Source organism: Paenibacillus sp. MMO-58 (assembly GCF_037146255.1).
In the GTDB taxonomy this organism is placed as follows: domain Bacteria; phylum Bacillota; class Bacilli; order Paenibacillales; family Paenibacillaceae; genus Pristimantibacillus.
Genome location: NZ_JBBCVY010000004.1, coordinates 115,344 through 230,686, shown reverse-complemented (window position 1 = coordinate 230,686; position 115,343 = coordinate 115,344). Strand labels below are relative to the sequence as shown.

The 115,343-nt window shown below is 49.7% G+C and carries 96 protein-coding genes (2 of these 96 cut by a window edge); 14 read left to right on the top strand and 82 right to left on the bottom strand.

Annotated elements, in window-relative coordinates; genetic code table 11:
* The 19 genes from WFJ73_RS14645 to WFJ73_RS14555 form a co-directional block, all read right to left on the bottom strand.
* Positions 1-975, bottom strand: the 5' portion of a protein-coding gene (locus WFJ73_RS14645; protein WP_317979966.1) for an LLM class flavin-dependent oxidoreductase. 369 nt of this gene lie to the left of the window's left edge; the window shows 975 of its 1,344 coding nt (coding positions 1-975); the start codon lies at positions 973-975; the stop codon falls past the left edge of the window.
* A gap of 234 nt (positions 976-1,209) precedes the next feature.
* Positions 1,210-2,445, bottom strand: a complete 1,236-nt coding sequence (locus WFJ73_RS14640; protein WP_336773767.1) for a M20 metallopeptidase family protein — start codon at positions 2,443-2,445, stop codon at positions 1,210-1,212.
* Entirely contained in the window at positions 2,442-3,770 is a 1,329-nt protein-coding gene (locus WFJ73_RS14635) for an LLM class flavin-dependent oxidoreductase (protein WP_336773766.1), read from the bottom strand. The genes WFJ73_RS14640 and WFJ73_RS14635 overlap by 4 nt, the downstream gene beginning before the upstream one ends.
* Entirely contained in the window at positions 3,770-4,279 is a 510-nt protein-coding gene (locus WFJ73_RS14630) for a DinB family protein (protein ID WP_336773765.1), read from the bottom strand. The genes WFJ73_RS14635 and WFJ73_RS14630 overlap by 1 nt, the downstream gene beginning before the upstream one ends.
* Positions 4,276-5,463 (bottom strand): M20 peptidase aminoacylase family protein, encoded by a 1,188-nt coding sequence (locus tag WFJ73_RS14625; RefSeq protein ID WP_336773764.1) that lies wholly within the window; start codon positions 5,461-5,463, stop codon positions 4,276-4,278. The genes WFJ73_RS14630 and WFJ73_RS14625 overlap by 4 nt, the downstream gene beginning before the upstream one ends.
* Before the next feature lie 22 nt (positions 5,464-5,485).
* The gene (locus WFJ73_RS14620; protein WP_336773763.1) at positions 5,486-6,496 is read right to left on the bottom strand and encodes an LLM class flavin-dependent oxidoreductase; all 1,011 of its coding nucleotides are present in this window, start codon (positions 6,494-6,496) and stop codon (positions 5,486-5,488) included.
* A gap of 68 nt (positions 6,497-6,564) precedes the next feature.
* Entirely contained in the window at positions 6,565-7,317 is a 753-nt protein-coding gene (locus tag WFJ73_RS14615; protein WP_336773762.1) for an amino acid ABC transporter ATP-binding protein, read from the bottom strand.
* Positions 7,314-8,024 carry an amino acid ABC transporter permease gene (locus tag WFJ73_RS14610; protein ID WP_336773761.1) on the bottom strand — a complete coding sequence of 237 codons (711 nt, stop codon included), beginning with the start codon at positions 8,022-8,024 and terminating at the stop codon, positions 7,314-7,316. Before WFJ73_RS14610 ends, WFJ73_RS14615 begins: the two co-directional genes overlap by 4 nt.
* Positions 8,014-8,802 (bottom strand): amino acid ABC transporter permease, encoded by a 789-nt coding sequence (locus WFJ73_RS14605; protein ID WP_336773760.1) that lies wholly within the window; start codon positions 8,800-8,802, stop codon positions 8,014-8,016. The genes WFJ73_RS14610 and WFJ73_RS14605 overlap by 11 nt, the downstream gene beginning before the upstream one ends.
* A 37-nt stretch (positions 8,803-8,839) precedes the next feature.
* A complete protein-coding gene (locus WFJ73_RS14600; RefSeq protein ID WP_336773759.1) occupies positions 8,840-9,709 on the bottom strand; it encodes a transporter substrate-binding domain-containing protein in 870 nt (289 codons plus the stop codon).
* A gap of 23 nt (positions 9,710-9,732) precedes the next feature.
* Entirely contained in the window at positions 9,733-10,266 is a 534-nt protein-coding gene (locus WFJ73_RS14595; RefSeq protein WP_336773758.1) for a GNAT family N-acetyltransferase, read from the bottom strand.
* Positions 10,267-10,402: 136 nt separating this feature from the next.
* Entirely contained in the window at positions 10,403-11,287 is an 885-nt protein-coding gene (locus WFJ73_RS14590; protein ID WP_336773757.1) for a LysR family transcriptional regulator, read from the bottom strand.
* 161 nt (positions 11,288-11,448) lie between these two features.
* Positions 11,449-13,266, bottom strand: coding sequence for a glycoside hydrolase family 35 protein (locus WFJ73_RS14585; protein WP_336773756.1), 1,818 nt, complete (start codon positions 13,264-13,266; stop codon positions 11,449-11,451).
* 97 nt (positions 13,267-13,363) lie between these two features.
* Positions 13,364-14,743, bottom strand: coding sequence for an ABC transporter substrate-binding protein (locus WFJ73_RS14580; RefSeq protein WP_336773755.1), 1,380 nt, complete (start codon positions 14,741-14,743; stop codon positions 13,364-13,366).
* 107 nt (positions 14,744-14,850) lie between these two features.
* Positions 14,851-15,621: a carbohydrate ABC transporter permease gene (locus WFJ73_RS14575; protein ID WP_336774018.1), complete on the bottom strand. Its 771-nt coding sequence runs from the start codon at positions 15,619-15,621 to the stop codon at positions 14,851-14,853.
* 75 nt (positions 15,622-15,696) lie between these two features.
* A complete protein-coding gene (locus tag WFJ73_RS14570; protein ID WP_336773754.1) occupies positions 15,697-16,629 on the bottom strand; it encodes a carbohydrate ABC transporter permease in 933 nt (310 codons plus the stop codon).
* Positions 16,630-17,099: 470 nt separating this feature from the next.
* Positions 17,100-18,698 (bottom strand): response regulator transcription factor, encoded by a 1,599-nt coding sequence (locus tag WFJ73_RS14565; RefSeq protein ID WP_336773753.1) that lies wholly within the window; start codon positions 18,696-18,698, stop codon positions 17,100-17,102.
* On the bottom strand, positions 18,691-20,451 hold the full coding sequence (locus WFJ73_RS14560; RefSeq protein ID WP_336773752.1) for a cache domain-containing sensor histidine kinase: 1,761 nt from the start codon (positions 20,449-20,451) through the stop codon (positions 18,691-18,693). The genes WFJ73_RS14565 and WFJ73_RS14560 overlap by 8 nt, the downstream gene beginning before the upstream one ends.
* A 56-nt stretch (positions 20,452-20,507) precedes the next feature.
* The gene (locus WFJ73_RS14555; protein ID WP_336773751.1) at positions 20,508-21,647 is read right to left on the bottom strand and encodes a glycoside hydrolase family 88 protein; all 1,140 of its coding nucleotides are present in this window, start codon (positions 21,645-21,647) and stop codon (positions 20,508-20,510) included.
* Between the two features lie 294 nt (positions 21,648-21,941).
* Between WFJ73_RS14555 and WFJ73_RS14550 the strand changes: the two genes are divergently transcribed.
* Positions 21,942-23,390: a family 43 glycosylhydrolase gene (locus WFJ73_RS14550; RefSeq protein ID WP_336773750.1), complete on the top strand. Its 1,449-nt coding sequence runs from the start codon at positions 21,942-21,944 to the stop codon at positions 23,388-23,390.
* Positions 23,391-23,451: 61 nt separating this feature from the next.
* On the opposite strand, the gene WFJ73_RS14545 is transcribed toward WFJ73_RS14550, so the two are convergent.
* The 19 genes from WFJ73_RS14545 to WFJ73_RS14455 all read right to left on the bottom strand — a co-directional run bounded on the left by WFJ73_RS14545 (position 23,452) and on the right by WFJ73_RS14455 (position 46,026).
* Positions 23,452-23,640: a hypothetical protein gene (locus WFJ73_RS14545; protein WP_336773749.1), complete on the bottom strand. Its 189-nt coding sequence runs from the start codon at positions 23,638-23,640 to the stop codon at positions 23,452-23,454.
* A gap of 21 nt (positions 23,641-23,661) precedes the next feature.
* A complete protein-coding gene (locus WFJ73_RS14540) occupies positions 23,662-24,192 on the bottom strand; it encodes a DoxX family protein (RefSeq protein WP_336773748.1) in 531 nt (176 codons plus the stop codon).
* 119 nt (positions 24,193-24,311) lie between these two features.
* Entirely contained in the window at positions 24,312-24,737 is a 426-nt protein-coding gene (gene ndk, locus WFJ73_RS14535) for a nucleoside-diphosphate kinase (RefSeq protein ID WP_015846795.1), read from the bottom strand.
* 76 nt (positions 24,738-24,813) lie between these two features.
* The gene (locus WFJ73_RS14530) at positions 24,814-25,917 is read right to left on the bottom strand and encodes a sensor histidine kinase (protein ID WP_336773747.1); all 1,104 of its coding nucleotides are present in this window, start codon (positions 25,915-25,917) and stop codon (positions 24,814-24,816) included.
* Positions 25,910-26,563 carry a response regulator transcription factor gene (locus WFJ73_RS14525; protein ID WP_336773746.1) on the bottom strand — a complete coding sequence of 218 codons (654 nt, stop codon included), beginning with the start codon at positions 26,561-26,563 and terminating at the stop codon, positions 25,910-25,912. The genes WFJ73_RS14530 and WFJ73_RS14525 overlap by 8 nt, the downstream gene beginning before the upstream one ends.
* A complete protein-coding gene (locus tag WFJ73_RS14520; protein WP_336773745.1) occupies positions 26,563-27,003 on the bottom strand; it encodes a hypothetical protein in 441 nt (146 codons plus the stop codon). Before WFJ73_RS14520 ends, WFJ73_RS14525 begins: the two co-directional genes overlap by 1 nt.
* A gap of 155 nt (positions 27,004-27,158) precedes the next feature.
* Positions 27,159-27,869, bottom strand: coding sequence for a Crp/Fnr family transcriptional regulator (locus tag WFJ73_RS14515; RefSeq protein ID WP_336773744.1), 711 nt, complete (start codon positions 27,867-27,869; stop codon positions 27,159-27,161).
* A 105-nt stretch (positions 27,870-27,974) separates the two neighbouring features.
* Positions 27,975-28,709: a pyruvate formate-lyase-activating protein gene (pflA, locus tag WFJ73_RS14510; RefSeq protein WP_336773743.1), complete on the bottom strand. Its 735-nt coding sequence runs from the start codon at positions 28,707-28,709 to the stop codon at positions 27,975-27,977.
* A gap of 42 nt (positions 28,710-28,751) precedes the next feature.
* Entirely contained in the window at positions 28,752-31,022 is a 2,271-nt protein-coding gene (gene pflB / locus WFJ73_RS14505; RefSeq protein ID WP_336773742.1) for a formate C-acetyltransferase, read from the bottom strand.
* A gap of 85 nt (positions 31,023-31,107) precedes the next feature.
* Complete coding sequence (mobA, locus tag WFJ73_RS14500) at positions 31,108-31,677, bottom strand: molybdenum cofactor guanylyltransferase (RefSeq protein WP_336773741.1); 570 nt, start codon at positions 31,675-31,677, stop codon at positions 31,108-31,110.
* A gap of 89 nt (positions 31,678-31,766) precedes the next feature.
* Complete coding sequence (adhE, locus tag WFJ73_RS14495; protein WP_336773740.1) at positions 31,767-34,373, bottom strand: bifunctional acetaldehyde-CoA/alcohol dehydrogenase; 2,607 nt, start codon at positions 34,371-34,373, stop codon at positions 31,767-31,769.
* 103 nt (positions 34,374-34,476) lie between these two features.
* The gene (locus WFJ73_RS14490) at positions 34,477-35,028 is read right to left on the bottom strand and encodes a hemerythrin (RefSeq protein ID WP_336773739.1); all 552 of its coding nucleotides are present in this window, start codon (positions 35,026-35,028) and stop codon (positions 34,477-34,479) included.
* A gap of 158 nt (positions 35,029-35,186) precedes the next feature.
* On the bottom strand, positions 35,187-36,878 hold the full coding sequence (locus WFJ73_RS14485) for an alpha-L-rhamnosidase-related protein (protein ID WP_336773738.1): 1,692 nt from the start codon (positions 36,876-36,878) through the stop codon (positions 35,187-35,189).
* A 380-nt stretch (positions 36,879-37,258) separates the two neighbouring features.
* Complete coding sequence (locus tag WFJ73_RS14480; protein WP_336773737.1) at positions 37,259-39,343, bottom strand: glycosyl hydrolase 115 family protein; 2,085 nt, start codon at positions 39,341-39,343, stop codon at positions 37,259-37,261.
* Between the two features lie 167 nt (positions 39,344-39,510).
* Positions 39,511-41,748, bottom strand: a complete 2,238-nt coding sequence (locus tag WFJ73_RS14475; RefSeq protein WP_336773736.1) for a helix-turn-helix domain-containing protein — start codon at positions 41,746-41,748, stop codon at positions 39,511-39,513.
* Positions 41,749-41,823: 75 nt separating this feature from the next.
* Entirely contained in the window at positions 41,824-43,443 is a 1,620-nt protein-coding gene (locus WFJ73_RS14470; protein ID WP_336773735.1) for an extracellular solute-binding protein, read from the bottom strand.
* Between the two features lie 65 nt (positions 43,444-43,508).
* Entirely contained in the window at positions 43,509-44,177 is a 669-nt protein-coding gene (locus tag WFJ73_RS14465) for a rhamnogalacturonan acetylesterase (RefSeq protein WP_336773734.1), read from the bottom strand.
* Entirely contained in the window at positions 44,174-45,055 is an 882-nt protein-coding gene (locus WFJ73_RS14460; RefSeq protein ID WP_336773733.1) for a carbohydrate ABC transporter permease, read from the bottom strand. The genes WFJ73_RS14465 and WFJ73_RS14460 overlap by 4 nt, the downstream gene beginning before the upstream one ends.
* 11 nt (positions 45,056-45,066) lie before the next feature.
* On the bottom strand, positions 45,067-46,026 hold the full coding sequence (locus WFJ73_RS14455; RefSeq protein WP_336773732.1) for an ABC transporter permease: 960 nt from the start codon (positions 46,024-46,026) through the stop codon (positions 45,067-45,069).
* A gap of 373 nt (positions 46,027-46,399) precedes the next feature.
* Between WFJ73_RS14455 and WFJ73_RS14450 the strand changes: the two genes are divergently transcribed.
* From WFJ73_RS14450 to WFJ73_RS14440, 3 genes are all read left to right on the top strand, one after another.
* Positions 46,400-47,203 (top strand): alpha/beta hydrolase, encoded by an 804-nt coding sequence (locus WFJ73_RS14450; RefSeq protein WP_336773731.1) that lies wholly within the window; start codon positions 46,400-46,402, stop codon positions 47,201-47,203.
* Positions 47,204-47,648: 445 nt separating this feature from the next.
* Positions 47,649-48,263, top strand: coding sequence for a TetR/AcrR family transcriptional regulator (locus WFJ73_RS14445; RefSeq protein WP_336773730.1), 615 nt, complete (start codon positions 47,649-47,651; stop codon positions 48,261-48,263).
* Between the two features lie 36 nt (positions 48,264-48,299).
* Positions 48,300-50,687, top strand: a complete 2,388-nt coding sequence (locus tag WFJ73_RS14440) for an MMPL family transporter (protein WP_336773729.1) — start codon at positions 48,300-48,302, stop codon at positions 50,685-50,687.
* A gap of 40 nt (positions 50,688-50,727) precedes the next feature.
* On the opposite strand, the gene WFJ73_RS14435 is transcribed toward WFJ73_RS14440, so the two are convergent.
* From WFJ73_RS14435 to WFJ73_RS14425, 3 genes are all read right to left on the bottom strand, one after another.
* Positions 50,728-51,279 carry a hypothetical protein gene (locus tag WFJ73_RS14435; protein WP_336773728.1) on the bottom strand — a complete coding sequence of 184 codons (552 nt, stop codon included), beginning with the start codon at positions 51,277-51,279 and terminating at the stop codon, positions 50,728-50,730.
* Positions 51,280-51,350: 71 nt separating this feature from the next.
* Entirely contained in the window at positions 51,351-52,010 is a 660-nt protein-coding gene (locus WFJ73_RS14430; RefSeq protein ID WP_336773727.1) for an SGNH/GDSL hydrolase family protein, read from the bottom strand.
* 95 nt (positions 52,011-52,105) lie between these two features.
* Positions 52,106-52,942 carry an SPL family radical SAM protein gene (locus tag WFJ73_RS14425; protein ID WP_336773726.1) on the bottom strand — a complete coding sequence of 279 codons (837 nt, stop codon included), beginning with the start codon at positions 52,940-52,942 and terminating at the stop codon, positions 52,106-52,108.
* Between the two features lie 160 nt (positions 52,943-53,102).
* Here WFJ73_RS14425 and WFJ73_RS14420 point away from each other — a divergent pair, with 160 nt between their 5' ends.
* Both WFJ73_RS14420 and WFJ73_RS14415 read left to right on the top strand, forming a co-directional pair.
* A complete protein-coding gene (locus WFJ73_RS14420) occupies positions 53,103-54,782 on the top strand; it encodes a ribonuclease J (protein WP_336773725.1) in 1,680 nt (559 codons plus the stop codon).
* 64 nt (positions 54,783-54,846) lie between these two features.
* On the top strand, positions 54,847-55,029 hold the full coding sequence (locus WFJ73_RS14415) for a hypothetical protein (protein ID WP_336773724.1): 183 nt from the start codon (positions 54,847-54,849) through the stop codon (positions 55,027-55,029).
* A 68-nt stretch (positions 55,030-55,097) separates the two neighbouring features.
* Here the strand turns inward: WFJ73_RS14415 and WFJ73_RS33390 are convergent, their stop codons facing one another.
* The 11 genes from WFJ73_RS33390 to WFJ73_RS14365 all read right to left on the bottom strand — a co-directional run bounded on the left by WFJ73_RS33390 (position 55,098) and on the right by WFJ73_RS14365 (position 72,349).
* Positions 55,098-55,247: an ATP-binding protein gene (locus WFJ73_RS33390; RefSeq protein ID WP_442955950.1), complete on the bottom strand. Its 150-nt coding sequence runs from the start codon at positions 55,245-55,247 to the stop codon at positions 55,098-55,100.
* A gap of 46 nt (positions 55,248-55,293) precedes the next feature.
* Positions 55,294-55,428, bottom strand: a complete 135-nt coding sequence (locus WFJ73_RS14410) for a histidine kinase dimerization/phospho-acceptor domain-containing protein (protein WP_336774017.1) — start codon at positions 55,426-55,428, stop codon at positions 55,294-55,296.
* A 455-nt stretch (positions 55,429-55,883) separates the two neighbouring features.
* A complete protein-coding gene (locus WFJ73_RS14405; protein ID WP_336773723.1) occupies positions 55,884-56,741 on the bottom strand; it encodes a sugar phosphate isomerase/epimerase family protein in 858 nt (285 codons plus the stop codon).
* A gap of 86 nt (positions 56,742-56,827) precedes the next feature.
* Positions 56,828-57,667 (bottom strand): acyltransferase domain-containing protein, encoded by an 840-nt coding sequence (locus WFJ73_RS14400; RefSeq protein WP_336773722.1) that lies wholly within the window; start codon positions 57,665-57,667, stop codon positions 56,828-56,830.
* The gene (locus tag WFJ73_RS14395) at positions 57,664-59,277 is read right to left on the bottom strand and encodes a response regulator transcription factor (RefSeq protein ID WP_336773721.1); all 1,614 of its coding nucleotides are present in this window, start codon (positions 59,275-59,277) and stop codon (positions 57,664-57,666) included. Before WFJ73_RS14395 ends, WFJ73_RS14400 begins: the two co-directional genes overlap by 4 nt.
* Before the next feature lie 2 nt (positions 59,278-59,279).
* A complete protein-coding gene (locus WFJ73_RS14390; protein WP_336773720.1) occupies positions 59,280-60,989 on the bottom strand; it encodes a histidine kinase in 1,710 nt (569 codons plus the stop codon).
* Positions 60,990-61,025: 36 nt separating this feature from the next.
* Positions 61,026-62,546: an ABC transporter substrate-binding protein gene (locus tag WFJ73_RS14385; RefSeq protein ID WP_336773719.1), complete on the bottom strand. Its 1,521-nt coding sequence runs from the start codon at positions 62,544-62,546 to the stop codon at positions 61,026-61,028.
* A gap of 136 nt (positions 62,547-62,682) precedes the next feature.
* A complete protein-coding gene (locus WFJ73_RS14380) occupies positions 62,683-69,087 on the bottom strand; it encodes an S-layer homology domain-containing protein (RefSeq protein WP_336773718.1) in 6,405 nt (2,134 codons plus the stop codon).
* A 121-nt stretch (positions 69,088-69,208) separates the two neighbouring features.
* Positions 69,209-70,039, bottom strand: a complete 831-nt coding sequence (locus tag WFJ73_RS14375) for a carbohydrate ABC transporter permease (protein ID WP_336773717.1) — start codon at positions 70,037-70,039, stop codon at positions 69,209-69,211.
* Between the two features lie 20 nt (positions 70,040-70,059).
* Positions 70,060-70,935 carry a carbohydrate ABC transporter permease gene (locus WFJ73_RS14370; protein ID WP_336773716.1) on the bottom strand — a complete coding sequence of 292 codons (876 nt, stop codon included), beginning with the start codon at positions 70,933-70,935 and terminating at the stop codon, positions 70,060-70,062.
* 79 nt (positions 70,936-71,014) lie between these two features.
* A complete protein-coding gene (locus WFJ73_RS14365; protein WP_336773715.1) occupies positions 71,015-72,349 on the bottom strand; it encodes an ABC transporter substrate-binding protein in 1,335 nt (444 codons plus the stop codon).
* A 244-nt stretch (positions 72,350-72,593) separates the two neighbouring features.
* Here WFJ73_RS14365 and WFJ73_RS14360 point away from each other — a divergent pair, with 244 nt between their 5' ends.
* Positions 72,594-74,129, top strand: coding sequence for a glycoside hydrolase family 31 protein (locus WFJ73_RS14360; protein ID WP_336773714.1), 1,536 nt, complete (start codon positions 72,594-72,596; stop codon positions 74,127-74,129).
* Positions 74,130-74,158: 29 nt separating this feature from the next.
* Entirely contained in the window at positions 74,159-75,460 is a 1,302-nt protein-coding gene (locus WFJ73_RS14355) for a Gfo/Idh/MocA family protein (protein WP_336773713.1), read from the top strand.
* A 174-nt stretch (positions 75,461-75,634) separates the two neighbouring features.
* Here the strand turns inward: WFJ73_RS14355 and WFJ73_RS14350 are convergent, their stop codons facing one another.
* From WFJ73_RS14350 to WFJ73_RS14335, 4 genes are all read right to left on the bottom strand, one after another.
* Positions 75,635-78,484 (bottom strand): fibronectin type III domain-containing protein, encoded by a 2,850-nt coding sequence (locus WFJ73_RS14350; RefSeq protein ID WP_336773712.1) that lies wholly within the window; start codon positions 78,482-78,484, stop codon positions 75,635-75,637.
* A 242-nt stretch (positions 78,485-78,726) separates the two neighbouring features.
* Positions 78,727-79,755, bottom strand: a complete 1,029-nt coding sequence (locus WFJ73_RS14345) for a LacI family DNA-binding transcriptional regulator (RefSeq protein ID WP_336773711.1) — start codon at positions 79,753-79,755, stop codon at positions 78,727-78,729.
* 69 nt (positions 79,756-79,824) lie between these two features.
* Positions 79,825-80,223 (bottom strand): DoxX family protein, encoded by a 399-nt coding sequence (locus WFJ73_RS14340; protein WP_336773710.1) that lies wholly within the window; start codon positions 80,221-80,223, stop codon positions 79,825-79,827.
* Between the two features lie 24 nt (positions 80,224-80,247).
* A complete protein-coding gene (locus WFJ73_RS14335; protein WP_336773709.1) occupies positions 80,248-80,502 on the bottom strand; it encodes a DUF896 domain-containing protein in 255 nt (84 codons plus the stop codon).
* A 346-nt stretch (positions 80,503-80,848) separates the two neighbouring features.
* Here WFJ73_RS14335 and WFJ73_RS14330 point away from each other — a divergent pair, with 346 nt between their 5' ends.
* A complete protein-coding gene (locus WFJ73_RS14330) occupies positions 80,849-81,262 on the top strand; it encodes a hypothetical protein (RefSeq protein ID WP_336773708.1) in 414 nt (137 codons plus the stop codon).
* Here the strand turns inward: WFJ73_RS14330 and WFJ73_RS14325 are convergent.
* On the bottom strand, positions 81,243-81,698 hold the full coding sequence (locus WFJ73_RS14325) for a DinB family protein (RefSeq protein ID WP_336773707.1): 456 nt from the start codon (positions 81,696-81,698) through the stop codon (positions 81,243-81,245). The genes WFJ73_RS14330 and WFJ73_RS14325 overlap by 20 nt on opposite strands.
* 117 nt (positions 81,699-81,815) lie before the next feature.
* On the opposite strand from WFJ73_RS14325, the gene WFJ73_RS14320 reads away from it, so the two are divergent.
* Positions 81,816-82,706, top strand: coding sequence for a YihY/virulence factor BrkB family protein (locus tag WFJ73_RS14320; protein ID WP_336773706.1), 891 nt, complete (start codon positions 81,816-81,818; stop codon positions 82,704-82,706).
* A gap of 168 nt (positions 82,707-82,874) precedes the next feature.
* Here WFJ73_RS14320 and WFJ73_RS14315 read toward each other — a convergent pair whose 3' ends face one another.
* The 4 genes from WFJ73_RS14315 to WFJ73_RS33385 all read right to left on the bottom strand — a co-directional run bounded on the left by WFJ73_RS14315 (position 82,875) and on the right by WFJ73_RS33385 (position 86,847).
* Positions 82,875-84,014, bottom strand: a complete 1,140-nt coding sequence (locus WFJ73_RS14315; protein ID WP_336773705.1) for a toxic anion resistance protein — start codon at positions 84,012-84,014, stop codon at positions 82,875-82,877.
* A gap of 21 nt (positions 84,015-84,035) precedes the next feature.
* The gene (locus tag WFJ73_RS14310; protein ID WP_336773704.1) at positions 84,036-85,724 is read right to left on the bottom strand and encodes a vWA domain-containing protein; all 1,689 of its coding nucleotides are present in this window, start codon (positions 85,722-85,724) and stop codon (positions 84,036-84,038) included.
* Between the two features lie 12 nt (positions 85,725-85,736).
* Positions 85,737-86,468 carry a hypothetical protein gene (locus tag WFJ73_RS14305; protein WP_336774016.1) on the bottom strand — a complete coding sequence of 244 codons (732 nt, stop codon included), beginning with the start codon at positions 86,466-86,468 and terminating at the stop codon, positions 85,737-85,739.
* A gap of 265 nt (positions 86,469-86,733) precedes the next feature.
* Positions 86,734-86,847 carry a DUF6199 family natural product biosynthesis protein gene (locus tag WFJ73_RS33385; protein WP_442955956.1) on the bottom strand — a complete coding sequence of 38 codons (114 nt, stop codon included), beginning with the start codon at positions 86,845-86,847 and terminating at the stop codon, positions 86,734-86,736.
* A 270-nt stretch (positions 86,848-87,117) separates the two neighbouring features.
* Here WFJ73_RS33385 and WFJ73_RS14300 point away from each other — a divergent pair, with 270 nt between their 5' ends.
* The 4 genes from WFJ73_RS14300 (at position 87,118) to map (ending at position 91,640) form a co-directional block, all read left to right on the top strand.
* Positions 87,118-87,252: a hypothetical protein gene (locus WFJ73_RS14300; protein ID WP_336773703.1), complete on the top strand. Its 135-nt coding sequence runs from the start codon at positions 87,118-87,120 to the stop codon at positions 87,250-87,252.
* Between the two features lie 266 nt (positions 87,253-87,518).
* On the top strand, positions 87,519-90,164 hold the full coding sequence (locus WFJ73_RS14295) for an S-layer homology domain-containing protein (RefSeq protein ID WP_336773702.1): 2,646 nt from the start codon (positions 87,519-87,521) through the stop codon (positions 90,162-90,164).
* 137 nt (positions 90,165-90,301) lie between these two features.
* Complete coding sequence (locus WFJ73_RS14290; protein ID WP_336773701.1) at positions 90,302-90,886, top strand: TetR/AcrR family transcriptional regulator; 585 nt, start codon at positions 90,302-90,304, stop codon at positions 90,884-90,886.
* Between the two features lie 7 nt (positions 90,887-90,893).
* Entirely contained in the window at positions 90,894-91,640 is a 747-nt protein-coding gene (gene map, locus WFJ73_RS14285) for a type I methionyl aminopeptidase (RefSeq protein WP_336773700.1), read from the top strand.
* Between the two features lie 61 nt (positions 91,641-91,701).
* On the opposite strand, the gene WFJ73_RS14280 is transcribed toward map, so the two are convergent.
* From WFJ73_RS14280 to ctaD, 21 genes are all read right to left on the bottom strand, one after another.
* The gene (locus WFJ73_RS14280; protein WP_127495350.1) at positions 91,702-92,142 is read right to left on the bottom strand and encodes a cell wall hydrolase; all 441 of its coding nucleotides are present in this window, start codon (positions 92,140-92,142) and stop codon (positions 91,702-91,704) included.
* Positions 92,143-92,447: 305 nt separating this feature from the next.
* Complete coding sequence (locus tag WFJ73_RS14275; protein ID WP_336774015.1) at positions 92,448-92,936, bottom strand: phosphotransferase; 489 nt, start codon at positions 92,934-92,936, stop codon at positions 92,448-92,450.
* 110 nt (positions 92,937-93,046) lie between these two features.
* A complete protein-coding gene (locus tag WFJ73_RS14270) occupies positions 93,047-99,226 on the bottom strand; it encodes an S-layer homology domain-containing protein (protein ID WP_336773699.1) in 6,180 nt (2,059 codons plus the stop codon).
* 109 nt (positions 99,227-99,335) lie between these two features.
* A complete protein-coding gene (locus WFJ73_RS14265) occupies positions 99,336-100,211 on the bottom strand; it encodes an ROK family protein (protein WP_336773698.1) in 876 nt (291 codons plus the stop codon).
* Between the two features lie 13 nt (positions 100,212-100,224).
* A complete protein-coding gene (locus WFJ73_RS14260) occupies positions 100,225-101,727 on the bottom strand; it encodes a glycoside hydrolase family 32 protein (protein WP_336773697.1) in 1,503 nt (500 codons plus the stop codon).
* Positions 101,728-101,849: 122 nt separating this feature from the next.
* A complete protein-coding gene (locus WFJ73_RS14255; protein WP_336773696.1) occupies positions 101,850-103,472 on the bottom strand; it encodes an ABC transporter substrate-binding protein in 1,623 nt (540 codons plus the stop codon).
* A 120-nt stretch (positions 103,473-103,592) separates the two neighbouring features.
* Positions 103,593-104,498, bottom strand: coding sequence for a carbohydrate ABC transporter permease (locus WFJ73_RS14250; protein ID WP_336773695.1), 906 nt, complete (start codon positions 104,496-104,498; stop codon positions 103,593-103,595).
* A 12-nt stretch (positions 104,499-104,510) separates the two neighbouring features.
* On the bottom strand, positions 104,511-105,419 hold the full coding sequence (locus WFJ73_RS14245; protein WP_336773694.1) for an ABC transporter permease: 909 nt from the start codon (positions 105,417-105,419) through the stop codon (positions 104,511-104,513).
* A gap of 198 nt (positions 105,420-105,617) precedes the next feature.
* Positions 105,618-106,592 (bottom strand): LacI family DNA-binding transcriptional regulator, encoded by a 975-nt coding sequence (locus tag WFJ73_RS14240; protein WP_336773693.1) that lies wholly within the window; start codon positions 106,590-106,592, stop codon positions 105,618-105,620.
* A gap of 69 nt (positions 106,593-106,661) precedes the next feature.
* Positions 106,662-107,030, bottom strand: a complete 369-nt coding sequence (locus tag WFJ73_RS14235; protein ID WP_336773692.1) for a substrate-binding domain-containing protein — start codon at positions 107,028-107,030, stop codon at positions 106,662-106,664.
* A gap of 143 nt (positions 107,031-107,173) precedes the next feature.
* A complete protein-coding gene (locus WFJ73_RS14230) occupies positions 107,174-107,707 on the bottom strand; it encodes a DUF4269 domain-containing protein (RefSeq protein ID WP_336774014.1) in 534 nt (177 codons plus the stop codon).
* A 635-nt stretch (positions 107,708-108,342) separates the two neighbouring features.
* The gene (locus WFJ73_RS14225) at positions 108,343-109,656 is read right to left on the bottom strand and encodes an ABC transporter permease (RefSeq protein WP_336773691.1); all 1,314 of its coding nucleotides are present in this window, start codon (positions 109,654-109,656) and stop codon (positions 108,343-108,345) included.
* Positions 109,649-110,554 carry an ABC transporter ATP-binding protein gene (locus tag WFJ73_RS14220; RefSeq protein ID WP_336773690.1) on the bottom strand — a complete coding sequence of 302 codons (906 nt, stop codon included), beginning with the start codon at positions 110,552-110,554 and terminating at the stop codon, positions 109,649-109,651. The genes WFJ73_RS14225 and WFJ73_RS14220 overlap by 8 nt, the downstream gene beginning before the upstream one ends.
* Before the next feature lie 86 nt (positions 110,555-110,640).
* Positions 110,641-111,549: an ABC transporter ATP-binding protein gene (locus WFJ73_RS14215; RefSeq protein WP_336773689.1), complete on the bottom strand. Its 909-nt coding sequence runs from the start codon at positions 111,547-111,549 to the stop codon at positions 110,641-110,643.
* 3 nt (positions 111,550-111,552) lie between these two features.
* Positions 111,553-111,942 (bottom strand): GntR family transcriptional regulator, encoded by a 390-nt coding sequence (locus WFJ73_RS14210; RefSeq protein WP_127495358.1) that lies wholly within the window; start codon positions 111,940-111,942, stop codon positions 111,553-111,555.
* Positions 111,943-111,961: 19 nt separating this feature from the next.
* Complete coding sequence (locus WFJ73_RS14205; RefSeq protein WP_336773688.1) at positions 111,962-112,687, bottom strand: hypothetical protein; 726 nt, start codon at positions 112,685-112,687, stop codon at positions 111,962-111,964.
* A 159-nt stretch (positions 112,688-112,846) separates the two neighbouring features.
* Positions 112,847-113,311: a DUF420 domain-containing protein gene (locus tag WFJ73_RS14200; protein WP_015846848.1), complete on the bottom strand. Its 465-nt coding sequence runs from the start codon at positions 113,309-113,311 to the stop codon at positions 112,847-112,849.
* 33 nt (positions 113,312-113,344) lie between these two features.
* Positions 113,345-114,274, bottom strand: coding sequence for a cytochrome c oxidase assembly factor CtaG (gene ctaG, locus WFJ73_RS14195; protein ID WP_336773687.1), 930 nt, complete (start codon positions 114,272-114,274; stop codon positions 113,345-113,347).
* Positions 114,275-114,360: 86 nt separating this feature from the next.
* Positions 114,361-114,678, bottom strand: a complete 318-nt coding sequence (locus WFJ73_RS14190) for a cytochrome C oxidase subunit IV family protein (RefSeq protein ID WP_015846850.1) — start codon at positions 114,676-114,678, stop codon at positions 114,361-114,363.
* 3 nt (positions 114,679-114,681) lie between these two features.
* On the bottom strand, positions 114,682-115,299 hold the full coding sequence (locus WFJ73_RS14185) for a cytochrome (ubi)quinol oxidase subunit III (RefSeq protein WP_336773686.1): 618 nt from the start codon (positions 115,297-115,299) through the stop codon (positions 114,682-114,684).
* On the bottom strand, positions 115,296-115,343 hold the 3' end of the coding sequence (gene ctaD / locus WFJ73_RS14180) for a cytochrome c oxidase subunit I (protein ID WP_336774013.1). Its footprint extends 1,797 nt past the window's final position; the window shows 48 of its 1,845 coding nt (coding positions 1,798-1,845); its start codon lies beyond the right edge, outside the window; its stop codon occupies positions 115,296-115,298. Before ctaD ends, WFJ73_RS14185 begins: the two co-directional genes overlap by 4 nt.

The window sequence follows — 115,343 nt, the reverse complement described above, 5'->3', positions numbered from 1 at the left end:
GTCGCCGAGGTCCGGGAACGGTGCGTCCAACTCGTATTGCGAGAAGTCGTGATGCTCGAAAAATCTGCCCAGATGATCAAGCGCCTTCTCGATCGTAACCAGGCCCGCAATCTGCCGATACTTCTCTTCCGCCTCTTCCTGCGTGCGTCCGATAATCGGCCCAATGCCAGGGAAAATAAGCGTATGCTCGGGATTACGGCCATTCTCTGCCACGCGGCGCTTCACATCGCGGTAGAACTCCTTCGCCTCTTCGAGCGACTCCGGACCGGTAAATACGGCATCGGCCGTCTTTGCGGCCAGATTGCGTCCGCTCTCGGAAGAGCCTGCCTGGAATACAACGGGCTGGCCTTGCTTCGAGCGCGCGATATTCAGCGGACCTTGCACGGAGAAGAATTCCCCGCTGTGATTTAGTCGATGCAGCTTCTCCGGATCGAAGAATACGCCGGTTTCTTTGTCGCGGACAAAAGCATCGTCTTCCCACGAATCCCACAGCCCCTTCGCGACTTCCAGATACTCCTCGGCGATCCGGTAACGCTCGCTATGCTCGGGATGCGGCTTGCCGCCGAAGTTAAGAGCGCTGCCTTCAAGCGGGGAAGTGACGACGTTCCAGCCTGCGCGGCCGCCGCTGATATGATCGATCGACGAGAACTGGCGGGCAACCGTAAACGGCTCGCTGTAGGAGGTCGACAGCGTGCCTACAAGCCCGATGTTGGAAGTAACCGCTCCAAGCGCGGATAGAATCGTAATAGGCTCGAACCGGTTCAAGAAATGAGGGATTGATTTTTCGGTAATGTACAGACCGTCGGCGATAAAGAGGAAATCGAATTTGCCTTCTTCCGCCTTAAGCGCCTGCTGCTTATAGAAACCGATATTGACGCTTGCATCCGCCGGAATATCGGGATGTCTCCAGCCTGAGCTGCTTCCGCCCACACCATGAATAATAGCTCCCAATTTCAATGCTCTCTTCTTCGACATATACACTCCACCCTTATCTGCATTTTTGTCTGACTCAATAAAATTCCGGTAAAGTAACATATCCCATCTGTTTAATAGGAATTTATCTTGGCAATACTCTAACACTGGGCTTTCTGCGGCACAATAGCATATAAATCTCTTCTATCGACCGTTAGGTATCATCTATGGGTCAAGACTTTCTGAAGAAAAAAACACCAATTGCCGCATGAAGCAGCAATCGGTGTTTCCTTCCTACTATGACGATGATCCCGCAGCAAGCTGAACGAGCAGTCTGGTGCCATGAACAAGCACGGACTCATCCAGATTAAACTTGGGCCGGTGCAGCCCTTCCCGTATGCCAAGCGCATCATTTCCGCATCCCAGCAAAATAAAAGCGCCTGGCACCCGGTCCAAATACCAGCCGAAATCTTCTCCGGCCAGACTTGGCTCAAGCTGCTGCCGCACATTCTCTCCGCCAAGAACAGCTGTGCCTGCGCGGATAACCTCAAAAACGGCTTCGCTATCATTCATAACCGCAATCCCTTCGCGAAGGGCAATATGATAGAAGCCGCCGTAGGCAAGCGATGCCGCTTGCGCATGGCGTTCCAGTCCGGCGGTAATAGCCGCAACGGTCTGCTTGCTGAACGCGCGGAAAGTCCCGGTTATGATGCTCTGCTCGGCGATCGCGTTAATGACCGTACCGGCGCGCATGGTTCCGAAAGCAAGCACGGCTTGCTCCCGCGGATCAATGCTGTTTGCCATCATGCCGTTTACTCCGGCAATATAAGCCCCCGTCATCTGGATCGCATCCGCCGCCAGATGGGGCGAGCTGTGATGGCCGCTTGTCCCTTGGAACGTCACGTGAAAATGGGAAGAAGCCGCCATCGCATATCGTGAATGGATGCCTATCGTGCCTGCATCTAGCTCCGGCCATACATGCAGGGCATAACAGCGGTCAACGCCTTCGAGAATACCCGCCTCGATCATATCCCTCCCGCCGGAGAGCAGGCGCCCGTCCAGCGGACTTGGCAGCGCTCCTTCTTCGGCAGGCTGGAAGACAAAGCGAATCTCTCCGGCAAAGCTTTCCCGGTAAGCGGCAAGCGTCTTTGCCGCGCCAAGCAGCATAGCCGTATGCGCGTCATGGCCGCAGGCATGCATGGTGCCGTCGACCAAGGACTTATAATCGACATCGTTTAGCTCCGTAATCGGCAGGGCATCCATATCGGCACGCAGCAGAAGGGTCCGGCCGCCCTCAAGCCCGCCGCGCAGCACGCCTACTACGCCTTTGCCAAAATGGGGGCCGACGCCCGTCTGGACGTCGATCCCCCATTCTTCGAGCAGCCCCGCAACCCGTGCCGCCGTACGATCCGTATCGTACAGCAGCTCCGGATGACGGTGCAGGTCGCGGCGAATCGCGATTAGCTCGTCATGCAATGAACCCGCGTACGCCAGCATCTCCTCTAAGGCTGCTTTATTTTTGTTCAGAGTCAAACGTGTTCAGCTGCTTTCGTGTAACGGTTAGCCGGAATCGGCAGGCCCAGATTGCCGCGCAGCGTATCGCCTTCGTACTCGGTGCGGAACAAGCCGCGTGCCTGCAGAATCGGAACCACATGATCAATGAAATCCTCAAGGCCATGCGGCACCGAAGAACCAACCATAAATCCGTCGGCAGCGCCGGCTTCGAACCACTCCTGAACCCGGTCCGCAACCTGCTCAGGCGTTCCGATGAATATAGGACGAGGAGTCGCGACCTGCAGAGCCACCTGACGCAGCGTCAGGCCTTTCTCCTTCGCATTGGCTTTGATTTTGTCCGTACCGCTTTGGAAGCTGTTGCGGCCGAGATCTCCCAGTTCAGGGAACGGCGCGTCCAAATCGTATTGGGAGAAGTCGTGATGCTCGAAGAAGCGTCCCATGTAGATGAGCGCATTTTCCGCCGACACAAGATCCACAACCTCCTGGTATTTGCGCTCCGCTTCCTCCTCCGTGCTGCCGATAATCGGACCGATGCCCGGGAAGACGAGAACGTTATCCGGGTTGCGCCCAAATGCGGCCGCGCGGCGCTTCACGTCCTGATAGAACGAAACCGCGTCTTCAACCGAATCATGACCGGTGAAGATCGCATCCGCATGCTTAGCGGCATAGTCTTTGCCCACATCAGACGCCCCCGCCTGGAAAATAACCGGCTGGCCCTGCTTCGAGCGGGCAATGTTCAGGGGACCTTTTACGGAGAAGAACTCGCCTTCGTGATTAAGCGTATGCAGCTTGGCAGGGTCGAAGAAGACCCCGGACTCTTTGTCGCGGACAAACGCATCGTCCTCCCACGAATCCCACAGGCCGCGCGTGACCTCCAGGTATTCCGTTGCGATCCGGTAACGCTTGTCGTGGTCCGGATGCTCCTTCTTGCCGTAGTTCAGCGCGGAGCCTTCAAGCGGGGAAGTGACGATATTCCAGCCTGCGCGGCCGCCGCTGATCACGTCAAGCGAACCAAATTGGCGCGCAACCGTAAACGGCTCGCTGTACGAAGTCGAGAGCGTGCCGACAAGACCGATATGCTTGCTGACTGCCGCCAGCGCGCTTAAGATCGTAATCGGCTCGAAGCGGTTCAAGAAATGCGGAATCGATTTTTCGTTAATGTAAAGGCCGTCAGCGATAAAAGCCAGATCGAACTTGCCGGCTTCAGCCTTCTCGACCCACGATTTGTACAGCTCGAAGTTGACGCTCGCATCCGACGGAATCTCCGGATGTCTCCACAGCGATGTGCTGCTACCTACGCCATGAAGCATCGCGCCAAGCTTTAATTGTTTGCGTGCTGTCATTACGCATTTCCCCCTTTTGCTGTCGAAATCGTAACGGACGGTCCTTGAGCGATATAAGCAGCTTTAATCCGGTCAATCTGACCCAGATGATTCTGCACATGCTTCGTGAATCCTTGAATAATGTCGCGCACGCGGACCGTTTCCCCTTTGAAGTTAATGCCGGTCTTATCCAGATCCTGCTCGCTCAGACGGCCAAACAGCAGACCGTTGTACTGCAGCAGCGCCCAGAATGCATTCAAAATGTCGGACGCGTTGCCGTCATTGGAATGCTGGCCAGACACCCACAGGTCCTGGTTAAAAGCGGGAAGCTGCGCCTTCGTATCCGCAAGAATGTCGCGGATGCGGAAGGATACCACGATATTATGATCGGCCAAATGGGACAGCACCTCGGTAATGCTCCATTTCGCTTCGTTTTCTTTCCATTTCAGCTGCGCTTCTTCTACCCCTGCGATCGCCTGGGTCAATTGAAGATGCGTGTCCAAATAAGCTTGAATATCGATAGCACTCATTGGAAGTCCTCCTTCGGATCTTGCGGTTCAGCCGCAAAGTATGATAATGCGCGAATAGCCGTACCGGCAAAGAAATCAGCCGCAACCGGCAGTGCCCGCTCATCGAGATCAAAAGCCGGATGATGCCATTCTTTTGGCCCGTCCGTCCCTACAAAAACGAATAGTCCCGGAACCTGCTGCTGGTAAGCCGCAAAGTCTTCCCCGGCAAGAGAAGGTACCGGACTAACCGGAAGCAGCTCCAATCGCTCGGCTTCCTGCCATGCCAGCTCCGCTAGCCCTTCATCGTTGTGAACCGGCGGCGGACCTTCAATCCAGCGAACTACGGCGGTTGTATCGAAGGCAGCGGCAACGCCTGCTACCACCTGGTCGAATCGCTCGCGGACGCGGCGGCGGATATCGGGATCAAAAGTACGGATCGTACCGTCCAGCACGGCCTTCTCCGGAATCACATTCCATGCCGTACCGCTGTTCAGCTTCGTCACGCTGATCACCGCACTGTCGAGCGCTCCTACATTACGGCTGACAATCGACTGCAGAGCGGTAACGATATGCGCAGCCGTTAGAACCGGATCGTTGCCGGCTTCCGGTACGGCGGCATGCGAGCCGCGTCCCGCAACCTCAACAACAAATCCGTCGGCCGCAGCCATAAGCGGACCGCCTTTAATGCCGATCGTGCCAACCGGCAGATCCGGCTTGTTATGCAGGCCGAAGATCGCCTGCACGCCTTCCAGCGCCCCGCTGGCGATAACCTGCCGCGCGCCTTTCGCCTTCTCCTCGGCTGGCTGGAAGATCAGCCGGACCGTGCCTTTCAGCTCCTGCTCGCGTTCCTTCAATAAATAAGCGGCTCCGATGAGGGCAGCCGTATGAAAGTCATGGCCGCAAGCATGCATTTTGCCCGGAACAGCCGAAGCAAAGGGAAGTCCCGTCTCTTCCTGAATCGGAAGGGCATCGATATCGGCGCGAAGCGCAATAATCGGTGTACCCGTCCCGATCTCGGCGATAACGCCTGTCTTCAGCGGATAATCCGCGATACGGATGCCGCCTGCCTCAAGCCAGCTCTTGATTCGGAATGTCGTTTCGAATTCCTCGTGGGACAGCTCCGGATTCCGGTGCAGCTCCCTGCGGATATCCGTCAACTGGCCTGCTAACGCATCAGCGCTTCGGGCTGTTGTATCGTTACTCATTCGTCCACCTCACCTTCCCAGCTTAAGCCGTGACTTCGGCAAATGCCTCGCTAAGCAGCTCATACGAGCGGATCCGTTTCTCGAACGGTGAAATATTCGTTGTGATAATAAACTCTTCTACGCCGGTCGCTTCCTGCAGGGCAAGCAGCTTGCCGCGTACCGTTTCTTTGGAGCCTGCCGCAATAAGCGGCTCTTTTTCTTCAATCGTGTATTCCTCGCCGGATTGCTGACCGTAAGCTTCGGCTTGCTCAATCGTGCCAAGCGTAACCTTGCGGCCGCTTGCCAAATGCACCTTCACCAGCTTTTGCGGCGGGATCAGGCTTACCGCTTCTTCATCCGTATCCGCTACGATTGCAGCCAACGCCAGAATCGCTTGCGGCGCGGTGCCCAGCTCATAATTAAAGGCCTGCTTATATTTAAGAACCGAATCAACGGCAGCTTGCTCGTCTCCTCCGATGAAGAGGGAGAACACGTAAGGCAGCCCAAGACTTGCGGCAAGCTCCGCACTGTCCGCAGATGCACCGAGCACATGCAGCTCCGGCGCAACTGCCGGAATCGGGGTCGCCTTAATACCTGCCAGCGGACCTTCTTCCTCCGTCCGTCCTTCCACGTATCCGCGGAGCTCGACGATTTTGTCCGTGAGCGACAACGGGTTCACGATGTTGCGCTGCAGCGCCTGCGTGCTGCGCGGAAGTCCGCCGGGAGCGCGGCCTACGCCAAGATCAACGCGGCCGGGTTCGAGGGAAGCAAGAACATGGAAGTTCTCCGCTACCTTATAAGGGCTGTAGTGCTGCAGCATAATACCGCCGGAGCCAACCCGAATGTTATTGGTACGGGCGAGCAGATAGGAGATAAGAACCTCCGGCGAAGAGCCCGCGACATGCTCGGAATCATGATGCTCCGATACCCAGAAGCGGCGGAAGCCAAGCTCCTCCGCTTTTTGCGCCAACGTAACCGTATGAGCGAATGCTTCGGCTGAAGTTTCGCCCGGGTAAACCGGGCTTTGATCCAAAATGCTTATTGTAATGGACATGCCTTAACCTCCTAAAAAGAATGATCGCACAAACAGCCTGGGAGGGCTGCTCATGATGATTCTTTGTACTAAATCGAATAGCTCGGCTCCGTTGAAAACCGCTTCAGAAACTGTTTGGTCCGTTCTTCCTTCGGATTGCCGAACAGCTCGGCTGGAGGGCCCTCCTCGACGACAACGCCGCCGTCCATAAATACCACATGATTCGCTACATCCTGGGCAAAGCCCATCTCGTGCGTCACGATAATCATCGTAATGCCTTCCTTGGCAATCCGGCGGATAACGGCCAGCACTTCGCCCACAAGTTCGGGGTCGAGCGCCGATGTCGGCTCGTCAAACAAGATCACTTCGGGCTCAAGCGCAAGCGCTCTTGCGATGCCGACGCGCTGCTGCTGGCCGCCGGACAATTGACTTGGATAAGCATCCAGCTTGGCGCCGAGGCCTACCTTCTCGAGCAGCTCGATGCCGCGTTTGCGTGCCTGTTCCTTGCCGATCTTCTTTACCACGATCAGTCCCTCGATGACATTCTCGAGCGCCGTCTTATGGCTGAACAGATTGTATTGCTGGAACACCATCGCCGAGCGCTGGCGCAGCGAATAAATATCCTTTTTCCCCGCATGCTTCGCGTTAAGGGCGAAATCGCCGATCCGGATCTCTCCGTCGCTCGGCTTCTCCAAGTAATTGATGCAGCGCAGCAGCGTAGTTTTACCGGAGCCGCTTGGCCCCAGAATGGCAACAACCTCGCCCTTATTAACAGTGAGATCGATCCCTTTCAGGACCTCGTGGCGTCCAAACGACTTGTGGATACCGCTAAGCTTAATCATGCTACCCCTCCCTTGCTGTACACGCGGATTCTTCTTTCGATAAGACCGGTAAAACGTTCAATCAGGATCGTTAATCCCCAGAATATTAAAGCTGCGGCTACGTATGATTCGAAGAACTTCCAGTTCGTCGAAGCCACGATCTGCGCTTTGGCGTTCAAGTCGACAACCGATACGGTAAAAGCAAGCGTCGAACCGTGCAGCATCCCGATAACCGAGTTGGACAGGTTCGGCAGGCTTGCTGCCAGCGCTTGAGGAAATACGATGCGGCGAAGCGCCTGCGGCGTTGTCATCCCAATCGACCAGGCCGCTTCCAATTGCCCGCGGTCCACCGCCAATAATCCGGAGCGGACAACCTCCGACAAATAAGCGCCTGCCGTAATCGAGAACGAGATGTAAGCAAAGCCGATCATCGGGATTTTGGCGGAATTCCATCCGAGATCGAATTGCGCCGACAGCCCGTCTACAAGCATCGGCAATCCGAAATAGATGAGAAGCAGATGCGTCAGCATCGGCGTCCCGCGTATAAAAGTCACATAACCGCCCGACAGCTGGGACAATACCGGAATTCGGTAAATCCGGGCAAGCGCCGTTATTACGCCGATCACAAATCCGACGGACACGGATACGAGAGTAATAAACAGCGTCGTTGGAACTGCCGACCACAGCTGCAGGAATGCGGTCCATATAAAGGACGGATCAAGCTTCATAACGCGGCACCTCCTTCAGCTCACGGTTTAAACGGCCCAGCGATACGCGTTTTTTCCTCCGGGTGAACAAGCGATTTTTCACTTCCGTATCCCGACGCATATGGCGGGATAAGCGGCGTTCCGCAAGCAGCATCAGCCTCTCCAGCGCAATGCTGATCACCAGGTAAATAAGGGCAAGCGCAATATAGGTTTCGAGAAAATGCTGGGACAACGAACCAAGCGTCTGAGCCTTGCCTGTCATCTCCATAACGCCCAGCGTGAAGGCAAGCGAGGTGTCCTTCAGCATCGCAATGACGAGGTTGGCGAATACCGGAACCGCAATGGCTACCGCCTGCGGCAGCACGATCCGGGTAAAAGCCTGATACCCGGTCATGCCTACGGCATATGCCGCTTCCACCTGTCCCCGGTTAACCGCCAGAACGGCGGCCCGGATTGTCTCCGATATAAAAGCAGCAACATTAAGGCCAAACGTTAGAATAACGAAATAGAGAACCGGAACCTTAGATACATCGACATAGACGAGCTTCAATATTTCCGGAAGTCCGTAATAGAACAGGAACAGCTGAATAAGGATCGGCGTGCCCCGGAAGAAGGAAACGTACACCATCGATACATTCCGAAGCACCGGTACGTTGTAAAGGCGGGGAAGAGCCACAAGAAAGCCTACAAGCAGCCCCAATCCGATAGCACCCGCTACGATCAGCAGGGTAATATTCAGCGTACTCAGCAGTTTGGGAATAAAATCGAGCACATAATTAATATCGAAGCCATACTCCATCTTGCGGTCTCACCTCTCCTTACTTTGAATCACGATGCTATTTCGCGGTGTCTGCCGTAAAGTCTGCACCAAGCCACTCCGTGCTCAGCTTGCCGAGCGTACCGTCCGCTTTGATTTCTTTCAACGCGCCGTCCACTGCATCGGACAGCTCTTGCTCAGCCGGATCGTTCTTGCGGAGCACGAACAGAATATCCGCTTCAGACAGGTCATCACCGGCTGTCTTCAGCTTGGCTTGCGGGTCGATCAGCGATAGCGTAAAGTCTGCTCCGATTGTCGCGTCTACGCGGCCGCTCGTAATTTGGCTGACCGTATCATTGGCTCCGCCGTTTTGATACACGATATTAATTTTCTTGTCATGCAACTTGTTATAGTTCTCAAGAATCTGCGCCTCAGCGCTGGTTGCGCCAGTCAGAACCTTCTTGCCTGCCAAGTCATCAAGAGAGTTAATCGTGTTATTGTCCTTTGCGACAATGATTTTATTTCTCCAGTGTGCGTAAGACTCTTTGTTAAACAGGTACTTCTCTTCGCGCTCCGGATTTTTCTCCATTTCATGCGCAACAAGATCAATCTTGTTCGTCTCCAGGCTCAGCAGCAAGTTCGAGAATTCCATCGTTTTAATGTCAAATTCGTATTGCGGCAGGCGTTTGTCGATCTCTTTGATGAGTTCAACGTCAAAGCCGGTCAGCTTGCCGTTCTCATCAATAAAGCATACTTTCGGGAATCCGGTGCCCGTACCGATGACAACCTTCTTCACGTCGCCGCCGGCATTGCCGGACGCCGATACGTTCGCTGCTGCTTTATTGCCGTTTTGTGCTTGCGTATTGTCCGATTTATTGTTTGAGCCGCAGCCTGCTGCCACCAGAAAGAGCGACAATGCAGCTGTAACGACTAGTGCTTTTTTCTTCATATTAAGTACCCCCGTCTTTTTCATTAATTTGTTGTGGCTTGTTCTTCGCTTGCTTTCTCGAACAGCTCCGGGTTCACAATCTTGCGGAGCAGATGCATCGTTCCGTCCCCGTTGCCGGAGTCGAAGGAGCGGATGCTTTCGTAACCTCTGCGCTGGTACATCGGCAGAAGCCATGGATGCTTTTCGGCCGTTCCAAGCGTTACCGCGGCTGCCCCTTCCTTATCGCGAATAACCGTATTCTCGACCCAGGTCAGCAACTTGTCGCCGTATCCTTTGCCTTGCTCGCCGGGATGGACCGCGAACCATTTGATAAACGGCAGATCCGTGATGGCCTTCACTTCATCGTTTCTCGACAAGGTTATCGTTGCCACGATAACGCCGTCCGCCTCCAGCACGTAACACTCATTCTGTGTAATGTTGTCCCGTATCTGATCCAGACCGGCATTCGCCGCTGGCCAATTCAGCTTCAGCTCCCGAATGAGCGAATAGGCTTCATACGTCACCTCACGCAGGCGCTCCGCATCCTCGACTGCCGCTTGCCTAAACAATTCACTCATAGTTCCACCCCTTAAATGTCTAATTAGATAATTCCTATAAACTTACTAAGAATTAAGATGGTATAAATGTATCATCTATCCGCCTAACCGCGCTAATAGACTTTCTCTATCGATCGATTGATTCTATTGGTCCGTGCTAAATGCTGTAAAAGCTCAAATTATCCTTAGGCAGCAGCGCCTGGATATACTCCTCGTTCTCTCCCGTCAGCGCAATCAGGTTCGTATGCAGGGAAATTCCCTTTGTCTCTTCAATCTCAATCGGAATAAGTCTGCCTTTGCTAACTTCTTCCCTTGCGCATAAGCCCGGAAGGAAGCAGATGCCGGCCTTTTGCAGGACAAGCTTCTTCGCCGTCTCGGAATTATCCGCATGGAAAACGATGCGCGGGGGCTGCTCCAGATGCTCGAATACGCGGTGAAGACGCAGCCAATCGAGCGAGCCGCATTCGAAGAAAACAAGCGGCTGGTCGCGAATCTCGTCAATGGACACCCGTTCTTCTTCCGCAAACGGATGACCTTCATAGACATACAGCCGGATAGGATCTTCGTAATAGGAGAACGACTGCAGGGACGGATGAACAAGCTTTCGGACGAATGCGATATCGATCTCCTTGTCGAGCAGCTTTTTGACCAGATCATCCGAAGGGGCCGTTGTTAATTTGAAGGTTAAACGCGGGAATAAACGGGTCAGCCGCGGCAGCAAATCCGGAATCAGATAGTTCGAGACGGACACGGTGCTCCCGATTCGAAGCTCCTGCGGACGGGCTCCCTTCTCTTGCAGATGTAGACGGCCTTTCTGAATCGTTTGAAGAATTTGCTGGGCGTAAGGCAGGAACTGCTTGCCCTTCTCGGTCAGCATAATTTGCTTGCCAAGCCGGTCGAACAGGCGGCAGTCGAGTTCCCTCTCCAGTGTCTGTATGCGGGCGGTAACGGATGGCTGGGAGAGGAAGAGCACCTCCGCCGCTTTATTAAAGCTGCCGTAATGATTGACATACACAAAAGCTTCGATGTTCTCAATATTCATGAATAATCCCTCCGCGACCTTATCGATAGATTTTCTCTATTCTGCTTTTAAATTATTTTTATCATATAGGATTAATCGGAATTAGGGAATAGCGGGATTGTAAAAAACTTCAAAATGACGTCAAAAAGGCGAATCGAATAGTCTTCGATCCGCCTTAAATTCTATTCCTCTTCCTGCACGAAGTTTAGCACTTGCTCATCAACCGCCGCCGTCTCGCCAAGATCCGGTACATCCGATAACGTCACTTCGGGAAGCCCGTTTACGCCATGCAGTTCAAATAATATGATTTCGTTGCTTCCTTTGCGGAGCAGCGGACCCGGCACGTATAACGTACGCTGCGGGCCGGCTTCCCAATAACGGCCAAGCTGGAAGCCATTGATCCAAGCGATCCCCTTCTGCCAGCCGTCAAAGCGAAGGAACGTATCGGCAGGCTCGTTCACCTCAACAAATCCGCGATAGAAGGCAGGTCTTCCGTCAGGCTGCCGTGCCGCCGTTACTTCCACCGACTCATATTGGACCCTCTCGAGCTGTTCGGACTCGATCGGCAGCAGGGTAACCGTCCAGTTCGACTGGAACTGGTTATCGATCAGGACACCTTCCGTAATTCCTTTATGATCGCGCAGATAAGGACCGTAATTGACTCGCCCCATATTTTCGACCAGGACATCGAGTCTAGCCCCTTCTCTCGGAACCGAGATCTCAATCGGCTGCGGATTCCACCGTTCGACGACGCCAATCAGCTTACCGTCCAGGAACACCTGGGCACGGTCGCGCACTTCGCGAAGATGCAGCTTTTGACGGTTTCTTGGCCCTTTAACCGGTGTAGAGTACATAATAAAACCATAAGCCTGGTCGTAATGCTCCATCGGCCGGATGCTAACCGATTGCACCTGCCCGGAGGATGCCAACTCCAATTGGCCAAGCAGGTCCGCTTTTTCGGTCAATGCGACCTTACCGTAAGCTTTCTTCGGAATCGGAGCCGGGAATGGCGCTCCTTCCGGTATGCCATGCTTTTCGAGCACGCCGCGGATCGCCTTGTATTTCTCGGTTACATCCCCCCACTCCGTAAGAGGCGCATCGTAATCATAGCTGGTCACCGTTGGCTCATAATGCTCGCCGTAATTGGCACCGCTGTAATAACCGAAGTTTGTCCCGCCGTGGAACATGTACAGATTAACGGATGACCCTTGCTGAAGCATTTCGTCCAATACGTTCGCAACGTCCCCGGTCTCCCGGACATGATGCGGCTTCCTCCAATGGTCGAACCAGCCCAGCCAATATTCCATGACCATCAGAGGCTCATCCTGTCTGTACTCCCGGTATTTCCCGAAGGACTCTGCTACGCGCGAGCCAAAGTTAACCGTGGCATGAAGTCCGTCAACCGTACCGCCAAGCAGCATCTCATCGGTTGGACCGTCCGAGGTGAACAGCAGGCAATCCACTCCGCGGCTAATCAGGCCATCTCTCAAGTAAGCTAAATAAGCAGTATCGTTGCCGTAGCTGCCATATTCATTCTCGACCTGCATGGCAAGGATCGGGCCGCCCTGCGAATCCAGCAGCGGCAGCAAGCGCGGAATAAGCTCATCATAGTAGCGTTCAACTTTTTCCAGGTATTCATGATCCATACAGCGCAAGCCCATGGACGATTTCAGCAGCCAGGCCGGCAGGCCGCCAAACTCCCATTCCGCGCATATATAAGGGCTGGGACGGACAATCACGTATAGCCCAAGCCGGCCCGCCGTCTCAATAAAACGGGCGACATCCGCAATCCCGTCGAAGCGGAAGCTCCCCTCCCGAGGCTCATGCAGGTTCCAAGGAATATACGTCTCTACCGTATTGAAACCGCAGGCCTTCAGCTTCAGCAGCCTGTCCTCCCAATATTCCTGCACGACCCGGAAATAATGAATCGCCCCCGACAAAATCCGGAACTCCTCGCCATCCAGCCAATATTTCTGATCCTTCCAAGTTAACCGGCTCACCTTATACCTCCAATTAGCTCATGCCCCGCATAGAAATAAAGCCCCGGAGCAACCGGCAGGTTGTCTCCGAAGCTCTCTTCCGTTAGCTTATGAGCGATTATTTGTTTTCTTTCTCATTAATTACTTTCGTTGCTTGATCAACCATCCACTTCTGCACATCGTCGATCGATTCGTTGCTCAGCATAAATTTGCTGAAGCCGTCGTCGATGACCTTGGTCAATTCGGATGTCGATACGGTAATGACGCTGGATGCGTCGAGGTATTTGATGTTGTCGCCAAACAACGTGCTTTGCAGGGAATCCACATCGTACAGATCTTTGTTCTCGCCGATGATGCGGTCCAGCAGCGCTTTGTTGTCCGCTTTTTTCCAGCCGGAGAACTCGGTACGCTTGTCGGAATCCGCGGTTGTCATAAAGCGCATCAGCTTAAACGAAGCGTCTTTATGCTTGGAGTTCTCGCCCATTACAACCGAACTGCCGCTTGTGAAATATTTGCCGCCTTCATAATCCTTCGGCTCAGCGCCTTTCGGAGGAAGCGGTACCGGCGCAAATGCCGTCTTGAACGTATGCGGGTATTGCTCCTGATTGCCTACGTCCGGAATCGTAAAGCTCCCCGTCAGAATCATCGCGGCCTGCTCGTTAAAGAATTCCGTCCGGTAGTTCAGCTTGGCCGCAAGCACATCGGCATAAGGCTTGGCCGATTTGTCCACGCTCTCCATATCCTTGCGGAGCTGGAAGAAGTATTTGTAGGAAGGATCGGACAAAATCGTCGAACCGTCGTCATAACGGAACGGATCCTTCATCACCGTCTGCGCCGGCGCGTTCATGTACAGCTCCCAGGTATGGAAGTACGTACCGTAACGCTTGTCCACGCCTTCGCCTTTGGTCAGCTTCTTCGCATAGTCGCGGTAGTCATCCCAGGTCCAGCCGTAGGTTGGAACCGGTAGGCCCGCTTCATCCAGCGCATCCTTATTCAGCAGCACGTAGTTGAAGCCCGAAGTCAGCTGCATGCCGTAGTAGTTATCGTTAATTTTCGGATTCACATAATACTCGTCTTCCGGCACCAGATTTTCCTGCTTGTAGAAATCGTTCAGAGGTGCCAAGGCTCCTCTCGTCGCACGTTCGTAGACTGCTCCAAGGTTCGGCATCGCCACAACGTCAACCGCCTCGCCCGAGGAGATCAGGAAGTCCAGCTTTTTCAGCATTTCAACGGAATCGCCCGGTACCAGCACGACATGCTCAACCTTGATATCCGGATTCTTAGTCATGAACTCATCCAGCATGGCGTCGGTTGCAACCGCTTGGGCTTCGTTATCCCAGTTATAATACTTGATCGTTACGGATTCCGATTTGCCTGATCCGGATGAGCCTTCGCTTCCCGAATTCGCCGAGTTGTTGCCTCCGCATGCGCTAAGCGCAACCGTGCCGGCCAGCAGCAAACCCGCTACCGCCGTAAACTTGCGTTTTGCTTGTTTCATTTCTGCTTCCCCCTAGAACTTTATAATGACTACACACCCAGTATAACGATCGTCCTATTTTGCCAAGTGTATAATTTTGAGGTGTAACGAGTACTTTTTTGACTACCTTACCCTTTCACGCCGCCTAGCGCAATCCCGTTAATGACCTGCTTCTGCATGATAATGAATATAGCCAGAAGAGGGATAATCGCCGACAAGGCAGCCATCATCATAATCGCGTAGTTATTCGTGTAATCATCCCGGAACAGCGTAATGCCAAGCGGAATGGTGTACAGCTTTTTGCTCAGGAGGAAAATAAGCGGGTTCTGGTAATCGTTCCAGGTCCAGATGAATTTGATGATCGCCACGGTCGCCAGAACCGGCCGGCAGAGCGGAATCATAATCGAGAAGAACGTCCGCAGATGTCCCGCGCCGTCAATGCGCGCCGCCTCCAAATATTCATCGCTGATATCGGACATGAACTGCCGCAGCAGGAACGTGAAGTAGATCGAGAACATGCTCATCAGAATAATCGCGGCATGCGTATCGTACAGCCCCAGCCAGCGGATAATGAGAAACCGCGGAATGAGCGTCGCCTGATCCGGAATGATCATAAAGGACAACATCGCCAAAAAGATCAAGTGACGGCCCCGGAAACGCAGCTTCGTCAGCGCGTAGGCGGACATCGACGAGATCAGCAGCGTAATAAGCGTTGTAATAATGGCAACCTTCAAGGAGTTCCAGTAGAAATCGTAAAACGGAACACGCCCCATCCAGACGGATTTGAAGTTGTAAACGAAGTTGATTTTCTCCGGAATCCATTGGATCGGAAAGCGCATAACATCCTTCTCGAACTTAAAGGCCGACGATACCATCCAGACCAGCGGAGTCAGGAACATTAGCGAGAATGCTCCGAGTAAGACGGTAATTATGCTTTTTGACAGTTTGGTTGTCACAGGTAATCCCTCCTTTTCTTAGTCCTTCCCAAGCTTCCACGTCGCCGCCGTAATGATGCCGATAATGGCGAAGAGCAGCCAGGAGATCGCCGAAGCATAACCCATATCATAGTTGCGGAAGCCTTCTTCGTAGATCCGGTAGACCAGCACGGTAGACGAATTGTTAGGGCCGCCTTCCGTCAGATACGAGATGATATCAAACACCTTAAACGACCCGATCAGCATCGTAATCGCAAGGAAAAAGGTTGTTGGACGCAGCAGAGGCACCGTAATCCGGAAAAACTTTTTAAGCGGAGACGCCCCGTCAATCTCGGATGCTTCGTAAATTTCATTCGAGATGTTGGTCAGACCCGCGGTATAAATAATAATCGTGTAGCCGAGGCTCGCCCATGTGCCGATAATCGCAATGGAGAGCAGCGAGGTCTTCGGATCAACCAGCCACTTCGGCGGAGCGTCAATGCCAAGCTGCATCAGCAGCTGATTTATCGGGCCGAGGGACGGATGAAGCAAGGCGCTCCATACCGCGGCAATCGCGATGATCGAAGAGATGTACGGGATAAAGAAAACAACCTTGAAGTAGCTTTTCAGAAAAACGCTGTTGTTGATAACAACGGCCAGCACCAACGCAATCGCGATCGGAATCGGTACCGTCATCACGGTGTACAGCAGATTGTTTTTCAGCGCCTCCAGAATGGCCGGATCATGAAACAACTCCTTGTAGTTGCCGAGCCCAATCCATTCGATGCCGGGAAGCCCGGACAGCATGTCCCATTTGGAGAAGCTCAAATATAAGGAGAACCCTAAGGCAAATACGTTTAACAGCAGCATCCCGACAATCTCGGGGATAAGAAATAACCATCCGACCAGCGCCTCTCTGCGAGACGGCGTCCAAAATTTCTTTCCGGCTGCAGCCGCAGGATTGTTGCCTGCCGTTTGTTTGACGATTTCCATACCATCACCTCAACTCTTATGTTGAGATCATAATAAGGGATTAAGCCGGTTTGTAAGCGAAGTATTCTGACCCGATACAGGGAAGATTTTGACCTTTTTTTGAGGGCTGGCAAAGTGTCGGTTACGCAAAAAAGCCGCGCCCGAAGCACGGCCTTGTTCCTTGTTCCGGGGGACACCCCCGCCCACTCAGCCTACATTGCATAAATTGCACCATAATACGCTCAAATCGTGTACTTCAGTTGCGTACGATGCACGAAATGCAGCATATTCGACTAAATTGGGATTCTTAGGACCGTTTTAGAGAAATATACTGCAAAAAATACAACATAATCCGTGTTACTTGGTCGATAACCTGCAATATGCTGTATTACGTGCAACGTAACCCGGGCATGCAAAATGCCGCTGCAAGGAGCGGCATTTTTAGAGAAGAATCTATGGCTTATCAATCAGTTGATACATTGTTAGTGGCACTATGTTTTACGAACCAGCTGATGCTTTTGCTTGAACTGGCTTGGAGTGAAGCCGATGTACTTCTTGAACACCTTCGAGAAATAAGCGCGGTCGGAATAACCAAGCCCAACGGCTAGCGTCTCGAGCGTCTGGCCGGAGCTCTTCAGCATATTGGCGGCTATCTTCATTTTGTATTGGTGCACATAGTCCGTGAAGCTAAGCCCCGTCAGCCGTTTGAAATAACGGGAGAAGTAGCTTGGGTTCAAATACAGGTATTGCGCGATATCAATGGACGTAATGTTGTCCGACAGATGATCGTCGATAAAAGCTTGGATGACCTGAAGCCGCGGCTCCCGCGATTTGGCGGCGCCTCCGGCATGGCCAAGCTGCTCCCGGGCTAGACGCTCGAGCCGGCCGACCGCCAGCTCAAGCGCATCCTCCATCGTTCTTGCCGCGCCGATATAAGCGTAGACCTCCTCTTCCGCTTTTCTCCGCGGGAACAGGATTTCCGCTTCGCGAAGCAGCTGAACAAGCGCTTCGGTCCATTCCTCCGGCTCGATTCTGCGGCTGTCCGCCTCCTGCCCGAAACGGAGAAGGACCTCGCGCATCTCCACGGTATTCTTCTCCAAAATGGTGCGTTCAAGCTCGCCGCGGAATGCCGCATTAAAGTCCTGCGGAAGCGGATAAAAGAGCTGGCCAAGCAGCTGCGAGGACGAAGCCGCGGCCATCTGGCCCATCCGGTAAAACTCCGGCTTGTCGCTTCTGATCTGTTGGTAGACGGAACCGGCGGCCTGCAGAACCAGCTTGTCCGTGACAAGAACGATCTGCAGCGTCATCCTAAGGTATGCCGTCACCTGACGGAGCAGCTCGTTCAGATACGATTGCAGATAAGCCTGATCATTCCCCGCCAGGTTCTGACGGTAATTGTACAGCACCATAAAATGCTCCGGATCGATAAACGGTGTAATCCCTTTATAAGACTGGGCAATCTCCAGCGCAATGTTGTAGATGGCGTAACGGATAAGCGGAATATTGCTCCGGTTATAGAGCAGCTCGTAATCCGAATAACGAAGATGAATCATCCCCATCATAAAGCACGAATACGGCCACTCGATTTGGGCGCGCGATGCATAAGCACGCGTCTTCTCCAGATCCGCCCCATCCATAATCATCTGGAATAACGCGCGTTTTTGCAGCTCGATGCTATACGCATCGGAATCCGTTCCGCCTTCCGTCTTCCGTCCCTTCAGACGGGCAACCGATTTGCCAAGGCTCTCCTCCAGCTGGTCGGCCGTCAACTGATCCTTGATCAAATAATCGTCGGCATCCAGCTTCACCGCCTGCTGGGCATAATGAAATTCCTCGTGGCAGGTTAGAAAAATAATCCGGACGCCCGGCTTTATTGCCGTAAATTCCGCGGCCAGCTCGATTCCGTTCTTCTTCGGCAGTCCGATATCCGTAATGACGATATCCGGCATCGTCTCCTTGAACAGATGCAGCGCCTTCACGCTGGAGAACGTGCTTGCGGCTACATGCAAATCAAGCTGCTCCCACTCAATCATCTGCTGCAGCACTTTAAGCATCGGGACATCATCATCAATCAGCATGACTTTATACATGGGATACCTCCTGCCCGGACGGAATTGGACTTGGAATAGGAATAGACAAAATAACGGTAATGCCGCCTGCAGCATTGGTAATCAACTTCATCTCCGCCGAGCCGTACGTCAGCTTCAGTCGCTGGATGACGTTCCGCAGCCCTACCCGCTCATACGGCGCATAATCTTCGGCATCCGGGTCCAGCTCCAGGTCCGAAGAAGCGGTTAATTGCCTGTTCAGCCAGACAAGCTGCTCTTCCTCCATGCCGCCGCCATCGTCTTCGATTGCCATATAAATACGGCCTTGCTCCCGGTAAGCATGAACAACGATATGAAGCTCGTCTTTCTCGTCCAATCCGTGTACGATCGCATTCTCGACGATAGGCTGAAGCACCAGCTTCGGCACAACAAAGCTCTTCAGCTCCGGTTCGATGCGCGCTTCAATGGATAACGGCATTTCGCTGCGTACCTTCATAATATCCACGTAATAACCAAGCAGTCTGCACTCTTCTTCAAGCGAGGATGGCGTATTTACCTTCAGATAGGCGCGCAGCAGATTCATTAACGAATCGACAATGCCGCTATGCACCTGATCCTTGCTAAGAATGAGGCTGCATTTAATCGAATTAAGCGTATTGATCAAAAAATGCGGCCGAATTTGCATAAACAGGGCCTCCAGCTCCATCACCCTTTTTTGCTCCTGCTCCTGTTCGATGTTCGTAATGAGCACTTCAATCTCGTCAAGCATCTGGTTAAAAGAATGCCCAAGCTCCGCAATATCGTCCCTGCCCTTTACTTCAAGCCGCATATCGCGATTCCCCAAAGCGAACTGGCGGGCAACCCGCTGCAGCTTCTGAATCGGATTATGCAGCCTCCTCGCGAACAAGAGCGAAATAACAGAGAACAGCAGCGTAAACACCAGCACCAATCCGATTCCGATGTAAAAGGCGCGAGAGATCTGTCCAAAAAGCGAATCCTCCGACGTCTCGTAAGCGAGCTTCCAGTCGGTTTTGTCCAGCGTCAGCTGGGTCCGGTATACCGAATCCGAAGAATCGCTTGACTGCAGCTGGATATCCGGACTGCCCGCAATCCGGTTGCCTGTCCCGTCGAACAGAGCAATCTGCCCGAATTCGACCCGCTCCAGCAGCTTTTCGAAATAGGAGCCTTCAATTCCGACAAGCAAAACAGCCGTATAAGGCTTGCCGCCCCCGTCACCTATAACTCTCGCAAGATAATACGTGCCGTCGTCATCCGTATTGTCATGAAGGAGACCAAGATATTGCAGGACAACCGGCTTCGCTGCATTTACGTTCTTAAGGAGCGGTGCCAGCTTGCTGTTGATTGCCGCCAGGTTCTCCGAATCCGGCGACAGGATAAAGTTCGCCCGGTTGACCAGGTACATATGAATGCTGTTGTTCAGCGGCTTGGAGGTAATCAGCGAGAAGCTGTCTTTTATCCGGATAAAACGGGTGTAGTCGGTATACGTATTCAGCCTGCTTGTATCCGCGAACAGATTAAGGGATGCCCGCAGCTCGGAATCGTTCACGATATAATGCGAAGCAAAGGTTACATCGTCTATCGTCCGGTCGATCTCCCCGACTATAACGTTCAGCATGCTGTTGTTGCTGATCTGAAACTTCTCTATCATGTTCTGCTTTAATAGCGTATATGAAATAACCGAAACGGCGAGGATCGGAAAAATAATAAACAAGAGAAAGGACAACTGGATTCTTCGGTAGTAGGTTAATCTCGTCATGGCTGCACGCCTTCCCATACGATATATCCTCATTGTAGCAGTATCGGTATACCGGGAACATCCCCAAGGATTGGTTAGTCCCGATCCCGGTTCCTTTCATACCAATAGCCGCCGATGCCTCTCTCAAGCCGGAGCAAAGCCTCCAGATAGAAATAGTCTCCCCAGATCATGTAATCATCCGGAGCCAGCCCGCCCCGCACATGATAAGAGCCATGCTTCAGCAGACCTTCCTCATCCCCGTCGCCATTAGTCGAATATTTGGAAACCAGTGCCTCCATCGTATACTGCAGACCATCGCGCAAGACTTCAAACGCAGTATCCTTCTGATCCAAATGCGACAATAACTCTGCCAGTCCGGCTGCCGCAATCGCGGAGGCCGAGCTGTCCCGGTATTTCGGCTGCTCCTCCGGGAGGTGGAAATCCCAATACGCCACGCCGTCCTCCGGCAGATGCTCAAGGAAATAGACCGCCATCCGTTTCGAGGTTTCGAGGAACAACGGATCGCGCGTATAGCGATAGGACAATGCAAAACCATAGATGCCCCACGCCTGTCCGCGCGTCCAGGTCGAACCGTTGCCGAAGCCTTGATGCGTCGCGCCGCCAACCGGTTCACCCGTCCGCCGGTCGAAGAAAAACGTATGATAAGAGCTGTCGTCGCCTCTTACCAGATACCTGCTGCTTTTCTCCGCCTGGGCTTTGGCTGCTTCCTTATAGACCGGATTGCCCGTCTGCTCGGAGGCCCAATAGAGGAGAGGCAAGTTAAGCAGGCAGTCGATTATAATTCTTCCGCCTTCCACCTGATCCCCTTCCGGTCCCCAAGCCTGAAAATAACCTCCCGCCTTACGCCAGCGCTTCATCATGACGTCCGCAGCCGCAAGAGCCAGCTCCTTCGCCGTTTCGCTGCTGTCAACGATCCATTCGGCCTTCGCGGATAAAGAATACAGGAAGCCGATATCATGATGATCCAGCACCACATTGTCTTTCAGTCTCTGGCGGAAGCTTGCGGTTGTTTTTCTTGCCGCCTCTCTTAATCTCTCATCACCCGAATATTCATACCCGAGCCATAACAGCCCGCTCCAAAATCCGTTGGTCCAGTCATTGTTCTCTATTAGCGTATAACGGCTGCCTTCCCCTACATGAGGGTAAGAATCTCCGAATCTATCAACATTTCCCGCAATCGTGGCGATTGCCCTTTCAATTGCCGTCTTCCACATGTCTATTCGCCCCTTGCCTTGCGATTTTCCACTATCGTAATCGAATGCGGGAGCCACCGGGGCGACAACTTTTGCTTCGAGTGTGTAAAATTTTGACCTTTTTCCGCAAACGTTCGCCCCCCCAAATCACTCCGCATGAACCAGTCATATTCCGTGAAAGCGCTTGTAAACATATTAGAGTCGGCGGGATGCGGCCATCCGTCTTGACCGGCTGAAGGGAGGGATGAAACGGGTTTCATGTTTCTTGCGCAACCGAAAGGAAGAAAACCAATATGGAGCGGAGGCTGTTGGAGGATGAGTCATATTCGCGTGTTATCCAAGCTTATGGTGTGCGTCGCGCTGCTGTTAGCCTTAGCGGTTACGGCGCTGCCAAAAGTAACGAATGCGGCCAGCGTTGCGGTTACGAACGGACCGGTATGGTACGATACAACGGGCGGAACGATACAAGCCCACGGGGGCAGCATTATTAAGGTTGGCTCCACCTATTACTGGATTGGCGAGGATAAGCTGAACAATTCGGCCAACTTCTCGCATGTCGTCTGCTACTCCTCTACCGACCTGAAGAACTGGGCCTGGGTCAGCTATCCGCTCAAGACGACCTCCGCCGCCGAGCTTGCCTCGAGCAAAATCGAACGTCCGAAGGTCATCTACAATTCCTCCACCGGCAAATACGTCATGTGGATGCATTACGAGAACGGCACGGATTACAGTCTTGGAAGAGTAGCCGTTGCTTCAAGCTCTTCCGTCTGCGGAGACTATACATACCAAGGCAGCTTCCGCCCGATGAACTACGAGTCGCGCGACCTTACCGTATTCAAGGATGATGACGGAACGGCCTACCTCGTCTCCGCCTCCAACAAGAACGGCGGCGCGAACGATTCGATGGCAATTTTCCAGCTCAGCTCCGACTACCTCAGCGTGGCTTCCTTCAAAACCTGGTACGCGGACAACGGCTACCGGGAAGCTCCGGCCGTCGTGAGGCAGGGCGGCAAGTATTTCCTGATTACCTCGCAGGCTTCCGGCTGGTATCCGAATCAGGGCGGCTATTCCACGGCAACTTCCATGGCCGGCCCTTGGACGGCGGTTCAGCCGCTAGGCAACCCATCGACCTTCGCTTCCCAATCGACCTTTATCCTGCCGATCCAAGGAACCTCTACAACCTCTTATCTCTACATGGCTGACCGCTGGAATTCGAGCGCATTAGGGGACTCCCGGTATATCTGGCTTCCTTTAACGCTAAACGGCTCAAGCGGCACGGCCTCGCTGGAATGGTACAGCAGCTGGAATTTGGATGCGGCTACCGGCTCCGTCACCTATCCGTCAACGCTGACGAATCTGTCGCAAGGCAAGACGGCAACGGCCAGCTCATCGGCTTCCGGTTATGCGCCAAGCAGCGCCAATGACGGGAACTACCAGACCAGCTGGAAAGCATCCGCCGTCACCTGGCCATCTTGGTGGCAGGTTGATCTTGGCTCCTCCAAGAGCGTCAGGGAAATCGATATTTCCTGGTACATGGTGAAGGGTTCCGAGGGCTATCATCAATACAAAATCGAATACAGCACCAACGGCACCAGCTATACGACGATAGACCGGACGAATAACACAACGTACGGATTCACGACCGACAGCGTTAATATCACCGCGCGGTATATAAGAATCCAACTCGTCAATGCGGTGCTCTGGAACAATCCGAGCAACTGGTATACGCCTACCTTATGGGAGGTAAAAGTGCTGGGCAGTTAACCGGAAATAACAACAAGAGCGGCCATGCGGGTTGAAACCCGTGGCCGCTCTCGTATTCCGGTTACTGCGCATATTCCCTTAGCAGGTCTTCCGTCGTCTGCTCATTCCGCTGTTTCTTTTTCATGATGCCTTTCGCTTCCCAGCAAGCGATGCACTTCTCCTCCGTGTCGCATTTATGGGCATCCTCGCAGGTATAGCAGTATTTGATCATGTTTTTCGTAATTTCGCTTTCTCGATTGTTGCCGTCCATGTCATCACCCCTAAATGATCGTTACGCCGCTTTGTCCGCCGGAGGAAAGGTGTCGTGTCCGCCTCTACGCAGCCTATTGGTCCATTTGCGCAGCAGCGGCAGCAGGTAATAGTCGGCTCCGAATTTACCGCCGTTAACCCCTGCAATCATCACAATGCCTCCTAAAAGAATCAGCCAAGGATTCGTGCTTACGGTTCCCGCGAACAGGAACATGAAGTTCATCAGCATTCCGAAAAATGCAGCCGTTGCCGTTAAAGCGCCTAGAATAAGTCCAAGACCAACTAGCGTCTCGCCAAGCGGAATGAGAATATTGATTGCCTTCACGTTTGGCAGCGCCACATGTTCAATGAACCGGACAAAATTCGGATAGACATTGGCATTTGTCTCATGGTCAATAACGGGATTGGCAATCGCCCCTTTCAGGAACCCGCCTGCATCAAAGCCGTCTTTCAGCTTGTGAAAACCGGCGTCCAGCCATTGCCAGCCTACATATAAACGGAGCAGAAGAACAAGTCCCGCGGCATAAACGTTCTCGCGCATAAACTTCAACATAATAATCTCTCCCTAAATGAATATATTGTGAATAAAATCACAAAGTTAATAGAAAGCATAGAAACCGGATGACCAAGCTTTACCTATAGACTCCGGTGTTCTCGCGTTTTATATCAAGGTTACAGCTTTTGAAGCAGACCCGTTTTTCCAAAGAAGAGCTGGATCTCCAGGCTTGCATGATCCAAGGAATCGGAGCAGTGAATGACGTTCTCGTCGATATCGGATCCGTAATCGCCCCGAATCGTGCCGGGAGGCGCCTTTACGGGATTCGTCGGACCAATCAAGGATCTAGCGTTCCCGACTGCCGACTGTCCCTCCACAATCATGGCGAATACGGGACCGGACGTAACATATTGAATCAAATCCTCGAAAAACAGCTGCTCCTTCAAATGACGGTAATGCGTGCGCGCCGTTTCCTCGGAGAGCTCCTTCAGTTCCGCATAAACCGGCTTCAGCCCTTTCTTCTCGAAGCGGCTAACGATCTCGCCGATCAATCCCCGCCTTACGCCGTCCGGCTTTATCATAACAAAGGCTCTTTCGTTCATATTTATCATCTCCTTCTTGATTCCATCTTACTGCTTAACGGAAGCCGAAGAAGTGATAAAAATCACACCTTTGAAATTATTTTGGAATAATCAGGGTAACGGTTGTCCCCTCGCCGATTGCCGATTCTATCGACAAATTCCCTCCGGCCAGCTTCGCCCTCTCAACCATGCTGTATCTTCCGACGCCTTGCGTCTGCACCGCCGTGTCAAAGCCAGCTCCCCGATCAAGAATCCGGGCAACCACTTGGTTCTCGTCTTCCAGAATCTCTACCTCGGCTTCCGATACGTCCGCATATTTGGCAATATTGGTCAGCGCCTCCTGGATGATCCGGTAAATCACCGTCTCTACCTGCACGTCCAGCCGCTTGCGCAGATTGCTCTTGAACGATACCTTAATGCCGTAATGGGAGGCGTAGTTTTCCAGATGAGTCCGCAGAGCCGGCACTATGCCGAGATCATCCAGCACCGACGGCCGCAGCTGCCAGGCCACGCTCCGTACCTCTTCGATAATGCCGGCCACCTGATTGCGGATGAAGGGCAGCTGCTCCTCGCCGTGAGCTGGGGCCGAAATGACGCGGTCCAGCTGAATGAGCAGGGAAAACAAGCTTTGCCCGATGCCGTCATGCAGCTCTCGGGAAAACTTGCGCCGTTCTTCTTCCTGAATGGTCATCACCTTGGACAATGTCTCCTGGAGCTCCTCCTCCACCTTCTTCAGCCGTGTTACTTCGTTGCGGATCGCCAAATACTGATACGGCTTGCCGTTCTCGCCTACAAAAGGAACGATTGTCGTATTCACCCAATAGTAAGTGCCGTCCTTCGCCTTGTTCTTGATATCCCCATGCCAGACTTGTCCGGAGGATATCGTTGCCCATAGCTCCTTCATAAAAGCTTTCGGATGAGTGCCCGAATTGATAATCCGGTGATCCTGCCCAAGCAGCTCGGAACGGTCATATCGGGAAATCTCGCAGAACTTATCGTTGACATAAAGAATCTTTCCCGCGTGGTCGGTCATCGCCACAATCGAAGACGCATCAAGCGCCAGCTTCACATCCGCGAGCTGCTTGAGCGAGCTCTGCAGCTCGCTTCGAAATTGCGAATCCTCGATCCGCTCCTCCAGCTGGAGCAGCAAGGAGTCGACATGCTCGGCGAGCACCTTATTCCCCGATCGATGATTAATCAAAGTTAAGCAGCCCCTTTTTCATCGCGTATTTGATCAGCTCCGGTCTAGATTTAAGCCCTAGCTTTTCCATCACGTTGCTCTTATGCGTCTCGACGGTTTTGACGCTGATCACCAGCATTTGGGCCATTTCCTTATTCGCATAACCTTTGGCCGTTAGAGATAGAACCTCCTTTTCGCGCTCCGACAGTGCATGAAAGAGGTCTCCGCTGTCTCCCCGCTGCATCCGGTCCACGTATTCTTTCATTAACCGTTTTGTTGCCGTCGGATATAAGTAAGCGTCTCCTTGGGCAATCGAACGGATGGCCGTAAGCAGCTCCTCGTGGGGAGCGTTCTTCAGCACATACCCCGCCGCTCCGGCATGGATGGCGCGGAACAAGTATTCGTCATCGTCATGCATCGTCAGAATGAGGATAGCCGTATCCGGAAGCAGCTCCTTCAGCTCGGCGGCTGCCGTAAGACCGTCCTTTCCCTGTGGCATGCTTAGATCCATTAATACAACATCGGGCTTCAGCTCTAATGCCGTCCGTATCCCTTCATCCCCGTCGGACGCTTCCGCAATGACTTCCATATCCTTCGTTCCGCTCAACAGCATGCGCAATCCGGAGCGAACCATCGCATGATCATCTACGATTATCATTCTTATCATTAGCGGTCTCCTCTCTTAAGCAGCAAAGAAGATATTCCTTGCGCTTCCTCCTCGGTAAACGGCTGGTGCTTCCTTCTGCCCAGCAGTACAATGCCGTCAACGTAATAGGGATCGCCTGCCGGAACGGGCAGACCTATAGCGGTTACCAGCTTTTCCGCCAGGATGACCGGGCATTCCCGAAGCAGGGACGTATTTTTCAGCCCGTTCACCAGACAAGCCGTTCCATGACGCAGCACCATTCCGCCTATTCCTATTCCCGGCTGAATTCTCATATGTTCAATTTTGCCGTTCAGGCTGCCAATCACCAGATTCCATTTCATGCTCCGGTGATTCTCGGCAGGACCGGCAAATGCAATAAAGTCGCTCTCGCTTCTGCGAAGGATTTCCTGAAGGTCCCGCAGCAGATGCTCATCGCCGGCAGACTTCAATAACTCTCTCAAGGTGCTATCCCCTTCGTCTTTCGTATTCGATACTGCCTACCTATTGTCCTATTGTAATGGATGAGAGATTTCCTGAATGTAAGGGGGTTCCCCTATTCAAGAATCAGGGAATTCCCTCATAACAGAAAAGAAGCCCCGGCTGACCGCAGCCGGGGTTACATGCGGCAAATGTCCTTCGGGCAATTCTCGCAGCAGCAAGTTTCCCGCAGGTACCGCAAATTTTTAATGATCAAATGACCGTCCTCATAAGCGATAACGTCATCCTTCTTGAGATCGCTCAGCATCCGGTTCACGCTTTCGCGCGTTGCCCCGATCATATCGGCCATCTCCGTATTGCTGATTTTGAGCGTAATAAAGATATGCTCCGCTTTAGGTTTGCCGTAGGAATTGCTAAGACGAATAAGCAGCGAGCAAAGGGCTCCCGTCTTGCCAAACATCATGAGATCCCGGAATTTCGTCTGCGTCAGGCGGTGCATCAGCCCCATCCATCTCATAAACTCAACGGCGAGATCGCCATGCTGCCACAAGAGCACCTCGAGATCCTTCCTCTGGATGACGCCAATCTTCGCATCCTCCGTTACTTCCGCCCTGAAGCTGTGAACCGAGTCCGGGAAAGGATCCATCTGGCCGATCAGATCACCCTTCTGGTACAGATACAGCGTTAAGGTACGGCCGCTGTCCGTTGACTTCACCGCACGGACACGGCCTTTTATAATAAAATACAGCTTATCCGCCGCATCGCCTTCCCAAAACAAGCAGCTTCCTTTTTCGTAGGCGCGTTTGTACATAATGCTGTCCAGCTTCTCGAAGCTTTCCTTCGTTAATACGGGCTCCTGCCCTTCAATCGACGCGTTGTTTGCTCCCATTCCTGCATTTCCCCTTCCGAGTGATCGTTATACTCAGCATAACGCCATTCGAAAAGCCGCAACATCGGGGAATCACCTGATCTTGAGGGGGATATTTCCTTATTTTTACCGTTGGAGGCCCTGATGGCATTCTGCCTGGATGATGGTCCTAGCTCTCGTTACCTCCTGCTCCGTTGGGACGGGAACACCCTCCAGCGGATACGGACGGCCCAGCGTCTGCCATTTGTATACGCCCATCCGGTGATAAGGAAGAAGCTCAAGCTTCTCCACGTTGCCAAGCCCGCCGATAAATCGGCCTAGCAAACGCAAATCCTCCGCGTGATCGGTTATGCCGGGAATCAGTACATGGCGGATCCATACCGGCTTGGATAAGGAAGACAGCCACTTGGCAAAATGCAAAATCCGGTCATTGGGCTGTGAGGTCAGCCGTTCATGCTTGTCGGGATCGATCTGCTTCAAATCCAGCAGGACAAGATCCGTGTAATTCATCAGTTCGGACGCATGGGACGGGTCGCAGAAGCCTGAGCTGTCCAGCGCGGTATGCAGGCCAAACTTCTCTTTGCAAGCCTTGAACAGAGCTGCGACAAAGGGAGCCTGCAGAGTAGGTTCTCCTCCCGTCACCGTAATCCCGCCGCCTGAACCGCGATAGTAAGGCAAATACGGCTCAATCTCCCGCAAAATATCGTCTACCGTCACCTGCCGTCCTGCGGCCGTATCCCAGGTATCCGGGTTATGGCAGAACTGGCACTGCAGGGCGCAGCCCTGCATGAACAGGACAAACCGGATGCCGGGGCCGTCAACGGTGCCAAAGGTGTCTATCGAATGGATTCGTCCTTTCATGCCCGCCGCGCTCCTTTCTTGATCCTATATTTATGATCTGGATTATATCTCTCCGTGGAAGGTACGATTAATCACATCGAGCTGCTGCTCTCTTGTCAGCTTAATAAAATTGACTGCATAACCCGATACCCGGATCGTCAGCTGCGGATAATTCTCAGGATGCTCCATCGCGTCAAGCAGCTGCTCGCGGTTAAACACGTTTACGTTCAGATGATGCCCGCCGCTTGCCGTATAACCGTCAAGCAGCGCAGCCAGGTTGCTGAACCGGGCCGATTCTTCTTTCCCAAGCGCCTTCGGAATAATCGAGAAGGTGTTCGATACGCCGTCTAGGCTATGCTCATAAGGAATCTTTGCTACCGAAGCGAGCGAAGCAAGCGCCCCCTTGCGGTCCCGGCCGTGCATCGGATTCGCGCCCGGCGCGAATGGCTGGCCGGCTTTGCGCCCGTCCGGCGTGCTGCCGGTTTTTTTACCGTACACGACGTTAGAAGTAATGGTCAGGACGGACATGGTAGGAATCGCGCCTCGGTAGGCCTTATGCTGGCGCAGCCTGTTCATAAAGCCTTCCGCAAGCTCTACGGCAAGCTGGTCGACACGGTCGTCGTTATTGCCGTATTGCGGATATTCGCCTTCAATCTCGAAATCGACCGCTATCCCCTTCTCGTTCCTGACCGGACGGACCTTCGCGTACCGGATCGCGCTTAAGCTGTCGGCCACCACGGACAGACCGGCAATGCCGCAGGCCATCGTACGGATAATGTCCCGGTCATGCAGCGCCATCTCAAGCCGTTCGTAGCAGTATTTATCATGCATGTAATGGATGACGTTCAGCGTGTTCATATACAGCTTGGCAAGCCAATCCTGTATGACGCCGAATTTCTGCTTAACTTCCTCATAATCCAGCACTTCGGAGGTTATAGGCGCGATAGCCGGACCAATCCGTACGCCAAGCTTCTCATCTACGCCGCCGTTAATCGCGTACAGCAGCGCCTTCGCCAGATTCGCCCTTGCCCCGAAAAACTGCATTTGCTTGCCGATCCGCATGGCGGATACGCAGCAGGCAATGCCGTAGTCGTCTCCGAAAAAGGGTCGCATCAGGTCATCATTCTCGTATTGAATCGAGCTGGTCTCCGCCGATACCTTGGCGCAATATTTCTTGAAGGGCTCGGGCAGCTTTGCCGACCATAGGACGGTCAGGTTGGGCTCCGGCGCCGGTCCAAGCGTATAGAGGGTATGCAGGAAACGGAAGGAATTGCGCGTGACCCGCGTCGCTCCGTTTAAGCCCATGCCGCCAACCGATTCCGTCACCCAGGTCGGGTCGCCGCTGAACAGCTCATTGTAGTCGGGCGTCCGGAGGAACTTCACGATTCTGAGCTTCATGACAAAATGGTCAACCAGCTCCTGCGCTTCCCGCTCCGTTAAGGTACCTTCCCTCAAATCCCGCTCGAAATAAATATCGAGGAAGCTGGATACGCGTCCTAGGCTCATTGCCGCTCCGTTCTGCTCTTTGATAGCGGCCAGATAGGCAAGATAGAGCCATTGTACCGCCTCCTGCGCGTTTGCAGCAGGAGCGGAGAGGTCAAAGCCGTACGCGGCAGCCATTGCCTTCAGCTCGCCAAGACTGCGAAGCTGCTCGGATAATTCCTCGCGAAGCCGGATAACCTCCTCCGTCATTGCGTCTACTTCCAGCTGCAGCAGCTCTTCTTTTTTTCCTTGAATCAGCCGATCGACGCCGTATAGAGCAACGCGCCGGTAATCCCCGATAATGCGGCCCCGGCCGTAAGCATCGGGCAAGCCCGTGATGATGCCTGCTTTTCTCGCTGCCCGCATATCGGTCGTATAAGCATCAAAGACTCCTTGATTATGGGTCTTGCGGATATCCGTAAATAGACGGAGCATCTCGGGATCAAGTTCATAGCCGTAAGCCTCGCAAGCATCGGCAGCCATTCGAATACCCCCAAAGGGCTGCACGGACCGCTTCAGCGGCGCGTCGGTCTGCAGGCCAACGATTCTCTCCTTGTCCTTATCGATATAACCCGGCGCATGCGAGGTGATTGTGGATACGGTATGAACATCGATATCATGGACGCCGCCGCGCTCCCGCTCTTCCTTGAGCAGGCCGCTGACTTGCCGCCAAAGCGCATTCGTGTCTTCGGTTGCGGATGCGAGGAACTGTTCGTCGCCTTCATACGGTGTAAGGTTGTTCTCGATAAACGAATTGACATCAATCTGTTTCTGCCATTTTCCGGCAGCGAACCCCCGCCATGCTTCTTTGCCGGCCGTCCCTCTTCTGACTTCGTTTTCCTTCATCGCCATCTTCAAGCACCTCCGTTTTCTATGTCTCCATGTTACTTCTTTGCTTGGTGCGCGGCTGTGATCTTCCTCACAAAGAAAGAGATATTTACGGCTCCCGAACGGGAACCGTACGGACGAACCTGCTGTCAATCTGGTTGCTCCGAAACGTCGGTTCCTTCAGCTTCAGCCAATGGATTTGCTGCAGCAGATACTTGACGTCCGTATGACCCTCCTCCAGCATAGCGCCGATCGGCTCGGATAAGGCGCGGTCATAGATCCCGTGCAAAGGATAGATACGGCCGCCGATCAAAGGAATAACCGCGTCATACCCTTCCCGCCTCCAGAACAATAAGAGGCTGGCCGCCGCCGCCGACGGGTGAGGCATGTGGCACCCTAGCATCCATACATCCGGGTATCTCGCCAGCGCTAGCCCCGCATGCATGCCGCTCAGTATGCCTTGACCCGCATAATAATCGCTAATGATTCGAATATCCCGGTCTACATGGCGAAGAAACGGCTGAGGATGATTCGTAACAATCGTGACCTCCGCGCATAGACTTTTCATTTCCTTAATTTGGCGATGCAGCAAGTACTGACCCTCAACGACAAGAAAAGCCCGCTCGTCAGCCCTCTCCGCTCCGCAAACGTCCCCTGCTAAAATGACGCCTGATACCACCTTAATCACACCTTTCGTTCGACTGACATTAAGAAGTAAGAAAGAGCTGCCGATCCGGAGATCGGCAGCCCCAATTGCAGGTATGAATCTTAGAATCTGCCGTAAAAAGCGTTACGGTAAATGTCCGCCAGCTCGGCGACAAGCGGCATGCGGGGATTAGCGGTGGTGCACTGATCCTCGAATGCGCGGTCAGCCAGATAGTCAACTCTTTCTTCGAAATCCGCTTGATCAAAGCCCAACTCCTGGAAGGTTTCCGGGATGCCAAGCGAACGGTTCAGCATCCGCACCGCTTCAATAAGGCTGTTTACCCCCTCCTCCGTCGTTCGTGCAGGAAGGCCAAGCATGCGGGCGATTTCCGCATAGCGCTGATCGGCAACGAAATAGCTATATTTCGGGAACGACGTGAACTTCGTAGGCTTCTGAGCATTATAACGAATGACATGAGGCATCAGGATCGCATTGGTGCGGCCGTGTGCCGTATGGTATTGGCCTCCCCATTTATGCGCCAAGCTGTGGTTGATGCCAAGGAACGCATTCGCGAAGGCCATGCCGGCAATGGTCGAGGCATTGTGCATTTTCTCGCGGGCCAGCGGGTCTGCCGTATGGTACGACTTTTCCAAATTCTCGAATACGAGGCGGATTGCATGCAGCGCAAGGCCGTCCGTATAGTCGCTCGCCATGACCGATACATAAGCCTCGATCGCATGGGTAAGCACATCCATTCCCGTATCGGCAACCGCCGTCTTCGGCAGGCTGTATACAAATTCCGGATCGATAATCGCCACATCCGGCGTCAGCTCGTAGTCGGCCAGCGGATATTTGGTCTGCCCTTCCTTTTTGTCCGTAATGACCGCAAAAGAAGTCACTTCCGAGCCCGTTCCCGAGGTTGTAGGAATCGCAACGAACTGGGCCTTATTTCCAAGGCGCGGATATTTGTAGACTCGCTTGCGGATATCGAGAAACTTCTGCTTCAGCGAATGGAAGCTGGTGTCCGGGTACTCATAAAAGAGCCACATCGCTTTGGCCGCGTCCATAGGCGATCCGCCGCCAAGAGCGATAATGCAGTCCGGCTTGAAGCTTTCCATCAGCCGGGTGCCGCGCTCAACCGTTTCAACCGACGGATCCGGTTCAACATCCGAGAATATCTCCATGGCGACGGGAACGGTCCGTTTGCGCAAGTAGTATTCCAGCTTCTCGACATAGCCCAGCTTCACCATCATCGCATCGGTGACGATCAGAACCCGTGAAATATCCGGCATTTTCTCCAGATACTGCGTCGCGCCTTTCTCGAAGTAAATTTTCGGCGGTATTTTGAACCATTGCATATTCACCGTCCGGTAAGCCACCCGTTTGATATTAATCAGGTTCACTGCCGTTACGTTGGAGGTCGTCGAATTATGGCCGTACGAGCCGCAACCAAGCGTCAGGGAAGGCAGGTTCGTATTGTAAAGGTCTCCGATTGCGCCATGGGTCGACGGAGAGTTAACAATAACCCGGCCGGTCTTGAGTCGGTCCGCAAACGCCCGGATCACTTCTTCATTGCCCGAATGGATAACGGACGAGTGGCCGAGGCCTCCAAACGAGACCACCTCTGCCGCAAGCGCAATGCCCTGCTCCGCCGTGTCCGCTTTATAACAGGCCAGCACGGGGCTCAGCTTCTCGGCCGACAGAGGGAAATCCGTTCCAACGCCGCGAAGCGGGGCAATGAGGATTTTCGTATCCGCAGGCACCTCGATCCCCGCCATCTCCGCGATCCGGACGGCAGGCTGGCCCACGATCTTACCGTTTACGGCGCAATGGTCTCCGTGAATGACGAGCTTGGATACCGCTTCCGTTTCCTCTTCGTTGAGGAAATAACAGCCGTTGTCCTTCATCAGCCTGCATGCCTCGTCGTAGACGGAAGCTTCGATAATGACCGCCTGCTCGGAAGCGCAGATCATGCCGTTATCAAAGGTCTTGGAAAGAATCAGGTCCGTCACCGCCTGCTTCAGGTCAGCCGACTGCTCGATAAAGCAAGGAACGTTGCCCGGCCCTACGCCAAGCGCCGGCTTGCCGGTGCTGTATGCGGCTTTGACCATCGCCGATCCGCCGGTTGCCAGAACAAGAGCAACATCCGGATGATTCATGAGCAGTTGGGTGGCTTCCAGCGAAGGAATCTCGACCCACTGCACGCAGAACTCGGGCGCCCCGCCGGCCACCGCCGCCTCAAGAAGCGTCTGCGCCGCAGCCGCGCTGCTTTTCTGGGCGGAAGGGTGGAAAGCGAATATAATCGGATTGCGCGTCTTAGCCGCTATCAAAGCCTTGAACATCGTAGTGGAGGTCGGGTTGGTCACCGGCGTTACTCCGGCAATTATGCCAACGGGCTCCGCCACCTTTTTGTAGTTCTCGTAGACATTCTCTTCAATGACGCCAACCGTGCGGTCATGCTTGATGCTGTGATAGATATATTCCGTCGCAAATATATTTTTCGTGATTTTATCCTCGTACACGCCTCTGCCGGTCTCTTCCACCGCCATCTTCGCCAGCTGCATATGCTGGTCAAGTCCCGCAAGCGCCATAGCCTGGACAACGTGGTCCACTTGTTCCTGGTTCATGTGCATGTAAGCTTCCTGCGCCGCTTTGGCGCGCGCCACCAATTTGTTGATTTCGTCTTGTGCGGAGTGTTGGGCTTCAAGCTTGCTTTCTTTTACAGCCATCTTCTTCTCCTCCTCGTACCGGAGATCTCGTCTCCTCATGACTTCATCGTAAAGAAATTCTAACCGGCTCACTATGACATTTCTCACACTTTGGAAAAAGACGTCAGGAGAACAAATAGTCCATATCGGTCAAAATATCCTCGGCCAGCGGAAACAGCAGCTCCTCTTCCATCTGGAAATGAGCGGTCAGTATAAAGCAGCCCTGCGTGAGGCAGTCGCAGCCTCCCTTCATCTCCCGCTGCAGATCCGCGCCGCTTAACGGCTCCAGCCGCAAAGTGTGGAGCAGGGTGCTGCTTGCCTGAACAAACGATTCTATATACTGGACGGCAAGCTCATGGTCTTTTTCCAGCACCCATAACGAAGGCATAATGGTTGGCTCGATCTTCTTGTGCGAATAATGCATCAGCATCGGGAACAGCTCCTCCTCTTCCCAAACGGAATGCCGCTTCAGCTCGCGCAGAAGCAGCTCCGCTTCTTCTCGAAGTCCGATTAAGCCCTCTATCGTAACGTAACTGCTCATCCCCGTAGCATGATGAATGCTTTGCTGGCATATAGCGCTGCACATCGCTTTAATTTGTTCATGGTCTGATTCCAATCTCATCGCCAGCCTTGCAAAGGAGCTTGGCCTCGCTGTATTAAACGGATCCAGTCTCATTCCAATCCCTCCCGTACCGCTTCCTTAAATATGTTCATGCCTCAGCCTACCATCTGCCGGTCATAGTCGGCTGTGACGCATATCACAGTTGGCCTGAGGGACATAGAACGTTCAAATAAAAAAGGGCTACTGCGATCAGTAGCCCTTCTTCCATTCCATTATTCAACAACCGTTACGCCGGGCGGGACAGTATAGTCCGTCCGGATGCTGCCGTCTGCCCCGCGTTCATGGCGGACATGAATGAGACCGCGAGGCGTCGGGTAGGTCCCTTCCGCCCAGTTCAGATCAGCCAGGTTTGGACGAATCCGGACCTTGCGGAAGCCCGGCTCCACAACCTGGATACCCAACACATATTCAGACAGCCATGCCGTTGGCCCGGATGCCCAGCCATGACAGAGGCTATGACGGTACCCCTTGTAGCAGTAACCGCCGTAGCTGCCGTGCACATCGATTTTCCCTGGAGGAGTCAGCTCGTCGATTCTTGCCGCCCCCTCCATCCACGCAATGTCGAAATCCTCCCAGAACGTTGTTGCCCCAAGCTCCAGCATGCCGCCCCAGAAAGCCCGGATGCTGTCCAGACTGCCCGCAATATCTCCCGCTTCCGCGCGGGCACGCAGCATGTAATAGCCGTAAAAGGTGGAATATCCGCTTGGCGCGTCAGGCGCTATAACCTCGCGGTTGGCGGCAGCCGGATCCATTAATCCGGCGAGTGCCTGCAGAGCCGCTGCCTGCTTGCTGCCCGCATGATGCGGAATACGCTTGCGCAGACGCCCTTCAAGCCCTTCGCAAAGCCCGGCTGTCTCCACCTCGCCGAATAACCGGCAAAGCCGGGCTCCCGCCTGCATGCCAAGCACAAACAAAGCATGAACTCCTGCCGTTACGCCGGCCGGATTAGAGGAGGCCGGCCAATCCAGGAATGGGCGGTAGACATTAATCGTACCGTCAGGCTCCACCTTCCCGATCAGTTCGCGAAGCAGGCCGGTTATGTAATCGCGCTGCTCCTGCAGGTAAGCTTCATTCCCATGCTGCATATACCAGTCATGCTGAACGAGCAGCCACCAGATCGAATAAGTGGGCATGTCCATAAACATCGGCAGCGGAGACCGGTCGCGCTTGAAATCCATGCTTTGCGGGACAATCACGTGCTCGCCGAATACGGCGCAGATCGTGGCTACTTCGGGATGCATATCCCCGGTCCACACCATCCGGTCCCGCTTGATGCCATCCCACAGATAGTCCTGCATGTTCAGATGAACGGTATAAGCGCCGGTCTCCCAAATTCGGTCCAGCAGCGGATCGCTGCATCGAAAACTACCTTTGTATTCGATATCCCGGTACACGAATACGGCCTGAACGCTTTGCAGCTCGATCTCCCCTTCATCCAACAGATCAAGGCGCGCAAAGCGGAAGCCCGTTGTCCCGAACTCGGCGCCGCCAAGCAGGCCAACGTCGATAATACTGTCGCGGGATACATGGTCATTCGTCGCGTTGGTCTCTCCGCCAAGCTCGCTCATCGCCTCCATCGCCGATTCGCCCAGGCGGACGCGTATCCGCACGCTGCGCTTCGGCTCCGGAAAACGCCCTTCCACAACCGCAATCCGGATCCCGCCATGCAGTTCGGTTCCGAAGTCGAGCAAAATAGCAGGCGCTTCTCCCTTATGCCGAAGCAGACAGGCGTTTGGTGCTTCCTTCGTCACTTGCCCGCCGTTCCCCGCCAGCAAGCCCTCCGGGTTAACCACCTCGGAGGTATCCCCATTAGCGGTGGACCAGACAAGACGGACCGGCTCCACGTAAGCCCGCGTACGCGGATCATTGGCAAGACCTTTTGCCTGAAGCTCTTTTATGCTCATCGCGTTAAACGCTCCTTCCGGATCGGAATGTAGAGGTACCTTCTTAGATCGACTATACGTCTGTACGCGCGGAGGAGACAATAGACTTTTTTCCGGCGGGTTATCCGATTTCCGCGCTAAAGCCCGGTTCTCCTGACGGAAGACCGGGCTGCTCCATGCGGGAGTGCCTCTTGCAAGAAACAATAGACTCATTTATGCCCATGTACCAAATTCCAAAACGCCTGATGCAGCAAGGTTTATCGGACGGAATCCCCTTCATCCGGAGCGGAATGAAGTCATGTCAAGGTGAAACGGTTTCATCGTCCTTTGGCAAAGGGTGCAATTCATTGCGGCATTAAAAAAGTCGTCCTGCCGGTTGGCCGGCAAAACGGCTGTTGCGCCTATTCGGAGTTATTCGCAAAAAACAACTTTAACCGCTGGGCGAGCTCATCGTCGGACAGCGGATTGCGATGCGTATTTTCGAGGTAAATATATTTCTCGGTTTCAGGCATCAGATACTCCTTATACCAAAGGAAAAAGTCCGGACTGTCGCCGTGCATGCGGATAAATCTTCTCAGCGTATCGACGTTCTGAACCGTGCTTAATAGATTCGTCAGCCAGTCCGCCTCATAAAAGCGTTCCCACTTGCCATGCTCGGATTCTCTTAAAACGGTCAGTCCCCTCCGGTAACTCCACATGGATTCGGAAGCAAAAACAAAAGCCTGCGCATAACGCTGCTCCGCAAATTCGCGGTAAGCCCGGCACAGCCAGTAAAACCCTTCGCTGCCCGACAAATGAAGCTCCCCATGGAAGCGCAGCTGGTCAATGGCTCTTCGGCGGTCATCCGCGTCGAGCTTGGCGAGCAAGGCATTACAGCGCTTCAGCCAGCTGCTCCATTGCCGGATCCCCGGCGCCAGCCGCTCCTCAAAGGCTTTCACCTGCTCCAGGAACGGTACATCTCCCGCTGCCCATATCAATCTCTTATCCGGTTCCGCCGCTTTCCCCTGTAGCCAGTGACCGATGATTTGTCTTGCGGGATGATGATAATATTCGTCGCCGGCCAAATCGTCTTCATTTGGTCCATATGGAATGGCTGCTTCCGAATAGCTTCGGTACAGCTCTGCAAGCTCATCATGATGGGAAGAGTAATAGCTGCTGACGAATTGGTCCAGATGCTGCCGGGCGTTGATTTCTCCTGCCAGCCACAGCTCCCTCATGATATCGAGCGAATAGACATGCGGACGGATATTGCCGCTGTTGACAAGCAAATATTCATGCGCTCCGGCCGCAAAAGCATTCTCGATCTCCTGCTTCAGAAATCCGGCTGGGCCGGGATAAAGAGTCAAATGATTGGAGGCCTGCAGATCATGGAAGGTAACGTGATAATAAACGCCATGCTTTCCGGCTTCATCGGAAGCAGGCAGGGCATTAATCCGGTAGTTCGCGTTATTATGCCGACGGGATACCATTTTGCCATAGCCGTTGTCGGCCCAGATTTTGATCACACCCTCAGGCAGCTCGATATAACCTCCCTTATACAATTCAGAGATCTCACCATAAAGAGCGACGCAGCATACCGGATTTTCAACAGCCTTGCTGATCATATCGTATTGCCGTTTAATCGCCTTGCTGATCATCGCCCCGCGCTTCTCGGATGTATCAAAGGATGGGTCATTCATCCAGAAGGGCGCATCCCCTTGCCCCCGGAAGGACAATACCCACAACACTTTCATATCCTTCTGCTCTTCAATAGCCTCCTGCCATAAGCGCTCGAACAGCTCCGGCTCCTGCTGATAGCTTGCTTGCCGGCCGGGGAAAGCCCGGAGAAACATCTCAGAGCCAAGCGGCTCCGCATGATGATGCGAAACCCACAGGCCCATCTCTGCGGCAAGCTTGTAATGAATGCCGTGTCTTGGCAGATCCGTCCCCGGAATGACCATATTACCGCCGCAGCGCAGCAGCGCTTCAAATACGGGCTCCCACACCTCCCGCGTTGGCGGATAAGGCTCCTTCCAGCCGATCAGGCATACCTCGTCATTCACAAACCAGCCGCGGTAGCGAACCTTGGCTTCTGGCGAATCATAACTTTCGCAAGGGATAATAATTTCGCTCAGACGTTTAATCGACTGATCCATCCAGAACCAGAATGGCTGAATGCCGAGATACTTGCGACTAAATTCCAGTATTCCGTACACGATCCCAAGCTCGTCAATACCGGCGATATTCATCTGGACTTTGTCTCCTGTCCTGACGAAACGATAACAGAACGCCTCTGGCCGATGCGGGCCGTTATCCCGCTCTTCCGCTAACCGTACAACAAGCTCGGCTGTATCCGAATCCGCGACCGTCTCCGGCTTTGCGCCCAAGACCGTCTCCAAATCCCGATTCAATATTCGCAGCGCATGCTCTACCGGAGAAGATAGTTCGGCCGCAACGTGTAGGCGTATAGTTCCTTTTAACGTTAATGGGGCTAACCTCTGTTTCATTGTTGCTTCAGCATCCTTTCCATTCGTGTAGGTCTACTATAGGAACACCGTTATACATGGCACAATAGACAACTTTCAGGGCATGTACCAAATTCGGAAAAGCTTGACAGAACCACATTCCGCGCCTGTCAAAAAGCCCGGATTGATTCATCCGGGCCTCTCTTCATTCATTCTCGTTCGCGTTCCTTCGTCTCCGATTCACGGTATTGGCCGGGAGAGAGACCAACGATCTTTTTAAATACGCGTATAAAAGAAGTTGGGTTCGCATAGCCCATCATTTCAGAGATATACTGTACCGTTACATCCGATTCGCGCAGCAGTCTCTTCGCGTACTCGATTCTTAGACCGATCAGGAAATCGCTGAAATTCTGGCCGATGCTTTCCTTAAACAGCTGGCTCAAATATTTCGGGCTGATCTGGAAACGGTCGCTCAGCAGCGTAAGAGACAGATTCGGATCCATAAAATGCTCCGCTACATAATCCCGGATCTCCCTCATTAGCGCATTATGGCGCCGGCTTTGGGAAAGCTCCTCAATGTGCTCCGAGAGCTGCACCAGCGCCGCAACAAAATTCTGCTCAAGCTGTATAAGCGTATCCGACTGTTCCGCCGCGGCGGTAAGTTGCGGCTTGCCTTCCTGCAGCCATAGCTTCATCGCCTCCGGCAATGCTCCGTCAAGCTCATATTCCAGATGGAAAATAAAATAGTGAACCAGCCGGTCTACATCGTCTTTACGGAGACGATGTACGGTCATCTCGCTAAATAAACGGCTCAGCTCATTCTGCCAGCCAGCTTCCGACATGCGCAGCTGACGGACAATGGTACGAATCATCTCCAAATAGCTGAACCATTCTCCGTCCGATTTGCTTTTCACCTCAACGGCATCAATAATCTGATTTACGCCAACCGATACCTTTCGGCTGACTGCAGCCTCCGCATCTTCAAAAGAGCGGGCAATCGAAGCTTCGTCATCGGCCGGTGTTCCAATCCCGATCGTTACCGTAAAATCGAGATGACTGTCTACCCATGCCCTGATTTGCTCCGATAGCTGCAGCAGCTGATGCTCCAGTCCCCCGCTTTCTTCGGAGATTAGCAGAATAACCAGCTGATTCTTCGAGATCCACTCAACGATTACTTTCAACCCGTTCTGCTCGGCTGTCTCAACGGCCACGCTGCTGACAATAAACTTGAACAGGGATTGATCGCTTGGACTATACTTCAATCCAAACTGTACATATTGGTCCAGCTCCAGGAGCGCGACCATAAAATGACCGGCGGAGAGCCCAAAGTGATGCCACTCCTGCTCCCAGGCGGCTTGATCCTCTTTGTACTCGCCCTTTAGCAGCATTTGCAGAAACTGCTGCCTGCGGATGACCATATGCTCCTGCTGCTGTTCCTGAAAAGCCATATTATTCGTAATGAGACGTTCAATCGCCTGATCGATAAAAGCAAACTCGTTTTCCTTCTCTTTAGGCTCGGACGTTTTAATAATAGACGAGAACCTGTCAATCCGGTGTAGAATCGATTCAATCGGTTTATAATTGCGCCTCGTCACATAGAACATGGAGCCAATTGCAAGGACGATAGCGCATAAGCCCAGTAAGACCCACAAAGTACTTCCGTGGAACAAGAAATCAAGCAGCTGTCCGCCCTTGATGCTGATCCGGTAAGTCCAGCCCGTATAATCCGAAACAACATCGGCACTAAGCCGGTTCTTCGATGGGGCCGTTTGCCCGGCATGAAAGAACGAATTCCCTTTTGCGTCATAAAGCTGGGCATCGGTGATCGTATGATCGATCATCTGTCCGATATAGTTGTTCAGCGATGTGATTTTAACGTTAACCATTAGATAACCAAGACTGCCGGAATCTCTTGGAATCTTAAAACCTAACGAAGTGACGCGTATTTGGGAAGGAGAACCTTGGGCGATGCTTTCCCTGATCCGCGGAGAAGACCAGATTCCCGTATAGGCCTGATCAAGCGAGCTTTGCACAAAGCTGTGATCCGGAAATTGGTCAAGCGGCCGAATCGTGCTCTGATCAAGAACTTTGCCGTCTTTGACCCTGTAGAGATAGACGGAATCGATAAGGCCATACCGTACCATAAGACTGCTAAGCTGATTAGATACCTCGTAGTTCAGCGCCCGGTCCGACGGCTCCTCCAGAAACTGGTCCAGACTTCCGCCCGTTTCGATCATTTTCTGGGCATCAATCGAAATATTCTTAAGCGAGCTGTCGACCATGTTCGTGATATATTCCGCCGTCAAGTTATTCGCTTGTATGGCATTCCGAACGTTGAACTGATTAATGATCGAGAAGAAAATAAAGATCAGCACGCTGATCGTAATAAACAGAATAGGAAGATATGAAAAAAGCATCCGCATAATGTAGTTGTTGTTCAATTTCATACCTTCGTCATCCTTTGGTCTATAGAAATAGGGGCAAACCCCATGGATTAATGGAGTTTGCCTGTTAATCGTTCTTTATTTTTTCATAGCCTGATAAGCTGCGCGGCGCTCGTCCTGAATCGCCTGGCCGCCAAGCTTCATGTATTCGGCAACGCCGTCATCAAAGATTTTACCGAATTGATCCGGCTTGGCCAGAATGGCCTTTACCACAATCTCGTAAGCCTTGGCCTTCAACGTAGTGCCGTATTTAATTTCGGATTCAATCGGACGGTCGAAGCGTGGCATCGTATAGCCGTCTTTAAGCGCGTTCTGAATCGATTGCTTCGCAATTTCTTCATAGCCAGGGAACTGGTAAGCGGTCGCTTCGATATCTTTGTCAATCGAACCAAAATCTTTGCCGTTGGAAATAATCGCAATATCGCTGTTGTTATAGAAGGTTTTCTTCGCTTCGTCGGTCGTAATGGCTTTCGGGAAGCCGTTCTCCAACGTATAATGCTGGCCTTCGATTCCGTTTTGCAAGGTAAACAACACATCGGATTGGGACATCCAGTCCAGATATTTAATCGCTTCCGCTGCATGCTTGCTCGTCTTCGGAATCATAATGTGCATGCCGATTGGATCATAGATCGATTTTGGCGTCTTGCCTTCTTCATCCGTAAACGGATCAATCGCAATATATTCCGCGCCGGGAACGTTCTGCTTCAGCGTATCAAACACTTTGCCCGGTGCCATCAGGTTAGGGTGTGCAGCCAGCGCGGTGAAGGCGCCGACATAACCGTTCGCTACGTCGCTCTCGAACTGCTTGCCGTCTTTATCAAGCGCAAAGTCAGGATTGATAAGGCCTTCTTGATAGAATTTGTTCAAATATTGGAGGCCGTCCTTGTAGCCTGGCTTCGTCAATTCCGGAATGTAGCTCGATGTTGTCAGGGAGTAGAACTCTTCTTCCGTCATTTTCTTCACGAAGGCGTTAACGAGAACGAACGGAGTCGTAATCGATGTGCTGTCGATTGCACTGAAATCGTAAGGAATAAGCTTGCCGCCCGTTTGGCCAGGGTCCTTTTCCTTAAACGCTTTCAACGTCTCGTAGAATTGCTCGGTCGTTGTTGGAGCCGGCAGGCCCAGTTTGTCCAGCCAATCCTTGCGGATGTACGTGGATTGCGTATATTGAAGCGGTCTTTTTGCCGGAATCGTATATTGCTTGCCGTTGAAGATACCGTAGTTCAATACGTCGTCGCCAAGGAACTTCTTAAGGTTTGGCGCATTTTCAATCAGCGGAGTAAGATCCGTCAAGCCGTCATCCTTCACGTAATTGTAAATCGTATTCATATCGTAAGTAAACACAAGATCTGGAGCATCGCCAGTTGCCATTAACACGTTCAACTTGTCGACTTCCTGGTTCCGGGGAACCGGAACAAATTCCAGCTTAATATTATTCGGGTCGCCGAAGTTCTTTTGAATCCACTGCGTCCAGAAGTTATCCGTTACAGGTCCGGCGCCTGCTGGTGCGTTGCCGCGGTCGAATACTTCAACCTTCAGCGTCACTTTCTCTTTGTTTGTGTTAGCTGTGCTCTCAGGCGAGGTTGATCCCGAAGCGTTGGAAGAATTGTCATTCGAATTTCCGCATGCCGACAGTACGCTTGCCAGCAGCAATACCGCTGCCGATGTTGCAAACCATTTTCTTTGTTTTGCTTGCATGTGACGAATCCCCTTTTCGAATAATGTGTCTTGCTATATGTTATCACCTCTGCCAAGCAGAGAGATTAACCAAAATGAGGGTAATGCTTGATCAAAGCCTCGGCTACGATTTTTGCGACTGCATCGGCTCCGTGCTCATTTAAATGCGTATTATCCTCAATCCCTTCCGGATAATTCAGATGTTCGCCGGGCTTCAGCCAGGTAAGCCAATTGCGGGATTGCGCTTCGCCCATCTCCTTGAAAGCTGTGGCGCTTCTTCCATTAAGATCAATGAACGGCACCTTCTCGCGAGCGGACAATGCCTCTACGGACCGAGGGTAATCTCCATGCGTATTAATTAGTAGACCGTCACAGTCAAAATGCCTGCGGCACAGCGGAGAGATCAGGACTGGCGTTGCTCCCTTTCCCCTTGCCCCGTCAATATATCTCAGAAGATATTTCGGGTAAGTGTCCCACGGACTTGTATGCCTCTCGACATCCTCTTTGCTGTCGTTGTGACCAAATTGCGCGAGCAGGAAATCCCCAGGCTGAATACCGTTCAGAATGGAATCCAGCCTGCCTTCGTCGATAAAGCTCTTTGAGCTTCTGCCGTTTGTCGCGGCGTTAACGATGCGGATGGAAGATGGGAGGAACAAATGAAGCTTTGCTCCCCATCCCTGCATCGGCGCATGGTCCGGCACATAATTCGCTGCCGTGGAATCGCCTGCGATATAGATCGTCAATTTTGGCTTCATCCTTTCACCGCCCCGATCATCACCCCGGATACGAAGTACCTCTGCAGCCATGGATAAACAATAAGAATTGGAAGCGTTGCGAACATAATGCTTGCTGCTTTAAGCCCTTCCGGTACAACCTCGGATGCGGCTGCACCCTCCTGAGCGGTAAGATCCGTAACCATACTGTTCATGACGACCTGATACAGCTTCAGCTGGATCGGGTACATCTCGGAGTTGCTTATATAGAAGAGCGCATCCATAAATCCGTTCCAGCGGGATACGGCATAGAACAAGCTGAGCGTTGCGAGCACGGGAAGCGACAGCGGAAGCACAATCCGGAGCAACGTGCCGATATGCGAGCTGCCGTCCAGATAAGCCGATTCTTCCAGACTTGCCGGAATGCTAGTGAAGAAGGAACGAAGAATAATCAGGTTAAACGCGCTGATCATGCCCGGCAGGATAAGCGAAAGCATATTATCCAAGAGGCCAAGCTGCTTAACAAGCAGGTATTCCGGGATTAAGCCACCGCTGAAAAACATCGTAAAGACGATAATCATCATAAAGACCGAACGGCCTTTTAATTGCGTCTTGGTAAGCGGATAAGCCGCGCAAATACTCATAATCATGCTGACGGCCGTAAAGACCGTGGTCAGAATAATCGTTAATCCCATCGACTTGAGCATTCGGGCATCCTGGAACACGATCCGGTAAGACTCCCAATCCCATCCTCTCGGGAAAATCGTTACCCGGTCGGAGATAATCTCCTGCTTCGAGCTGAGCGATACCGCTATAATATGGAGGAACGGCACGAGACAGATAAGCATAGCCGCTCCAACGATAATCATAATGACGATGTCCGATACTCTGATTCTTTTTAACTTCGCTTCGTTTATCATGCTGCTGCCTCCTACCATATTCCTTGCTCTCCGAATTTCTTGGCGATTGTATTCGATACGATAACGAAGATAAGTCCAACTAACGCCTGGAATAAGCCCATTGCGGTTGCAAGCGAGAATTGCGCGGATTGCAGGCCGGCCTTATAAACGAATGTGCTGATGACCTCCGCATAATCCATGACAAGCGTGTTCCCCATCACAAATGGCCGTTCAAAACCAATCGTCATGATATGGCCGAGCTGCATGATCAGCATCACGACAATGGTAGGTCGGATGCCCGGCAGCGTAATATGCCACATTTTCTTGAGCCTGCCTGCTCCGTCTACGTCTGCCGCTTCATACAAATCCCGGTTGATGCCGGTCAAAGCGGCCAAATAAATAATCGTTCCCCACCCTGCGCTTTGCCAGATGCCGGTACCCAGGTAAACCATCAGCCAATGATTCTTCTCCGTCAGGAACGGAATGGAATCAAATCCAAGCGAAGTGACTACGTTGTTGATCAAGCCGCCTTTGTTCGAGAACATTTGATACACCAGACCGCCGATAATAATCCACGAGATAAAATGCGGCAGGTACAGCAGAGTTTGTGCCGTTTTCTTGAACCAGACTACCCGAAGCTCATTTAGCAAAAGAGCAAGCAGAATCGGTGCCGGGAACGAGAATACGAGATCCAGGAAGTTGAGCATCAGCGTATTGCGAACGACATCGTAGAACTGGCTCATCTTGAACAGCTCCTGGAAATTCTCGAAGCCGATCCAAGGACTGCCCGTTACGCCTTTAAAAATGCTGTAGTCCTGAAACGCAATCGCTGCGCCGTACATCGGGACGTACTTAAATAGAATGAAATAAGCGATTGGAAGAATAAGCAGCAGGTACAGCTGGTAGTCCTTCCATACTCCTGTTGCCTGCCTGCGTTTGATCGCTGACTTTGGCGTGCTGGGCGATTGCGTTGGTGCCAAGCTCCGATCCATGTGCATCCCTTCTCTCTATGTTGTGTTGTAATGTTGTGCCGAGTGTTGAATGGCCTGTTACCTGATTAGCTAGCGTTACGGTCCAGGCCGGCTAACCACACTATACGAGGACGGTGAGTTAAGGCACAATAGACTCTTTTCCGGCTATTATCCGAATTCCGAATTCCTTGATACGACTGAGTTTTCAGCACCCTGAAGTCTGGCGTAGGGAATCTGGTGCATAGACGGAAAACGGCTCATTTGCCTGCAGGACAAAAACTGCGCAACTCTAGCAAACAACACAAAATCGAGCGAGAAGCCAGACTGGTTTTACGCTAAACTTGGAAAGAGTTGTTGTAGATTCAAGATCCGATCGAGGAGGACAGAATAAGCTATGAAACTGGAGACCATTAAACTTGAGATAAGCAGCGGGGCTACACTAACGCTTTATCTGCACGACATTATGGAATTAAGGGAAAAAGCGCGCCCCATTGTTCTGATCACGCCCGGAGGAGCGTACCGGTTCTGCTCCGAACGGGAGGCCGAGCCGGTGGCGATAGCCTTCTACAATGCAGGCTACCATGCGGCGGTTTTGCGCTACTCCTGCATGGAGGATGCGCGTCATATGCAGCCGATGGCGGAAGCTTTGGAGTCAATCCGGATACTAAGAGAGCATGCTGAGAAATGGCATATTCTTGCGGATAAAATCGCGGTTTGCGGTTTTTCGGCAGGCGGACATTTGGCTGCTTCCACCGGTACGATGTGGAATGAGCCCGCGCTTATGAAGCGCTTGAACTATGCGGGAGATATTCTGAAGCCTAATGCGCTCATTCTTGGCTACCCGGTTATTACTTCCGGTGAATTCGCGCACCGCGAATCGTTCTACAACATCAGCGGCTCGCCTGAAGACGATGAGACATCGGGCTTTTATTCGCTGGAGAAACGCGTAACGGGCGAGACTCCCCCAACCTTCCTCTGGCATACGGAGGATGATCCGGCAGTAACCGTGGAGAATGCGCTGCTCTTTATAAGCGCTTTGCGTAAGCATCAAGTACCGTTCGAGTGCCATATCTTCAATAAAGGTCAGCATGGCCTGTCCCTGTGCAATGAAGAAGTAAATACGCCGAATCCGCACTGTGCTCATTGGTTCGGCCTATGCATCGAGTGGCTGGATTCGATCGGATTGGGCTTGGAGTAACATCGATTTGAAAGAACGATCGGGGATTTTATTCCCCGGTCGTTCTTTTTCTTTCAAGGCGAGAACAAAGACTAGATTAAGAGAAAATTTTCGTGTTGCAGCTCATGTTGGTAGGAAATTTGCAACTAGAATGAAAAGTGGACACCAGTTAAGAGAATTACCAGCATTAGCAGGCTTTTTGCCTGCTGCAGCTCATGTCCGCGTGTGTGCGGGACACCGGGCTGCTCAGCAGCAGGCTTATTGCCTGCTGCAGCTCATGTCCGCGAGCGCGCCGAGCACCGGGCTACTCTGTAGCAGGCTTTTTGCCTGCTGCAGCAGCTTCCGCCACAAAAACGTCAAACTCTGCCCGTTGTGCATTATTGCCCATTGGGCAATAATATACTTATACAATTGTTGCCCATTGGGCAACGAACGAAGAGAGGTGAAGGCACGCGGCCGGTCTACGATGAACAAGCAAAGCTTGCGTGATGTCAAAAGAGAAGCAACGGCTAATGCGCTTGCGGAGGCGGCATTTGATCTCGCGATGGAACGCGGGATGGACAGTTTTGTAGTTGAAGATGTTGTGCAGCGCGCAGGATATTCGAGAAGAACGTTTGCGAATCATTTTTCCTGCAAGGAAGAAGCGGTTGTTATGGGGGCTTCCGCCTTCAACAACGTGGATGAGGTTCAGCAGCTTATCGAGAACTTGACGGAGAACTCCACTCCGCTTGAGGTTATGGAGCATCTGGTCCGGATGGAGCTTACCGCGGGCCTGTTCAAAAAAACGCGCGAGCTCGTGAAGCTTTCCAAACAGCACCCTACCCTGGAGCCCTACATTCTCAGCGCTCTTCATAGCCATCAAGGTCTTGCCGAGCAATTGCTGCTTGATCTGTTCGAAGACAACTATGCAAAGGGCTACATTCAGCTGCTCGTTGGCGCTTCTTACGGCGCGGCGCTTCCAATGCTGTATGGCAGCGGCAACATCCTGTTCCCGGGCCAATCAACGGAAGAGTCGCCGGACTCTATCCCGCTCGATCAATATTTAGACGACATGTTTAACTATTTGAAAAACGGTTTTTAGATTTTATTCCCTATATAAAAGGAGAACCACACTGTTATGTCGACTTTCCTGTACAAAATAGGCAAAACCGCTTATAACAAGCCTTGGCATTTTATCATTGCGTGGATCGCCATTCTTGGCGTTGTTGGCGCCCTGATCGGCATTAACGGCATTCATACCAGCTCCGAGATGAAAATCAAAGGCACGGAAGCGCAGAAGGTATTGGATCAGCTGGCAAAAGAACTGCCGGAAGCTTCGGGCGGGCAAGCAAGCGTTGTCTTCACTGCCCCGCAGGGCGAACGGCTGGATACACCGGAGCGTATAGCTGCTATTACGAAAGCTATTAATGATGTGTACGGCATTGAATATGTCATTAATCCGGCTGAAGCAGCTGCCGCGGCAGGCGCAACGGCAACGGATGCGGCTCAATCCGACAATGCGGCTGCCGGCAGCGAGCAGCAAAACGCTCAGCAAAGCGCAGCGCAGACCGATCAATCTCAAGCGGCTGCGGCTGCTCCATACGGTCCGTTGATTGTTGAAGGCAATCCGGTACCCGGCGTTATGATTTCAGCTGACGGCAACGTCGCTTTGTTCCAATTCCAATTCACCGTTCAGCAAATGTCCCTTCCGCAAGAGGTAATCGACACTGTCGTGGATGATGTTACAGCCGTTGAACAAGCAAACCTGGGCATTAAAGCCCTGCCAAGCGATACGCTTGTAGGCAAACCGGCAATCGGAGCTACCGAAGGAATTGGTATCGTTGTTGCCGCGGTTGTTCTGTTTATTACGCTAGGCTCTGTTGTTGCGGCCGGTCTTCCGCTCGTAACCGCATTGCTGGGTGTAGGCATTAGCGTTGGGGGCGCTTATTCCCTCTCCAAATTTATTCCGATGACCGACATCACGCCGGCGCTTGCTATGATGGTTGGCCTCGCAGTCGGAATCGACTACTCCCTGTTTATCGTTAACCGTCAGCGCCGCATGATCCTGGATCAGGGCCTCAGCGCCCGCGAAGCCGCGAGCCGTGCGGTTGGTACGGCTGGCAGCGCGGTATTTTTCGCAGGGTTAACCGTTATTATCGCGTTATGCGGCATGGTTGTTATGAATATCGACTTCCTGACCGCTATGGCGCTTGTCGCTGCAGCAAGTGTCTTCATTAATGTCCTTGTAGCCTTGACCTTGCTTCCGGCATTGCTTGGTCTGGTTGGTGAACGGATCGTCTCCGTGAAAGCACGGAAGAAAAACAACGAGCAAGCGGGTGTTGCCCGTCAAGGCACGGCACATCGCTGGGCGAACGGAGTTGTACGACGCCGCTGGCTCGTGATTGTAGGCGTGATCGTTATCCTTGGAGCCGCATCCATTCCGGCAGCCAACATGAAATTAGGCATGCCATCCGGCGATACCGCAAATCTGGATACGCCGGCTAGACAAAGCTTTGACGCGATCTCGGCCGGCTTTGGCAAAGGCTTTAACTCGCCGCTTCTGCTCGTTGCCGAGCCTGCAAGTTCTTCTGACAAGGTTACTCCTGAATTGCTGGGCAAGCTTGTGCAGGATATCCAACAGCATGACGATGTTGCGGTTGTTACGCCAATGGGCATTAACAAGACCGGCGATATCGGGATTATCAGCGTTATTCCGAAATCGGGACCTACGGACGACGAGACCAAAAAGCTCGTAAAAGAGCTACGCGATCAAGACTCCAGCATCTCGCAGTCTAACAAAGTGACGCTTGGCGTTACCGGCTTCACCGCGATTAACATCGATATGTCGGCAAAGCTGGCAGAGGTATTCCCGCTCTATATCGGCATCATTCTGATCTTGTCGCTGATCATTCTGCTGCTCGTATTCCGGTCCATTATCGTTCCGGTGAAAGCAACTATCGGCTTCCTGCTTAGTATCCTCGCTACCTTCGGGATTACAACCGCAGTGTTCCAATGGGGCTGGCTGCATGATCTGTTTGGCTTCGATACCGGCGGCCCGCTTCTCAGCTTTATGCCGATTATGGTATCCGGCATCCTGTACGGCCTTGCGATGGACTATCAAGTCTTCCTTGTCAGCTCCATGCGGGAAGCTTATGTCCACGGACATAAAGGAACAACTAGCGTGGTTGATGGCTATAAGCAAGCAAGCCGTGTCGTTGTGGCGGCAGCCGTTATCATGGTATCCGTCTTCGCCGGGTTCATTCTGACCGAAGACATTATGCTGAAGCAAATCGGCTTTGCTCTCACCATCGGTATTCTTATTGACGCATTCTTCGTTCGCATGGCGCTTGTTCCGGCTATTATGGCCGTGTTTGGCGACAAAGCATGGGGCATGCCGAAATGGCTGGACCGCATTCTTCCAAACCTGGACGTTGAAGGCGACAAGCTGATTGCGGAGCTTAACAAATCGTCGAATCCGAATGGACATAAAGAATTAAAGAAGGCTAAACCTAGCCGAGCGCATTAAAATACAAGAAAGGACCACTGCCAGCAGCGGTCCTTTCTTTTTACTTCACCGTAATCATTGTATATACGCTTTTGTTGTAATGACTGTTGACGACCGATTCGTCCAGCGAAAATAGACACACGGCCTCGATCAAATAGTTTCCCGGAGGTAAAATTAGCTCCTTCTCGGAGTAAAACTCCCGCCAATAGTCCGCCTTAGGATCATCACTGTCATAGCCGCCGCTCTTAAAGAAAGGATAGTCCATCGTCTTACCTTTGAACAGCTTCGCTGACGTCAGCTCCGACGTATTGACTCCCTGCATATCGAAATCCAAACCGTCCGTAATAATGAACCCAACAATGCTATGTCCGCCCCAGACGGTGAATGACTCGTCGTCTCCAACGTACGTCAGACTAGCGGAATACGGAATGGGTTCATTCGCAGCAAAGGTCGTCTTCTCGATATTCAGCTTGAACTCGAACATGTCGTCCTTGTGTACTAGCTTTGGATGATTCATCCGCTCTTCTACGGCAGCGTCGATTTCCCGATCCTGCGCTTTGCCCCCGCATGCGGTAAGCAGCAGGAGGAACAGAAGTACAATTCCCCCTCTCATAACGCTTCTCCCCCACTAAACCCTTTCCAAAACAGACGGAGAATGAAAGCAAAAGGTTACATCAAGCCGCCTTACAACCCACGGTTGTAATCGTATTCAATCGCTTGCAGAAATGCCCGGGCAAGCACGGCATGACCCGACATATTGGGATGAACCCGGTCCCAGGCGAGAGTTGCCGGATAAATAAACCCTAGAACCTTGTTGAACGCCGCCTGCGTATCCACGAAACGGGTATTATACTTGGATGCTAGCTTTTGGACAACCCGACCGTATTGATCCATCGTTCTGCGCATCGGATCCGCTTCGTTCGGCTCAAGGTAGAACGGAGTCATCAGCACAAGTCCCTGCACCGTTGGTCTGGTACGCTCCACCAATGCCTCCAGCTTCTCTTCGTATTCGTCTATGTAGACATGCTGCTCGGTCTGAGCGGGCAAGTCGTATTGCCTCCATACATCGTTCGTGCCAATCATAATTGACAGCCAATCCGGCTGAAGATCCAGAACATCCGTCTGCCAGCGATCCGTCAAATCCCGGACGTTGTTGCCGCTAGTCCCCATGTTTACCACGCGAATGCCCAGCTCCGGATAGGCTGCGGTAAGCAACGAATCTACCAGCGATACATACCCTTTCCCGATTGCTCCAAACAGTCCTTCTCCCCTAGGTCTAGCCCGTTCGCAATCCGTAATGGAGTCTCCGATCATGACGAGCTTCGAATTTTGCCCCAACAACATTAATATGGCCCCCCTCTTCCGAACGATAAGTTAATTGAAGAATCTACCACATTCATCATACCAAAAATCCGAAAAAGGGCTACTGAAAATCATGCTTAATTAAGCGGAAAAGCTTCGCTCTTCGACACATGGATCATCTCGCTTGGATAGAAAGACCGAAAGTACGACTCGACCCTGGAATGAATATCGCTCCGGTACCAATCCGTCAGGTCATGGTCGTCAAACAACTGAGGCATGCCTAAACGCTTGGACCTCTTCCCCATGGAACCATCTCCGATCGTTAGCGTATCGATCCAGATCCGGTCCGCTATTCCTTCCAGTACCTTAGGAAAGTCAGGCGTAAACGGCAGCACCGGAGAGATTGCAGCTTGTGTCATTATCCCGGCATCATGCACCTCTTTCAGAGCCTTCAGCCGCAGCTTGATACCCGGCGCGTAGGGAGCAAATAACCGCTTCATATCCTCACGGTCCGTCTCTACCGTCATCGATACAAGAACCTCGCATTTGTCCTTGAGCTGGACGATAAGATCGAGGTCCTTCCTAATAAGCGGACTGCGCGTCTGAATCTGAATCAGATCGGGAGGAGCCTCCAGCATTTCCTGCAAAATCCGCCTTGTAATCCCCGCTTCCCGTTCGACCGGCTGATAAGGATCGGTTGCCGAGGACATAAAGATATTAATCGGCATATTTTTCCGGCGCAGCTTATTCACTTCGTTTCGGTAAATGTCTGCGGCATTTGTCTTAATGTCCACCCATTCTCCCCATGGGATCTGTTTGAACTTCTGGATAGGCATTTCTCTCACATAGCAATATTTGCAGGCAAACGAACACCCGCTGTATGGATTAAGGGAATGGGTAAAGCCGATATCCAAGTAACCCTTTGCTTCGCTTAAAATGCTCTTAGAGACGATATCTCTGATCTCAACAGCCATGGCAATCCCCATTCTCCAATAATATTATAGGAACATATGTTCTATTTATTATCATAACTAAACTTCCGCTTTTAATCAATCTCTTCGAGAATAATGACCCTAAAGATCGGGAAAACCAACCAAATGAGGAAAAAAACATTTATGGATAGGCGGTTGGTTCATGGCGGCAAATCATAAATTGTCGGTTATCCCTCTTGGCGGGGTTAATGAAATCGGAAAAAACATGTACGTCATCGAATGCGGCGATGATCTGATCGTTGTAGACTGCGGATCGAAATTTCCGGATGAAAGCTTGCTTGGCATTGATGTAATTATTCCGGATATTACGTATCTCATCGAAAATGAGAACAAAGTCCGTGGCCTTGTCGTCACGCATGGCCATGAAGATCATATTGGCGGAATCCCCTATATTATTAAACAATTAAATATGCCTATTTATGCAACAAGGCTTACGCTTGGTCTAATCAAAGGGAAGCTGAAAGAACATGGTCTGCTGGGTTCAACAACCCTTCATCAGATTGAACCGCAATCCGAGATTACCTTGGGAACGGTTCCCGTCAGCTTTTTCAGCACCAACCACAGTATTCCGGATTGCCTAGGCATCGTATTCCATACTCCCCAAGGAACGGTTGTCCACACCGGGGATTTCAAATTCGATCTTACCCCGGTCAATAACCAATACGCCGATATTCACAAGATGGCGGAGATCGGGAAAAACGGCGTATTAGCGCTGTTATCCGAAAGCACCAATGCGGAACGTCCGGGCTTTACCCCATCCGAGCGTCTGGTTGGGGCGAATATTCAGGAAGCTTTTTATAATGCGGACGGCATGATTTTTATCACAACATTCGCATCCAATGTCCATCGGCTTCAGCAAATTATTGACGCCTCGGTCAAGACCGGCCGAAAAATCGCCCTGGCCGGCAGAAGCATGGTTAATGTGGTGGATATCGCCTCTACGTTGGGCTACCTTAATATGCCTTCCAATATGCTCGTGGACATTGCCGAAGTCAATAAATACAAACGAAATGAAATCACCGTGATGTGCACGGGCAGTCAAGGCGAGCCTATGGCCGCATTGGGGCGGATTGCCAGCGGCAATCATCGGCAGCTAGCCGTTCATCCCGGCGATACCGTTATTTTCGCCTCCTCCCCTATTCCGGGGAACGAGCGGAATGTCGCCCGAATCGTGGACAACCTGTTCGAGAGGAAAGCCAAGGTCATTTACGGCTCCGGATCAAGCACCGGCATGCATGTATCCGGACATGCCAGCCAGGAAGAGCTGAAGCTGATGCTTACGCTTATGAAGCCGCAATACTTTATTCCCATACACGGCGAATACCGGATGCTGCACTTGCATCGCGAATTAGCCGAATCCGTTGGGGTAAAAGCAAACAATATCTTTATCCTGAATAACGGCGATGTCGTGGACTTTGCAGGCTCGGAGGCTTTTCACGAAAGAAGCGTTACGAACGGAGATACCTACGTCGACGGGCTAGGGATCGGCGATGTAGGCAACGTGGTGCTGCGCGACCGCAAGGTGTTGTCTGCCGACGGCATTCTTATTATTGTGGTTACGATCGGGAAGAACGACAATAAGATTGTGTCCGGACCGGACATTATTTCCCGCGGTTTTGTATTCGTGAAGGAATCGGAAGGATTAATGGAGGAAGTACACCGGATCACGCTTCAGGAAATGGAACAGCTGCTGGAGAAGGAGAACAAGCTCCATAAGCCTTGGAATCTGTACAAGCAAAGCCTTAAAGAGTCCGTCGGAAAATTCCTGTACGCCAAAACAAAACGCAGACCGATGATTCTTCCCATCATTATTCTGGTTTAGCTGGATATACTATTCAGGCCGATTAATACCGGTTGCACGACAAACAAGAAAGGTGGAGAAACCTATGACATCAAGCCGCGGCCATCAAGGGGCCCACGGAATCGGACAAGTTGAGAAGCAATTAAACCGTCAAGCGCAAGCTGCCGAACAAATCCAAGGCACTAACCAAACTGACCAAGAAGTGCTTGCAGCTAGTACGGAGCCTTCCTCCGTGCTGGAAGAAATCGTAGACACGCATAACGAGTAAATGTTGTTTAGGAACATAGGCAAAAAGAGTATTTGATCTTTCACGATCAAATACTCTTTTTTTTCATCTCAGTAGTCCCTCTCCACGGGAAAAGTAACGGATACGACCGTTCCCGATGAACTCGACTCAATTGTCAGCTCCCCGCCCATTTCAACAATAATTTGCTTGGAGATAAAGAGCCCTAAGCCATTGCCTGACTGTTTGGTCGTGAAAAACACTGACCAGGTCGTTAATACGGGAGAGCTCGGTCTGTATTAAGTCGACCTAGCGCTGCTCTTTCTCAATGCCATACCTCTTCAGTGATTCGCCTAAAAGTTGTACAAATCCCCTTATGCCCGTCAGCGGATTGCTTATCTCATGCGCCACGCCAACAGCCAATTCGCCAAGCGCCGCATTCATCTCCGACAAGCGCAGCATCTTTTCTAAGTTTTTAAGCTCGGAAATATCGACGGCCGTTGCAATAATTCCTATAACGCGCTCCTGCTTGTAGTACGGGATTAAGGTCTTGTATAAGCTTCTTCCATGCAGCTCGGTTTCAAAGCTGATCGTCTCCCCTTGGATAATCCGATCATAATATTATTCTCCCTTCGACTAGGACGTAATAAAGCTCGTGTCAGCTCACTATTTTGATTCACGAACAGCGCTCGTTGAAAGCGTTCTCTTAGTGACAGCATGGTACCCACCTACATTCCTGTCTTTTTCTAGCGGTGATTATACACTCCTTAGGTTAAGTCGGAATAGCGGGAAACAAAATTACTTAAGATTTCACAAATTCTCTACCCCCGTGTAACAAAAAAAGGGACGGCAGCAATGCCGCGTCCCCTTGTTAAAAATGATCATTAATCCACCTGTCATTACAACGATTGCCAGATCTTCTTCAATTGATTTAAGCCCTGCTGCACGCCAAACCGGCATGGCTCCAAGCCTTCGAACTCAACGGAAATATAACCGTCGTACCCGGATTGCTTAACAATGCCAAGCACCCGGCGCATGTCGATATCGCCTTGGCCCACAATAGCCCCACGCAAATAATTGCCCCGGGTGGAACGGAACCAGCCATCGCCAAGGTCGCTTTCAGGTTGACGCACATAGAAATCTTTAATATGTACCATCGCCGCATATTCGATATTATTGGAGACGCCAACAATTGGATTCTCATCCACGCAGACGAAGTTGCCGACGTCCAGCGTTGTTTTGAAATTGTCCCGGTCCGTTGCATGAAGGAGAGCCTGAACACGATCGCTGGCTTGAAGGAAATAGCCGTGATTTTCAACCGTTGTCGTAATTCCCTTCGCAGCCGCGTAATCGGCGATCCGGCGGCAAGCCTCTGCCAGCTTAGGAAGCTCGTTGTTGAAATTTCGGATCGACGTATCCGGTGAAGATGCCACGTCATGGCGCATAAGCCCCACGCCAAGCCTCGCCGCAATATCCACTTCCCGCATAACACGCTCAATCTCTTGCTCATATTCCGCTTCGCTTTTACCGGCAAAATTGGCGCCTATCAAATAATTGGAGATAGCAATGCCCACCTCGTCCGCTTTACGGCGGATCGCTTCAATTAATTCCGGATTCTCCGTCAAATTGAAGCCAAGCGGCACAATTTCAACATGCTCGCCGCCAATTTCAGCAATCGTGGCAATGACGTCAAGAACGTCCATTTCCCCTGATTGAAGCGCTTGATAGTAGCTATAGGTGCTGATCCCAAATTTCATTATCGAATCTCCCTTCAAGTGTGGCTGACTAATGGAAATATCTATTAAATAATAGCATGATTAACGCTTGGAAACGATCCTATCTATTAATCGCCTTCCTCCGGTATATAGATACCGCTTCCGCTGCCAAGTTTCCTGCCACTAAGCAATAAGGCTTTCGCTGCTCGCTGCAGACTCGTTTCTTCCCCGTAATCATTGGGATTTGTCTCTAACCGATGAAAGATGCGTTGCTCCGCTTCCCTTGATGCTTCGTTCACTTCATAAATATAGAATAGCCGTTGAAACTTCAGAATGTTCGATTCAGCCTTCAGCACCTGGTCAAGACCGGGGTAAAGCAGCCATGAACTGCAAATGTAAACCGAAGGGATGCCTCGGAAAAACTTCCGGGCTAAAAGGAAAGAATGCGATACGGCATCGGGAGTTAGCGGTTCGCCTTCCGGAATGTGAACATTCAGCACCAGCTGATTCTTTTCCACCAAGCATTGTCCTGCCTTCAAGTTCTCTCCGTTAAAGGCCATTGGCTGAAACTGCAGTCTCCCCAGACGAAATAATTGAAGCCTGACATGCTCCTGAAGCCAGTTGTACTCTTCTAGGCCATACTCGCCGTAATCCCGGTAGCAGGTCTCGCTCCAAATCCGAATGTCCGTGAAAGTATCGAAATAAATGTTGTCTTCGATTCCCCGAATCCGGTATTCTTCATACGCATCCACGGCAAATCTCGCAAACAGATACAGCAGCATTTGCCTGTACCCCGCCGTTCCCGTAACCTGATGGAAAAACGAATGGCGGTCCATTTGAAAATGCTGTTTCAACCTCGCATATTCCTCTTCTTCCATGCGGAAATCGAGTATGATTCGGCTGGCTTCCTCTCCTAATTGAATTTCTCTACAAAACTCGCTTATAAGCATAAAATCCGGTCCTTTCATTGCCCGTTCTTAAACTCCTGCGGCGTCATCCCGTATTGGGTTTTAAACAGCTTGATGAAATACTGCGGCTTCTGGTAGCCGACCTCATGCGCGATCTGGCTTATTCTCAGATCCTTGTGCTTCAATAATTGCACCGCCCTCTCCATTCGCAGCCGAAGCACGTAGTTCGAGAAATTTTCCTTTGTTTCCTGTTTAAACAGGTTGGATACATAGACGGGATGCAGATTGACATGATCAGCCACCGTTTGAAGGGTGATATCCTTTATATTTTCTTGTATGAATCGGCGGATTCGCTCCATCAAGTCAGACCGGATGTTATCCGAGCGGCTGTCGCTGTAAGCTTTGATTTGAACATAGCTGCCGAAGGCCCATTCCTTTAACGGCTCTACGCTCCAGCCGGCATCAATCTTCAGCATCTTATCGATTTCTCTTCCGAACACCTCAAAAATCCGTTTGCCCTTCTTGTGCAAATAATAGGAATAGGCTTGCAGCAAGGTCACGTAGATTTGCAGCCCGTATTCGCGCGCTCCGCTGCCCGCGCCTTCAAGCTCTTCGAATATCCGGTTCAGCTTGCTCTCGAATCCGTTCCATTGCTCCATATCGATCAATTCAATAAACGTATGGGAACGATAAAGCTCCGCAAGCGGCTGGATTTCGAAAACCTCTTTCTTTTGCGCCGCGTCGAAAAAGCTTTCGGTCTGGTAGCCGATATAATCGGTATAGATGGATAAAGCAGAGTGGTACATGGAGAGAATGTCTTGCGGGAAGCCGCCCCAGCCGCTAAGCACAACGGAAACCTTCGACTTTAAATAAAGCTTGATTTGATGCTGGGAGAGCCTGGCCAAGTCTTCTATTATCGCAGAATGGTCTCTGCCTGATTGCTCCGCCCTATTGGGCTGAACCAGAAAAATCAAATAATCATGCGAATCCTTGCAATAGGCCACATGATATTTGTTCGCAAAAACCTCTTCCACAATATTAAACATGGCATATTCGATTAACGAAAGGCTATAGAGATCCGTATTCGAATAGTCTTCCTCTACTCTCATGCACAAGAGAATGGCTTCCTTTTCGGCGGAAAAAGGAAGTCCGTACAATTGAAGCTTGTTCTGCAAAGCCGATAACGGGTAGCTTTTGCCGGATAACAATTCGAACAGGAACATTTCTCTTAATTTGGGCAGGCTTTCGCGAAACCGGTAAGCGAATTTCTGCTGATTAAGCAGCTCGTTTCCTTCTTCCGTAATCCTATCGATAATGGTGCGCAGCGTTTGCTCCAATTCCTCGTTCGATACCGGCTTTAATAGATAGTCGCATACCTGCTGCTGAATCGCTTCCCTCGCATATTGAAATTCATCGTAGCCGGTTATAATAACCGCCTTCGTATTTTTCCATTTCTCATTGATACGGGCGATTAATTCAAGTCCGGTCATCCCGTTCATATGGATATCCGTTACCACAATATCGACGGAACGGTAATTCAGCAGCTCCAGAGCTTCTTCGCCGGAATAGGCTTTATAAACATTGGAGATCCCCATTTGCTCCCAAGGAAGTCCAATGGCCAAGCTGTCAACCAAATGCGTATGATCGTCCACAATCAAGATTTCGTACATGCTTACACACCTTCCTTGCCGCTCCAGCTTAATTGCACGCAAAGTCCGCCTAACTCCGATTTGCTTAGATGTACGCCCGAATCGCTGCCGTACATTAACCGCAGGCGTTGATGAACGTTTTTCAGCCCGGATTCAATTTCCTCGCTGCTCGAATGAATCTTCTTGCGCATAGATTCAATCAAGTCGTAATCTCCCCCGGTGCCATTGTCCTCCACGGCTACATGGTTCATTCCTTCCTCGCTCCAGCACCTGATGCGGATCATTCCGTATTCCGAGTGATTATTGAATGAATGCAGAATAACGTTCTCCACAAGCGGCTGTACGATTAACCGCGGAACCTCGAGATCCTCCAGCTGCGGCTCAATCTCGATCTGAAATTCGAAGTCATCCCTCAGCATGCAATGGATTTCCAAATAGAAATGGATCAAGTCCAGCTCCTCTTGCAGCTTCACCATCTTGCTCCCCGTCTTGGTCGTATACCGGTAATACTTGCTTAAGTTCATCGTCATTGAGATGGCGGCTTTGTTTTCCTTAAGCTCTATCATGCTTTTGATATAAGCAAGCGTGTTGTACAAAAAATGCGGATTGATCTGCGATTGCAGCTGCTTCAGCGTTGCATCCTTGGACCTGAGCTGTTCTTTGTACACATCCACGATCAGCTCCTCGATTTTGGAGGCCATGGAGTTAAATCTGTCGTAAAGAAACCGGTATTCCCCCTTGGGCTTATCCGTCATCCTCACGGAATAAATCCCTTTCTCGATCAGATTCATGTTCCGGATCATCTTCCGAAACGGAATTTGAATGTTGCGGTACATCACGAAAGCTAGATAAGCCCCCATGAACAGGAGCATGCCGCTTATGAGGTAAAACATGGTCTGGTTCCGGCTGATCGGCGCCATAATATGGCTGATCGGTACATAGTCGACGAGATACCAGCCAAGCGATTCCAGCTTCTGATAATGAACCTGATACTTCGTCTTGTCGGATTGAAGCAGCATATATCCACTTTCCGCCGAGGGATCTATCTCCTTAAGCCGGGGGAGAAATTCGTCGATTTGTTTTACGTTAACCGAATAATTATAGATAGGGTCCGCTCCGGGGTGGTACAGGAACGGATCGCCCGAGCCATTCGCTTTAAATTCCGACAAGGCGCTTCGAAGCGCGGATACGCCGAATTTAAGCACAACCCGCATGCGCGCCTCGCCCGTCTCCGCCGAGTTCTCGGGATAAGACAAGATCCCCATGAAATAATCCTCATTCGGATCGGAATAGTATTGCCAAAAGGTATCTTGCAGGGGAAACTCCTTTGGAAGCGCATTCAAGCTGGAGTTGCTTTTGATGACGATACCGGTCTTGGGATAAAGAACCGCGATTACGGCTTTCCAATCGCCGTAACCGGCAAGCCGATTAATTTCTTCCGAGACGGTTCGATTCACTCTGTATTTGTCCAGCACATCGTCAAGCAAATCGGGATATGCTAAATTTCGCACGTCCGTGCTTTCGTACAGCATTTTCTTATACGTATCCAGCCGGAAAAACAATTGGTCCAGCTGGTTGGCGAATGTCTCGATCTGGTATCGCTTCACCTTGATAATTTCGTCGGTCAATACATCCGTGCTCGTTCGGTTCGACACGGCGAACAGGAGCAGGATCGGGATAAGTAAAATCAACAGCGTAGCGATCAATTTGGTAAATATGTTGAATCTGCTCATAACTGATCGTCCTCTCAGCTTCTGGCTCACCCTCGTTTAATGCTGGCGTTGGAATTCGGAGAACTGCTTTTTCAATTCGTCAAAAACAATGTCAAAGCCCGCCTTCTTAAGAGCTGCGAGGGCATCGTCGTAATAGTGATCGTAACTGGCGATCCCAAAGTTGATAGGCTCGAATTTTTCTTTATAGACCGCCATCACTTGCGCAATTTCATTCTTGACGGGAGCTTCGTTGAAGTGGAATCCGGATAGCTTGGAAATACGGGAATTCTCGTCGTTCGCAAGCATATCCTCGATCACGTCATCCTCTACGTTAGCCGGCGCGATGAAATAGTCCTTGTTCCGCCACATCCATTCGTACATCAGCTGATCATTAGTCAATTGCTTGATTTTACCGTTTTCCAGCACGTAATCCTTTCCTTCAACCCCGTAAATAATAAAATTGTAATTTTCTTTGCTCTGCAAAATCCAATTCATAAACATCATCGCGCGTTCCGGATTTTTCGAAGCGGAGGTAACCATAAAGGCTTCATTGCTTGGCGTCGTAATATACTTGGGCTTCTCTTTCGCGAGATAGTACTCGCGCAGCCTCGCTTCCGGATCGGCATTCCGTGCCGTTTGCAGATTTTCCATCGCCCGGGAAACCGCGCCTACGCGGAAAAGAAGCTTACCCGCATTCTCCTGATCGATCTTCGCTGCCGGATTCCCCACAAGGTTTTTGTCGATAATCCCTTTATTCACCCAGGACTCGCGTAATTGAGCTACTTTCTTATATAGATCGGACTCCACGTAACTGAGCAGCTCTCCCGAATCCTCATCCACCATAAATAACATTCTCTCATCCAAGGAAGAGTAGTTCCGGTCCGTCAACTCGCGCCATAACAACTCGTGCCCGCGGTCGGTTTCCAAATAGCCGTAATAGCTTGGATCTATCGCATGCATGCGTTGATAGAATTGTTCCAAATCCGCTATCGTCTTAATGTCCTTCATGCCGACCTTCTCCAGCAAGTCCTGGCGGACCATAACGGAGGAGAATTTCCCCGCGGACGTAAAGGCTTGGGAAGGTATCGCCCAAAGCTTCCCGTCGATCCGGTTCTGCTTGAAGTTATCTTCGGGTATATGCTTAATAAGATCCTGTCCGTATTGGCCAAGAAGCTCGTCTAACGGTTGAATATAGCCTTTGCTGTAATAAACGGAGACGAACGGCGCGCCATACCAGAACAAGTCGTAATCTTCTCCGGTAGATAAGGCTAGCTCCAACTTTTGTTGGTAATTGGACCATGGAATATAGGTCAATTCCAGGTTCATGTTCAAATCCTTCTTGAGCCGGTCGTTCAGTTCATTCTCGACAAAATCGCCCATGCGCGACGACTGGTCTCCAGGCATAATCACTTTCAGCGTGACAAATGATTCCGGTACGTCTGTGCCAGCGTTATCCGTTGTATCGGGATTATGAGGTCCTGGCGATTTGGAAGAGCCCAGGTTAATATACTGGCTGAATAAGGCGAATACGAGAGATAAGAAAAGTATCGCAACGGTACCGATCACAGCACGCTTCATCTTGTCATGCTTCCCCTTCACCATAGAGTCTCAAGTCTCAATGCTAGTCTACACTAATTCTAGTAACGTGAATACGCCGTCATAGAACAGGAGCACATGAGCGCTAACGCCATGTGCTCCCGTATTCATCTGCTTTTTAATTCATAAATTGGACGAATTGCAAAAACCGTTTGATCATAACGGCGGCTTCCGCACGGGTTGCATTCGCTGCCGGATCTATGGTCGTCATGGACTTCCCTTTTATGATTTGAGCAGTGAGCAATTCGGCTATCGAAGCTTTAGCCCAAGGACTAATGGAAGCCTGATCTTTATAGTTTCCAAGAGCATTGTCAATCGCTTGGACCGGTTTGTTCACATAGTTCAGAGCTCTAGCTGTCATAACCGCGATTTGTTCGCGGGTGATTCGTTCATTCGGTTTAAAGGAACCATCCGTATAACCGTTAATGATCCCCGCATTAACGGCCGCCGCAACCGCATCCGCGAACCAGTCTCCTTTTGCTACGTCGCTAAAATCAGCAGCCGCACCCGGAGAGCTAAGCCCAAGGGACCGAACAAGCATTGCCGTAAACTCAACGCGGGTAATCGGTTTGTCCGGTGAGAAGAGGTCAGGCGCAGTACCGTTTATGATTCGTTTTGAGGCCAGCAATTCGATTTCCGGCTTGGCCCAGTGCCCCTGAAGATCAGTGAACGTTCTGCTGCCCGAATCCGAAACAACCGCGTAAATGCTGTTCCCGTTTCGTTTAATGACAAATTCTGTACTTCCCCCGTTAACTTGAAGGACGGATGGAACAAAAGTAAACGTCCTTGTATCCGGGTTAAATAGAAGCGCAGTCGTGTTCGCTGAATTAACGGCTCCCGGCACAATAACCGTTCTCTCAATGTAAGTGCTGCCGAAACCGGTTATCTCAACCGATTGACCGTTTGCTTGCGCATAGATTTTGTAATCCAGAGCAGGTGCAAGCAAGGTTAACCCTTCTTTGCTTGCTTGTTCAGCCAATAAATCCGCCGTACTGCCTGCAACTTTATCAATGACTATGCTTAGGGTCATATTCTCAAGACTCGCGCCAAGCTTTTGCGCTATATCGGCCAAGCCTAAAGCTTTGACGGGAACCTTGTAGCTTCCGAAATCCGTAAGGATAAGGATGGACGCATCCGATAGATCCTTCCCAACATCCACTAATGCAGACGAGGGAATATTCGCCTTCACGCTTCCGCCGTTGTTTTTCAACTCGATAATAACGGAATTGGATTTTACGCTGGATGGCTTGCTGCGAAGAGCCTGGAAGGCGTCTTGAAGCTTCTTCGCGTCAATGGCCGCTTCGGTTACGCCGTCTGTTGAACGGACAATGGTTACCGCATCTTGCCCCAGCTTGATTCCTTTATCCGTTAAATCCGGCCCTGGTTGCGATGTTGTTCCGCCAGAGGACGGGTTCGAGCCCGAATCATTGGACGCAACCGTCACCACGAATTGCTTCTCCAAGCTGCCGTCAGTAGACTTAGCCGTAATGACGGTGCTGCCGATACCAACAGCCTTGACCAGGCCAGCAGCGGAGACATAGGCCACTTTACTGTTCGCCGACGACCAAACTACTCGTTTATTGCCCGCTTCCGACGGCACGACTGCAACATTGATCTGTGCGCTGGAATCAGGAAGCAATTGAAGCTGGCTTTGCGTATCCGTCGTTAAGCCCGTCACTCTGACCGGAGCCTCGGCCGCACTATTGGATACATCTACGCTGCCAAGCTCCAGCCATCCGTCATTATTCTGCTCCGCATTAGCGAAGCGGAACTTCTTGGCGTCTGCGTTGATCTCCTCTAACGGATTCACGTAACGCATGAGGATTTGATAGCTTCCGTTGCTTAAAGCCGGATTGCTCGTCGATTCGAACAGCTTATTGTTGTCGAATCCGTTTGTATTAGGAAGCAGGTCCTTCAAGTCCCAACCCGGTTCCCATACCTTGACGATGCCGCTTTCGGATTTAGCCGCAAGCTCTACCTTCCAGTTGTAGTAGAATGGCGCTACTCCTCTGTTTTCAAGCTCTACTCCGACCTTCAGGTTTCCGTCCGCAGCGTCCAGATAGGCAGAAGGCACGTAATATTCATAGCCCAATCTGCGCGACCCTTCGGCAGCTCTTGCCAGCGCTTCAGACTCCAGCGGAGTTTGGAAGACCCCTTGCGTAATCAGCCAGGAAGCATGGGTCAAGTTCAGGCTGGTGTAATAATCTTCGCCTTGCGCTCCCTCGATTGGCGCCGATGGTTCATTGTATACAGGCGGATCATTGTTCCACATCTTCAATTGAATTTCCGGTCTCATCTCTCCGCCCATGCTGTTCGTTTTCCAGAAATCCGTTACTCCCGCGTCGTTAACTCTACCCCAGAAATGCCAGCCTTGACCTCCGAGACTTGGCGGGAGGGTCTGAAAAGCAAAGGAATCGTCATGATAGCCGACATCGAAGTTTTTGGTTTTGAGCGTGCTGTTGTCCATCGGATATCTTAAGACAAGCTGCGTTTCGTTAAACGCATTGTCCATATCGGTCAGAACCCGCTTCAGGTTGGCGTCTGTCGGCATTAAATTTGGCGATTTGATATTTCCGTCGTAAGGGTACGTATGCCATTCGCCCCAGAAGCCGATCAATCCAATGGTCAGGAAGCCGATACGAGGATCGCCGTCATAACGGGCTCCAAGCGCCCCAATGAAATTGTCCAAGGCTCCCATTAAATGCTCATCGTTATAATCAGGCGCTAGACTTGTAGCATCCTTACCGTTGTTGTATTCCGAATAAGCGTAAGTCTCCAGCCCTTCGTCCAGAAGAAATTGCGGGATTCCGGACGGCTTGTTCGGATAGTCCAGATAGACCCTGAATACGGCCTGATTGCCTCTGGATGCAACGGCTTCAAGCCGTTTGTCCAGCTCCGTCCAATTAAAATCATTCAGGTTGTTCATCAGCTTATTAAGCGGAAGGTAGAAGAACTCCAAGCTGTAAGGAAGCTGCGTTGGACGGTCTCTCCAATCATCGCCTTCGGTGAAATAAGACTCCTCCGAAGCATCGTAGAAAGGAAGGAGACCTTTCAAAGGATTGTCTATTGGTGCCTTTTCATACGCAAGCGCCTTCGTCCCCGCTTCCGTCGCCCAAGCCGGAGGAGCCGGATGGTCAACGGGCTCCGTCGTTTCGCCCCCTCCTGATCCATTCGTCCTGCCAGCTAACGCATAGAGGGCAATTTGGTCGATGCTCAGAACATTGTCAGCTTGATTTTTCGGGCCAAAGCCGAATTGAATTTGCAGAACCTTGCTCGCATCAAACTTCGCGTCGCACGCATCGCAGCCTTGCCATGCGGATTGGACTAATGCGCTCCAAGGAATTCTCACCATTCCCTTGTAGCCAGCGGCAATGGATAGGGAACCTCCGCCAAGAGTGGTTGTTTTCCAGCCTTCGGCACCTTGATAGAATTGTACGGTTCCTCCTTCTTTCAAGGAGAACTCGCCTTTTGGCGCATCCGTAACAAGCGAGATATTCAGATCCATATTTTTGCTGCTTGGCGATAGATTGTTGACCCAGAAGGTGAGCCCGTCAAAGGCGGACCAATCCGAATCCGTCCCGTTAAAGGCAGCGCGTTTAATGTTTACCCAATCGGATGCCGTTTTGCCCGGAGGAGGGGAAACGGAAAACTTCATCGCTTGATTGCCGTTCGAGACATTCACGTGATCGATCGTACGAAGGGTAGACGGTTCTCCGGATTCCCAGTCGATCCGCCAGATGTTCTGCAAGGCAGCATCGTCCGCGTACGATTCGAAATCGTCCAAACTTTTATCCGCCCGATAGAGCATAATGTCATCAATCGTGATGACGTTATGCGGATAACCTGCTGGCGGGTATCCGAACTGAAGTCCCGTTACTTCGCTTGGATCAAGCACGGACGCGCAGTCTGCCTGAACGCCGTCGCATTGCCATGCGGATTGAACGAATTGATCCCAAGCAAGCTTTACAACACCCTTGAAGCCTGCGGGAACGTTAAGCGACGCTCCATTAAATGCCGCAGGCTGCAGGCTTCCATCCGCCGCAATCGTTAAGGCATGCCCGCCTTCCTTTAATCCGAACTCGCCTTTGGCTGCAGGCGTCTGAAGCGCGACATTTAAGCTGAAATCTTTATTGTCGTTTGTTGTATTGTCCACCCAGAAGCTTAAGCCGTCATACTTGGACCAATCTTTCTTGTCCGAAGGAATGGAATGGATAATATTCGACCACTCCGAATCCGCGATTGCGGTCGACAGCCGGAGGCCCTTGCTTCCGCTCGACTGTCCAAGCGCTCTTGTAACGGAGCCCGGTTTGTCGGACCACGCTTCCGTCCAGGCCTGCCCAAGCGCAGCATCATTGGCATAGGACTCGAAATCTTCGATAAGCCCCGGTTTGTCGGAACCGGAACCAGGGTTGGTGCCGGGACCCGTGCCAGGATCAGTGCCGGGATTATTGGTATCTGACTCCACCTTATCCGTAAAGTAGATTTCATCGATATAGATCGTTCCCGTAGTCCCCCACGCAGCTTGAGAGATCGCAATGCTCCAAATCGTTTGCGTTAGATCTACTCCTTGGCTAGACAAATCGATAACAAAGTCTTTGTAGCTTGCCGTTACCTTATCGCCGCTGAATTGTCCGAGCGTTTTCGTTACGCCGCCGATGCTCACATTGACGAGATTCTCTTCGCCTCCGACGGCTCCTTTCGCCCGAATGACCAGCTTGCTCGTATCGGCAAGATTCCGGCCGATATTCGTTTCCATACGCGACATATTCTGAACCTGCAGCACTAATGCGCCGTCTTCTACAACACCGGCGCCGTTCCCATTGGCAAAGCCGCTTGAGCCGGTCCATTGGTTCAGATCGTTCCGAGTATCAGCCGACCATGCCGGCGTTCCGTCGTAATCATCCACTAGCAGGCGCTTAGGCGGTGCCGGCGGTGAAGTTGGAGGCTCCGAACACGGTGCAGCACAATCTCCTATCTTCACCGGCCCCAAATTCAGCCAGCCTTCTTTGTCTTGATCGGTATTTGCGAATCCTACTTTTTTGGCCTTATTGCTAATCGGCTCCAGCGGATTAACGACTTTCATCACTAGATAGTAGTAACCGTCATTTAGCCCCGGAGCGGCAATTGTTGTATCGAAATAATAGGGCTCGCCGAATGGAACATATTTCGGATCGCCGGCTATATTCCATTCCGGATACGTTCTGATCTCCGAAGGCATCACCTTCGTCAAATCCCAGGTTGTATCCCACTCTTTCACGATTTTTCCCGATGCATTCTTGACTCCTAGCTCTACCTTCCAAGGATAAGCGAAAGGAGCAACGCCATTGTTCTGAATAGTGACGCCAACCTTAAGAGGATCGCCTTGAGCAATGTCCTTATAATAGGCGCTCTTCACATTCAGATCGTAGCCCATCTTTCTCACGCCGGCGGCAACGGCAGCATCGCCAGCATTATAGTTGCTGATACCGCCTTGGTTAATCATCCACGTCGCATGAGTTAATTCAATATCGTCCAAGGCATGATCAACGTTAGTCCCGCCGCTGAACAGCTGGCTCTGAATTTCCGGGCGTACTTCCCCGCCAACCGATTCCGTTATCCATTTATTCTCCGAACCGGCCTCCAGCATCTTGGTCAGGAACGAATAATACGCTCCGCCCATACTCTCGGGTTGCGTTACGCTTTGCGGCGGATCGCCTTCTTTATATCCGAAGGAGTCGTCATGGTAGCCTATATCGTACTCCGACGCGCCAGGCAAACCCGGATATCGAACCTCAAGCTTCGTATAGTTGAAGGCTGTATCATAGGCCGTAAAAAGCTCTTTGATTGTATCAGCGTTAGGCATATAGTTCGGCAAACCGTCTGCCGTATCCTCATCGTAAGGGTACGTATGCCACTCCCCCCACAAACCAACGAGGCCCATATGAATAAAGCCAATACGCGGATCTCCATCATACTTTGCGCCGAAAGCTTTAATGAAGTTCGTCAAATACGTGACCATTAACGGGTCGTCGTAATCCGGCTCGTCTTGGTCAAAGGTATCGTTATGACGCATCGCAATGCCGCTGTCATGTATAAACGCCGGTATGGCATCGTCTTTGCCCGGATATTCAAGATAGACTCTAAGCGCCGCCTGATTCCCTCTTGCCGCAATGGCATTCAGCGCCGGCTCAATGCCCGTATCGAACGTAAAGGAATCCGGGCCATTCATCACCGCCTTCAGCGGGACATAATACCATTCCAAGCTATGGGGAAAGGAAGTTTCCGTTTCCCACGGATAGAACGGGGCAAATCCTTTTAGCGGATTGTCCAACGGGCTTGGGGCATAGGTCAAGTCATGCTTGGCCAGAGCACTATCCACCGCGGGGCTTGGATACGGATTCGTCGGTACGCGCGTCGGGCCGGGGTCAGGATCCGCACTTACTCTGCTTGCGGCATTGCCAAAAAACGTGCTCAATAACAAGCAAACAATGAGCATCGCTTTAAGGGATGTCTTTCCGATATCGTGCAAGGATAACCGTTTCATTGAAATCCTCCTCTTCCATAATTGAAAGCGCTGTCAATAATAAGCTTTAAATCTTGTCCCTTTTGTCCATCATCCAATCTGAAACAGGTTTTATCCGGACTCATAGAAGTCCGGATACCCATTATCCTTTTGTAGCACTGAAGGCGATCCCTTCAATAAATTGTTTTTGGAAGATAAAGAAGAGAAGAATCATGGGAACAACCGCCATAAAGGCGCCTGCCATCAACACCGGATAGTCCGTCCCGAACATGGACACCAGCGTCGCTATGCCCGATGACAGGGTCATTTTCTCCGGAGAGCTGTTGATAATCAGCGGCCATTGCAGTTCATTCCAAGCCCACTGCAATTGAATAATAACAATGGCTACCAAAGCGGACCGGACTAAAGGAAGCATGATATGCCAATAAATTTGGAACGGATTGCAGCCATCCAGAACCGATGCTTCCTCCAGCTCCTTGGATATGCTCATGAAAAATTGTCTTAGAAGAAAAGTAGCAAATGGGCTGATCAAGGAAGCAATCCACAAAGCGGTAACGGTGTTTACGAGTCCGAGTTCACTCATCATCATATATTGCGGCGTATAGAACACGGGATTCGGCACCATCATGACCGAGAGAAGCAGGATAAACAAAATCGAGCTTCCCGGAAAACGGATCCGGGCAAAAGCATAAGCCGCCATCGAACTAAAGATAACGGGAAACACGGTCTTCATGACTGCCGATATAACCGTGTTCAAGTAATAATGCGGGAACTCCGATTGCTTAATCGCCTCTATATATCCTCTTAAGCTGGGGGCATCCGGAAAATAACGGATCGGAATCTGCGTGGCTTCCGTCGTTGTCTTCAGCGAAGTCAGCACCATCCATACAAACGGAACGAGCATAGCGATAGCGCTGATAATAAGAATGATGTGAACAACGAGGTGAGCCTTCCTCGCCGATGAGCTGATCATAGTTGCGTCTTCCCCCTTTCTCAGTCGTAGACGACCCATTTTTTCTGGAATACGAATTGAATGCCTGTCAGCGCAAGGTTAATGACCAGCAAAATATTGATAATGGCAGCGCCGTAATTGCGGTCATTATAAATGAAGCTGTTCTGGTAATAGGCATACACAAGCGAGCGAACCGACGGAAGCGCGACATTCGTCTTTCCGATAATCAGATAGATCGAGTCGAAGATCTGCGTAGCTCCAATTAATAGAATGATACTGGTGAAAAATAGAGTTGGCGTCAGCATCGGAATGGTAATATACCGAAACTTGTTGAATCGCTTTGCGCCGTCGATATCCGCGGCTTCATACAGCGATTTCGGTATCCCTTGCAAGCCTGCGAGAACAAGCAGCATATTCATGCCGATCGCCCCCCATACGCCTACGATAACCAACACTAGCATGGCATAATTGCCATTGGACAGCCATGCGATATGCGTCCCCAATAAATGGTTGATGAGGCCGAAGTCTTTAGCGAACAGGACAACCCATACCATCGCTGCCGCGGCAGGCATGGTCACTTGAGGCAGGAAAAATATGACGCGATAAAGGGAAACCCCTTTGATCTTCGTATTCAGCAGTACGGCAAACAAGGTTGAGAGCACAAGCGTAAGGGGTACAAACATAGCTACATAAACTAAGGTGTTGCGCAGATTTTGCCAAAACTCTTTGTCACGGAATAACTTCGCATAGTTATCGAATCCAACCCAATGATTGACGGTCCCGAAATTTTCCGAGTGCTGGAAGCCTAACAGGATCGATTGGATAACCGGCCAACCCCAGAAAACCAATGTGCCTATGAGAGTCGGCGCGATCATGAAATAAGCCCACACATACCTGCTTCTGGAATTCAATTTCACCACTCCCTATTTATCGGAGACGTTCCTGACAGCAGGAACGTCTCCCGAATTCCGCTTTAGTTTAACGATACTTTCTTCATTACTTTGTATCCGCGATGGCTTGATTCATCATCTCCGCAACCTTCTTCGCGCCTTCTTCTACCGAGATGGCTCCGCCCCATGCTTGCGACATAATCTCAGGCTCTTTCGCGAACCAGACCGGATACGACATCGAACCGCTTGGATACGGAGTTGCGTCGGCTACTTGCTCCGTGAATACTTTCAGATTCAGATACGGTCTCGAAGTCAGCCATGCATCCTGCGTGCCGTTGTACGCCGGAATAGCCGCGCCCATCTGCGCTGTAATTTCCGCTGCTTTTTGCGATCCCAGGAACTTAAGGAACAGCCAAGCCTCTTCCTTGTTTTTGCCGCTTGCGGACATCACGTTGCCAAGGCCGTTAATAATATTGGCTCTTTTCACTTTGCCCATAGGCAGTTTCGCCCAATCCCATTTCCCCTTGATAATATCGCTGCTGTCGATATCGCTGATCCTCCAGGATCCGTCGAAAATCATCGCTAACTTGCCGGACTTGAACATCTCGGTTGCTTCCATATCCGTCATTTGCTGATGCGTTGGAGAAGCGCCGTCCACCGTCATTTGGTAACGGGCTTGCAAAGCTTCGATAGAAGCCGGATCATCGTACCCCGATTTGCTCATATCATCGGAAATAATTTTACCGCCGTTAGCCAGCATATCGTTCCAATAGCCGGTTTGCGTATCCATCTTGGCTCCAAAACCATAGATGCCTTTGTCAGGCTGGCTCAGCTGCTTGGCAACCTCGGCCAGCTTGGCGTAAGTCCAAGTGTCGTCCGGATAAGGGATTCCCGCTTGATCGAACAGCTCTTTGTTGTAAGCCAGACCGATGGTATCGAAATCTTTAGGGATGCCATAGTTCTCGCCGTTCAGCGTATAAATAGAAGCAAGATTCGCCGCGTAATTATTGAGGTCGATTTCGCCGGCTGCTACTTTGCTTGTGATCGGCTCAAGGAATTTACCAGATGCGTAAGTTGCGAATTGACCTCCGTGCATCCAGAACACGTCCGGCAGCGTCCCCGCAGGTGCGGCAGCAGACATTTTTGTCCAATAATCGCCCCATGGAATAACTTCGACCTTAACCTTGATGTTTGGGTTTTGCGCCGTAAATTCTTTTGCGATAGCTTCCATTGCCGGCTGCTGAATTTTATCCCAGATGGCATAGGTAAGCGTTACGTTCTTTTTAGGCGCATCCGTTGTTTCGCCGGCGTTGCCGTTCTTGCTGTCGTCCGGCTTGTTAGTTGGCGCGTTGTTCGAGCTGTTGCTGCATGCAGCGGTAATTAAGGAAAGAACCATCAAGACAAGCACTAGCATGAATGAAAATTTGTTTCTTTTCACCATTTGATATCCCCCTAATGAATGGTTTAGGCAAAAATTTTGCATAAACTCTGTCGTTTGCATCACCATTGCCTCTTTACACATTTAGTTTAATCGATCTCTACAAACGCTTTAAATGCCTCATTTTTAAGATTGCATGCCTTATTGTTAAGATGAAAAAAGGTTTGCATTCAAATATAGATTCCTCCATAATATCAGTAAATAATTGCGCAAATTATTTCATAAAACAAAATGGGGAGTGTCTACTATGACAATCACTGCATTGCAACGAGAGCCCGGAGAATTCTGGTGGGGAGGCGTTATCAATGAGGGGCACCTAATGCCGTTTGGCGATCGGCCGCATTCGCGCGACTTGCGTTTGACCGACGATAATCAAGCTTCCCCCTTATTGCTTTCTAATCGCGGAAGATATATTTGGTGCGAGGAGCCGTTTGCCTTCTCCTTTAATGAGAGTACCGTGACGATCGAACACCAGCAGAAGATTATGATTGAAGAAGGTCACCTCACTCTTCAAGGCGCTTACCGGCATGCGTGCGTTAACCATTTCCCGCCTTCCGGCGTTACGCCGGACGAAATGGCCTTTACGGCGCCGCAATACTGCACTTGGGTGGAAATGTTCTATGAGCCGACGCAAGAGAAGCTTCTTCATTACGCGAAATCCATTATTGAGAACGGCTTCCCTCCAGGCGTATTGATCATTGACGATAATTGGATGCAGGATTATGGAACCTGGGATTTCGACAAGCATCGATTCCCCGATCCCGCCAGAATGATCCAGGCCCTGCATGAATTAGGGTTTAAGGTCATGCTGTGGGTATGCCCGTATGTGAGTCCTGACAGCATCATCTTCCGGCAATTACTGAGCCAAGATCTCTTGATGAAGCATGCGGACGGAACGCCTGTCTTAAGAAGATGGTGGAATGGGTACAGCGGGGTCGTTGATTATACCCGCGCGGAAGGCTCCGCATGGTTCAAACGGCAGCTGGACAGGCTGACCCAAGATTACGGGGTTGACGGCTTCAAGCTTGACGCAGGAGAGCCTATACTGCCCGGCCTGCTGGATGACGTTTCTCGGGACGTCGAATGGTCTCGCCCTATTCTCCCCATGGAGGATTGCGAAGCTTACGCGCGATTGGGAATCGGATACGGGCTCAGCGAGCTGCGGATGTGCTGGAAGCTTGGAGGCCAACCGCTTATTCAGCGGCAACGCGATAAGACGCACACTTGGGATGCGACAGGCCTCGGAGGACTCATCCCCAATGCCATCGCTCAAGGCCTCATGGGCTATGCCTATAATTGTCCCGATATGATTGGCGGAGGAATGGATGGCGACATCAATTCGCCTCATTTCCGATTCGATTCCGAACTTTTTATCCGTTTTGTGCAATGCTCTGCTTTATTCCCCGCTATGCAGTTCTCCATGGCGCCTTGGCGGGTTCTCAGCGGTGAAGAATTATCCTGGTGCATGGATGCGGTGCAGCTCCGGACAAAGCTTGGCCCCGGGCTCGCCAAGCTTGCGAATCAGGCTGCCGCGGATGGACTGCCTATCCTGCGCAGCTTGGAATTTGTCTTTCCGAATCAAGGCTACCATGCAATCCAGGATCAATTCATGGTTGGCGATTCTATTCTGGTAGCCCCGGTATTATTTAAAGGACAACTTACTAGAATGATCCAATTTCCGGAAGGTCGATGGCTCGGCGATGACGAAAGTGTAGTAGAAGGCCCTATCCAGCTAGAAGTACATGCGCCGCTGTCCAGGTTGCCGTGGTATCGAAAAATTTAAATCGTTGCTTCGAGGAGGGTGAACTTTACATGAAAAAAATTAAGCTAGCCGTTATAGGAGCAGGTGCGCGAGGTTTCCTGTCCTATATGCCGTATGTTCAAAGATTTCCGAGCGAGGTTGAGGTGGTCGCGGTTGCGGAACCTAACCAAGAGAGAAGAACGAGATTTGCGGAAGCGCTAAACCTAACTGCGGATCAGCTCTATTCAACATGGGAAGAATTGCTGGACGAACCTAAGTTTTGCGATGCGCTTCTGATCTGCACGCAAGACCAGATGCATTACGAGCCTACGATAGCCGCTCTCCGCAAAGGGTATCATGTCCTGCTGGAGAAGCCGATGTCGAACAGTCCAAGCGAATGCGTAGCCATGGAGGCTGTGGCCCGCGAAGAGGGACGCCTGCTCTCGATCTGTCACGTTTCGAGATATACTCCTTTCTGGCAAAAAATGAAGCAGCTTATTCAAGACGGTTCCATCGGGAACGTCATGTCCATTCAACATAACGAAAACGTCGGTTACCTCCATTACGCTCATAGCTTTGTGCGGGGCAACTGGCGTAACGATACGCTTTCCAGTCCAATGATTTTGGCCAAATCCTGCCACGACATGGATCTCATTCGCTGGCTTGTTGATGCCGATTGCGCGAAGGTCAGCTCCTTCGGCTCGTTAAGCCACTTCCGGATCGAGAATGCGCCCGAAGGGTCGACGGACCGCTGCACGGATGGCTGCGAAGTAGAATCCACCTGTCCTTATTCGGCATTGCGCTTCTACATGCAGGACACGAAAGCGAATCATTTTGCGGCGCTTATCGCGGATCCACCTACCGAAACGAATAGAATGAAGGCGATTTTGGAAGGCCCTTACGGCAAATGCGTTTACAGAACGGATAATAATGTCGTCGATCATCAGACGGTAAACATGGAATTCGAGAATGGCGTTACCGTTATGTTCAGCATGAGCGGGTTTACGCGGGATATTAACCGCATCGTTCAAATCATGGGGACCAAAGGGGAAATTCGCGGCGATCTTTTAAACGGCCGTATCGAGCTGTTCGATTTCTCCTCCGGCACGCAGTCGGTTATTCAAATCCCTAACAGCCAGAGCGGTCATCAAGGAGGCGACGATGGAATCATGCGGCAATTCGTGTCCGATCTCCGGCATGAAAGGTACATAGACACCTTGACCTCCGCACAAGCCTCTTTGGAGAGCCACTTAATGGCCTTTGCTGCCGAGAATTCAAGGCTGAATGGCGGCGCCCTCGTCGACATGAAGCTCTTCCGTCAATCTTTTGCTTCAAATGCAACCGTAACTATGCCAAGCGATACCGCCATATAAAAAAGGGGCTGTCTCAGAAGTCATTTACAATGACTCTGGGATGGCCCCTTTTATTTAAGGTTAAACTGCAATCTGTGCATTTAAATGCTCCGTTTGCCTTTAACCTAATCTCAAAAGCCTGGCAATAGGAAGTTTATACCTCTTACCGTGACACTAAGTTAAATACTGCGACCCCTACTCGAAACGAATCTCGTCTATCCAGACGGTGCTGTTGCCTCCGTGCCAAAAGGTCATTGTCAATTGTCCGGGGCTGCTGCGGTCTACTCCGTTCGATGCCAAATTAATAGCAATATCCTTATAGCTAGTCGTAATCGTATCCCCGCTGAAATCGCCCAATGTCTTGGTCACTCCGCCAATCGTGAGCTGCATATGGTTTTGTTCGCCGCCGCTTGCGCCTTTGATGCGAATGACCAGCTTCGTGTAGCTTCCGACGTCCTGCGTAATATCCGTGCCTAACCATCCGTTGTTGTTATATTCCAGCTTCAAAGCCCCCGAATCAATAACTCCCGCATTGTTGGCGAAGCTGTTTGCGCCCGCCCATTTGCCGAGATCATTGCTTCCCGGCCAGCTAGGCGAATTGTCGAAGTTATCCACCAGCAATATCCCGCTGCTTCCGGCATTGGTTGTTACATTAACCGCTGTACTTGCTGCCGATAGGTTACCCGCTGCATCCTTTGCTTTGACCGTATACGTATATGCCGTACTGGCATTTAACCCGCTGTCCGTAAAGCTGGTCGCAGTTGATGTGCCTGCCTGATTCCCGTTTCTGTAGATGACATACTGCGTCACGCCCACATTGTCCGTCGAAGCGCTCCATGCCAAGCTGACGCTGCTCGAAGTTTTGCCGGATACGCTTACGTTGGTTGGCGCAGTTGGCGCCTGCGTATCACCGTTGCTGCCGCCGCCGGCATTAATCTGAATACGGTCAAAGTCAGGCGCCCAGCCTGTCGGGTTGGAGAAATGAATTGTGTTGCTGCCTGCATTGAGCTGTACTTGCGTCTGAACGGTGCCAATGGCCGTCCAGCTTCCCGTGCTAGGCATGCTTAGCGTAACTGGCGATCCTCCGTTAACCCGCATTTGTGCGGAACGGGCTTCTCCGCTGAGGTAAGAAACGGTCATCGTATACGTTCCTGCTGCCGATGCGCTGACCCCGTTAAATTGCAGGGTACCGTCATTATTTCCGACATACCCTACTTTCGAGCCTCCCGAGCAGGTGCTGCACGCGGAAATGACCGCCGCTCCGGTCCGCGTATTCGCTGAAGCCTCCGCTTCATAGGCCGTTAAAGTTCCGCCTCCTCCGGAAGCGCTGGTGGTCGCGGTTACGGAGCCGCTTGCGCCGGATACGTTCCCCGCTCCATCCTTGGCTTTGACGGTGTAGACGTAGCTCGTGCTTGGACTTAATCCCGTATCGGTGAAGGTGGTGCTTGTCGCAGACCCTGCCAATACTCCACCGCGATAAACGTCATAACCGGTCACGCCTACGTTGTCGGTTGAAGCCGACCACGACAAGCTGACGCTGCTCGAGGTCGTACCGCTGACGGTCAGATTCCCCGGAACGCTTGGCGCCTGAGTATCCGCGCTTCCTCCGCCGCTGTAGCCGCCATCATAAGGCGTCTGGGTCAAGCTGTACGAAAGCGTATTATCCGGCTTCAGTTGATCGAATGGTCCGATGTTCTGATCAGCGGGATCCATGCCGATTCCCACTTTGCCAAGCGGTGTTCTTCCGCCCGTATAATAGTTCGAGTTCGCGAATCTGGCGCTAGGCTTATATCCGGCCGGATCCAGAATGGTCAGCGCCAGGGTGTAGGTTCCCGCCGCCATATTGGACGGAATCGTAAAGGCACCGGAAACCTGTTGAACGGCTGGCGCTTGATTGTATTGACGCGTCGCGGCGTTCCAATCGTCCCCCGGCATCCAGTTCCGTATATCCGTGCCGCTGAAAATACCCTTCCATGCGACCGTGCGGTCGCTTCTCAGCAAGCTCGCTTCCACCGGCCAATTATAATAGAACGGCGCCGAGCCTTTGTTCACGACCGAGAAGGACACATTCATGGACCCGCCAGGCTGCACGCTGCCCGAGTATGTAGCCTGGTTGATGACGAACCGATAGCCGAATTCCTTCTGCATCAGCGCAGCTCCTTGCGAGACGGCGGAATTGTTCGCATCGTACAGATCGATCCAGCCCAGACTGGTCGTGTGCGTTTTTTTGATCCAGTCGATCACGTAGTTCCGATGGTTCGGATCGCTTAACGTATCGTTCGGGGAATCACCGGGCTGAATATTTTTTTGCCCCCAATCGTACGCAACCTCCCCGCCGTTAACCTGCGTTCTCCAGACATTCCTCGCCGCAATGCCTTCGCCTCCCGACAGGTCATCGATTAAGGCAAAGGAGTCCCACAGAAATCCGAAGTTAAAATTCTGGAAGGTATCGGGATACCGCACTTGCACTTTCTTGTTCTGAAAAGCCTGCGAAGCCGCGTTGCCTAATGCGGTCTGGAAGGCGAGCGGAATCCGGTCGGTCCCGTCAGCAAGCTTATCCGGATAAATGTGATGCTCTCCCCAATTCCCCCATAGCCCCAGCTCGATGTAGGCTACTCTCGGATCGTTATCCCAAGCTTGGCCAAGCTTCTGGATGAAGGCGGTCAGACGGTTTTTCAACGTATCCGTTGTCCATTGCGTAGCCACGTCTCCGTGAGGAACGCCTTCCGGCCAATATTCTCCGGTGTTCGGGTAAACGATGACTACGCGAGGAATAACCTTTTTATTCTGACTTTCGATCCCCGCCCAAGTTGTATTGCTCCAATCCTTGATCTTCTGAACGGAGTCTGACGCCGCATTCTCCAAATCGGTGTATTTGATGTAGTGCTTAAACACAGTGCCGTATTCATGATTTGAAAAACTAGTGTCATTCAAAAAGCGGGTTGGCCGAAATCCCATTAAGGGGTTTTTGAACGCCTCTTGCGTTTCCGTTAGATTAACCGTGATTGCACCAACGGCTGCTGACGCCTTTTCCGAAAAGGGCAATGCAAACGAACCCCCTGTCAATAACACAAACGACATCAAAACGGTAAACGCTTTCAAAATTGGCCTGGAACCTATCCTTCTCATCAATCATCCCTCCCATAGTGATAAAATTTACGCAAATATATTGCGCAATTTATTTGCGCTCTTAGTATATTCTACCAGCGTTTACTTCGTCAATCCAAAAACAAAAATAGCCGTCCTCCGATCCGGCGGATCGGAGGACGGCTATTCGTATCCCTTTATTACGCTTTGCCTGCCGCTTTCGAGCAGGATTCCCGCTCAATCATTTCGGTCTTAAGGCTAATGTAAACTTCGGAAATGTTTTTGCTTGTTATCAATTCGGTCAGCACTTTTACGATAACGGAGCTGATATCGTATCTAAACCTTCTTACGGTCGTTAACGGCGGAACCATAAACTCCGACAGCTTCAAATCATCAAAGCCAACCAAGGAAACGTCTTTCGGAATACGGAGATTCATTTCGGCCAAAGCCTTCATAGCTCCGTAAGCAATGATGTCGTTAAATGCGAAAATCGCGGTGATAGACGGCTGTTCCCGCATTAATTGCTTCACGGCTTCATAACCGTGTGCGGGATCAAACGCCCCCATTGCAACATTGGCGTCGGTCCATGTCATCTCCAAATCGCGGAATGCGTCTTTGCATCCGTCCAGCCGGTTCAAATTGACAAGATGATTGCGGGGCCCCGCAATCATCACGATTCTCCGATGACCTAATCCGTGCAAATAACGAATCACCTCGTATGCGCCTTTTCGGTTATCGTAGTCAATATAGTTTTGCCCCGTATTGTAGGTTCTTCCGTTCGTAAATACATAAGGGATCCCAAGTCTATTCAATTCCTCATACATCTTATCTCCCTCAACCGGGTCGAATAGGATGGCAGCGTCCACTTTTTCCTCGCCCAAAAGCTTATAGGCCGGAGACGACTGCGAGTCCGAATAATGCTTCACGATATGAACCAGATGACCGTATGCCTCAAACTCATCCTTTAAGTGGTTCAAGTCGGCGGAGGTAGACGGGTCGTTATCGAAAAAGTCATTATTGCCCGGTACGATAACGACGATATTATAAGATATACCAACCTGGTTGGAGGGAGCAATCCCCGGCTTTAAATGCTCATTGGCAATATCCAATACTTTTTTGCGAGTCTCCTCGCTGAAATTGCCCTGGTTGTTGATGATTCTGGATACCGTACTAATCGAAACATTTGCTTTTTTTGCGATTTCTTTTAGCTTGATACGAGCTCCCTCCATTTCCTAAGAAACTTTTTTGCATAATAAGAAAATTATAGCGGTTGTTATCTCATCCAGTCAATCGTACCTTTAGAACAACAACGCATCCAGCGAATAAGCTCCCGCTCCTGTCAGCGCTACGCCGATCGCTACAGCCGCGAGTACCAGCGGATATTCATACCCGTTTGCCGTTGACCACAAGCCGTTAGGCAGATGCACTTTCACAATAGCGCCTGCCATGGTGACAACGATCATCACTCCTGCCGCTACCGTGAACAGTCCCGTGGTGAACAATGCACCGCCCAGCAATTCCAATACTCCCGCAAAGACCGCCATAACAACGCCAGGACGAATGCCAACCGATTCCATCCAGCCTCCCGTCCCTTTTGGACCGTATCCCCCGAACAAGCCAAACAATTTCTGAGCACCATGACCAACAAACAATAATCCTACCACTACCCGAATAATAAGAAGTCCCATATCCATCATTTTCATTCATCTCCTCAATTTTTATTAATAAGTAAGTGAATCCGTCTGGCGTTCATCTCTTAGCAAAATCGCTTTGTCGGCTGCCAGCTTCTTCGGAGTTACGTCATAGCCATTTTCATCGATGATCGAGACACCCAGCAGCATATCGTGAACTTGACCTCGAATCTGCTGTATATACTCCTTGCGAAGCTCTGCCTGTTCTTTTTTCTCCTGCTCGTTAAGTCCTTCAGTATGTTGTTTTCTGCTCAATTCGTTAATGCGTCCCAGAATAGCAATCATAATCGTAAGCTCCTTTGTTTAATCAATTTTATCTTTAATTTAATTATCTTAACTTAAAGATATATGACATAGATGATCATCCATTTCCTGCACCCTCCTTAATTCCCATTGCACTTTGCTTCCTACTTGTTTCGGTCACTTATCTTTAATTTAAATATCTTGAATTAAAGATAATACAAATTCTTATTGCTGTCAACAGGCAAAAATAAAAATTGTTCCTTCGCTTAGCCTTCCGGGCTTTTCTCTTTGTGACTGAAAAAATCCCCTTCCAACGAACAGTATGGTATAGAACCGGAACGGTACCGTACCTTATTCATCTATCCCCGATGCTAGGAGGGAACAACCTATGACGATCCAACTCGCTGAACGTATAAATCACTTATCTCAAAATAATACTACTATCATTTCTATAATGGCTGAAATGATCGCGACTATGGAGTATGACGCCAAACTCAAAAAGGAAATTCTTTTTAAAGTTGATGAAATCAGTATGGAGATCTCCAAAAAAGACAAACTCTGTTATGACGTAGTGAATGCTACTGATAACGATGCCTATCACAAAGCTCTGATGGTATGGAAACAATTTAGAAATGATGTAGAGCATGCTCTAGGTGAGTTGCATAAGCGTATTCAACGGACAAGATACCCTGACGAATGGAGCGAGACCTACGAGCTCCTAAAGCGTCGAGCAGCTCTACATGATGATGAAGTGGAAAGATTAGAGCGGAAAGAATGGCAAGTTATAACCTCGCGAACGTGATGTAATCGACATGGACAGGCTCTGCCGATTGGGTCCGAAGTGCCCGGTTGATCTGTCCCCGGTGATATTGCCCGTGTAAGAGGACCTGCAGCAGGATGTCACGGACGGAAGTTCGGAACGGAACACCGCTCTGATTCGAATAATCGATCATTTCGTCCAACTCTGATTCCTCAAGCCGTTCGATATAAACGCGATATTGCTCGGCGTTTTCTTCGAACATCGTCCGGATCGCCGTCAGGTCTTCCGCTTCCTCCCACAATGAATATTGCGCGCTGCCCCTGCCCTGCAATCGGGACAGCCAGACTTGCTCCGCGACAGCGACGTGCCGAACCAGCTTCAGAAGGTCCTTGTCCTTCGTTTCACTCTCCTCGAGCGCGTCCAAAATTCGTCCGTCCGCCCAGTACAGGTGGTCCATCATGCGTTTAATCGTCTTCATTTCGTTTTCCTCCTCTTCGTCTCGTCGATTACTCGACTCTCCTGTTATCCGTTTTCTCGAATCCTGTTTAAAGTCAGGCCTCTCTTGTTTACCTTCTAAATAAGAGGGGTGAGTGCAATGAAACGAATTTCTGCGATTCTTCCGTTTTTCAAAAATTTGTACAGCCGTTTTCGCGATGATGATGTTCCTGCTCTAGGGGCACAGCTTACATATTATTTTATTCTATCCTTTTTTCCGTTTCTAATCTTTGTGGTGAGCTTGATGAGCTTTGTCCGGTTGTCCGGAGACAGTGTCGTCGCTGAGCTTATTCGTCTGCTTCCGCAGCAAACTGGTGAAGCGATTCAAACGATTCTGCAAGAGGTAACGAAGGACAGCAGAGGCACGCTGCTATCAATCGGTATGATCGCTACGCTCTGGTCAGCGTCCAATGGCGTTAACGCGGTCATTAAAGGTGTCAATAAAGCTTATGATGTCGAAGAAAATCGCCCTTTCTGGAAGGTGAGAGCGATCTCGCTTGCGGCGACGGTTGTGTTAGCCCTTGCGATTCTGCTGGCGATTGTTTTGGTTATTTTCGGAGAGGTAATCGGTAATTTTCTATTCGATTGGTTCAATTCCCCGGTAGGCTTCGGACTCATCTGGGGCACATTGAAATACGTCTTTCCCATTTCGTTCATGATTGTTGTTTTCTCGCTGCTCTACTGGATTGTACCCAACCGCAAAGTTCCTTTCAAAACAGTCCTTCCGGGAGCTCTGTTTGCGACCTTTGGCTGGATTGCATCCTCCTTGCTGTTCCAATTCTATATTAACAACTTTGGCAACTATTCCAAAACGTACGGAAGCATTGGCGGCATTATCATCCTGCTGATCTGGCTCTACATCAGCTCCAATATTATCATTCTGGGCGGAGAGATCAACGCTACGCTTGAAAGCGGGCAAGCCAAGCCCTCTGTAGATAAATCGCTGGCGAATGGCAGAAGCAAACAAAAGGCACATTCGATTAAGCTATAGTTAATCCTTATCCTTATACCTGATAACGGTACTTGAAATATAGATACGTTTATTGGATTTGCCTGTTTATTCACAATGTTACCCCTCTTGAGCTGATCGGGAACTAAGCTACTTAGGAGCATGCAGAAAAGCGACCCGTTACGGTCGCTTTTCTGCTGGAACGCTTCTTTACAGCCCCAAAGCATTACCCTTTTCAAGCCGCAAAATATGCTTCTCGCCATCGTCGGCCAATGTCCTGAACTGGTTGATGGTTTCCCTCATTTTCGGAAGGGCCTGCTGTTTGTACGAGCTGATCGAATCAAACGCGGACAGTACATCCGCAAACGCTTGTTTCAACGTATCAACCGAGACCGTGGCTTCAATGGCTTGCTGTTGAATGGCAACGCCTTGCTCCTTAAGCATCCGGGACGTGCCGGCGATAAGGTTCGTAGTGGTCTGATTCAACAATTCGATTTTCTTGAGAACAATTCCTTGATTGTACAAGGCGCTCGCCACCGTAACGGCTATTTTCAAAGCCGAGATCGTAACGGTCTTCGCCCGGTCCACGCCGCGAATGAGCTCCTTGTTATTGCGGATAACAACCTCGTATGCTAAAATTCCCTGCTGATTGACGACCAGCATTTGCTGCAAGTCCATGACGCGCTGGCGCATCGGGAACAGGATTTCCTCGGTTATGAACCGGATCCTCTCAGGGTCTTCGCCGCGGCTCTTGGCCGCTTCGATCTGAGCTTCGATGGATTGGTCCATGAGCATACCAAGCTGAATTTCCTTCTTGAGCGTTTTGGTTAGCTTTCGGATTTCATGCTGTTCAAGCTCCAGCGTCGTATTGTCGTTTCTGAGCACGGCACCGCCTTTATCCAGCGATACCACGATATCGGCAATCACCTCGTCGGCCTTCTCGAACTTGAGGAAGTAAGCCCGCAGCGGATTAAATAGCTTGCCAAGAAATCCTTTCTTGGCAAAATCGATCATGCTTGGATCCAGATCCTTCAGCTGCGTATGCAATTCGGCTAACCCCTTCGCAACCGGGCCGCCCTCGTCGCCCGATTTCGCAAGATTGCCGACCGATACCTGCAGCAGGGTGTTTTTGTCGGAAGAGCGTTTCATGGTGTTCAGTCCGTAGGCGTCGATCGATTGAAGAATCTCTTTGCGCTGCTCCAGGGACTCGACATCCATCGCCATGATCATCTCGACGTTTGAGTCTGCTTCCTTCTTCAGCTTAGCCTCTTCCTCCGGCAATGGCTGTATGGTAGGCTCGATCTCGGCCTTCAGCTCCTCCGGACTAGATACGTTCATCGAAAATGCCATTGAAATCCCCCCTCGAATTGGTTACATTTGCACATTGAATAGATTGCCAATCTTGTACACGACATCGTCCGTATCCGCGTTAATGCTTGCCGCTTCGTTAATACTGGAAATATTTTGCAGAGCTTGAATATTGGCGTTGTAGCCGATCGTGTAGATCGGAATCTTATACGTCTCGATTAATCCCTTGATGTCCTGCAGCGTATAGCCCTGGTTCGTCTCGCCGTCGCTTAGGACGAAGATGACCGGCTTGGTGTTGGGGTCGATGGCCAGTTGATCTTCGAGCAGCTTCAGCGCTACAACGATTCCGTCGAAGGTGGCCGTACCGCCGGCGGACTGCAGACTTTCCACCGCTCCGACGAATAAGGACTGCTGATTCGTGTCGTACTTCGCAATCGGCAGCTTGATGGTAACGCCGTCCGAATAAGAGACGAGACCGATGCTGTTGTCCCTGCCCAGGTATTTCTGCCCCTTCAACAGCGACTCTTTCAAACGATTGAGCGGCTCGCCGTCCATGCTTCCGGAAACGTCGGTGACGAATACCGCCGTGATCGGCTTACTGCTATTTTTCTTCTCTTTCCATACCTTCTGCGCGGATATAAGCATGTCGCCATCCACGGGAGCAAGCTCCGATTTGTAGGTTTCAAGACCGTTAAATCCTTTTTCCTGCGCGGACTTCATGTATTTGTCTTGCGTAACGAACTCGGCGAATTTCTTAAGAATATCAAGCTTCTCCTGCGGCAGATCGCCTAATGCGTAGAGCGGACTATCGTGCCTGAACCCAAACGGCGTAAATACGTACCCGCTCTTCAAGTCCGCGGCGTTAACGTAAGTCTGGTATTCAAGGACGAATCCGTCCAGGGCACCCGATTTGGCCGCATCGCGCATCTGAATGGTCGTGGAGGCGATAAACGGCACATTGGATTGGAACTTTTCAAACTCCTGCACGGCTTTATCGCTCAACAAATTGGTATTATCGAAGGTATGAAGTGCCGTTACTAGAAAATTCAAGCCCGTGGAGCTTGCGAAGGGATCGGTATACCCCATGGAGAGCTCGTTATTAGCGATAGCTTCCGTTACGGATTGGATATTGACGGAGCCGTACTTGTCGATCATGGCGTCGTACTTCGCTTTGGCGATGACGATTCCGGGAACATTGCCGACTAAACGTTTGGTCACGAGCTGCGTTTTAACCCCGCTTGCCTGAACCATCTCGCCCCATAGCTCATTCGAAGGAGTGAACGCATCGGGAACGTACTTGCCGGATTTGATGTAATCCGCTGCCGTGCCCGAGGCGATATTGCGAATCTTGACCGACACGGGCTTCCCGTTCACGGTTATATTCGACTTGTTAAACTCGGTCGCGACGTCCGTCAGCCAACCGTCCACGCCCGTTCCCGACTTTTCCGTGGAGGAGAAAATCTCGACGAAATTGTCGTTCGTATTGTTCACCGTGATGGGAAACTTTCCGATGTCGGGCAAAGATGCGGCGACATCGACGGGGTCCAGGTCGATTTGGCCCTTCACGGGCGTTTCAACGGCTGGGGAGATCTTTTTGTACAGCTTGTTTAATCGATCCCCGGCATTCTCGGCCGTCACCTCCGCCTTCGATTTGCCCAGATTGGAGGTTAAGGTTACCCCGGCATAAACAAGCCCGAAGACGACCACCAGAAGAACAACGGAGATTAACAGGAAATTACTTTTTCTTTGCATCCAGGCCACCTCTTAATTCTTGTAGTATTGGGTTTGTTTGATCAACGTGTCGATTTCCTGCATGCAAGGCATGCTGTCGATGTCGCCCGGCTCCAAGCTATCCAAGCGGGAGATCTCCAGCATGAGCTGATCCAGCTTTAACAAGATTTCCTCGTTTGTGCCGAGCGATTGCTTGGTGAAGGAAAGATATTCGCCGTACACGTTTTTTCTGGCTTGCAACAGCTCCGGCGATAATGGCGACGGCTTCCGCCCCGATACGCTTTCGAATTCCGATGCGTCGAACGTATGCAGCCGATTGAGGATGCTCCTGACGTTAAGGTAGAACAGCTTCTCCACCTCGTAGATGACGGAAGAAAACTTCTTATAGCTTAGTTCCGAAGGATCGAATCGCTGTTTCAGGACCTCGAGCAGCGTGTTTCTTTTCTTCTGCATGCGTTCCAGTTGACGCAATGCCACACCGATATCCTCTTCTAAAACCTTAATACGCCGGAAGCGAGATAATGCCTCGACATAATCGTCATGCGTCTTAATCTCCTTCACCGGCAGAGCTGCCTTGGCTTTAAATAGGAAGGAATAACACCCATAGGTCAGCGTGATGGCGCTGGCGACGAGAAAAGTCACGCCGATTGCCGAGGAAAGCGCATTGCCGCCAATCTCGATCCCGAAAAACCCGCGGGAGAAAACGACAATATTCAACGCTACGACACCAAGTGTCAAACCAAGCAGTTTTATGTATCTGGTCACGCTCAATCGAACACCCCTTTGCCAAAATCTCGTATCACTATCATTGTACAACACTGTTAAATCTTGGGGCTAGAATTTTATGGCTAAGAGTTTAATTCCTAGCAAAACCATACAACGTTTTAAAGACTGACAAAAGCAGTCATTATTGGGCATATACGCGTGTGCGGCAGCTCACGTTTCCGTTTTCAAGAAAAATCGCAAATAGGCGCTGGAGAATAGAACCTGCTATGCAGAAAAACCACCTCGGCGGGTGGTCTGGAAATCCTTAATACGACAATGATTTGATAAGTAGCGATATGGCAAGTACGATTAGGACAATGCCCCCTGCTTTTGACGAAAAGTAATAAAAATCGCTGGGCTCTTTGCTATTCGTCCATATCCACTTAAGGGAAATCAGTCCCCCAAAATTCTTTTATTGCCTTCATAGGCGGCTATCATTATCGAAGGCTCTCCGCGTTCATCATAAGTCATTAGAGAACCATTCTGGTCTACGATTGTATAATAGTGTCCCTCGGCATATTCCACCTTATATTCGGTCGATGCAGGCCCTTGCGATCTAATCACTCTAAATAATTCCTCTTCGATATATACCTCCCGGACAGGGTCCTTAATGACAACTTTAATGTCTGGACCATAAGAGGACTTGTAGGTGATGAGATTTGCTTCATTGCTGGTTGTTTTATATGCGATTTTATCCACTTTTAGGACGTTCTCGAAAAAATACCATCTGGCGAACAAGGCGATAACCACGCTTGCGGCAATTATGCCAATGATTATGAAGTAAGTTTTTAAGCGAAACCTTTTGGGCTGCATCGTGGGGTTAATAGAAGGTCACCCTTTCCTTGGACGAGCTTAATCGCAATTCCATAATCCATATATGTCAATAAAATGCAATATTTATATGCGCTTCATGTTCCGCTTTTGTTGCATAGGTTTTTGATAAACCAAAAGTCGCTATGCATATTTATAAATCGGGACTTTCAGCCGATAGTATACTATAAGAATTTTATATTCTTTTTAAATTTAATAGATAAATCGGGAGGTTTAACAATGATTCTTAGTTCCGCTAAGAAGCTTCGCCGTTGCATGACTTCAGCATTGTTGGCGACCACAATGGTTGCAACCATGTTCGCAGGTACGGCAAATGCAGGTTCATTACCGCAAATTACCTTGTCTGTCTCACAGCCTGATCCAGCTCCAATCTATCGGGGGGACACAACCACATTCCTTGTTGACGCAGCGAATATTGATCTCGTTGACGAAAACGGCCTGCAAGCATTAATCTTCAACGTTGACTATGATCCTGCTGTATTTGACGAGCAAGGTTATACAGTAGACGATATGCTATATCAACCGTCTGGAATTAGCACAAACCCTGCATTGGATCCCAACATGGAAGTTATGCCCGCTTTTATCTCGCATATTGATGAAGAGCATTCCCGTTTAACATTTACTGTTATGAGTTCAGACAGTGAAGCGACGCTGAAACCCGCAGTTCGTTCGTTCTTATCGTTTAAACTGCATGTTAAAGATGACGCAAAACTTGGCGACACTTCGATTGCTGTTTCTCCTTTCGACGAATCATCTATAGTTGATAGTAACGGCCAGACTGTTCCGACTGAAAATGTAAAAGGTTCGAGCACAACCTTTAATATTCAAGCACTTCCTACCTTACAGTCTGTTTCTGCCCATGCTGATACCTTGTCTCTACTGCCAGGAGGATCAACTAGCGTCCACCTGCAAGGTTCTTACAGCGACTCTGCAGTAGCAGACCTTACGAGTGCAGCAACTTGGACAACTGATAATCCAATCGTTGCAAATGTAAGCTCGACAGGGGTTGTTACAACCGGCGTTATAATGGGAAATGCAAAGATTACAGGTACATATAACGGACAGAGTGCGTCAGTGACAATCAGTGTTGTCCCAATTATCACGCCACCGTTACCGATTTTCCTTGGACTTGTTCCCAGCAGAGATTCTGTTCAAATTGATCATGTTGGTGAAGTAACGCCGGTGTTCATGCAGGAAATGTGGTCAACTGGACCAGTTAACGTAACGACTACCGGTACTTGGACTTCGTCAGACCAAAACGTTGTGATTGTATTAAACGGCGCAGTTAACGCAATGGGTTTAGGTGACGCAACAATTACTTATACAAATTCAAACGGTACTATTTCGATTCCGGTACATGTTGGACCGGTGGCTCAACCTAAACTTGAGTACATCTATTTTGGCGATAGCATGAATGATCCTGTTGGGGTGGGAGACGCAATCGAGCCTGAAATCATCGGGCATTACGAAGATGGAAGCGATAAAACTCTTGATCCAGCCGATTTCACGTATACAATTGACGATGAATCGGTTGCTGTGGTGAACGGGGACTTAGTGGTTACGGGTGTTCATGACGGCATTACTAAAATTACTGTCCAACTGACGGATAATCCGTCTATTGAAACGATTTGGAACTACGTCTGGGTTGTAAACAATGTATTAGCACCTCCATCCTTCAGTCATATTGCTATTACACCTGACTTTGATTCCATTGAAGTAGGCGATAGTAAAGATCTGCAGGCGAATGTCATCTTCTCAAGTGCTGATGGTGCATTGTCTTACGATCTTTCCCGTTACGTTATTTGGAGTTCTGATAATGAATCCGTACTCACGGTAGACAAACAAGGTAATCTGACAGCGGTATCGGAAGGTCACGCAACCATCACAGCTGAGCTGCCTATTCTTGGGGTAGCGACCCTTGATGTTGAGGTTGTACCGCTTCCTCCCGTCAGCATGGAAGTACTTCCTTCGCCAGTGAGTGTGAGTATAGGTGCTACAAAGCAACTTGCAGTAAACGCATTATTCGCTAACAATCCTACGCCAGTGGATTTAGCATCGCAAGCTACTTACGTTGTTGCAAACCCGGCGGTAGCGACGGTTTCCGAAGGTGGTCTTGTAACAGGGGTATCGGCAGGAACGACTTCGGTTACGGTAAAACTTGGTGAACTGACGCAAGTAGTTACGCTTCAAGTGATGACGAGCGGCAGTGATGGTTCAGGAGGAAGTGGTGGAGGCACAGTAGTTACCCCTCCGGCGGTAACTCCACCTATCGTATTGAAAGTTGATTACAACGTTAATGTGCTTCAAGACCTTCTGAAGAAAGCTGAACAAGCTCAATCGCAAGCATTCACCGACATATCCCAAGCGAGCTGGGCTGCTAATGCCATTCAACGGGCTACGAATGCCGGTATTATCAACGGTTACGGTAATGGAACCTTCCAACCTAATGCTACGATTACTCGTGCTGAGTTCGCAACAATGGTCGCTAAGGCATTTGGTTTGACGAATAAGAACGGCTCAGGTTTCCCTGACACGTCTAACCATTGGGCATCGCAATCTATCGAGGCTTTGGCTGATCAGGGGTTACTAACTGGTTACGGAGACGGCACCTTCAAGCCTGACCATGAAATAACTCGTGCTGAGATGGTTGTTGTGTTATCCCGTTTGACGGATTACCAAAAACAAACTGCAACAACGTTTAACGATATCAGCTCCAGTTGGGCCTCTGAGCAAATCAAAGCTTTTGCAAACGCAGGTATTATCGACGGTAAGTCGCAAACTACATTTGCACCTAACGATTCGGCAACTCGTGCGGAATCGGTAACGATTCTAATGCGTTTGTTGGATCAACTGGTTAAAAGTTAAGTTAATAAGAATGGAAAAGGACATGGTTAACTGAACCATGTCCTTTTTAAATAGAAAATCTTTGCATTTCGCGACTCCATGCGTTACTATTTTTGTATCGACAAATATGCAGGTCTAAATAAGGAGGATAACACGTTATGTGTCCCCGTACCAAAGAACAAAATGAGCTCATACGTTTACAACGCAGAGAACAGATCCTGGACGTCGCCGCACGCTCCTACTTCCGAACGGGCGGCAGCTTTGATATTCGCGATGTCGCACGCGAGGCAGGGCTTGGTTACGGCACCGTATACCATTATTATCCCAACCGGTATTTATTAATAGAAGATGTGTTAGAAAGCGGCTTCGAGCGATGCGAGCAAGTTACCGCAAAATGGGCGAACAGCAACGGCAGCTCCCCGGATGACCGCCAGTTGTTAGCGTATTGTAAGGCACTGCTCAAGCTCTGGCAGTCCGACGCCCGCGCCTATCTCGTCTATAAAATGGCGGCGGAACATTATGCTGGCTTGCCTGAAAAAGATCGGCATCATGCCAAAAGAAACTTTATGGAACGGCTGTACGTTCCACTCCAATCGATCGCCCAGTGCGAGGACGACAGCGTCGACCATATGCTTGCCGTGCTGGTCGGTTGCTGCGGGATGCACTACTATGCAGGCAATTCCGACCTGGATGTCGATCGAATCGCCCTACTCGCTATGCAAGCTATTACGAAGGAGTCCTGAGACGAACATGGTCATTTTAAAAAGCAGGCATGAAATCGAGGCAATCCGCAAGGCATGCCAAGTGGTGGCAGAGTGCCATCGTACAATAGCCCCGCTTATCAAACCGGGTATTACCACCAACGAAATTGAGCGCATATTCGAGGAGATTATGCGGAAGCACGGCGCAAGGCCATACCAGAAAGGCTATAAGGGCTATCCATACGCGACCTGTGCCTCCGCGAACGATGTGATCGCGCATGGCTTCCCTAGCAATAAACCACTAGAGGAAGGAGATATTGTCACGATCGACACGGTCGCTGAGCTCGATGGCTGGCTCGGCGATTCGGCTTGGAGTTACGCGGTCGGGCAAATCTCCCCGACGGCCGAGAGGCTGATGCGTGTTACGAAGGAATGCCTTGACCTGGGCATCGAGCAGGCACTGCCCGGCAATCGTCTCGGCGACGTGACAAGCGCGATTCAGCGGCATGCGGAATCACACGGTTTCGGCGTCGTGCGCGACCTACTCGCCCATGGCATCGGCCGTGATCTGCACGAGGAGCCGACTTATATGCATGTCGGCAAGCCCGGAAAAGGCCTCCGCATCAAGGAAGGCATGGTGTTCACGATTGAGCCCATGATCACCGAAGGCACCTACTTTATGACCATCGATTCGGATGGATGGACCGCACGAACGTTAGACAACAAGCTTGCCGCTCAATACGAGCATACAATCGCCATTACGTCTGAAGGTCCGCAAATTTTGACTGCGCAATAGAAAACAAAAAAGCCGCGATTTACGCGGCACTAAATGAGATTAAGAGTTCCTTATGAGCTCTTTACGTATTATATATATTTTCGCATTCCTTCACGGTAGGTTGATAGAAGCAATGCTTCTTCCAGCGTCCTACGAGCGGCTGATCGTACCAGGTGTCCGGGCATGGTCCGGGATTCTCGAACGATCCCGGACGGAAATACCATAGGGAGAATTCGCCCGGCCAATTCCGCTCCCCATTCACTGCCCGTTGCGCCAGACGGCGTTCCCTGTCCCTCGCACCCTGATAGTACAAACTATGCTGCAACGCTTCGAACGCATGAGGCTGCTCAATCATTTGGGGAATTGTCCGGATATTTTTAAAGTCGGAGCAATTGCCTCTTATTCGGTTAATGCCGACATTTCCAACAAGCAGCATGCCCATTTCGCCTTCAGTCTCAGCTTCAGCACGGAGCAACCTTGCCAACATATCGATATCGCGACTCCTGGCTTTTACAACTGCCATTGACTCACCTCTTTAGATTTCTAGACTCATCATATTATAGGCAAAGCGGAAGTGTTACTCGGACCAAAGAGAACGCGATAATAAAAAAATCAGACCGCTTGGTTCACAGTCTGATTTGTTCATGTGAGTAACGGTTATAAACGAGACATGTTTAAAAACAATGATCATTGTACCACTTATTATTAAAATGTAGGGTGGTGCCCAACTTCTTGTTTCACTCATCTTTAAATTCACTTGAATAAATATTTGCCCTTCTAATCACTTCTGCTTCAAAATTATTTGGATCTTCGAAGTATTTATATTTATTAAGCGATTTTTTCTACCCGGTTCAATATTTTGTTTAAACCATCAGGACGCTTAACTTTAAACGAATCCGCACCTTTCAAATAACCATGAATTAAGTCATATGGTGTGCATTGCCTGTCCTGCCCCTCCATTCCATGTATAAGTTTGAGGCGCTGCATAATCATTGACTTAATATTCATGTCCTCCAGGTCATCTTTTTCTAGCATTCGACCTTCAATAAACTCTGTGACCACAAATTGTTCAGGGCAATCACCTGCAATTACTTTAGGAGAAAATCCTTCAAAATGTGCCTTCTTCATTACTTCGATTTCAGAATGACGGGTCAGATTTAAATATTCGTTCTGTTTGCTATTGATTCGAAGGACATAGGCTTTCTGGGAGGTTAGTACCCTAAATGTTTTGTTGCATAGGCCGCCGCCAAGTTGTTCAAAAGACAAAAAATCACTTGCTAATTCTGGAACGGTACGGATCATATCCTCAACTTCCATTTTCAAAATTACTCACTCACCTCAAATCATATTTTCGTAACTTTTATAAAGGGCAAACTGCATCTGCAGCTCGCCCTCCAATTTCCCCCACAGCCTTACACGTACTCCCCTTAAAGGACTGTCAAGTTAGCAATAACCTGTGCACTCTCCGCCCGGGTCACCACATCTTTCGGCACGAATAGATTGTTGCCGCGTCCTTTTATAAGTCCCAGTGCTTGCGCCTTTCTTACTGCCTCCTGTGCCCAGCTGCTAACGGTTCCTTCGTCAGCAAAGTCTTTTATATTTACAGGATCTACCTTCGTAACTTTAAGGTACTCATAAGCTCGCACGAGCATAACGACCATTTCTTCCCGAGTAATAGTTGCATCCGGTGCAAATACACTCTCAGAAAGCCCGGTCACTATCCCCGCCTCTGTAGCTGCCGCCACTTCACTGCTATACCAACTCTTTTGCGCTACATCTTTGAAGGTCGTCACTCCTTGTGCTTTAAGACCAAGTGCGCGCACGATCAACGTTGTGAATTCCGCTCGCGTCACAGACTTGTTCGGTGCAAACTGAGTTTGATTAATGCCTTCAATAATGTGTTTTGCAGCCATTTTCTTAATAACTCCAGCCGCCCAAAATGAATTACTCACATCTGTGAAAGACATATCAAAGCTAAGAACACCGTATGTGCTGAAATGACTAATTAGTGCAAACAGTTTGTCATTTAGTGACTCTCCGCCAACATACTCCAATGAACCGTCATTAGCGATATAATAAATGCCATTTAGTTCTTTCATGGACTGATCTAGTACATGAAGTCCAATCGAAATGCTCTCGTCAAATTGAGATAACTTTTTCTCCATCCCATCCTTATCTATAATCGAAAGCGAAAATTCGAATATACTCCCTGCAACAGTCAGATCTGCATTTGCTTTGGCTTCCGCTTTCTTCAACAGCTCTATGCGATCTGCAGTAGATACAGGCTCCATTTTCAAGGAAATCGTCGCATCCTTCAATTGATCCACCGATAGGAGACTCTGCAGTTTGAGCAACACACTGCCCGGAATACGGATGGTTACATTATCATTTGTCAGCTCGATTACGTTCTTCTTGTCGATGGTTGCATTTGCAGGAAGGAGCACTTGCTTCACATCATTGTCGATTTTGACAGAGATTTTACCATCAAGATTGGCTTGTGGGAGCGTTATAACAATCGGTTTCGGATTGCTCACTATATCTCCAGCACCTGGGTTGTTATTAGCATTCAACGCTACTGGAACACTCAGATTATCGAAATTGATATGACCAAACCCACCTGTTCCTTGGTCAACGACCTGAATATATAGGCGTTCTCCTTTATAGGCAGAAGCGTCCCAAGTAATACGACTGTAGGCTTCGTTGTTGTTTCCGGTTGCTTTCATCAAAATATGATTATCGGATGCTCGAACAAGTGCAACATAAAGCTTATCTATATCCATTCCACCGCCAACTAGGAAACTGATTTTACCATCTCCTCCTAATACAAACGTTTGAGATTTCAGTGATCCTGTTGCGGAATCTCCGCGCTCTGGCGTAAATCCCCACAAATGATAGCGATCAGGGTCTTTTGCAACCCATGCCTGATTAAATGGCCCGCCCCATCCCCAATCGTTAACCTTTACGACATTCTGATTTGAAAATGATTGACCCTCTACTGTCCAACCGGACAAGTCACCTTTTTCAAAATCGGCATTTGGCAGCTGGCCAACTGGCGCGGTTTGATCTTGAATTGCCGGCCAACTAGCCGGTACCGTGCTACCATAAGCGGAGTTCATTTCCCAAACCTGTAATTTCTGAATGGAGACTGCCCCACCTTCGCTCCATAATTCAAGACCGAGTGCATCACCGCGCGTTGGATAAATGCGAGATGTGATGCTATTCTTACCGTTGGCATAGGCCTCAAGCATCGAACGATCAAGATAGACATGCAGCTTCAATAGATCCCCATCAAGTTCCATCTTTCCGGATTGTATGCCTTTCTGAACATCAGGATCCAGAGAAGATTTCCATCGATCCAAGCTTAGAAGTTGTTGTTCTGAATCGTAGAAGAGCTTGGTTTCCTCACTGCCATCAGCGGTCTTCCGCAGTGACAGACCTAGCTTTTCCGCGTTATTCATCTTAGCTTCCAGTACAACCTCTAACATATCTCCTTGCACCTTATTGAGCTTAGCATTAGCCGCTCCGACAGTAGTCTGGGAAAGATCCACCAAATTTTTACCTCTTAGCGATTGCAATTCAGGAATCGGCTCCACACCAAGTGTGTCGTCGCTGCGCAAGGATAACACAAGTGGCAATCCGCCATTATGCGCCCAACCTGCATCATAATGCTGCTGTTCTGTACGACGGTCTTGCGTAATGCTGAATAATATCGAGCGCCCTTGCCCATCCACCATACCGCTTGGTCCCGTAAAATGCTCGCCAAAATCGAATAAGCGAGGCTCCTCATGGTCGGGAATGAATTTATTAGTCTCTTTATCCCAAGTACCAATCCAATGAAAGACGTACTTCACATTATCCGCATCATAATGGTCAAACCACGGATTAATGAAGAAAGCATATTTCATCTTTCCATTGCTATCTTTGCCGAGTGGAAGCAATACAGGAAGCTCCCATACTTGCCCGGTTTTATGGTATTTCTCATAATCACCTACAAAGAACGGATGTTGATACGTCCAGTGAATCATATCATCTGATGTATACAGTAAAGCAGTACCGCCTACGTTTTTAATTCCTGATCCAACCAATTGATACCAGGTATCGCCATCCTTCCATACGTATGGATCACGGAAGTTGCCGTACCACACATCCCCTTCCTCTGCTTGCAAGTTAGACGCTTGTGTAGTTACCGGTGATCCGTTATAAATCCAATTCTTCAGGTTGACATCGCCGTCATCCTTAAAGGTACTTCTCGCAAGTCCTGTAGCCTGATTTGGTGTAGCCTTATCATCCCCAGCTGTGAAGAATAACGCTGGATTACCATTGTCATCGACAACAGCACTGCCAGACCAAACCCCGTCAGGTGTCTCTGAGTTAGCATCCGGAGCAAGGGCAACCGGCATGTCTTTCCAGTGCACCATATCATCACTCACTGCATGTCCCCAATGAATTTGATGCCAATAAGGACCTTGCGGATCAAATTGATAGAAGATATGATACTTTCCATCAAAGTATAGTGGAGCGTGCGGTTCGTTCATCCAGTGCCCTGGCGCAATCAGGTGATACTGCGGCCGGTAACGGTCCCCATCGTAATCCGTGCGATCAAAATCCAAAGAAGGCTTTGGAAGAATACCTCCTTCATAACGGGATGACACGGTTTGATAGTCACTTTGGATTTCTCCTTGAGAGAGGGAACGATTATACACTTTTACTTCGTCAATCATGCCGTTAAACATATTGGCAGTGAAGACCCCGTTAATCAAAACGCCTGAGTTATTTTTACCGATTATAAAATCTTTGTTCGCTGGAGAAATAGGCAACTTCTTCTCAGCGGTTGCTGTACCCACCACTTCACCATTCAAGTACAGCTTTAACTTCCCGTCAGTTCTACTGTAGGTAGCAGCGATATGAGACCACTCGGATTTTATAAGAGGTTTATCATCAGTTGCCCATACCTCCACCCATTTCCCATTAATCCCCACCTGGAATGACCACTCTCCATGACGGCCCATCCCTAAAATGTAACCGGTCCGGTTATCGCTGTCATATTGATTTACAATTGCAGAAAGCTTTCCTTGGTCACCCCATTCATACGACCTTGGTGCAACCCAAGATTCAATGGTGATTTCATCCGCAGGTTTCGCGATCTCATTCGCAGGTCTGTCAATCCAAGTAGAGTATCCATCAAAAAGCAATCCCTTACCGACGATGCCGTCTCTCCATAAGGGTTCGCTGTCCGGTTTATATTTGGCATCATTAAATACATAATTAACCGCATCCTTCTGATTACGAACCGTATCATTTGCGGATGTACCCTGTCCTTCATTAAAGGACCAGTAGCCGACTAATCCTGATCCTTTTACCTGAAAATCATCGACATTGATATGTCCAGCCGGATCTTGATCCACAACTTGAATGTATAGCTCCTGGTCAAGATACGGTGTCGCATCCCAATTAACTTGGGTATACGCTTCCGACTGATTTCCAGTCGCTTTCATCAGTACAGAATGATCTGAAGCACGTACTAGGGCCACGTAAAGTTGGTTTTTATTAGCTCCGCCGCCTAAAAGAAAACGGATAAAACCATTCCCGCTCAACCTGAAGGGTTTAGATGTTAACGTACCGGTCTGCTCGTCTGCTCTGCCATAACCGGATACATGATAGGTGCCTTCTTGACCGAATGGCTTTAAATCGTCGCCAAAAGTAGCTTCATTTGTCACTGCACCTGTAAAGGCATCTCCTTCCACCGTCCAGCCGCTTAAGTCACCAGTCTCGAAGTCTGGATTTTCAATGAAATCTGGTGTAGAGGAGTTTAAGTTTGTCGCTAATACGCCTTCTGCCGGAACAGATTCATGATAGGTAAAGAAAGCATCGGCAAAAATCATACCCCAATCCGAAGTGGCATTATCAACAATTTCAAGATACAGATTCTCATCAAGGTGCTTAGACAAATCTGCTTTGTATTGAACCATATTGGCAAGCCGCATACCTTGCTCAATATCCGGGAAATTGACATCCTTAAATTCCGTATTTCCGTACCTGGCGATCAACTCATCTGTATCCGCATTGTATACGTCAACGTGTACAAGATCAGTGTTTTTACCTCCTCCAAGCTTAAACGTCATCCAGCCTGAGCCGCCCAAAGTGAATGTAGATGAACGCAGGACTCCTGTTTTCTGCTCATCATACATCCAACCGTCAAGATGGTAGTTGCCTTCTTGATTAAACGGGATGTTTTCGGCCCACCATGTCGCATCACTCGAGACACTGCTCGGTCCAAACGCGTCGCCAGAAACAACCGTCCAACCTAATAAGCTACCCGACTCGAAGCCAGGATTGCGTAACTCATATCGAACAGGCGTATACAGATTTTTGGCCAAAACACCATCAGTCGGTGTACTCGTAAGGTAGGTCTTAAAATCGTCGGCAAAAATTACACCCCAGTCAGTTGTTGCTTCATCAACGATCTCAAAATATAGATTCTCACCTAGGTACGATCGCAAATCCGCTTTATACTGCACCATATTAGCCAGTCGGAGGCCCTTGTCAACATTAGGGAAATTAATATCAGCAAATTCGGTGTTCCCGTAACGCGCTACTAACTCACTGGTAGTGGCATCATAAACATCGATATGTACCAAATCAGTATTCTTACCACCGCCTAATTTAAAGGAAATCCATCCGCTTCCACTTAATTTAAATGTAGTAGATCGCAGTTTCCCCGTCTTATCCTCCGAATACTTCCAACCATTCAGATGATATTGACCCTCCTGGTTATAGGGGATCTTTTCAGCCCAGTAGGTCGTTTCATTCGATACGCTGTCTGGACCAAAAGCCTCCCCTTCAACAACGGTCCACCCGCTCATATCTCCAGATTCAAATCCGGGGTTTTCAATTTCTTTCACACTCGAATCGTACAAATTATCGGCTCTAGCACCCTCATTTGGTTTTGTTTCATAGTAAGTATTGAAGGAATCAGCAAACAGTAGTCCCCAATCGGTAGTTCCGTTATCCACGATATCGATATACAAATTTTGACCAATATAAGAGCTTAAATCTGCTTTATACTTAGCCAGGTTAGCTAAACGCAAGCCAAGGTCTACATTTGGAAAGTTGTTAGCATTCCATTCCGTATTTCCGTAACGAGCAATCACTTCACCCGTGTCTGCATTATGGATTTCAATATACTCCTGGTCTGTATGTCTGCCTCCGCCAAGCATAAACGTAATCCACCCAGAACCATCCAGGGTGAAAGTTGAAGATCTTACCCTTCCTGTTGCTGCTTCTTCTGTCTTCCATCCATTTAAGTGGTATGTTCCTTCTTGTTGATATGGAATTTTTTCGGCCCAATACGTAGTTTCATTTGATACACTGTCTTTCCCGAATGCAGTCCCCTCGATAATCGTCCAGCCCGTCATATCTCCGGTTTCAAAACCGGGATTCTCGATGGTATTTGCATATACTGAAGAAGTCGATAACGCATCGCTATTATCTGCAGGTGTGATTTCTTCAGCATAGACGTTACCAACACCGCTACCTAGACTTGTCGATAAAATTAAGGAAGAAATTAAGAAATGGAAAAGCTTCGAACGAGTTTTCCTTTTTAACACGAGTCTACCCCCATTTTCCCTCATAATAGCGCTTACATTTTGACGGATTAAATTCCCCCCATCTATACGGACTCTTGTCAATGTATAGTTGGAGAGAACTAACTACTGCTTATTTCATTAATGCTTTCTTAGCTAAAGCTAATGCGCCACACAAACCTGCACTACCTCCAAGAGAAGGCGGAACAATATAGGTTTCTAAATCGGAAGCAAAAACAGGATGATCTACATAACCGTTTAAACGCTTTTTCACTTGTTCTCTGATCAGCGGGAACAAATGCTTTTGATTCATAATGCCGCCACCCAAGATGATGATCTCTGGCGAGAGAACGAGAATGTAGTTTGCTAATGCCTGACCAATGTAGAAGCTCTCCAATTCCCAAGCCTTATGAGAATGTCCCAATAGAATGGCTTTAGTGTTCCATCTCTTTTCTACCGCTGGACCAGATGCCATTCCCTCTAGACAATCGCCATGATAGGGACAGTTTCCGGCATAACTGTCCGTCGGATGACGATTCACGACAATATGCCCCATCTCCGGGTGCATTAAGCCGTGCACCAGATTGCCCTCAACGATCGCACCCACACCGATCCCCGTTCCAACCGTCATATATATACAGTTACGAAGTCCAGCTGCCGCCCCCCAGACGGACTCTCCCAAGGCAGCTGCATTTACATCGGTATCGATACCAAGTGGAATATCCATTCTTTGCTTTATATGATCCAGAATGCGGTATCCGCTCCAGTACGGTTTCGGTGTGCTCGTAACCGAGCCATATGCAGGACTTAGAGGGTTTATATCTATAGGGCCGAACGTCCCTACTCCTATTGCCGCGATTCCTTTATTAGAAAAGAAGGACATGGCCTGATCCATAGTAGCTTCAGGTGTCGTGGTTGGAATGGATATTCGTTCTATAATTTCACCATCCATAGTGCCAACTCCACAAACAAACTTAGTTCCTCCGCCTTCAATAGCTCCCAGCAACAAATCACTTCACCTCCTAACTAGATACCGGTTCACACGCATAAATAGATTGAAGCGGATAAAAATGAAGTCGATGTATGATTGCTTCCCCGCCACGGATATACAATTCCAATCCTACACTTGAAGGATCCGGGAAAATTTGATCAGTAATGACTACCTCTCCATCATTAGCAAAAATCTCAATGGAAGAATGATCGACAAATAAGTGAAGATGAATACGACCTTCAAATGGTTCAAGTTGAACATCATGGTTGCATGCAAACTGATGATGAAAACCGCTTTCCCCTGATTCGCAGCGATTAACAAATAATCTTTTCTCAGCTGTACGATAACCGACTACTGTCTTTTCAGTATCCGAAGCCCGAAGATTAAACCCAATTTCCTCAATATTTCCAACTTCAATTTCGCAGATCAGCTCGTATCTTTCCGCTTTAAGCCCAGCCAACAAATTATCTCCGGGACGAATAGTAATACCCTGCAATTGTAGATTCTGACCCTGTTCTCTCAATACAAGAAGTTCGGGAACAGGTTGCTGCACAACTCGAATGCCATAAGGAGTGCTGCGCAAACGTAATTCTCTCGGAAGTGTCATCGCACTACGCCATTCCTGCGTTGGGGTTAAATTGGCATATTTCCAGTTGCTCATCCATCCAATAAACAACTTCGCTTGATCTGGACGTTGAACATCTGACCATGTTACACCGGCATAATTATCACGGCCATGATCAAGCCATAAGATACTATCGGAATTGTTGTCGTTTATAAAGCTTGTGCCATCGAACTCTCCAATGAAATACTGAGTTCTGGAGCCCTCCTCAAAATCAGGATGATCTCCGATGCTGAGAATAAGTACCCACTTACACTGGCCTTCTGTACCCTCAATTGGTAGCTCGATCAGATCTGGGCATTCCCAGACACCTTCATGAGAACCTTCATTCATCCCAAATTCACTTGCAAACGTCCAACTCTTCAAGTCATAGGAGGTGTAGAATTGAACACGATCGCCTGCAGCCAAAACCATTACCCAATGCTGCATCTGCTCATACCAGAATACTTTGGGATCGCGGAAGTCAGTATACTCCTCATTCGCTAAGACTGGGTTGTTCTCGTACATCGTCCAGCTTCTTCCTTTATCTGAACTGTAAGCCAAGCTTTGCCGCTGTCTTGGACGATCTGAGTCCGGATACTGGTCTGCTTGAGTGAAAAGGGCAACGAGACCCGGTTGGCCACCGAAGAAACCGCTGCTGTCCTTCCAATCTACTACAATGCTTCCGGAGAAGATAAAACCGTTATGATCTGGTTTGATTGCGATCGGCATGTGCTCCCAATGTACAAGATCCGAACTGATTGCGTGTCCCCAGTGCATGGGTCCCCAGGTGGTACCATTCGGGTGATGTTGATAAAACAGATGGTACTCACCTTCAAAATAGACCATCCCGTTCGGATCATTCATCCAATTGGCCGGCGGTGTGAAGTGAAATTGTGGTCGGTATCTTTCATCCATGATTTGAGTTATCAATTCGTGTTCATCCTTCCATTTGAAAGCAAAAGCCTTACTCTTGCAGAAATAACAAACCGGAACAACAGCGCATTGCTCCGGTTTGTTCTGTGCGTTACGTGCAGGTTTTTATCCGGCTTGCTTTAGGTATTGTTTTTCTTGAAATCGTCATAGCCCTTTTGGTAAATTTGGAGCAGCTCTTGCAAACCGATTTGGTCAAGTTTCTTCAAGTAACCATCCCACTCTTTATCAACGCCGCCATCCATGAGCCATTTTGCTTTCATTTGTTTTGTATACTCTTTGAGTTGAGTCTCGATTTGGTTGATTTTGTCCAGATCTTCTGCGGAGAAGAATACGAAAGGATAATTTTCTTTCACTTGATACGGGAAGTAATACTTTTGAAGTTCGTCCAGCCGTTGCTTCGCGCGCGGCTCCATATCGACGAGTGTGCCAAATTCATCTTTTGTGATCACAGTCGGTCCGCCTGGTGCCACTTTAATGCGGTATTCACCGGCTGTAGTGCCAGCTGGAACCGGCAGGTTTACCAGTTTGCCGTTCTCTTCTTTATATACTTCACCAATCGGTCCCCAATGTGCTTGGATAGCCGTTTTCGGATCGTACAACTGGTCAACCCAACGAGCAGTGATTTCTGGTTGCTTGTTTGCTTTTGTGATAACGAAAGAATCACGGGAATACTCGGAGTAGTTCGTTTTGCCAATTACGACTTCACCATCGTTATTTTTAAGAGGAGGCATCAGGACGTAATCTTTCATTCGATCTTCACCAACAATCTCTGGTCCTTCCCACCAAATGAAGGAACCAAGCGTCTCATCAGCGGTTTTACCTTTGGCTTTCAACTTCTCGCCGTCCATGCTAGCGATCTCTGGATCGATCAAACCCTCTTCATACCATTTATGATAGTAAGCAATTGCTTCCTTATATTCTGGAAGAGCCAGCGAATATTGAACCTTTCCGTCCTTTACGATGCGATGATCGTCAGTCGTTACGTCTGGTGCTCCAAACATGCCGAGCAGATCTCCTTCATTACCGCACCAGCCTTGGAACCACCAAGAGAGTGGGATTACAGTTCCCTTTCCGTTTACATTGTTGTCTTTGAACGCTTTTAAAGCATCATGATACTCTTGCAGCGTAGTTGGTACTGACAGACCCAGCTGGTCCAACCATTTCTTATTAATGAACATCTGGTTAGGCATACCGATTAGATTCATTTCTTCCGCATATGGTAGGGAGTAAATATGCCCGTCAGGTGCTGTTACCACAGCTTTCAAATCCGGACGAGTCTCGAACAACTTCTTCAAATTCGGCATGTACTTGTCGATCAGGTCTTCAAGAGGAATAATGGTTCCTTCGCTGCCATATTTAATTAAGTCGTAGTCAGAGAATTGTGCATTATAGAAGGCATCTGGAAGATCATCCGTAGCCAGAAGCAAATTCTTCTTCTCCTGATAGCCGTCGCTCGCAATATTATTCCAGTCGATATGAACATTGGATTGCGTTTCAAGGTTCTTGAAAAACGTCATGTCTCCAAAGCTTGGAGCTAACGGGTTTTTAGGAGACACAAATTTGAGCGTAACTTTATCCTGCACAATTGGATATCCTGTCAAGTTGATATCACTCACCGTGGTTGCATTGCCATTTTTAGATGAAGATGATGATTCCGGATCATTTGAGGACTTGCTACATGCTGTAAATACCAGGCTTGCAGAAACTAACAGAAATAAAGTTGAAGCATACCTTTTTTTCATTTCAATTCCTCCTGTTTTATCTTTGTTAAAACAACCGCCCTTAGAATTCGCTTGCCATAGTTATTCTTACATTAACCACCTCCTTAGTGTGATGAACTTCATTAATGTCGGTTGTTTTGCTTATCCTTTCACGCTGCCGATCATAACGCCCTTGACAAAATAACGCTGTATAAACGGATAGACGACCAATAAGGGCAGTGAAGCAATAACAATAACACCATATTTGAGCAAGCTAGCTACACGCTGCTGGACTTCCGCCGATTCAACGTCAGTGACAAATTGGCTTGCCAGCTCATTTTGAATGACAAGAATATTGCGTAGTACTAGCTGCAATGGGTACTTTTTCTCGTCTCCCAGATAAATAAGGGCATCAAAGAACGAGTTCCAGTAGCCGACGGCGTAGAATAAAGCCAACACCGCAATAATTGCCTTAGAAAGCGGAAGTACGATTCTGGCAAAAAAGGTGATATCCGAGCAACCGTCAATCTTAGCTTGCTCTAGAAGTTCATTCGGAATCGTGTCTTGGAAAAAGGACCGTGCAATAATAACATTAAAAAGGGAAACTGCCTTGGGAAGAATCAGTGCCCACATCGTATTCACCAAGTGCAGCTTCTTAACAACCAGATAAGTGGGGATCAACCCGCCAGAGAAAAACATTGTGATAAGCAGGTAAACCATTATGGTATTCCGCCCATATAAATCTCTACGCGATAACGCATATCCTGCTAGGACCGTAAACGTAACATTGATAACGGTTCCTACACTTGTGTACAAAAGGGTATTCTCATACCCTCTCCAGATGCTGTCCTCTTTAAAAATACGCATGTAACCTTCCATCGTAATGCCTTTTGGCCAAATCCACATCTCACCATTTAGAACTGTTGTGGGATTACTTATGGAAGCGATGAAGACGAAATACAACGGGTATAACACAATTAAAGCGATTACCGATAAAACGAAATAGTTCAGGATGTCGAATATAAGATCGTTTCGAGATCTTAATGATTTTGTCTGACTGACGGACACGGTTCGTCCCTCCTAGAATAAACTTGTATTAGACATTTTTTTGGCAGCTTTGTTAACAGCTAAGAGTAGAACAAGATTAATAACTGAGTTAAATAAGCCTACAGCAGCGGAGAAGCTATATTGAGATTGTTTCAGACCCACCTTGTAAACATAGGTCGATATGATCTCAGAGCTTGGTAAGTTAGTCGGCGTCTGTAGTAAATAAGCCTTCTCGAAACCAACACCCATTACATTTCCTACCGCGAGAATCAACAGAATAATTGCCGTAGGCATAATCGAAGGTAAATCGACATTCAAGATACGCTGCCATTTCGTAGCGCCATCTACGATAGCCGCTTCATGAATTTCTGGATTCACCCCAGCCAAAGCTGCCAGATAAACAATGGCACTGAATCCGGTTCCTTGCCAGACATCAGATAAAATGTAAATGGCTTTAAAGTACTCAGGTTGAGTCATAAACAAAATGGGCTTACTACCGGTCAGGTGTACGATTGCCTGATTAATAATCCCCGTCTGTGAGAGGAATACTAGAATCATCCCAGACAAGACAACAGTTGAAATAAAGAATGGTGCGTAAACCGTTGTCTGAACGAACTTCTTAAATCGCAAATTGGAGACTTGATTCAACATTAAAGCAAGGATAATGGGTAACGGAAAGGTAACAATAAGCCCAAGTACGCTGAGTCCAAGCGTGTTAGCAATCAACTCTTTAAAATTGTAGGAAGTAAAGAATCGTTCAAAATGCTCGAATCCTACCCATGGGCTTCCCAAGATTCCCTTCGTAACGGAAAAATCTTTAAAAGCGATGATAACCCCATACATCGGCCAGTAAGCAAAAATAGCAAAGTACAAAAGAGTGGGCAGCAAGAAAAGGTAAAGCTGATAATTGTTCAGAATTGATTTTATACGTCTAGATTTCAACTGGGTTTGCCTCACTTTCGATTGATTTGAAACGTTTCCAATTTGATGTCAGTTTATCCCCCTTTTTAGCAAAAGGAAACGGATACTTTTTTTAAATTTGAAACGTTTCCAATTTTAAAATCAATTGTACATTAATGATTTAGTTTTTGAAACGTTTCCAAATTGGAGAGAAAAAAATCAGGCCTTACGTATAAAGTTCTACGTTGTCTCTCCAGGCCTGAAGTGTACGGAAATCCGAATCGTATCCTGCGAGATCGCATTTCCAGAGATTTGGGTTAAAAGAAGTTTCACGGAGGTCCGTGCCATCTCTTCTACCGGTTGACGAATTGTCGAAAGAATTGGATGAAACAGCGTACTATCCTGAATGCCATCATAACCAATTACCTTTACGTCCTGAGGAACTTGAATTCCGTATTTTTGTGCTTGATCAATATACTTGGCAGCAAAAAGATCTGTAATGGCAAATACACCATCAACCTCGCGGTTCTCCCTAACCTTAAAGAAATTTCCGAAATATTTCAAATCGTCCACTACCGGATCAGGCTCTTCATAAATAATATAGTCTAGACCCAGCGACTCTGCTTCGTCGATAAATCCTTTTTTCCGAAGCATTGTCTCACTGAACACGGAAGTTATGGCCCCCAGGAATGCAGGCTTACGAACACCGGCTTTGTATAGCTCCCGCATTGCAATCCGGCCTCCTGTGTAATTATCCGACGTTACGCATGGAACTGATTTAGAGAAGTGGCGGTCAATACTAACAAGTGGTATTTCTGTATCCAGACTACTCTCAATATCGTTATAAGTAATACCCAGAATCCCCGCAACTTTGTTTTGGCTGAGCATATCAAAGTAATATAGTTCTTTCGCGGGCTTGCCACCGCTGTTACATAGAATTAATTTGTAACCTTCGCGATCCAGTTCATCTTCAATATAGTAGGCAAGTTCGGAGAAAAATGGATTCCATATACTCGGAAGCAATAGTGCGATTAAATTTGATTTTTGCATTTTAAAGTTTCTAGCGATTTCATTGGGCACATAATTTAACTGCTTTATCGCTGCTATGACCTTTTCCCGAGTCTTCGGTTTAACCGATGCCTGATTGTTGATGACCCGCGATACGGTACCAACCCCAACGCCGGCTAATTCGGCTACATCTTTCAAATTTGACAAACTGATACCTCCTGATGCCTATTGCTTCTTTACTTGATATCAATATACTAACACCATTTTGGAAACGTTTCAATAATTATTTTTAGATCTGCTTTTCAAAAATTTAAGTCGTCTCTCGCTCGATAAGAGTGACTGGTAAGGTGTGAGCATTGGAACGTCTTCACCTTCGATTTGCTTGATAATTGATTCAATAATATACTCACTCATCTCTTTAACTGGCTGTCTGACCGAACTAAGCCGCGGAGATAACAATGATGGGGTTTTAACATCATTATACCCAATTAATTTAATATCTTCCGGAATTTTTTTGCCTAGTCGGTTACTAATTTGAATGATCTGGGCAGCTAGCAAATCCCCCGTCAATACACCATCTATTTCAGGATGCTCAATAAAGAACCGTAGTATTTCATTGTCATGACAATGATCAGAAAAAACCAAAAAAAGAGCAGCTGGCGCAAACTGCTCCTGGACCCTTTCTCGTTATTATTCCTGTAACTCTGTTAAAACTTACTGTTGATTTATGTTCAAAAAATAACAGCCAATAAATGACGGTAGGGTTCAATTTTTATTTTAGCATGTATTTAAATTATTCCTAATTTAGATCCGAGAATAAGAAGTTCGTCATAAGGGTCACCAACTAAATCAAACACTTTGGCAAAGGCAGGCTCTGTTTTTAATCCTCTTTCTTTGAGAAATATAATCTCCTGTCTTACATGAGCATTTGTTAACAATAAGTGATGCTCTATAATCATATGTCGATAGGCGTTTTGGTTTTCAACTGCTACGGGCTGAGCGAATAACTCAAAGTCGAAACCTCCATATCGAAAGTTCGATATTACTGTCGGTATATTTTTGACAGTAACTTCTGTTAATACAAATCCGTCGAGATTGCCATATTGTAATTTTACTTCATCTTTATAGAGTCCAAAGTCATGAACCTCCATTATGATATCTAAGTCAGAACCCTTGATATCAATGGAAATTGGTATTGTTCCACATAAGACAGGGGTATACTTAGCAAAATCTTTGAGTATGTTCAATTCGTTAATTACATAATAGGAGCGACGCTGTATGTCACTCCCAGATTCTAAATACGAGATAGTTTTAAATTTAATGCTCCCCCCTAAAATTTCTGTTTAATTAAACACGAAAATGTTATTCTACGAGCATGTTGTTTGTCTCATTTAACGTATACATGCAAAAGGTAAGCAACATATTTTTCTTATTCGACGAGATGTTCTCGTGTTCCTTGCTGTTCACCTTTATCTCTCATGCCCAGTTCCCCATCTCCGAGCCGCCGGCTCCCCCTTTATCCTTCTCTTCAAACTTAACTACAGGATGAAATCCTGCGAATTCATGAGTCTGAGTCAGGAAACTGTATATTTCGAGGGAGCTTAACGAAGTTAAGGCGGCCTTAAACTTTTTTCTCAGTCTACACACTTTATTTTCCAATCTAATCCTTAATTTTCTTTGGACATTAAGAGAAATGATCTTACATGGAGAGCCTGTATAAGTTAAGTACCTATTTTGAAAACCACCAAAAAACAGAGGTTAATAATAATTACTGAAATGAAAAACGAGCCTTAGAAGCGATTCTAGAGGCTCGTTTTCGTTGATTCTATTCTATTCTATTCTTTTTCTAAAGAAACGGACTTGTCTTTGTCTTGTTTTATCTTGTGAATTGTCTAGTTTTATCTTGTAAACTGTCTAATTTATAACCGTTACTCACAGTCTGATTTTTTCCACCTAGCTATACTTTATACGCCTTCATAGCCTTCCTTAACTCTTTCCAGCTCGGACGCTTACCGTAGAGCAGAACGCCGGTACGGTAAATTTTCGCCGACAGCCAGCCCGCAGCGTAGATGCTTACGAGCAGGATCGCGATGGAGACAATAACCTGCCAGATTGGCGGGTTGGCGAGACCAACGCGAAGCAGCATAACGAACGGCGAGAAGAACGGGATAAACGAAGTGACTTTTACAAGCATCGTATCCGGATTGGAAATGCTGAACGTGGTAATGTAGAAGCCAGCCAGCGACAGCATGGTAATGGGCATAACGGCTTGGCCCAGATCCTCGGTACGGCTGACGATGGAACCCACCGCCGCGAACAAAGTCGCGTACAACAGGAAGCCCATTACATAGAACAGCAAGCCATAAACCAGAAGCAGCGGATCCACCTTCGAAAGATCAATATTATATTGCATGAACGCCGAGTTGTTATGCGGCAGGTTGATGTTGATAATGACAACAACTAAGTAAGCTACCATTTGCGTTAGGCTTACCACAAACATTCCGAAAATTTTGCCAAACATTTGTTTTAGCGGCGATACGCTAGTGACGATAATCTCCATGACGCGCGAGCTTTTCTCCGCCGTAATTTCCGAGGCAATCATCTGGCCGGAGACCATAATACCGAAGAACAAGAGCAGCAAGAGAAGGGTTACAAAGCCCATATCCACGCCTTGCTGAGACTCGGTCTTGCCATTGCCCGCCCCGCCTGCACCATCGCTTGCCGCGATCTGCATCGTATTAATGACAACTGGATTCAGCAGCATCGCTTTTTGCTGATCCGTTAATCCGCTGTCCTTCAGGACAATGTCGGTTTTTACGATTTGAATGCCCTGCTCCAGCGCCTGCGACGTTTTCTCGTCCATCAGCTTCTCGGATTTATAAGTTACGGTAGGCAGCCCCGTCTCGTTGACAGGACCAAATAGCAGGTAGCCTTTGATTTTTTTATCCGCGACGGCGGCTTTTAATGTCTTCTCGTTCTGCTCCGTGGAGCCCGTATCCGGATACTCAATCAGCTTGATTGCCGGCTTGTCTTGAGCCGCGTACGTTTGGCGCAGCTGCTCCGCGATTTTGGTGCCTTCAACTGCACGCGCATCAATGGCATAACCAATGTTAGCGGGTTTATCGCTATTCTTATCAAACAAAGAAATAATATAAGGCAGGTTTGAACCGATACATAAGATGACGACAAAGATCAACGTCGTAATTAGAAAGGATTTTCCTTTAAACTTGTTCTTCATCGTAAAGCCTGCTACCGTCCAGAAACTATTCATGCAGATCACCTCCTACCGCTTTAATAAAGATTTCGTTTAATGTCGGCTCCATAATCTCGAACTTGTGAATGGTCGTCTGCTCTAGGGCATGGCGCAAAATATTCGACGCCGAGCTCTCCTCCGCAATGCCAACCACGTAGCCGTATTCATGCTTCTGCACGCCGGTTACCCCGCTTAGCCCTTCAAGGCCGGTCACTTCGCCTTCCGTGCGCAGAACAACCTTCTCCCGCGGGTAACGTTTCTTAATGTCTCTTAAGCTGCCTTGCAGAACAGGATTCGAACGATGAAGAATCGTAATGTTGCGGCACAGCTCCTCGACATGCTCCATCCGGTGCGTCGAGAACAGCATCGAAGTTCCGGCATCCCGCAATTCCTTAACCGTAGACTTCAACAGCTCCACGTTAACGGGGTCTAGACCGCTAAAAGCTTCGTCCAAAATAACGATACGCGGGCGATGTATAACCGAAGCGATAAACTGGATTTTCTGCTGATTGCCTTTGGACAGCTCCTCGACTCTTTTGCCGTAATATTCGGGAACCTCGAACCGGTCCAGCCAACGCTTCAGGTTGGCATCCGCATCCTTCTTGTTCATCCCGCGCAGCTGCGCCAGGTAGATCAGCTGATCGCTAACCTTAACGCGCGGATACAGTCCGCGTTCTTCCGGCAAGTAGCCAAGCATGCTGAGCTGCTCCTGAGTATAAGGCTGGCCGTTGTACAAAATCCTGCCCTCGTCCGGATAGATCAGTCCCAGCACCATCCGCATCGTGGTCGTTTTGCCGGCACCGTTGGCCCCCAGCAATCCGTAAATTTCCCCTTGTTCCACCTCAAAGCTGATTCCGTTTACCGCCGTCTTCTCCCCGTATTGCTTATGCACTCGATCTACTATTAATGGCTTCATGTATTATTCCTCCTAAAAAGAATGATCACCCAAACTGCTAGGTTTAGCAGTTCGTGATGATTCTTACTTCGAAAGCATTCCTCAAACTATGACCGGAGCCGTGTCCGTTCCTGCTCAACCAATATGGCCAAAATATCATCCAGCTGCAAAGCCTGCCGGTGCGTAATCGTAATATGTTCCTGCCCGCACCAGTCTTCGGCATCGGGAGCCATCCGCGTAATGACGCGGAGCATACCGCCGCCAGTGTCCTCAATCCCGCATTGTCCCGGCATGGCTTGAACCCGCTTGCGGTTGACCTGCTCCCCATGCACATAGAAGGCATGCCAGCTTCCGAACAACTCATCCTTCTCGTATACGCCTAGCACGCGCCCATGGATCATAAATACGATATAATCGGCGAGACGCTTCACTTCTTCAACGATATGGGACGCCATCAGAATCGTCCGGTCGCCAGGCTCCATGTAACGGTGAAGGACATCAATCATCGTCCGCCATGCAAGCGGATCAAGCCCCGACGAAGGCTCATCCAAGAGAAGCAGCTCCGGGTGATGCGACAGGATTAAAGCGAATTCGTATTTGCGCCGCATCCCTTTGGACATTTTGCCAAGCTTGATGCCGTCATCGACTTCAAACAACCGAAGCAGCTCCTGATAGCGGTTTACATCCCATTCGGGATACCACTTCTTCACAAATTCCGTCTTGGCAGAAGCCTTCAGTCTATTATCATGCGGGGAAAACAATTCCGGCAAAAAACCGACTCTGCTCTTCGTCTGCCAGTCTTCATCCTCGGAAATGTTTTTACCCAGAAGCGTTATATCCCCTTTTTGAGGCTTAATCAAATCCAGAATGAGCTTGAAGGTTGAGCTTTTACCGGAGCCGTTAGGTCCTACAATGGCCGTTACATAACCCTTTGGCACCTCGAGCTGAATGGGGCCTAGTTGAAAATGCGTTCTCCGCAGCTCTACTTCTCTCAAACTTACTGCATTTCCGGTCATCTTTTACCCTCCAAACTTTCGATCCAGCACTTCCCGGAACAGCTTCGTCAGCTCTTCCCGCGTGCATTGTACAAGCTTGCCGGCTTCAACGGCCGCCTCTAGCGCTTCCGTAACCGCGTCCAGACGGTACCGGTCCATCGCATTCTGTTCAATCCGGGCTACATAGGTTCCGGTTCCTTGCTTCGTCCGGAGAAGCCCTTCATTCTCCAAATCCTGATAAACCCGGCGCACCGTAATCACACTGCATTTGAGCAGCTGCGCCAGCTCCCGGATGGAGGGCAATAACGTTCCTTCTTCCAGCTGCCCGCTTACGATTAGCGCTCTTAGCTGTACTTCAATCTGATAATAGAGCGGTTCCGCGCTTTGTTCGTTAATATGAATTGGCAGCCACACAGTCTCACCTTCTTCCAAATCAGGAGCTTACCGTAGTCTTTTTTGTATAATGGCGGTTCTTAAGCCGCTTTTTGATAATCATATAGCCCAAGTACATCGTAATGACGCAAACGAGGAATGCGGCCGCGGTATACCACCATTGTCCCTTCTCTAATCCGTCCAGCAATCCAAGCACGATACCGGCATTGAAAAAACCAAGCACCGCGCAAATAGCCACATAGACGACAACGCTGATATAACAGAACATCGCGTAAGCCTTTCCGGTATGCCCGATTTCAAAGTACACGTACAAGACAGCCATCGATAAGGCGTAAAAATACCAGAACAACGCGAACAACAGATAAGCCCCGATAGATAGATGGTCATGCAGGCGGTCCACCAGTATATATTGCGTTGTAAAAAATAACGTTAGTACCAAGGCTAGCACAATAACCAGCTGAAGCATTCTTCCGATTACAAGATGAGAGAGCGGAATCGGCAGCGTCCGCCATTCGGCCAGCTTGCCGGTGAAGGTATCCTCCCGCCAGAAGCGCATCGTCGTCTTGTTCATAACAAATGCCAAGCTTGGGAATGTAACAATAAAGATCATATCAAGCACCCAAGACATGATTTTTTCCGTGTCGTTATAGACCGCAATCGTTATCAAGGCCAGATATAGACTAAATAAAAAAGTAAACAAAATACCCATCCAATCCCGCGTAAGCTCATGCTTAGCAATATGCCAGGCTCCTTGCCGTAAATTCAAAAGCCCCTCTCCTTCCGAAACACAGTCATTATACTGTATATATCCTTATACACAGTATATACACAGTGATGCTGCGCAGTCAACAGATTTTACCATTTTGACAAAAAAAGAGAGCGCGCCTCATGATCTGAGACACACTCTCTCTTTTTGGAAAACAATCTACCAGCCAAAAATCGCATCAATAACCGGCTTTGTATGACCGCCCGGATACATCATATAGAGAAGAATATACACGGCAACGCCTGTAATCGCCGTAAAGAACCAAATAACCGAGGTAACTTTCCCCCACTTCCTGTGCTTCGCGTATTTCTCCCTGAAGCCCAGCACAAGTGTTGTTATGCCAAATACGGCTGCAACCGTTGCAAGAACGATATGGAACAACAAGAAGGTTAAGTAATAAGGCTTTAAGCTATCCGGTCCGCCCCATTCCGTATTACCGACAAGAACGGTCCGGGACGAATAGATGATGAAGAAGATGAGCGCGGCAATCGCCGCGGCAATCATCACTTTCTTATGTTGATCGAGCCTCCGCTTAATAGCCAGATTCCAGCCGATCGCGACCAGAATCGCGCTTATGACGATAAAGCTCGTACTGATCGTAGGAAAAATTGTGTACTTATCCAATGCTATCCCACCTAAAAAATATTATCCGCTCTATTATACCGTGCCTTTGTTCATGTTGGGTAGCTCAATGGGAGCTTCATTTGTCGCATTTGTTACATCGTCATCCTTATGCTCGCGTTTGAACCAGTGGAAGAAGATATAAGCCAGAATGACGCCATACATGAACTCCTGCAGCAGCTTCATGACGATACCGCCAAGCTGCTGATCCTCCTCCGGACTTGCCAGAAGGTTAAAGAATTGTGGCCCGTCGAACAGCGCAAGCAGCTGGGAGGGATCACTTACGCAATAGCCCATAGCCTTCACCCAAGTATCGGGATCGCTATATACCGCATACATCGGCGTGCTTGCGAAAATAATAAAAGCACAAGCCGGCGTCAGGAGTACGCCGTTAGCAAATACATAGGCCATCTTCTTCAGATCGGTAAGACGATTCCATTCCGGTACCGGATTCGCAATCTGAGCCCACATCAACATGGCAGCAACGAGCAAGATGAAATAAACAAGCCGGTGCAGCCAGAAATGCGTCATGACATAATCGTTAAGAAGCGGTACATGGTAGAGCGAGAACAACATGTTAAACGTTAAAATTGCAGCAATCGGATGCGTCATAAAGCGCAGCTTTTTCCAGCCTTGGGCAGCAAAAATTCTCTGCCAGATGAAAGCGGGCACCGAGAGCAGCAGCATTGGCGGCACAATCAAATAAGAGACGGACATGTCGATCATATGGAACGTAAACATCATGTGACCCAGCAGGCTAAACGGGCCTCCCTGCACGAGGTAGAACATGACCGCTGCGCTCACAAACATGATTTTCTGCCAGACTGTTGCCTTATCCGTGTGCGGTGCATGCTTCTCCCGCCATGGTCCAATCAGATAGAAGTAGAGAATCACAACGGCGATCATGAAGAACAGAAACCATGGGGTCCACAACTCTTCAAAGCTGAAATACTTTAAGCCAAGCATCGATGGCAGCTCCTTTCAAATATCTGCAAAAAAGGAGGGCCCGTAACTGTGTTGGGGACCCTCCTCTTTTCAATTATGCAATAACGTTACCACCAAGCCCAATATTCTGCCATGATGACACACGTGAATACTACGAATACGCCAAACAGGATACCGATTATCGCGAACGTATGACCGCGATCCTTCATATGCATCCAGAACGCCATCTGTACAAATACTTGCAAGATTGCGCAGCCGATAAGAATGATGTAGATGAAGTCGGTGTTAATCTCACCGCCGGCGACAGCCGCGAAAGCGATCAATGTCAACAGGATCGAGAAGATAAAGGCAACGATGTGTTTCTTAGGTCCTTCAACCTTATGACGAACCGGACGTTGTTCCTCCGTGGTATGATTGCTTGCCATGGATTAGCCCACCTTTCCCATCAGGTAAACGACGGTGAAGATAAATACCCAGACAACGTCGATGAAGTGCCAGTAGATGCCGGCAACGTATGCTTTTGGAGCAGTTGTAACCGTCAGGCCTTTCTTCAGCAATTGTCCGATCAGAAGCGAGATCCACACGATACCAAACGCTACGTGAGCGCCATGGAAGCCAACCAATGTGTAGAACGAGGAGCTGAAGGCGCTCGTTGTAAATCCGTGTCCCTCATGAACGTAATTCGAGAACTCGTAAATCTCCAGGCCAAGGAAGCCAAGACCCAAAATAACCGTAACGACCAGCCACCAGACCATTGCTTTTACCTTTTGCAGGTGTAGAGCTTGAGTTGCGAATACGCTCGTAAGCGAGGAAGTCAGGAGCAAGCCGGTTGCAAGCGCAACGAGCGGAAGCTCGAACAGCTCTTGCGATTTGGGACCGTCAAGCACTTGGTCGCGGAGAGCAAGGAACGCCGAGAAGAGCGTTCCGAACAATACCGTTTCCGCGCCAAGGAATAACCAGAAACCAAGAATCTTATTGCGACCCTCGAGGGTTGCTTTTTCAGGCTCATGAGGCAATTGGCCTTCAGTATGGGAATGTGCACTCATGCTTTAACCCCCTTATCTTGCAATTCTTCTGGTTCGATATGGAA

Bases quoted from the DNA above. Each gene is read 5' to 3' on its own strand.
- adhE (WP_336773740.1), bottom strand. From the start codon at position 34,373: ATGGCTGTAAAAGAAAGCAAGCTTGAAGCCCAACACTCCGCACAAGAC.
- pflA (WP_336773743.1), bottom strand. From the start codon at position 28,709: ATGAAAGGACGAATCCATTCGATAGACACCTTTGGCACCGTTGACGGC.
- WFJ73_RS14335 (WP_336773709.1), bottom strand. From the start codon at position 80,502: ATGATTGCTATTCTGGGACGCATTAACGAATTGAGCAGAAAACAACAT.
- WFJ73_RS14490 (WP_336773739.1), bottom strand. From the start codon at position 35,028: ATGAGACTGGATCCGTTTAATACAGCGAGGCCAAGCTCCTTTGCAAGG.
- WFJ73_RS14515 (WP_336773744.1), bottom strand. From the start codon at position 27,869: ATGGGAGCAAACAACGCGTCGATTGAAGGGCAGGAGCCCGTATTAACG.
- WFJ73_RS14455 (WP_336773732.1), bottom strand. From the start codon at position 46,026: ATGGATCGGAGCTTGGCACCAACGCAATCGCCCAGCACGCCAAAGTCA.
- WFJ73_RS14460 (WP_336773733.1), bottom strand. From the start codon at position 45,055: ATGATAAACGAAGCGAAGTTAAAAAGAATCAGAGTATCGGACATCGTC.
- map (WP_336773700.1), top strand. From the start codon at position 90,894: ATGGTCATTTTAAAAAGCAGGCATGAAATCGAGGCAATCCGCAAGGCA.
- WFJ73_RS14595 (WP_336773758.1), bottom strand. From the start codon at position 10,266: ATGAGTGAATTGTTTAGGCAAGCGGCAGTCGAGGATGCGGAGCGCCTG.
- WFJ73_RS14320 (WP_336773706.1), top strand. From the start codon at position 81,816: ATGAAACGAATTTCTGCGATTCTTCCGTTTTTCAAAAATTTGTACAGC.
- WFJ73_RS14365 (WP_336773715.1), bottom strand. From the start codon at position 72,349: ATGGTGAAAAGAAACAAATTTTCATTCATGCTAGTGCTTGTCTTGATG.
- WFJ73_RS14315 (WP_336773705.1), bottom strand. From the start codon at position 84,014: ATGGCATTTTCGATGAACGTATCTAGTCCGGAGGAGCTGAAGGCCGAG.
- WFJ73_RS14395 (WP_336773721.1), bottom strand. From the start codon at position 59,277: ATGTACGAAATCTTGATTGTGGACGATCATACGCATTTGGTTGACAGC.
- WFJ73_RS14310 (WP_336773704.1), bottom strand. From the start codon at position 85,724: ATGCAAAGAAAAAGTAATTTCCTGTTAATCTCCGTTGTTCTTCTGGTG.
- WFJ73_RS14330 (WP_336773708.1), top strand. From the start codon at position 80,849: ATGACGATCCAACTCGCTGAACGTATAAATCACTTATCTCAAAATAAT.
- WFJ73_RS14635 (WP_336773766.1), bottom strand. From the start codon at position 3,770: ATGACAGCACGCAAACAATTAAAGCTTGGCGCGATGCTTCATGGCGTA.
- WFJ73_RS14485 (WP_336773738.1), bottom strand. From the start codon at position 36,878: ATGAGCATAAAAGAGCTTCAGGCAAAAGGTCTTGCCAATGATCCGCGT.
- WFJ73_RS14280 (WP_127495350.1), bottom strand. From the start codon at position 92,142: ATGGCAGTTGTAAAAGCCAGGAGTCGCGATATCGATATGTTGGCAAGG.
- WFJ73_RS14410 (WP_336774017.1), bottom strand. From the start codon at position 55,428: ATGAATGCGGCGCTTGGCGAATTGGCTGTTGGCGTGGCGCATGAGATA.
- WFJ73_RS14255 (WP_336773696.1), bottom strand. From the start codon at position 103,472: ATGAAAAAAAGGTATGCTTCAACTTTATTTCTGTTAGTTTCTGCAAGC.
- WFJ73_RS14420 (WP_336773725.1), top strand. From the start codon at position 53,103: ATGGCGGCAAATCATAAATTGTCGGTTATCCCTCTTGGCGGGGTTAAT.
- WFJ73_RS14275 (WP_336774015.1), bottom strand. From the start codon at position 92,936: ATGGAAGTTGAGGATATGATCCGTACCGTTCCAGAATTAGCAAGTGAT.
- WFJ73_RS14605 (WP_336773760.1), bottom strand. From the start codon at position 8,802: ATGGAGTATGGCTTCGATATTAATTATGTGCTCGATTTTATTCCCAAA.
- WFJ73_RS14580 (WP_336773755.1), bottom strand. From the start codon at position 14,743: ATGAAACAAGCAAAACGCAAGTTTACGGCGGTAGCGGGTTTGCTGCTG.
- WFJ73_RS14220 (WP_336773690.1), bottom strand. From the start codon at position 110,554: ATGAAGCCATTAATAGTAGATCGAGTGCATAAGCAATACGGGGAGAAG.
- WFJ73_RS14565 (WP_336773753.1), bottom strand. From the start codon at position 18,698: ATGTATAAAGTCATGCTGATTGATGATGATGTCCCGATGCTTAAAGTG.
- WFJ73_RS14615 (WP_336773762.1), bottom strand. From the start codon at position 7,317: ATGATTAAGCTTAGCGGTATCCACAAGTCGTTTGGACGCCACGAGGTC.
- pflB (WP_336773742.1), bottom strand. From the start codon at position 31,022: ATGGCGATGAAGGAAAACGAAGTCAGAAGAGGGACGGCCGGCAAAGAA.
- WFJ73_RS14630 (WP_336773765.1), bottom strand. From the start codon at position 4,279: ATGAGTGCTATCGATATTCAAGCTTATTTGGACACGCATCTTCAATTG.
- WFJ73_RS14475 (WP_336773736.1), bottom strand. From the start codon at position 41,748: ATGAAATTGAACAACAACTACATTATGCGGATGCTTTTTTCATATCTT.
- WFJ73_RS14625 (WP_336773764.1), bottom strand. From the start codon at position 5,463: ATGAGTAACGATACAACAGCCCGAAGCGCTGATGCGTTAGCAGGCCAG.
- WFJ73_RS14590 (WP_336773757.1), bottom strand. From the start codon at position 11,287: ATGAATATTGAGAACATCGAAGCTTTTGTGTATGTCAATCATTACGGC.
- WFJ73_RS14400 (WP_336773722.1), bottom strand. From the start codon at position 57,667: ATGAAAGGACCGGATTTTATGCTTATAAGCGAGTTTTGTAGAGAAATT.
- WFJ73_RS14345 (WP_336773711.1), bottom strand. From the start codon at position 79,755: ATGGAGGGAGCTCGTATCAAGCTAAAAGAAATCGCAAAAAAAGCAAAT.
- WFJ73_RS14415 (WP_336773724.1), top strand. From the start codon at position 54,847: ATGACATCAAGCCGCGGCCATCAAGGGGCCCACGGAATCGGACAAGTT.
- WFJ73_RS14375 (WP_336773717.1), bottom strand. From the start codon at position 70,039: ATGATCAGCTCATCGGCGAGGAAGGCTCACCTCGTTGTTCACATCATT.
- WFJ73_RS14190 (WP_015846850.1), bottom strand. From the start codon at position 114,678: ATGGCAAGCAATCATACCACGGAGGAACAACGTCCGGTTCGTCATAAG.
- WFJ73_RS14620 (WP_336773763.1), bottom strand. From the start codon at position 6,496: ATGTCCATTACAATAAGCATTTTGGATCAAAGCCCGGTTTACCCGGGC.
- WFJ73_RS14525 (WP_336773746.1), bottom strand. From the start codon at position 26,563: ATGATAAGAATGATAATCGTAGATGATCATGCGATGGTTCGCTCCGGA.
- WFJ73_RS14600 (WP_336773759.1), bottom strand. From the start codon at position 9,709: ATGAAGAAAAAAGCACTAGTCGTTACAGCTGCATTGTCGCTCTTTCTG.
- WFJ73_RS14295 (WP_336773702.1), top strand. From the start codon at position 87,519: ATGATTCTTAGTTCCGCTAAGAAGCTTCGCCGTTGCATGACTTCAGCA.
- WFJ73_RS14290 (WP_336773701.1), top strand. From the start codon at position 90,302: ATGTGTCCCCGTACCAAAGAACAAAATGAGCTCATACGTTTACAACGC.
- WFJ73_RS14360 (WP_336773714.1), top strand. From the start codon at position 72,594: ATGACAATCACTGCATTGCAACGAGAGCCCGGAGAATTCTGGTGGGGA.
- WFJ73_RS14185 (WP_336773686.1), bottom strand. From the start codon at position 115,299: ATGAGTGCACATTCCCATACTGAAGGCCAATTGCCTCATGAGCCTGAA.
- WFJ73_RS14340 (WP_336773710.1), bottom strand. From the start codon at position 80,223: ATGATGGATATGGGACTTCTTATTATTCGGGTAGTGGTAGGATTATTG.
- WFJ73_RS14430 (WP_336773727.1), bottom strand. From the start codon at position 52,010: ATGTTGTTGGGGCAAAATTCGAAGCTCGTCATGATCGGAGACTCCATT.
- WFJ73_RS14445 (WP_336773730.1), top strand. From the start codon at position 47,649: ATGAACAAGCAAAGCTTGCGTGATGTCAAAAGAGAAGCAACGGCTAAT.
- WFJ73_RS14385 (WP_336773719.1), bottom strand. From the start codon at position 62,546: ATGAAGCGTGCTGTGATCGGTACCGTTGCGATACTTTTCTTATCTCTC.
- WFJ73_RS14355 (WP_336773713.1), top strand. From the start codon at position 74,159: ATGAAAAAAATTAAGCTAGCCGTTATAGGAGCAGGTGCGCGAGGTTTC.
- WFJ73_RS14225 (WP_336773691.1), bottom strand. From the start codon at position 109,656: ATGAATAGTTTCTGGACGGTAGCAGGCTTTACGATGAAGAACAAGTTT.
- WFJ73_RS14610 (WP_336773761.1), bottom strand. From the start codon at position 8,024: ATGAAGCTTGATCCGTCCTTTATATGGACCGCATTCCTGCAGCTGTGG.
- WFJ73_RS14390 (WP_336773720.1), bottom strand. From the start codon at position 60,989: ATGAGCAGATTCAACATATTTACCAAATTGATCGCTACGCTGTTGATT.
- WFJ73_RS14570 (WP_336773754.1), bottom strand. From the start codon at position 16,629: ATGGAAATCGTCAAACAAACGGCAGGCAACAATCCTGCGGCTGCAGCC.
- WFJ73_RS14480 (WP_336773737.1), bottom strand. From the start codon at position 39,343: ATGAAACAGAGGTTAGCCCCATTAACGTTAAAAGGAACTATACGCCTA.
- WFJ73_RS14545 (WP_336773749.1), bottom strand. From the start codon at position 23,640: ATGGACGGCAACAATCGAGAAAGCGAAATTACGAAAAACATGATCAAA.
- WFJ73_RS14450 (WP_336773731.1), top strand. From the start codon at position 46,400: ATGAAACTGGAGACCATTAAACTTGAGATAAGCAGCGGGGCTACACTA.
- ctaG (WP_336773687.1), bottom strand. From the start codon at position 114,274: ATGCTTGGCTTAAAGTATTTCAGCTTTGAAGAGTTGTGGACCCCATGG.
- ndk (WP_015846795.1), bottom strand. From the start codon at position 24,737: ATGAACGAAAGAGCCTTTGTTATGATAAAGCCGGACGGCGTAAGGCGG.
- WFJ73_RS14215 (WP_336773689.1), bottom strand. From the start codon at position 111,549: ATGACCGGAAATGCAGTAAGTTTGAGAGAAGTAGAGCTGCGGAGAACG.
- WFJ73_RS14380 (WP_336773718.1), bottom strand. From the start codon at position 69,087: ATGAAACGGTTATCCTTGCACGATATCGGAAAGACATCCCTTAAAGCG.
- WFJ73_RS14470 (WP_336773735.1), bottom strand. From the start codon at position 43,443: ATGCAAGCAAAACAAAGAAAATGGTTTGCAACATCGGCAGCGGTATTG.
- WFJ73_RS14435 (WP_336773728.1), bottom strand. From the start codon at position 51,279: ATGAGAGGGGGAATTGTACTTCTGTTCCTCCTGCTGCTTACCGCATGC.
- WFJ73_RS14325 (WP_336773707.1), bottom strand. From the start codon at position 81,698: ATGAAGACGATTAAACGCATGATGGACCACCTGTACTGGGCGGACGGA.
- WFJ73_RS14550 (WP_336773750.1), top strand. From the start codon at position 21,942: ATGAGTCATATTCGCGTGTTATCCAAGCTTATGGTGTGCGTCGCGCTG.
- WFJ73_RS14555 (WP_336773751.1), bottom strand. From the start codon at position 21,647: ATGTGGAAGACGGCAATTGAAAGGGCAATCGCCACGATTGCGGGAAAT.
- WFJ73_RS14440 (WP_336773729.1), top strand. From the start codon at position 48,300: ATGTCGACTTTCCTGTACAAAATAGGCAAAACCGCTTATAACAAGCCT.
- WFJ73_RS14560 (WP_336773752.1), bottom strand. From the start codon at position 20,451: ATGGGAAGGCGTGCAGCCATGACGAGATTAACCTACTACCGAAGAATC.
- WFJ73_RS14425 (WP_336773726.1), bottom strand. From the start codon at position 52,942: ATGGCTGTTGAGATCAGAGATATCGTCTCTAAGAGCATTTTAAGCGAA.
- WFJ73_RS14405 (WP_336773723.1), bottom strand. From the start codon at position 56,741: ATGAAATTTGGGATCAGCACCTATAGCTACTATCAAGCGCTTCAATCA.
- WFJ73_RS14540 (WP_336773748.1), bottom strand. From the start codon at position 24,192: ATGTTGAAGTTTATGCGCGAGAACGTTTATGCCGCGGGACTTGTTCTT.
- WFJ73_RS14575 (WP_336774018.1), bottom strand. From the start codon at position 15,621: ATGTTCCTGACTCCGCTGGTCTGGATGGTATCGTCGGCCTTTAAGTTC.
- WFJ73_RS14465 (WP_336773734.1), bottom strand. From the start codon at position 44,177: ATGAAGCCAAAATTGACGATCTATATCGCAGGCGATTCCACGGCAGCG.